The sequence below is a fragment of the Paenibacillus tuaregi genome (assembly GCF_900086655.1).
Taxonomy (GTDB): domain Bacteria; phylum Bacillota; class Bacilli; order Paenibacillales; family Paenibacillaceae; genus Fontibacillus; species Fontibacillus tuaregi.
This window is the reverse complement of sequence record NZ_LT575476.1, coordinates 2848913-2964255: the sequence shown is the minus strand read 5'-3', so window position 1 is coordinate 2964255 and position 115343 is coordinate 2848913. Positions and strand designations below refer to the sequence as shown.

Genomic DNA, 115343 nt, shown 5'->3' with positions numbered 1-115343 from the left:
ATCCGGTAGCGGGATTAAGATATCTTAGCTCTTATTCCAGCACGCTTATGGAAGACAGCACTTCTAATGAGCTGCTGGTATCGCTAGTTCTCGCACGGGCGCTGATCTTTAACTCACAGGATATGGAGTCCCGGCCTTTGTTGAAACGTATTCTAAAAATTGCTTCCGAGCAAGGCTTAATCATGGAACAGCTGGAAGCCTATGTGCTCCTGGCATTGCTCTACAGTAAACTGGGCAAAGACAGTTTGGCTGCCAGAACCTTCGGTAAGGCTGTTCAACTTTCGGCACGAGAGGGTCATCTTCGCACTTATCTCGATGAGGGAGCCGCGCTTCGTAAAGTAGCGGAACATTACCGTCAGTCTAGGCAAGCTTACAAAATGGAGGAAAGACAGGTATCGGTCCGATATATTGACCAAATTTTGTTCGCTTTTGAGGCTCAAGATGCGCCAACCGATAAGAAGACGGTTGCGGACCGCAATCCGCTCAGTGACATGGAGCGGCGAGTACTGCTCGGTGTTTCGAAAAGATGGACCAGCAAGGAAATCGCCGGTTGGCTGGGGGTAAGCACCGGGACTGTGCATACTTATATTCAACGAATTTTCTCCAAGCTGGAAGTGAATAAACGCAAAGAGGCGGTTTTAAAGGCATACCAGTCAGGATGGCTCGATACGGAATGATGGGTATGTTGTGGTGTGAAATACTCCCAAAATTATAGACAAACCTTAAGTTGGATCAGGATTTATTAAGGATTTGTCTATAATTTTAGGGGGTTTTTTTGGTATATGAAAACAATTAACTTAAATATGAACTAAGAAAGGGAGGGAGAGAAGATCGATATTTAAAAGGATGGATAGTTTGAAAGACCTAATTACTAGATTAAGTTTATTGTTGTTCAGCGTACTGGCTTTCTTAAGCCTTAACCTGGGGCCTGGAGGCAGAGTGATGGCCTTTTCCGACACGGAAAAGCATTGGGCCCGGCAAGAAATTACAGCTTGGGCCGGAAAGGGCTGGATTGAAGGGTACCCCAATCAGACTTTCCGGCCTGACAAGGGAATTACACGGGCTGAAGCTGCGGTACTGATTAACCGGGCGCTGAACATTCCGAATGGTCAAGTTCCGCCATCTGTGGTTTATCACGACATGGTGCAAAACCGCTGGGATTGGGGTCCGCTTACAGCAGCGGTTGCTTCAGGATACATGCGTGGTTATGACGATGGCACAATGCGGGCTGACCAGCCGGTAAGCCGGCAGGAAATTGCTGTGATGCTGACGAGATTTGTACAGATCCAGAGCACGAAGGAGGCGAAGGCAGCTTCTTTCGTGGACCCTCTGCCTAACTGGAGCAGAGAAGCTGTTGAGAATGCAGTGCGTGCAGGCTGGATGCATGGTTATCCTGACGGGACCTTTAAGGCTGATCATCCGCTTACGCGGGCAGAGGCCCTGGTCATTCTTAGCCGGTTCAAGCTAGCGGAGGGAATGGACGGGGAGGTACGCTACACCAAAAATGGGATCTACGGTCCCGAGAAGGGCCGGCGAATCATTGATGGCAGCGTGATCGTGGATGGTGACGGAATCACCCTTCGGAACATAACGATTAACGGTGACCTAACGTTGTCTGAGCGAATCGGAGAAGGGGAGTCCTTGCTTCGCGGTGTTGTGGTTAAGGGCAAGGTTGCCGTACTCGGCGGAGGAGAAAACTCTATCCACCTTCAGGATACCGAGATTTCCAATCTGACCATTGGCAAAAAAGGCGGCGCCGTACGTGTGGTGGCGAAAGGGAGATCTGTTGTAGAGGAGGCTCAGCTCCGGTCTTCCGCTGTATTGGAAGAAGAGCAATTAACGGGCCCGGGCTTCAAGCAAGTACTCATGACTAGCGATATGACAAGTAACAGTCTGCTGCGGATTCGCGGACAACTCGATTCGCTGGCCGTTCAGTCTGCCGGCAGCCACATGAAGCTGGAGCGGGGAAGCATTAAGATTCTGGATGTACTAGGGGATTCCAAGGACTCGGTCATTAGCCTTGAAGCGGGATCACAAGTGGAGAAGGCAGGAATATCCGGCCCGGTGGCTTTCAACGGACAAGGAAAAATATCGTACGCCGAAATTCGCAATTCAGAGGTGCGTTTTGAACGCAGCCCGGACCGGGTAAGTTGTCTGGCCGGCATCAGCCATTCCCTGTGTGGTGTCCGTACAGAAAGTCCGGCTCCGCCAACCAATTCTTCCGGTGGCAGCAGCCCGGGAAATGAAACCAAGCCTGCTACAGTTACTGCTTTGGTCTACGAGCCGAAACAAATCGTGTTGACCAAGGCGGGTGAGCAGGTTCAGGTGAAGCTTGTGGCCAAGTGGAGTGATGGCAGGACATCGGACGTAACCACCTCTGCGAAATGGTCTACTGATGATCCTGGTGTTGCTGTAGTGAGTGGAACAGGTCTTGTTAAGGAGAGCGGCGAGGGACAGACTTTCATTCGCGCGCTTTATGAAGGAGCTGCTGCTCAAATTTCAGTAACCGTGGCTTACCAAACGTCTCCGCCGACCGTAACGGAACTGGTCTATGAGCCGAAGTCCATTTACCTAACCTCAATCGGCGGGCAAGCGCAGCTTCAGCTGTCGGCGAAATGGAGCAATGGGAAACTTGAGGCGATCACTAGTAAAGCGAAGTGGAGTTCGCTTGATCCGAAAATCGCAGCGGTGAATAGCGGTGGCTTGGTTGAAGCCGCAGGCGAAGGAACTACGCAGATTAAAGCGGCCTACGAAGGGTTAACCGCAACAATCCCAGTCCATGTGTCGTTAGCAGGCGTGGTTGAGAATGCGGCGATGGTAACCGCGTCGGTCAGCACATCTGCCCCGGTCGTGGGAAAATCCAACTCGTTTACGCTAACCGTTCAGAAATCGGATGGAACGGTGGATACCAGCTTTAACGGTACGAAGCGGATAGCCTTGAGTCTAAGCGGCGCGGTAAGTGTGTCTTCGCATGGCTACGGTTCTTTTAACATGGAGCCGTTGCTGCGTCCTGAGCTTGAAACCGATGTTGTTTTTATGGATGGGATTTCAACCTCTGAGCTTATCCTGTTCGTTGCCGGTGCACAGACGATGACTTTCACCGTAGAGGATGTGAAGGCTCCCAAGGCAAGTGTGGCTGTTACGCCGACCCCTGAAGAGGCAGTCCGAATCTTTGTGAAGCACCTGATCACGGATGGAACGGCCCGTTCAGGCAAGCTCTTCTTAAATCTGGTTGTTGATCTATTAGACCCGTATGATAACAGGGCTGCCACAACCAAGAGCGTGAGGGTCAAGGCTGAAAAACAAGGGGCGAGCGGGCCTGACATTGAAGGTGTGAACGAAGCAGCTTCTGTCGAAGGCCAGGCGGTGTTCCGAGAATTGTATGGCCGGGGAACAGGGACATTAAATCTGACAATCCAGGCTGATGGTTTGCCGGACGTAGAATCGAGTCCTATTACAATTCAAGCCCCATTCCAGGGAAGCGGCACCGCTGACGATCCCTACCAAGTTAGCTCGGCAGAATTGCTGAATGAGGTTCGTTATTATCCAGACGCAGCATTCAGGCAGACGAAAGATATTGATCTATCATCCTACTCCGAAGGGGAAGGGTGGGTCCCCATTGGAACGGGACGAATTGATAACGGACAGTTAACTTATGATTCTTTTCGGGGGACCTATGATGGGGGCGGATTTACCATTCGTCACTTAACGGGCAAAAATGAGCGTGGTTGGCTCGGATTGTTTGGCCACATCCAAGGATCCAAGTTGACTAATATTCATTTGAAGGATTTGCAGCTGGAAGGAACTTTTTACACCGGTGGTTTGGTTGGACAGGCTTGGTATAGCACCATATCAGACAGCAGCGTAGAAGGAACCATCAGCGGAACTTCGGTATTTGGGGGACTGGCCGGTTTCATTAACGAAAGCGTAATTGAGCGATCTTCAGCAAAGGTGGAGCTAAGTGCAACCCAGGCATCCTCGAGCGTGAAGTTGGCGATCGTCGGATATATCGGTGGACTTCTTGGAGGAATGGACTACGCTGCCGTTAAGGATTCTTTTGCAGAAGGATCTTTAATTACGGACGATGAGGATTATAATTCGGGGGTTGGCGGATTAGTCGGGTTTATTTGGGGACCGAGCAGGAATAACAAAGGTATGATTGACGGTTCCTATGCCAATTTCGATATCCAAATGAAACGGGGAACCCGGGTAGGCGGATTAGTGGGAATGAACGACAGTAATACACTATCCAATACGTACGCCAAGGGTAACATTGAAATTGAGGTACCGTCGTCTCTTATGAGTGGAGTAGGTGGGCTTGTTGGCACACAGGTAAACGGCTTAACCAAAAACTCTTACGCAGCCGTTGCGATATCGACAGACCTCAGTGAAGTTACCGGGGGCCTCACAGGTCTCTCCATGGATAATTCACAGTATGTTTCTTCCTACTATGACAGCCAAGTATCGAAGCAATCCGATACAGGGAAAGGCATCCCGCTCAGTACGAAAGAGATGTGGAACAAAACAAACTACGTAAATTGGGAATTTTATAAATCGTGGTACGTGAATGGAGATTGTGGCTATCCTTATTTGATCTGGCAGAAGAATGTTCCTGGCACAGCTTGCTTTCAAGTCAAGCTGCTGGAGGAAGGACCGAAAACTCAGGGAAAACTGTTTGAGCTGTTGATCACTGGAGCCAATGATGCATCCGGGACGCCATTAAACGGATTTCATATCGTTGAGGTTTTCCTAAGCACAAATCCCTCCAAGCCTATCATATCTACTCAAGTTGAGCGCTTTGAGAACGGAGTGCGCAAAGTGACCTTGTCCGTTCCCGAATCCGGAAAAGTCAATTTGATTGTTAAAATCCAAAATATTCAGGGATACCGTTCCCTGGATGTTGAGCTTGGGCCGCACCCTTTCGATGGTGGAAAGGGGACGAAGGAGGAGCCTTTCTTGATCAGTACGGCAGAGCAATTGGATTTGATTCGGGATTATGCACGTTCCTCTTTTAAATTGACCAAGGACATCAACTTGGATGTGGCCCCCTACAATACAGGTTCGGGTTGGCGGCCAATTGACCACAGCCAATATTTCCGGGGTGTGTTCGATGGGGATAACCATACGATCCGGGGGTTGACGATCAGTAATACGGACAACATTCCTACGGGCTTGTTCGGCAGGACACAAGGAGCAGATATCCGTAATTTACATTTAACTCAGGTGAACATCAGGACGGGTGCGCCGGACGCAGGGGGACTCGTAGGCAGCTTTTATTACGGTCAGATCGAAAACGTGTCTGTTCAAGGGTCAATTCGATCAACGGCTCATAATGTTGGCGGCCTGAGTGGATTAATGTATGGTAATGCCAAATCAGTAGCTATTGATATGGACTTAACTGGCTTGTATACCGTTGGAGGAGTATCCGGACTGCTGCAGGCTGGCAGAAGTATTGAAAGCGCATCTGTCAAAGGAAGTGTATATGCAATTTCAGTTGTTGCCGGAGGAATCGCTGGTAATACCGTGCCCGGCAGTGTCATCCTTAACAGCTATTCCACAGCCAAAGTTACAGCCTTAAAGCAAGTTGGAGGAATTGTGGGTGCTGCGTATGGAACGATTCAGAATTGCTATGCGGCTGGTGTGATCGAGGGCGGTTCTCTAACAGGAGGTATTTCCGGCAATTTGAACGGGGTTGTTACCGATTGCTACTACGATATCAAAGCAACAAGCAGCAGCACAGGTGGCGGAGAGCCGAGAACAACGGAAGAAATGCAGAAGCAGTCGACTTACGTAAACTGGGATTTTGCTCAGGTATGGAAGATCGATGAAGGAAGGGGTTATCCGACATTACAGGGACCACCTTCTTAAAGATCAGGTTAGATAAACTTAAGGGATTTGTTAAGAAATTGAATGAGGAAGAACCACTGATGAGAAATAAGTCAGTGGTTCTTTTGGCTGGAGTGGCATCACACGATGTTAAGAAGCTTAAGCTTTCTGGGATGTTCAAATCCCTAGTCGACTCAAAGGGCGCGATACGAAATTTCATCAACACAGATTTGATTTTATAGTAAAATGAAATTTGTGGAATTTATATTATAGAATAGAGTCGGGTGACTCTAGAGGATGGGGAGTTAATGAGCAAGTGAAAAAGTTATATGCAGCATGGTTTGGCAGCTATTGGAGTCCTTATCTGGTCATGGCCCTGGCGGGTATTCTCAGCGCAGTCTATTTCGGAATCACCAATACGGTATGGGCCGTAACCGGTGAATTTACCCGTCTGGGAGGCCATATCCTGGAGTTCTTCGGAGTGGATATATCGGACTGGGCATATTTCGGCCTTGTCCATATGAACGGAACGACCTGGACGCGGACCGACGGCTGGATCGTGTGGGGCATGTTCATCGGTGCTCTTGTTACGATTCTGCTTAGCAGCAATTTCAAGATCCGGATGCCGAGACAGAAGCGGCGGTATATCCAGGGATTTGCCGGCGGAATCATCGCTGGCTTCGGAGCTCGTCTGGCTCTTGGTTGTAATCTGGCCGCTTTCTTTACTGGCGTGCCGCAGTTCTCGCTTCATTCCTGGATCTTTATCGTGGCTACCGCTGCAGGTACTTTCCTGGGTGCGAAGCTGGTCAATGCAAGATGGTGGAAGGGGAAGCCTGTCTTGACCAAAGGGGGCACCGTGCCGCAGGTAAAATCGGGTAAAAGCCGCCAGCCAATCATCGGGGCTGTTCTGGGGCTTGCCTACATCGGACTCATCGTATACTTCTATGCGAATGGCCGCACCATGCTCGGGACAGCGGCCCTGTTCGGAGCGGCGTTCGGCATCCTGATCGAGCGGGGGCAGATCTGCTTCACGTCCGCTTTCCGCGATCTATGGATCAGCGGCCGGGCCACGATGACCAAAGCGATTGCGGTCGGGATGGCGGTCAGTTCAGCTGCTACACTGGTCATTATACTTGTATATGGCCTCGATCCGATTACCAAAATTGCCGCCCCAAGCACCCTTGTCGGTGGAATCCTGTTCGGGCTTGGTATCGTTATGGCTGGCGGTTGTGAGACCGGCATGATGTACCGGCTGATGGAAGGGCAGGTGGCTTTCCTGCCTGTGTTTATCGGTAACATCATTGGAGCTACTGCTTTGGCTTACGCTTGGGATCATCTGGGTGTATTTAACCTGCTGGTGAAGAGTGGCTCACCTATCAACCTGATTAAGGTTATGGGCCCGGCGGCCGCGCTAATTGTTACGCTTCTTGTACTCGGAGCCGGATTCGCTATCGCTGCATACTGGCAGAAGAACTACCGCTTCGGCGTTGGATTCAAGAAAGGAGGTACAACCCATGTCCGTTGATTTAACATTGGATATCCGGGGTGAGTCTTGTCCTTATCCTGTTATCTATACACTTGAAACACTGCGTGATATGAAGAAAGGGCAGACCCTTCAAGTCATCTCGGATTGTCCGTCCGCTTTCCGGAATGTGCCAGAGGAAGTCGTGAAGCATGGCTACACAATGGCACAGGAGCCTGTCAAAAACGGCCAGGAGTTCAGCTTGTTTATCCAGGTGTAATTTTTGAGAATCCTGCCGGTAATCAATCTAGAGAACAGCAGCATCGTCATCTAAAGAAGCCGCCAAACTGGCGGCCTTTTTTTGTTTACGTGCATTAATGGCCATTTTACACAATTCAGGAAAAGTGAAAATGGCTCTTGCTTATAACTTCCGGCTCAAATGTGGCTAAGGTATAATAAGTTATATATAGCCGCTTAAGGAAATTTGTTACAAAACAAATTACAACTAATGGGAACTTTGAAGAAGCGGAGGCGTATTAATCAGAGAAGGAAAAAACTATTTATCCCGATAATACGTTACAAGTATAAGGAAATTATTTAACGGGTTAGTCTACATCGTTAACATATAAGGAGCAGTTTGCAGCCGCAACTGCTCCTTATTTCTAAAAGAGACGAACATCGTTATCCATCAAGTCACTCTTTGAAGGAGGTGAATTTATTGGAAACTTTATTCCTGGTCTTGTTTCTAATAGGACTTGTGTTCGCTGTGTTATCTATATTTGTAGGTGACATCTTCCATCTTCATGTTGACGTTAGTGGCGGGCATTTCCCTTATTTATCACCAACTACGATTGCTGCATTTATTACTGTATTTGGCGGGTTAGGTTATTTTCTTATTATAAATACGTCCTTATCACAAGTCCTCATATCGGCAATATCTGTTTTTGCCGCAATCGTGGTTTCGGCCTGTATGTTCTTCTTTATTGTAGTTCCTCTTCAAGCTGCTCACAAATCGACCGCTAGGTCTGCTAAAGACTTAATTGGTAAAAGCGCTGTAGTCGTTTCGCCAATCACTGGGGATTCCAGGGGTGAAATTGTATATGAACAAGGTGGAACAAGGCTTAGCGCACCAGCAAGATCAAATAGTGGCGAAATGATCTACAAGGGAGAAACGGTGATTGTTTTGGATGAAGCAGCAGGCACGTTTCTCGTAGCAAAATTATAATCAATAATAGGGGGTAAAGCATGAATTTGGATTGGACAATTCTTGTTCCTGTTGGTGTTGTGGTTGTATTAATTTTGTTGGGGATTGTGTTTGCTACAAGATATCGGACTGTTAAAGCGGATGAAGCTATGATTATTACGGGGGCAATGACGGGAGAAGGGCCAAAAATAGTCAAGGCAGGGGGCTCTTTTGTATGGCCAGTCATTCAAAATGCGGATTTCTTATCTTTGCAGGTGCAAACACTTGATATTAAAACACCTGAGGTGTACACCGTAAAAGGTGTGCCAGTAATCGTGGACGGCGTAGCACAAGTCAAGATCAAGGGCGATATTGAATCGATTTCAACGGCGGCTGAACAGTTTCTTGGCAAACCGGCTACCGAACTTCAGAACATTTGCACACAAACCTTGGAAGGGCATCTAAGAGCCATACTGGGTACGATGTCTGTTGAAGACGTTTACAAAAATAGGGATGAATTTGCGAGACAAGTCCAGGAGATCGCAGCCGATGACCTTAATAAAATGGGTTTCCAAATCGTATCCTTCACGATTCGGGATGTGCGGGATCGTCAAGGTTATTTGGATGCTCTGGGTCAAGCAGAAATTGCAAGAGTCAAGAAAGACGCTGAAGTTGCCAAAGCGGAAAACCAGCGTGAAGAGTTAATCAAAAAGTCCCAAGCGATTCAAGAAGGGAAAATTGCCGAGTTCGAGGCGGCAACTAAAATTGCCGAAGCTGAGAAGGAAATGGAGATTAGAAGGGCTGACTTCAAAATAGAATCCGACCTGAAAAAGGCCGAGGCTGACATAGCTTATAAGCTGCAAGAGGCAAAGTCCTTACAAGCTGTGACAGAAGAACAAATGAATATCAAGCTTATCGAGAAGGGTAAACAAATTGAACTGGATACCCGGGAGATTGACCGGAGAAAGAAAGAGCTTGAAGCAACGGTAATGAACCAAGCCGATGCTGACCGTTATGCAGTGGAACAAGGGGCCAAAGCCGAACGGTTTAAGACTGAACAAAAAGCTGCAGCCGAAGCAGAAGCTATTAAAATTGAAGGTTTAGCCGAGGCTGAGGTCGCTAAAGCCAAAGGCCTTGCTGAAGCCGAGGCCAAGGAAGCACTGGCTGAGGCAATGAAGAAATATGGCGAAGCTGCTATGCTTGAAATGTTATATGCTGTATTACCGGACGTTGCCCGTGCTGTTGCAGAACCACTCGGTAAGACAGAGAAAATTGTTATTGTTGATTCCGGCACTGGTGAAGGTGGAGGGGCAAGTAAGGTCACTGGTTACGTAACTGACATCATGGCTAAACTTCCGGAGACCATGCAGGCGTTAGCGGGAGCGGATATTACCCAGATCCTCCGCAATATCTCTTCACCTAAAGAACCTTCTCCCATTGAAAAGGAACCCGTAGTAGCTCAAGGCGTTGAATCCAGCACTTATTAACGGGGCATTATAATTAAATTCTTAGGAGCAGTTTGCAGCCGCAACTGCTTCTTTTTTTGTAAGGGACTTGTATAGTCCGTGTCAAAAAAGACCCAGCTATTGCGAGATAAGCTTTGGCTGGGTCAGACCTGTACAAATTCCAAGCGCACAATCACATCAGAGATTCATGAGAAGATTCGAAAGGCCCGGCAGGTCAGTGGCTGCTAGAATCAGCGTTTGACCCATGCCTGCTTAAGATCCATTTCTTCAATGCATTCTGAGGTGTCGTGTCTGCTGTTGTCAATCAGCGGTGTTACCGCATAAGCATCCATTTCTTCCGCGGAGTGGGGCCGCAGGATCGGATTTAGCAATTCCAGATCGTTTGTCCTCTCATCGAGCCAGAGGGCCATGTCTTCCTGGGATAGAATCGCCGGCATCCTGCTCTCAAATTCGTCGATCAGCGGATTCGCTTCTGTCATAACCAAGGTGCAGGTACGAAGCGGTTCCCCGCGGGTATCCTGCCATATTTCGAATAAGCCGGCCACACCGAACATGCTGCGGTCTTTCATAACTACCCGCACGGGATAGGTCTTCTTGCCGTCTTGCTTCCAATAGTACAACCCATTGCACGGGATTACACACCGCTGCTTCTCTACCATTCGCCGATAGGTCTTATTCTGATGCACATTCCTTAGATCCGCATTGACCGCATCTTTACCCCAATAAGGAATGAATCCCCAGCGGAACTCATCCAGAATTCGTTCCCCGTTCTGCTGCAGCACCACAGGGATATGCTGGGTAGGGCTAATGTTGTAGCGGTTTTTGTAATAGTACATCACCCGTTCGATTTGAAAATGCTCCTGTACCTCCGGCAGCTCGGCTGCCATAGAAAAGCGTCTGCACATAAAATTCTCAGCCTCCCTTTATTCCATATTGTTTGCCAGTGTAGGAAAGTTATTCATAAACGGATTTAGACATTTGTTTGAGAAAGTCATTGCAATTTGCATTCGGATTGTATATCATGGATACTACAAGTCCATAATAAACATAACATATTGAAGGGGGAGTAGAATGCAGTTCTCCAAAAGCACAGATTACGCCCTTCACGCATTAATTCACTTAGGCCTCTCGGAGAGCCGCAACAATGTCGGGATTAAGGAATTAGCAGGAACACTTGGCGTTTCGGAGAGCTATTTATCCAAAATCATGTCCAAGCTGAGACAGGATGGTATCGTCCGTGCTGTTCCGGGGGTCAACGGGGGTTACGAGCTGGCACGGCCAGCCGAACAGATTACTTTTCTTGATGTTATTCAAGTGATTGAAGGAAGACAGCAGCTGTTCGAATGCTCGAATTTGGGCTCGAAGCAGCATCAGTTGTTAGCTGAGGAAGGAGCTTTACAGCCGGGACAGGATCGTCCAAGCGAATGTCTGGTAGAGAGGGTAATGCTCGGTGCGGAGCAGCATCTGCACCAATACTTGCGGGAACATACGATCCAGACGGTATTGAATGAGGCGGCTAACAAAAAACAATGCAGCCATCATGAACACAAGAAGTGATACACTTCTTGCAGTTCAATTATGGATATCTTAGATCTATGGAGGAAGCTAAAATGTTGAAAAACCAGCTTTTAGATGTGCTGATTATTGGTGGAGGACCGGCTGGGCTAAATGCGGCTCTAATGCTGGGACGGGCCAGGAAACATGTAGTAGTGATTGATGATAGCCGTGCCAGGAACGCTGTGACTCGCGAGACTCACGGGTTTCTGACCCGTGATGGCGTAAGTCCAAGTGAATTTCGGCGAATTGCGAAGGAAGAGATTAGTGCCTATCCTTCGGTTTCTTTTGCCGCCGATACAGCCATTTCGATTACGGGCACGGACGGTGATTTTCAAGTTATGACCGCTGGTGATAACACCTTTGCCAGCAAGAAGGTGTTGTTTGCCATTGGAATGAAGGATCAACCGCTGGGTATCCCTGGCCTGGCTGAGGTATATGGAAAAAGCGCCTATGTATGCCCCTATTGCGATGGCTGGGAATTAAGAGATCAGCCGCTTGTTATCCTTCACAAGGGAGCCGATCTCATGCATTTTGCTCCATTGATCTCCGGATGGACGAGTCAATTAACGGTTTGCACGAATGGCCCTGATGAGCTGACGGACGCTCAGCGTGAGGAAATCAAGGGGCATCAGATACCTATCTTCGAATTGCCGATAAGGTCCATTGACTCTGTAGACGGAATTGTACAGCAGGTCGTTCTTGAAGACGGGACAGCTATTTCATGCCGAGGGATCTTTTTTAAACCGGAGCTGGTTACAGGTTCGGACTTGCCGCGGGAAATTGGCTGCGATATTACGGACGCAGGAACCATTGTGGTAGATGAGTTCGGGAAAACAAGCGTGCCAGGTGTCTATAGCGCAGGAGATGCGGCATCACGAATGCAGCAGGCCAGTGCTGCAGCCGCGATGGGGGCGTTTACCGCTGCGGCTATGAACAATGAATTGAATTTGGAAGCCTGGAAGAGAAACGGGTGAAGCCTTCTTAGCGAAGGCTGCCCATGAACTTCGGTCACAATAAATTAGAACGGGAAGAGAGGGATAGTTATCAACGACTTTTTTAATGAGGCCATGTGGGAGAAAGCGTGGAAAGACCATGGCGACACCCTTGTGAACAATATGAGAAAGGCCGGGATCGAACCGGCTAGAGCTTTTGATCAGAAGGCAAAATCTTTTAATGAGCAATCATTTAATGAGGAGGGGAGAAAACGGTCAACACGGATCGTGAACTGGATAGAAGGACAAGGAGTCCAATTCGAGAGCGCCTCTGTGTTGGACATTGGCGCCGCCTCGGGAGTATTCACGGTACCCTTTGCGGAACGGGGGGCCAGTGTTACTGCCGTGGAGTCATCTCCCCTGTTGGTCGAATTACTGAAGGATAACATCGCAACATTTGCCGAAGATAAGGTGAAGATTGTACACGAACCCTTCGAGAATATTGATGTTAATGCCAGAGGCTGGAGCCAGGCCTTTGATCTTGTTTTTGTCTCGATGTGCCCGGTCATTTATGATTGGGAGAGCGTAGAAAAAATACTTTCATGTGCGAGGAAGTATTGTTACATCAGCATGCCGGCAGGTTCTACAGAGATCAGTCTATTGACTGAAATCTGGCCGCTTGTTACCGGAAAGCCCTTTAGCGTAAAACATACGGAAATGGGATATTTGCTTCATCTCCTGTATCTCAAAGGTTATTCCTATGAGTCGCTTGTAACTAGGGAGACGAAAACGACGGAGTTGTCAAGAGAAGCGGCTTTAGAGGAGGTAATGACCTGGCTTCGTATTCACAGACAGGCTCCGGATGAGCGGATGCGGAAATTGGTTGCAGACTATCTGGATCAAACCTATCCTTCAGGCAAAATAGTCGTTCACCAGAGTGGCCGTTATGGCAAGGTGCTGGTTCGATTGCAGGATCAACAAATGTACACGAGAGAACGTTGAGTATTGATTTTACGACAAGCCTCATCTTACCTATAAAAGATGAGGCTTTTGCATATTCAATATTTTGCATATAAGCATGGTTTGCCTAAATCAGCGGAATGGCCGCCTTAGTCAGAATGCAATTGTAATTTTCTTCTAGTTACAGCGCATATCGAGGGAAGGTACTATAATAGTTGTCCTATACTAAAGACTTAGCAAGATAAGAATCGAATCCTTTTATAAGTTGAACTATTGATCTAAAAGTAATGCAGTCATGTGAAATGTTCTTTATGGTCGTTGTTGTCGTTGTTGCTCCCAGATTTCTTGAATAAAAAAGATTGTTACATAAATACACAGCTTAAGGAGGCTCCTACTCATGAAGTCTCATGACTCCGACCGTATTAAAATCCCGCCAGGATTTTGGGCAGGATTACATCAATTAGGATTAACAGCCCACGAGGTAGCTCGCAAAGCAGGCCTCTCGTTCACCGTGATAAATGAACCCGTTGTTACCTCAGCCGAATATATCGCGATCTGGCAGGCTTTTAACGATCTCATGGGTGACACGGCCAAGGGAATTATCGGGCTTGTACAAGCTTTTGAATCAGCACAATACCCCCCGGCGATCTTAGCGACTTACCACGCCCGGGACTACCGAGATGCCTTAAACCGGATGGCCCGGTACAAGCAAATGTGTCCCCCCGAGAGCTTACGAATTACAGAGAGAGGCGAGGACTGTGTAATCGAACTTGCATGGGTGCAGTCCGAGCAGGCCGGTCCCCAGATACTGGTTGGCATTACGCTGGCGTGTCTATTAGAGCTGGGGCGACGGGGCACAGGCCAACCTTTGAAGGCACGGTCAGTCGAGTTTTCAAGTTCCATGGGTGATGTGCAGGCCCTTGAAGCTTACTTTGGCTGCAGTGTCCAGACGGGTACCCAATGTAACTGTCTGACGCTGAATCGAAGTGATCTTGACCTCCCCTTTGTCTCGTACAATGAAGAGTTGCTGAAGATTCTGACTCCTGCTCTGGACGATTCACTTGATGAGCAGCAGCGCAGCCGCTCAACTGCCGATATGGTTAAGTGGATTATGAAACGCAGCCTTACAGGCGGCCGGCCCGACATTCAAGCTATCGCCAAGGAGCTCGGGATGAGCGGCCGAACTTTGCAGCGTCGGCTTACTGACGAGCACACGAGCTTCAAGCATCTGTTAACCCAAGTTAGACATGAGCAGGCACTGGAGTACTTGGCAGACCCTGAGCTTGATATTAAAGAGGTGGCTTTCCTGGTAGGCTATGAAGACCAGAACTCTTTCTACCGTGCTTTCCGTCTCTGGGAAGGGGAGACTCCTTCAAATTGGCGTACTGAACATTTAGACGCAAACTCGAGGCCAGAAGCACGGATGGGATGAAGGATATTCACGAAATCTCAACCTTACCCTCTGCAGATCCTTATACTTAGCAAGTTGTACCCCATATCGATTGGCGTGTTTCACAAGAACTTTGACGTCGTAGGCTAGTTACTGAATCATCCTGACAAGTTACGATAATCTCTATCCGGAGAACAAGGATCATACTTAGCTTTGAAGAGGAGACATGCAGGATGGATATGGGATTAAACAATAAAACAGCCTTAGTTACAGGATCGACGAAAGGTATAGGCAAGGCCATTGCCATTGAACTCGCCAAAGAAGGCGTGAATGTACTCATTAATGGACGGAATTATGATGACGTAGAGCGAACGGTAAATGAAATCAAATCAGACTTCCCAGATACCTTTCCACAAAACGCCGCAGCCGATCTGGTGAATATCGAGCAAAGAGAAGCTTTATTTGAGAAATTCCCTCATGTTGATATTCTAGTGAACAATATGGGGATCTATGAAATCATGCACTATGAGCACGTTAACGATGAAGTATGGGAGACCTACTTCCGTACGAATGTTCTTGCTGCGAACGGGTTATGTAAATTTTATTTGCCCAAAATGTTGAACTCGGATTATGGGCGGATTATCTTTATTGCGAGTGAAGAAGCAATTATGCCTTCAGGTCAAATGCCTCAGTATTGCATGACAAAATCAGCGTTATTATCCTTATCAAAGAGCTTATCTAAATTAACAAAGGGAACCGAGGTCACTGTAAATACGATCATGCCGGGACCAACTCTTTCTGAAAATGTACAGCAAATTATTGAGAGTGTATATCCCGATGAGAATATGACTTTTTTGCAAAAAGAGAAGGACTTTATGGCTGCGAACCTGCCTCAATCCGAGATCCAGCGATTTATCAAGCCTATTGAAATAGGCAGGCTTGCTGCGTTTGTATGCAGCCCTTATGCATCCGCATTTAAAGGTTCACCAATCCGCATGGATGGGGGAATGGTTCCGACTATTTTTTAACATGCCTTTGCGAAAGGAATTAAGCACTTCAAACCTGAAAAGTACAGGGACACCTTAGTGATAAGGTGTCCCTGTACTATGAGCGGTACTTAGATGGCTTACAAGCCGGATTTACTTTTGGCTAATTTGGGTTTGGGCTGCCGTGGAAGAACTTGAGTTCTTACCAATTCCCATTTGATTCAGGTATTTGCCTAGGCCGCCGGAGCCCGATTTGGTAAAGTTCTGTACCTGATTCATAAGCTTCTGCCTGGATTCCGGGTTTCTCATCAAATAGGCGGCGCCAGCTGCTGCTGCAGCAAACATCAGTTTCTTGTTCATGGTTGGACACTCCTTTATGTTAAGACTAATGACCTGTGTATGTAATGAACTTTACCCGCTCCTATCGGATTTAAACATGGCAGCACTCAAATTAAGATGAACCCTATGATAAGCCCTATTGTGTATGAAAGCGGAAGAAGAAGGGTATATAACAGAAGAGATATTATAATCCAGAGGGGAGCCATGCGAAATGAGAGACACGGTTCAAGAGGGCAATGCCTTTGTAATTAAAGAGAACGGCAGCGTGATCGCCGAGGTTACCTTTCAGGCTGCGGGTGACCATACGATTGTTATTGATCATACTTATGTTGCAGAAGAAATGCGGGGGCAGAAGCTCGCTGAAGATTTAATCCGAAGAGTTGTGGAGTATGCCCGGGAGAGTAATCAGAAAATTATTCCTGCTTGTTCCTATGCCGATGCTCAATTCCGGCGGCACAAGGAATATCAGGACGTCTGGCAGAAAACGTAGAAGATTTCAAATCATAAACCGAAGTGGTATAATTTAGATTCTGGACTTGATACAAAGCCCTTTTGAGGAAGGGCTTTTTTTACATTTTGAACAATGGAAGCGGGGGAAGATTCGATATGATTACTTTAGGTGTGCTTGACCAGGTCTATATTTCCGAAGGTCACGGGGCGACAGAGGGATTACAGCAGTCCACCCGTCTCGCACAGGCAACAGAGGAGCTGGGCTATTCGCGGTTCTGGGTATCCGAGCATCATTCCATGCCAGCGCTGGCTTTCTCAAGCCCGGAGGTTCTGATTGCTCATCTGGCAGCAGCGACATCCCGAATTCGTGTAGGTTCCGGTGGAATTATGCTTCCCCACTACAGTGCATATAAAGTTGCCGAGAATTTCCGGCTGCTGGAGGCTCTTCACCCTGGCCGGATCGATCTCGGCCTAGGCCGTGCACCCGGCGGGATGCCGCTCGCAACAAGAGCGCTCCAGCAGGATAAATACGTGGATGTAAACAAATACCCACAGCAGGTACTGGATATCATCGGGTATTTGCACGGTTCACTGCCGAGCGGGCACCAATTTGAGAAGCTGGTGACCTCTCCGGTGATCCCGACCGCTCCCGAGATTTGGCTGCTTGGGTCAAGCGGGGAGAGCGCCAGACTTGCTGCCATGCTCGGAACGTCCTATGCGTTCGCAGAGTTCTTCGGCACGCCGGGTGGAGAAGCGGCAACGCGGTATTATAACGATCACTTCGAGCCAAATGAAGTGCTGCCAGACCATCCGCGATCGATGATTGCCACCTTGGCTATCTGTGCGGAGACCGAAGAGGAGGCGAACCGGCTGGCATTCAGCAGTGATTTGTTATTCTTAGGAATCCGAACAGGCCGGGAGGTTCCTTATCTGCCTTCCGTGAAGACCGCAGAGAATTACCCGTACACGGAAGCGGATCTGATGCATATCCAGGAGATTCGCAAACGGCGGATTATCGGAACGCCGGACCAGGTCAAGGACAAGCTGATTCAAATGAGCCAGGATTTCAGTGCCGGAGAGATTCTGATCACGAGTCCGATTTATGATGAAGAAGCCAGAATACGTTCCTACCGGTTAATTGCGGAAGCATTCGGGATGAAATAAAAGTGGAAAGAGCCGCTCAAATCATTGAGCGGCTTTGTTTTATATAGGTTAATAAAATCTGACCTGAAGCAATTGAACCTCTTACCGGAAGGTCAGCTCTGGTACTGAGGCAATCATACGTTTTTTGATTTTCTCCCAAGGTTGAAGCGCCTTCTTGAATCTGTCTCTGGATTTCGATGAGCTCAAGGGAATGATCTTGAAATTACGGTGATTGCTATAGTAATTATATGTCGGTATGAATGAGGGATTCTTAAGCGTGATCGCTACCTTGCTGCCTATTACGGTCTTTACCACCTCGATTGCTCCTATTCCGCCGATTAAGCGGTCAATCTTCTCCTGCGCGGACAAAAAGTTTCCGAGGGAATACATGACATAGGTCTTGGTCCCATTCTTCCCTTGCACCCAGGCGGGCGGCTGAAGCACATGCGGGTGACTGCCGATGATGATCCGGACACCCATATCAGATAATTGCTCAGCCAGCTTTCGTTGAGCGGAATTAGGCACAGGCTCATACTCGGTACCCCAGTGCATCGAGACTACAATGATGTCCGACAGCTTTTTTGCTTTTTCCACGTCGCTCTTAATCTTCCCCAAATCGATCAAGTTGACCAGGTATGGCTTCCCCTTAGGGACAGGAATGCCGTTGGTGCCGTAAGTGTACGCCAGGAAAGAAAATGTAATTTTGTTTCTCGTTAAGGTGCGAACGGTGCTTGCATCATCCTCAGACCGGAATGCGCCGGTATAAGGCATCTGCAATTTATCCCAATAGTTCAAAGCGCTGCGAACCGCTTTCTCTCCCCGGTCGAGCGTATGATTATTTGCAAGCGTAACAAGGTCCACACCAGCTGCCTTCAGGGCATCACCCACCTCATGAGGACTGTTAAAGGAAGGATAACTCGAAAGCCCGATTGCCGTTCCGCCAATCATGGATTCCTGGTTCGCTACGAGAATATCCGGCTCCTGTGTCATCTCTGCTACTTCATCGAAGATAGGGTTGAAATTATACTTCCCTTTTGAGGTAACAGCATCTTTGTAGACAGGACTATGAATTAATACATCTCCCACCGCAGCGAGGGTGACCCGGCTAATTACAGGTTGGCTGTTTAGGGGAAGTGGGCTGATTAATGAAGCCGGAAGGAATGGAGGCGGTACTCCGCTTTTTGAAGGATATCGACTTATGGGCTCCTTCTGGCGCTGGTTTGAATCCAAACCGGATGATGTCCCTCCAATAAAGCAGCATAGCAGTAGGAGCAGTCCGGCTGTATAGAAGGAGGATCTAATTTTCAGACAGGCACCCCCTTGCTTAAAGTAATTTCGAGGCAATACCAAAGATTATGATGGAAGCAGGGAAAAGAGACATTCCGCCCGGAAATATAAAGGTTTTTTATTTGCGTATTGATAATATGTGGAAGGCATGATATAAATGAGATATAAAAGTGATATCACATTGATATGAAATTGAGCGTTGAATTTAAGGGGGAAATGGGAATGCAAGAGAAACAAGCGTTTCGTATTGGGGGTCTGCTCTCTGCAGTTATTCTGTTGGTGGTGGCTGCCGCAGGGGTACTGTTAGTGATGAATGGACAGAAGGTGGGGGCCGTAGCCTTTGTCATCTCCGGTTTATTGGCATCCAGCTTTGTTATCGTAGGACCCAATGAATCTAAAGTCATCACCTTTTTGGGTAAATACGTAGGATCAATTAATGAAGCGGGGTTTTACTTCACGGTTCCTTTCTCGGCCCGCAAGACAGTTTCACTCAAAGTCATTAACTTTAATTCGGAGAAATTGAAGGTTAACGATGTTTCGGGCAATCCGATTGAAATTGCCGCTGTCATCGTGTACAAGGTTACGGATTCAGCGAAGGCGGCATTCGGCGTGGATTCCTATGACCGTTTTGTTCAGATTCAGAGCGAGACCGGACTTCGTCATATTGCCAGCAAATATCCTTATGATAATCATGATGTGGAGGGAGTACAGTCTCTCCGTGCCAATGCGGACGAGGTTGCGAATGAGCTTCGTATCGATCTGCAAGACCGTCTAAGTATCGCCGGGGTTGAGGTAATTGAAGCCAGATTGATGCATCTGGCCTATGCTCCGGAAATTGCTCAGGCCATGCTTCAGAGACAGCAGGCTTCAGCCATTCTCGCAGCGCGTAAAATTATCGTTGAAGGTGCTGTTGAGATGGTGAGATCAACGATGGCCTCGATTGAACAAAGTGGTGTGGCAGAACTTGATGATGAGAAAAAAGCGCAGATGATTAACAATTTGATGGTAGCAATGGTTTCCGAACGGTCTGCCCAACCTATCATTAACACCGGAACTATTTATTAATGGCAAGAAAGAACTTCCCGCTTCGTCTCGATCCGAAGGTGTATGAAGCTCTGGAGAAATGGGCACAAGATGAGCTTCGTAGTGTTAATGCACAGATTGAAATCATTTTGCGCGAAGCACTCAAGCAAAAGGGACGAGATAAATAACTCTTGCGGCTGGTCATATCCGGTACCGCAAGGAGCACAGTTGAACCTTGGAGGTATAACCTTCAAGGTTTTTCTGATGTTCTGCGAAATTAACTATTGACAACTTTAGCTAAAATAAATAAACTAAAAACATCAAATATCTTTAATTAAAGATTATTAAATTAAAAATTTATTTCTTACAAGTTTAAAAACTGTTTTTAATGAAAAATTATCCGTAAACTCATTTTAAAATCAAAAAAGAACGGAGCGGTTCAAATGATGAAGAATACAGCTGGGATTCACCATATTACGGCGATTGTAGGCGACCCTCAGGAAAACGTTGATTTCTATGCAGGCATACTGGGATTACGAATGGTCAAACAAACCGTTAACTTTGATGATCCGGGAACCTATCACTTTTACTTTGGCAATGAGGGAGGTAAACCAGGAACCATTATTACCTTCTTCCCTTGGCCAGGTGCTTATCCAGGCAAAATTGGAGGAGGCCAAGTGGGTGTAACCTCTTATGCCATTCCTGTAGGCGCAATGGACTTTTGGAAAGATCGGCTTAACAAGTTTAAAGTGCCTTTTACCGAACTGGAGCGGTTCGGGGAGCATTACCTCGAATTTGATGATCCTCACGGACTTCATGTAGAGCTTGTTGAGAGAGAAGCCGGGGAAACAAACCATTGGTCATTTGGCGGGATCACTCCCGAAGTGGCGATTAAAGGCTTTGGCGGGGCAACGCTGTTGTCCACTCACCCTGCAGAAACCGCTAAATTGCTGGAGAAAGTAATGGGTCTTGAATTTGTTGCACAAGAAGGAGATATTGCGAGATATCGTTCTACCGCTGAAATCGGGAACATCATTGACTTGAAGCTGTCTGCTGTAGAGCGCGGAGAAATGGGAGTTGGGACCGTTCACCATATTGCCTGGAGAGCAGCGGATGATCAGGACCAGTTGGAATGGCAGGACCTCGTTCATAGCCGTGGATATGGAGTAACACCGGTTCAAGACCGAAACTACTTTAATGCCATCTATTTTAGAGAGCACGGTGAAATTCTGTTTGAGATTGCCACAGATCCACCAGGCTTTGCTCATGATGAATCGTTTGAAACGATGGGTAGTGATCTGAAGCTGCCTGCACAATATGAGCCGCATAGAGATAAAATTGAAAAGGTGCTGCTTCCTTTTAAAATAAGAGAGTTGGACTAATCCGGGTCCAGAAAGGGGATGGAGGGTTTGATATCAATAAATCCAACAGAGCAAACCGAGAGGGAGAACTATAAGCTGCTGATCGGAAGTATAATTCCAAGACCGATTGCTTTTGTGACTACACACTCTGAAGATGGCGTTTTAAACGGCGCGCCCTTTAGTTATTTCAATATTGTATCATCCAATCCTCCGATGGTCTCCTTATCCATCCAACATGCGGGAGACAAGCGCAAGGATACGGCAAGAAATATATTAGACAACAAAGAATTTGTTGTTCATATTGTTGACCGCGAAAATGTGGAGCAGGTGAATCAAGCAGCAGCTAACCTGCCTCCCGAACAAAGTGAAATTTCTATGGCTGGATTTACTCCGGTCGATAGTTTAAACGTTGCGGTGCAAGGCGTTAAGGAAGCAAAGGTTCGGATGGAATGCATATTGGAACATCATGCCGAATTCCCAGGTTGTGACATGTTCATAGGAAAAGTGGTACAATTCCACTTGGATGATAGAATCTATGATCAGGGAAGAATTGACCCTGGTAAACTAGATGCAGTAAGCCGGTTAGCTGGAAGCAGCTATGCAACAATCGGGGAGCTATTTTCTATCGAAAGACCCCGCTAAAGGGGCATCGTAGTTAATTTATAGCCGTTTAGGAGAGGATTTATCCATGGAATTTAATCAAGTTGTTAATGAAAGACGCTCAGCGGTTAAGTTTATACCGGACACGATCATACCCCGGGATGAGCTTGAAGAAATGTTCAAATCGGTCAAATTGGCTCCGTCCGCATTTAATCTTCAACACGCCGCATATGTTGTAGTGGACGACCCCCATATGAAAGAGCAGCTGTATGAAGCTGCGAACAAGCAGTATAAGATCAAAACAGCATCGGCCGTGATTGTCGTGCTCGGTGATATGGATGCTTATAAGAACGTAGCGCAAATCAACGAAGGATTTCTAAATCTAGGATTTATGAATAAGCAAGAATATGATATGACCGTGGAATCGGTTACCCAATTCTATATTGAACGCGGGGAAACCTTTATGCGTGAAGAGGCCATACGGAATGCAAGTCTGTCGGCTATGCTCTTTATGCTGATTGCCAAAGACAGAGGCTGGGATACATGCCCTATGATTGGTTATGATCCAGCAAAGATCGGGGAGATTATTAACCTGCCGGACCGGATGGTTCCAGCAATGCTGATAGCCATTGGCAAAGAGGATACTTCGAAGATACGTCCGCGTGGATACCGTAAGCCAACCGGAGAGTTTGTCGTATATAACAGCTTTTAAGTAAACAGGAATAATTTGAAGAACATAACATTAGGGGAAACCGTGCGAGTGACCTCACCCATTTGGGGGAGGAGGTTACTTGCTCGGTTCTTTTTTTATTTCAAAAGGGCCCACTTATTGAAGCACAATTTGGATTTTTAATCTCGTTCCTTGAGAAAAGATCAACGTTGGAAAAAAATGTTGACATCCATATAGTTAGGTGCCATACTATATTCATGAACAACGATTATTTACAAATGAATGACTTGAATGCTGTTCCTTCACTTGCGCAATCGAAGCGCCAGATCGACCGCTATAACCTGGACGTAGATGCACAAGCCGTACTTGTTGCGTCCAGGCTAATGGCGGCAGGGGCGAAGCTTGGACACGCTGCGGAGATCCATTTCTCCAGATTCGGTTTATCCACAGGGAGATATCGCTTATTGGCCGATTTGGAAGATCACGAAGGGGAACAACTACCATCACAGTTGGCGGAGCACTTAAGTGTTACTCGTGCTACGGTTACAGGGCTTATCGAGGTTCTGGAACGAGATGGACTCGTTTCACGGCGAGCCAGCTCAGTTGATGGACGACAAAAAGCGGTGATTCTGACCGAGAAGGGGGCAAAGAAGCTTCAAGAGATGGCTCACGAGCATTTTACCCGGTTAGAAGCGATGGTAAGCTTGCTAACTCTGGAAGAGCGCGGGGTCTTTCTCGATCTGTTAGGTCGCATTACACAAGGGATGTCAGCTCTAACAGACGAATAAGCGTCATGTGAGAGAATAAATACGATCGTGTGCATGAAGGTAGTTGGGGCTAGTTGGACTAGCCCATTTTAATCGCCATATAGTTAGGCGGCTAATTATATAAATGTAATTGCAGCCCTTTGATCATGAGAGGATGGAAGAACGACTATGAACAAGATGAAAAATGCTGAAAAGTTGGGTACTCGTAAATTTGTGCTTTGGCGTGAAGTGGTGATGGCTTATGTTTCTCCAGCCTTAATGGCAGGTATTGGAGGGCTGATTACTGGAGATAGGGGGCTTCAACTAGGGGCATTAACTACGATAGGAGGCACGTCAGCGTTAATAGCATTGATGCTTGGTCTTTGGCTCCGAACACGCGGAGGGTCTATGGATCAATCCTGGATGCTCAGAGTGCCTCACTTGCTCGTTGTTGTCATATTTGGATTGGGAGGGGGGATGTTAGGCCTGGTTGCAGCGTGGGCCATATCGGATTGCCTGAGCAGTATGATCTCAATCGGCCACATGGCCTGGGTTCAACGAATCCCGATTGATTTTCCGTTATCGGGAGTGATCGCAAGTGTAATCATAACGTGGCGATGGCGAAAAACTGTCAAATCGAATCGCCAAAACTAAGTATTCATACAAAGGAGAAGATGAAAATGATAGGAATTATTGGAGCAACAGGTACGATAGGAGAAGCCTTATTAAAGCGTTTGGTAGAGCTTGATGTGCCCGCCCGTGCGCTTAGCAGAGAACCAGAGAAGCTGCGGGCCCGACTAGGGGAGAAGGAGCGGTCTATGATTGAAGTAGCATCCGCTGATGCTGCCGAACCCGAATCGCTGCGACAATCCTTAAAGGGAGTCAGCCAGCTCTTCATGGCCATGTCCAACAGCCCTAAACAAATCGAGCTTGAGACTTCAATCATTCAAATTGCTGTCGAATGCGGTGTTGAGCATCTTGTCAAAATTTCAAGTCCTGCATTTGAGGAAAAAGCGCCAGTAGCTATAGCTGGTTGGCACCAAGAAATTGAGCGCATTTTATCAGATTCGGGTCTCCAGTACACGGTGCTGCGTCCCTATGCTTTTATGCAAAACCTTCTGCGTTTCGCCCCTACTATAGCTGCGCAAAATGTTTTTTTCGGCTCCATGGGGGATTCCTCCTGTAATTTCATTGACTGTCGCGATATCGCAGACGTTGCTGCAGAAGTTCTTACAAACCGAAAGTCATCTGGCCAAATCTACACGCTTACGGGCTCGGAGACCTTTAGCTATCCTCAGATTGCCAGCATGCTTACTGACTTGCTAGAACGGCCAATCCGATATATTAACATTCCTTCTCAGGAATTATATCGGAATTTAATAGAACAAGGTCAACTGCCACCTTGGATCGCAAACCACGTCATCGAAATCCAAGCTATGGCAACCGTTATTCCGGAAAGACCTACGGACACGATCAGGCATTTGCTTAATCGAGAGCCCCGTACGCTAGCAGCTTTTCTGCATGAGCATAAAGAAGCATTCCGGTAACGGCTCAGTGTAATCAGTGCCGGAAGGCCTTCCGGTCACCTATAAATTCAGTTAAAGGCCCATAAGCCCCAAAAACCACTGCCCGCCTCCTTTTTGGAGTGGTAGTGGTTTTTAATGTTATCTCTGGAAGCTTCTACTATGCACTCCGCCATTCTCTCAGCAGCAAATAGATCATATAAGGGCCACCTATCATAGCTGTGATCAGCCCACAGGGAATTTCCACCGGGGCAAGCACGGTCCGGCCTGCAAAATCCGCGGCAAGCACCAGAAGTCCGCCCAGCAGGGCTGCCGTCGGAATCAGGATGGCATGCTTGTTGCCGACGAGCGTACGGGCAAGATGTGGGGCGACCAGGCCAACAAAGCCGATTGTGCCCGCAGTTGCAACGGAGGACCCAGCGAGCGCTACGGCAATTCCGAGCAGCACGGATCGTCCGTAGTGCACCCGGTAGCCAAGCCCTGAGGCTGCCGCGTCGCCTAAGCCAAGCAGGTCGAGCTGCTTCGAGAATAACCAAGCGAGCGGCAGGAAAACAAGAACCCATGGCAGATAAGGCCAGAAGTGCTCCCAGCTTCGCCCATACAAGCTGCCGGTCATCCAGATGGAGGCTTGCTGAACCAGCCGGATATTGCCTGACAGCGTAGCCACCGTGATAAGTCCCTGGCAGATGGCTGCGATGCCGATGCCCACCAGTACCATCCGGATCGGCGAGAGACCTTGCTTCCAAGCTAGAATGTAGCAGAGGAGAGCGACCAGCAGTGCGCCCCCGAACGCCATCCATGGTAGCCAGTTCAGAGGGACGTCCAGCCAGACGATGGCCGCTACCGCAGCAAGCCCTGCTCCGGCGTTCAAGCCAATCACTCCTGGGGAGGCGAGAGGATTCAAGGTAACTCCTTGCAGCAGCGTGCCCGCTACGGCCAACGAAGCTCCTACTCCCAAACCGATCAATGTCCGGGGAAGACGAAGCGTATGTACGATAAAATCATGCTCTGGCAAGCCGAAACCTAACAAGGAGGCCAGAGTATCCCCTAAGGCGATGGGATATTCCCCTGTTCCGATCTGCAGCACCACCAGAAAACCAAGCAGCAAAAGAAGCGGAATATGAATCAGCGGCAATAGCTTGCTTGGTATCATCCGAGCTTCCACTCCTTCCTCCGTGCCAGGTAAATAAAGAACGGTGCCCCCATGAAGATCGTCATGATGCCAACTGGTACTTCACCCGGGTGAATAATCACCTTTGAGGTTACATCTGCGAGCAGGAGAAGCGCAGCCCCTAAGAGACTGGAGTGCAGCACAATCCACCGGTAATCAGGCCCGCTTAGACCTCTTACAATATGAGGCACTGCAAAGCCGAGGAAGGCTATAGGACCTGCAATAGTCACACAACTGGCAGACAAAAGAATGATAAGAACAAAAAGCAGTCGCTTTGTTGACTCCAATCTCATACCAATTCCAACTGCCATGTCCTCACCTAGCTGCAGCGCATTCATTCGCTTGCCCAGAAGTAAGGCTCCTATCATCCCAATGGCGATAAAGGGCATCCCCTGAAGCAGTTGAGGAAGGCCCTTGCCCGCTACCGAGCCGGCCAGCCAGAATCGCATCTCATCAATGGAGCGCTCGTTCAATAACAACACGCCCTGTGTTGTTGATCCAAGCATTAACGACACCGCTGTACCTGCCACAACCACCTTAAGTGGGGTGAGCCGTTTCCCGCCCACCGAGCTTAACAGGAGGATGAACCCAGCAGCTAAGGCTGCTCCCATGAAAGCAAAAGCATGGCTCACCCAAAGCGCAGAGCCAGGCAGCAGAAATAAGGATATAACGACAGCCAAGGCTGCTCCTTGATTAATGCCCAGCAGTTCCGGAGAAGCAAGCGGATTGCGGGTCAAGGCTTGCATGCACACGCCAGCAACAGCCATGCCTGCTCCAACGACAAGAGCAATGAGTGTGCGCGGAAGGCGTACAGATGAGATGATCAATTCATGATCAGAGGAGTGAGATCCGAATAAGGCTGACCACACGGTGTTTAAAGGAATCAGCAAGGATCCTGTTGAGAGGCTGGCTAGAAACAGAATGATTACAGTGAGGATACCCATAAGGAGTAGGGGGAATTGCTTTTTCATGATTCCTCCGAATAAGAAAGGATTGACATTACAGAGTTGGTAGATTTATACTTCTACTCAAATAAAGATAATGATAATCATTATCATTTATATTCAACAATACATATCTTACCAAATGGGAGAGTGGAGTGTCAATGAAGAATCCTTACAGTAAAAAGAGGCGATTAGGTACGGCTTTATTAACCGTCGTACTAATGGTCAGCGGTCTGTTATCAGCCTGTTCGACTACGGGAACTAAAGGGAGTTCCGGAGCTCAGCAAGCCACACAGCCGTCCGGGCAAGCCTCAGCAGCACCGCACAAGATTATTTTTAAACATGCTATGGAAGAGACAACGTTAGAGAGCACTCCTGCGCGGATCGTTGTCCTCGATAATGGGGCGCTGGATAATCTGCTGGCATTAGGGGTAAAGCCGGTTGGTGCGCCCACCGTTCAGCTTGAGCAGCCTTATCCTGACTACTTGAAGAATCAAACCGGAGGCATAACCAACATCGGTACGATTGATGAGCCGAATCTGGAGAGCATTGCGAAGCTGAATCCTGATCTCATTCTAGGCAGTAAGGATACTCATGAGAAAATTTACAATAAACTAAAGCAGCTCGCACCTACGGTGTACGTTGATACGATCGGCTACACATGGAAAGAGAACCTCAAACTGCAAGCTCAAGCTGTAGGGAAGGAAGCGGAAGCAGCCAAGCTCTTAGACAGTTATGAGAACAGGCTGAAGGACTTCCGATCTCAGATGGGGGATAGGATCAACACAACCAAGGTATCCATTCTCCGTCCAAGAGCAGATCATGTGCGCATTTATTTGAAAGAATCGTTCAGTGGAAGTATCGTCTCGGATGCAGGACTACAGCGTCCTGCTGCACAGCAGGGCACCGGATTGTCCACCAATGCTGGGGAGGAGCAGATAGCAGACATGGCGGGTGACGTAATTCTGTGGTTTAGCCGGGATAAGGAGCATTTGTTGAAAACCAAACTGGTGAACAATCCGTTATGGTTGAAATTGGATGCGGTGCAATCCAACCAGGTTCATGAGGTCTCCGCAGAAACTTGGCTGAGCGGTCTCGGCGTTCAGGCGGCAAATCTTGTTGTGGATGACTTGTTTAACGTGCTGCTGAAGTCGAAGTAAAGAAGCGGATTTAACAGAAGGGGGCTGACAGCTAAGGCTGCGGCCCTTTTTTTTCGGAGGTGTGGATTATGGATTATTGTCAGCGCATTACGATTGTTAGCCGAAACGGGTCTATCGAGGAACAGCGGCAAATGGCGGAGCTGCGACAGATCATCAAGGACAAACTGCAAACGGCAACTTGTGATACGGAGATACAGTGTTACTGGGAGCAGCGGCTGCAGGATACAGCTGAGGAGAATTACGTCCTGTCGGAGGTTACGCTGCCCTTAAGCGGGCGGCAAAGGCAGATTGCCGAGCTGTTGTGTGCTCACCATTCTATCAAGAAAATCGCAGCCCAGCTCCATATCTCTGAACATACTGTAAAAAAACATATACAGAATATGAAAAAAGAACTGCAGATCACGGGGAGCGGATTGGATTTTGTCTATGAGCTTCAGAAACGGTGGAAAGGAGGGAACTAATAACACATTTCTACTTCAATCGGAGTATAAAAATTATCTTTTTAGGTAATTTACATATTTTCCCTATCTCAGCTATGATATAACCGTTAGATGATAATGATTATCATTCTTATTACAAGAAGGAGGATCTCCGAATGGGAGTGACCGAATCAAATCTCTCCGGGCTTTGTGATGCTGACTTGATGAGGGACAAGCAGGGGCGTTCAAGCGATATACACGCATCGTTAGCAGATTGTATGGGTCAAACCCCGCTTGTGCGCTTAAGCAGAATGTTTCCAAATGAGCATCATCAGGTGTTCGGTAAGCTGGAATTCATGAATCCGGGTGGCAGCATGAAGGACCGGCCTGCCCGGTTCATTATTGAGCAGGCCTTCAGACAAGGCATCCTGCATGCCGACAGCCATATTATCGAAAGCACCTCCGGCAACTTGGGCATTGCGCTGGCGATGATGGGCTGTATTTACGGCTTGAAGGTTACCTGCGTGGTAGATCCAAATATAAGCCGTACGAACCTAAAAATCATACAGCTCATGGGGGCATCCGTTGAGATGGTTGAAGAGAAGGATGCGGCAGGGGGTTATCTGCTCACTAGAATAGAGCGGGTTCGCTCGCTCCTGCAAGAGATTCCCTACTCATACTGGATAAATCAATATGCGAACGAATGGAATTGGATGGCTCACTATCACGGGGCAGGTGATGAGATTGCGAAGGCAGTATCGAAGTTGGATGTGCTCGTAGCGGGAGTCAGCACCTCGGGAAGTATTATGGGAACAAGCCGTCGGCTTAGGGAAAAGTTTCCGAATCTTCTTGTTGTGGGCGTGGATGCGGTGGGTTCTGTCATATTCGAAGGGGGTCCCAAGGGGAAGCGTTCGCTGCCCGGAATTGGGGCAAGCCGGGTGCCAGAGCTGCTGAACCGCGAGGAAATTGATAGAGTGATTCATGTAAATGACTATGAATCGGCGAGAGCTTGCCGGGAACTGGTGCAGAAGGAAGGCATATTCGCTGGGGGCTCTTCCGGTTCGGTCGTAGCAGCCATTCAAAAGCTGCTGCCTGAGCTGGATGAACCGTCACATATTGTGACGCTGCTGCCGGACCGGGGAGACCGGTATATGGATTTGGTATATGACGATACATGGCTGAATGCAGTTAAGGAAAGGGTGGACAAGTATGTCAATAACTGAAACAGTGAAGAAGCTAAAGATAGGTACAATGCTTTATTTGAGCAGGCAGGATATTGCCGCCGCCGGAGGGGATCAGCCGGAGCTCTATGCGGATGTGATCGAAGAGGCGCTATCCCTTCACGCAGGGGGTAAGTACGTTCAACCTTTGAAGCCATATCTAAGGGTGCCGGGGGAGGACGGTAAGGAGGGCCATATTGCCGACCGGATTATTGCTATGCCGTCTTATATAGGCGGAGAGTTGAATGTATCGGGCTTGAAGTGGATCGGAAGCAAACACGATAATCCGGGTGCCAGGGGACTGGAGAGAGCGAGCGGAATCATCATATTGAACGATCCGGATACCAACTATCCGATCGCTCTGATGGAAGCAGCTCTCGTCAGCAGTATGCGGACGGCTGCCATCACCACCGTCGGGGTGAAGTATTTGGCCAAGAAAGGTTGGTCATCGTTAGCGGTCATTGGCTGTGGACTTATCGCTGGACGACAACTTCAATCGGTATGCAAGCTGTTTCCACAGGTGAAAGATGTTCACCTGTTCGATATTCACACGGCATCGGCACATCGGATGGTAAGTCTTCTTGTAGATCAGTTTCCGGGTGTAAATTGGCATGTGGAGCCATCCGCAGACGCAGCGGTGCGATGTGGAGATGTGGTCATCCCCTGCACGGTAACAGACCAGCCGTATATCAAGTTCGAATGGCTGCGCCCGGGAGCTTTTGTCAGCAATATTTCGATTATGGATCTGCACAAGGAAGTATTTCTCCAAGCAGACAAGGTTGTAGTCGATGACTGGGAGCAGTCCAACCGGGAAAAGAAAATTATACATCAGCTCGTTCAGCAGGGACAATTCTCGCGGGATCAACTTCATGCCGAGCTCGGCCAAATTGTTCGCGGGGACCGCGTGGGTCGAGAGCGGGACGATGAGATCATTGTGCTTAATCCAATGGGAATGGCACTGGAGGATATCGCTTGCGCTTACCGGATTTACGAGAGAGCCCAGGAGAAGGGCATCGGCTTAACACTTCCGCTGTATGAATAGATGTGCTTGGCAGCATTGGTGTACTGTCAGCAGTAAGTGCTTCGGCAGGGCTGTTGATGACCAAGGTGGTTCCTGTTAGCCGGGTCACTCCTGCTGTGGCTGCCCGCGAAGAAGCTATCACGCAGATGAAAGGATGCGAATTATGCAGGATAACAATACAGCCCTTCAGTACGCAGAGCAAGCTGCCAGCACGCGGCTGCTCAACTGCTATTTAAGGGAGACTGAGACTCGACGTGAAATGAAGAATCCGTATGAACTGCATTTGGTTCGATCGGGCCGCTCCTTTCGTTTGAATTTAAGCTGCGTATCCTTAACTGGTCACCATCGTTATGTGTTTCCAATATGGGGAAAAGGCGCAGGGGAAGAAGTTTTTCATGAACTGGAATTCAGCGAGCTGCTCGACTACATCCTAGAAGAGTTAACGTTAGCCTCCAAAGAACCCATCAGCAGTGCAAAAGAGATAAAACTTACATTGCAGGAGAAAGTTTTAAACAGTGTGCGGAAAACCGCACTTTATGTTCTGAATAAGGACAAGAGAGCTGCAAACGAACTTGATTATGGCTACGTGCGATCCGAACAGAGCTTATACTTCGGCCACCCGTTTCATCCTACACCCAAGAGCTCTGAGGGCTTCTCTCCAGATGATGTGGAACGGTATGCCCCAGAGCGGGGCACCGCCTTCCGGCTGGAATACTGGCTCGTTCATCCGGAGCTGTTCCATGAGGATTGGTTGTCCGAGTCCACCTTTAAAATGACGTGGCTTGCTAAAGAGAAGGCTCTTGTTGCTGCGGCAGCTATGGAGCATGAGAAGGAATACCGGCTGCTTCCGTGCCATCCGTGGCAGGCGGCTTATCTTAAGCAATCTCCTGCCGTGCAAGCGCTCGGCGAAGCAGGTAAGCTGCGATGGGTCGGCAGTTTGGAGAGTGAGCCCGTGTACCCGACGGCGTCTGTTCGGACAGTTTGGTCACCGGATCAGGGGCTCTTCTTGAAGCTGCCGCTGCATGTGCATATTACGAATTTTGTCCGTACCAATTCGCCGGAGCAGTGCCGCAGATCTCTGGATGCGGCTCGTGTTTGGAAAGTCATCAAAGCTTCGTTTCAATGCGAAGGCTTTGGGATTCTACAGGAGTTCGGAAGCTTGTCTATTCGGGGTGCGGAGCTAGTTGGGGAGACCGCGGTGCTGCTCCGTGAGAGTGCCGCTGGGCTGATATCGCCACAGGAGCAGTGGCACGTGGCCGCGACCATGCTTGAGGATGAGCTGGAGCAGCCGGTCTGGCTGCCGCCCACTGGGAAAAAGGCGAAGATATGGGTCGAAAGGTATACATCCATCTATTTATTCCCGGTGCTAAGGCTGTTTGCCGAAGAGGGCTACAGCTTGGAAGCTCATGTGCAGAATACGCTGATCTGTCTGGAGGACGGCTTGCCCGTGCACTGTCTGACACGTGACCTGGAGGGAGTAAGTATCTCCAGCAAGGTGGCGGAGGCGAAGGGGTGGGTCGATACCGTTATTCCAGCAAACAGTCCAGTTCTGTACAACGAGGAGGAGGCATGGTTGCGGCTTCTGTATTATAACCTTACGAATCATATGAGTCATATGCTTGCTGCGGTCTCTCGCAGCTCGGGTGTGGATGAGGCGGTGCTTTGGGACATTACCTTCCGCGTACTCTCAGACTATGCCGAACGGGGCAGCGACAGTGTGCGGTATTGGGTGAAAAGGTTAGCCGCAGCACCTACGCTGCCAGCTAAGGCGAACCTGGTTAGTTGGTTTGCGTTCAAGGGAGATTCACCAGAATATGTCGATCTTCCGAATCCATTCTATCAAGCTGCGGTGGTAGAGTCATTTGCCGCAGGGGGAGAGAGGTGACCATCACATGGAGACAAATGGCACAAATTTAACAGCTGCCAGACGACGGGTTATAAGGCAGCTTATAGAGTCGATGCTGCATGAGGGCATTTTGAAGCAGGAACAGATAAACAGGATTCATGAGGGAACTGTTTCGGTTCCTGGCACGGAACGTCTATGGAGCTTGCTCGGAACAAGTAGGGATGGAAAAGTTGTAGAGTATCGGTTCCAAGCCTATGCGGCATACGGTTTCAACCGAATCCGGATCATAACGCCGGTTATGAGAGTCGGGGAGAAGAGTGGGGATATGGAGGGCCGCGAGGCCGTGTCCATACCATTGCTGCTAAGTGAGCTGCTGCCTGAGGAATTGCTCGTCTCCGAGGGCGAGAGGCTGGCCCATTTTATCAAAGAGCTGGAACATACAGTCCGGAATGATTCATTCCACCCGCTGCAGGAGACGAAGAGCGAGCACAGCTATACGCTAACTGAGCTGGAGGCCCTCACAAGCACTGGACACCCGTATCATCCAAGCTACAAATCCCGAATTGGCTTTAATTTGCAGGACCACAAAGCCTATGCCCCCGAGTTTGCTCCAATCATCCGTTTGGAATGGATAGCTGTCCATCGGTCGTATGCTGAAGCGCATACATTAAGCACTATAAACTATGACGAACTGGTTGAGGATCAGCTGGGGCCTGAATGCATGAGCAAGCTGTCAGAGCAACTGCGGGCAGCGGGCGGGGATACAGAAAGCTATTTGCTTATTCCCGTGCATCCTTGGCAGTGGAAGAACGTCCTCTCTTATGCTACCATCTCACTGCAGGAGCAAGGTATTCTAGTGTGGTTAGGTCCTGGTTCTGAGAGCTACCAGCCATTGCAATCCATTCGCACTTTGGCGAATGTGTCGGCTCCAGAGAAGCCGAATGTGAAGCTTTCGATTCAGATTATGAATACATCCGCTCTAAGAATCATCGGTCCGCACCATGTTCGCAACGCATCAGCCATCTCAGAGTGGCTGCATCAGATTTGGAGTGAGGATAAGTATCTTCGGGAACAGTGCAGGGTGATCATACTACGCGAAATCGGCGGTTCAACCCTGGTTTATGAAGCTCTGCCCCTTCCACTGGAACGGCTGCTGAATGGATCGATGAGTGCGGTATTCCGGGAGAGCATAGAGAGGCTGATAGGCCCGGGAGAAGAAGCTGTGCCCTATACTTTGGTTACCCACCGGGATACTGTTAATGGTAAGTCAGTGATCCAGCCATGGATCGAGCAGTACGGCCTCGAGACTTGGACACGGAGGCTGCTCGAGGTGACGCTTCAGCCGCTGCTTCATCTGCTGTTCTGCTATGGGATCGGTCTTGAAGCACATGGGCAGAACATGGTGCTGTTGCATAAGAAAGGCTGGCCCGAGCGCATTGCCCTAAGAGACTTGCCGGGCGGTACCTGTGCGGTTAAGTCAGGGGAGCTTTTTCCGGCCCGGCCGGAGGTGCCGGATCTGGCCTGCAGGCAAGGAGATCCACAGCATCCGATCCTCGAGGAGGAACTAGAGGAAGTCCGAAACTACTGGATGGATGGGCTGCTTCATATTCAGCTCTACGAGGTGGGCATATTTCTATGGGAACATTTCAGGCTGCCTGAGGAGCATTTTTGGGCATATGCTGCACAAGAGGTTCAGAAATATCAGCAGCGATTCCCCGAGCAGGAGCAGATATACGACCTTTTTCATCTGGAAGCGGAGACGGTCACCGTGGGCCGGTTGACTGCCAGGAAAATATGGGGGGATGAGTCAGATCGGGAGCACCAAGTCCCGAATCCGTTAAGCCCATGGCTGAGACAGGATAATAGAGTACAGGAGGGTGAGCATGCGTATGGAAGCTTGGGCTCAGGCCGCTAAGGAATGGGCTGGAGCGAGGCGCAGACTTAGGAGGACTTCTGCTGAAACTTCGGAGCCAGTGTGTGCCTTCGTCTATGATCTGCAAGGGTTGAAGAAGCACGTATCGGATACGGTAGGCAGGCTGCCAGCTTATTGTCGCATGTATTATGCGATGAAAGCGAACAGTGATGCCCGGTTGCTAACGGTTATTCGGCCTGGGGTACATGGCTTCGAGGCAGCTTCCATTGGAGAGGTTCGCAAGGCGCGGGAGGTGGATCCGGATGTGCCTGTTATTTTTGGCGGACCGGGAAAAACAGACGAGGAGCTCCAGCAAGCGCTTCGGCTTGGGGTTGAACGCATCCATGTGGAGAGCTTGCATGAGCTGCGGCGGCTCTGTTACTTCGCGGATACACTGGGTTTGGATATAACAATCCTGCTAAGAATCAACCTTCCTATTGAGCTGCCCCAGGCTACTCTGCAGATGGGAGGCCGCGCTACTCAATTCGGCATGCAGGAGAGTGAGCTGCACGAGGCGGCAGCAATTCTTGCTGGGCAAAATCGTGTGCGGATGGCCGGATTTCACTTGCACAACATCTCCAATCAGCTTGATGCAGAGGCGCATCTGAAGCTGATGGAGCAGTATATCACCTGGTCCAGGCACCAGAGGGAACTGTTTGGTCTCAGCAAGATCATCGTCAACGCAGGCGGTGGAATTGGCGTCAACTACAGGCAGTTGGACCGCCAGTTTGATTGGTACAGGTTTACGGAAGGATTGCAACGGCTTGGCAGGGAGCATGCAGAAGGGGTACAGCTTGATTTCGAATGCGGGCGATATTTGACTGCTTTCTGCGGCGTATACGTGACAGAGGTGTTGGATATTAAGCGAAATTATAACAAGGCCTTTGCCATTCTTCGTGGAGGCACACAGCACTTCCGGCTGCCGGTATCCTGGAAGCATAACCATCCATTCGAGGTGGTTCCTGTGGAATCGTGGCCGTTTCCTTTCCCCCGGCCGGGAATCGAGCATGAAAAGGTCACTCTGGTGGGACAGCTCTGTACACCTAAAGATGTATTTGCTACAGACGAACCTGTCCGCAGGCTTCAATGCGGTGATCTGGTGCTGTTCGTGCTGGCCGGTGCTTACGGCTGGACCATCTCACATCATGACTTCCTTAGCCATCCTCATCCTGACATGGTGTACTATTAGATGCATAGAGCCGCTAGAGGTTTCTTATCTGGCGGTTCTTGCTGTCCCTTGGAAGAAACTTGGAGAGGCGGTTGGATTCTGTTCAATGTAATGAAATAGGGAACAGAATAAGAGAGAACCACCGCAGGATGAAAAATCCAGCGCGGTGGTTCTTTTTTTCTCACAACTCCTATGCCATCATTATGGAGGGGGCGATGAAGAATGTTCCAGGATTTCAAAATGGTCGGTGACCGTCCTGCCGCCATACAAGTGAAAGAATATGTCAAACGACTAATTATAAAAGGTGCACTGCAAGCAGATCAGAAGCTGCCCTCCACACGGGAGATGAGCGGTCTTCTAAAAGTAAGCCGAAATACAGTTATAGCAGCTTACGAAGGTCTGGAGGATGACGGATTTACATATGCGGTTCCTGGTAAGGGCAGCTATGTAACGGCTGCGGTCGGCCAATTGGCCGCAGATCAAGCAGGTGCAGATGGCTCCGAAGCCTGGCAGATCGACTGGAAGGCCAGAATGAACGATTATGCCGTATCGGCTGTGGACATGGATTTGATGAAGCAGGGCATTCGCGCTAAGAAAGGAACGATTTCATTTACAAGCATCGCTCCGGATGAGCATTTGTTTGACTTGGGAGATGTAAAGCGGGCGTTCCTGGATCGGATGGCCATTGAAGGACAGGTGCTGCTTAACTACGGCTATGCCAAGGGCTACAAGCCGTTGATCGAATACCTGATGCGTTATATGGAGAATAAGGGTGTCGACATCAACGGCAAGGATATGCTCATTACAAGTGGATTTACAGAGGGCTTTGACATTGTGCTGTCAGCCCTTCGTCCTTCCACGCGCCGCGGTGCGGCAATTTGTGAGAATCCCACCCATCACACAGCAATCAAAAATTTAAAGCTGCAAGGTTTTGAAATTACCGGCATTCCAATGCAGCGCGATGGCATTGATGTGGAGCAGCTTGAGGTGGTATTGCAGAAGCAGCCAGACCATTTTGATCTGGCCTATTTAACGCCATCCTATCACAATCCTACCGGCATCGTGATGTCGCCGGCTAAGCGCAGTGCCATTATACAATTAATGATGCGTTATCAGATTCCGGTGATTGAGGATGGATTCAATGAGGAGCTGCGCTACTCCGGGGCGCACGTTGCTCCATTAATAGCGGCAGCAGGACAAGGGAACGGAGTAATTTATATCGGCAGTCTCTCTAAAGTTCTGTTCCCTGGCCTGCGTGTGGGCTGGGTGCTAGCAGACCGGTCGCTTATAGACAATCTGGAGAGCATTAAGCGTGCACGCACGATTCATACATCAACCTTTGACCAATCGATATTGTATCAGTATCTGCTTAACGGAAATTTCGATAAATATGTCAAAAAAGCACGTTTGGAATATAAGCGCAAATATGAACTGACAAAGGGATGCTGCGAAGATTACCTTCCAGAGGCTGAACTGTCCGGCGATGGGGGGTTGCACTTGTTTCTTACCCTGCCGTCTCAAATTAATGCACGTCAGCTGCTGGAAGCCTGCACCGAACAGGGGGTTATTTTTACTCCGGGAGACAAGTTTTTTATTCAAGAAGGGGAAGGGACGAATACAATGCGGCTTGGGTTCTCACGGGTAGCGGATGAGGATATCAAACGGGGTATCCAGGTCATTGGCGAACAACTCCGCAGCCTCCCTAAGATATAGTCAATGTTCCCTAACCGCTAATGTTGATTTATTAAGAATAAGAGGTGTCATTATGAAAATTGGGGTTATTATGGGTGGTATTTCTTCTGAGCGTGAGATCTCCTTGCAGACTGGTTGTGAGATGATCCGCCATCTTGACCGCGGTCGCTATGAACCGGTTCCGATTGTCATCGATCAGCGGGCGGATTTAATCACACAGGTGCGCCAGGCAGGTATCGATCTTGCACTCTTAGCGCTGCATGGTCAATATGGCGAGGATGGCACAGTGCAGGGAGCACTCGAAACCCTTGGCATTCCTTATACAGGCAGCGGGGTCCTGGCAAGCAGCCTCTGCATGAATAAGCAGCTGTCCAAGATGATCTTAAAGGCAGCGGGTGTGCATACACCCGAAGGTCTTTGCTGGCAGGGAATGAATGATTACAATCCGAAGGTGGTGCAGCAGCTTGGTTATCCGGTTATTGTGAAGCCGAATACAGGGGGATCAAGCATTGGTATCCAGCTTGTGCATCACGAGAAGGAGCTGCTGCCAGCTGTCCAAGGCGCTTTCAGTCTGGATCGGGCCATCTTGATTGAGCCCTATCTCAATGGGGTGGAGCTTACCTGCTCGATTGTGGACGGTGAACTACTACCTATTATGGGCATCCAATCTTCCCACTCAGAGTGGTTCGATTACCGGTCGAAATATGAGGCCGGTGGTGCTGAAGAGATCGTGATTCAGCTTCCTTCTGATGCCGAAGAGCGGGTGCGCGAGGCGGCGCTTGCCAGCTATCGGCTGCTGCAGTGCAAGGTCTATGCAAGGGTTGATATGATGCTGTATCAGGATATACCTTATGTGCTGGAAGTCAACACCCTGCCGGGAATGACCGTGAACAGCCTGCTTCCGAAGAGTGCAGCAGCAGCGGGAATGACCTTTACCCAGCTGCTTGACCGTATTATTGACTGCTCGCTCCACGAGAGGAAGCAGGAATGGAGGCTGGAGCAGCATGTATAGTGATGAGAATACAGGGCGCTTTTTGTCGTCGTGTGTACGAGATATCCGGCCATCGGGAATTCGTGCTTTTTTTGATCTGAATGCCGCAGGTGAAGATATTATTACCCTTGGAGTCGGAGAACCGGATTTCGTTACCCCGGCGAGGGTCCGTGAAGCTTGCATTCAGGCATTGCGTGACGGGCAGACCAAATATACTTCAAATGCCGGCTTAATGGAGCTGCGGGAAGAGCTTTCGGCCTATCTCGCGAGCTGCTTCTCACTCTCCTACGACCCTGCGCAGGAAATCATGGTGACTGTGGGAAGCAGTGAAGCCGTGGACCTGGCGCTGCGTGCCGTAATCAATGCGGGTGACGAGGTGCTGATTCCGGCGCCAAGCTATATTGCTTACGAACCGATCACCCATTTGCATGGCGGCAGAATTGTCGAGGTAAAGACAAAGGCAGAAGAACAGTTTAAGCTGACCCCACAAAATTTAGAGGCGGTGATTACCCCTCGTTCAAAAGTTTTGATGCTCAATTATCCGTGTAATCCGACCGGAGCAATTATGACGGAAGAGGATTGGCTTCCGATCACTCAGCTCATCTTAAAGCATGATTTGGTTGTCATATCGGATGAGGTGTACGCCGAGCTGACTTATGGCAGAAAGCATGTCAGCATTGCCTCCCTGCCGGGTATGAAGGAGCGCACGATTGTCATCAGCGGTTTTTCTAAAGCTTTTGCGATGACAGGCTGGCGGGTAGGTTATGCCTGTGGCCCAAGTGACTTGATTGCCGGCATGTTGAAAATACATCAGTACACGGTGATGTGCGCGCCAACCCTTGCCCAGATCGCAGCGCTCGAATCGCTGCGTCATGGTTTGGCTGTGAAGGATGAGATGATGGCAAGCTACAATGAGCGCCGCAAGCTGTTTGCAGCTGGTTTGAGTTCAATCGGGCTGATCTGTCATGAACCTGAGGGGACATTCTATGCCTTTCCTTCCATTGCATCTACCGGTTTGTCATCTGAACAGTTCGCTCTTCAGCTGTTGACAGAAGCGAAGGTGGCAGTCGTGCCGGGACATGTATTCGGTTCGGGTGGAGAGGGCTTTATACGCTGCTCCTATGCAACCTCTCCTGCGGATTTGGAGAAGGCGCTGGATCGGATGGAACGTTTTATGAAGGTGGCCAAATAGATTTTAGCTCAAGACAGGAAATGAAAATGAATAGATTTTTTTTGAAAACCGTGTTTAGCACGGTTTTTTACTTTTTGGCTTGTGATGATTGGATTAAATAAGCTAAATGTAAGATTACAAGTTATTCCATTAGAACGAGTGTTAAAATTGTAGAGATTAAAGCTAGAATAACAAATTAATTAAATCTCATGGAGGATAAATTGTAATGATAGGCTCCAATTTTAACGTAGATAATATTCCAGCAATTTTGTGGGGGGACAAGTCGGATAAGTTATTTGTAGCGATTCATGGCAACATGTCAAATAAGGCAGATGACTCGATTGTTATGTTTGCAGAAGAAGCAACCGCGGCGGGTTATCAAGTGCTTAGTTTTGATTTACCTGAGCACGGTGACCGTAAGGGTGACAATTATCTGTGCAAGGTTCAAAACTGTGTCCGAGACCTTAATACAATGATGACCTATGCAAAATCGTTATCTAACAATATAAGTGTTTTTGCTTGTAGCATGGGAGCATATTTTAGCCTATTAGAATATAGCAAGGAGCCGTTGAAGCAGTGTTTGTTTCTCTCACCTGTGGTAAATATGGAGCGTATTATAGATAATATGATGACATGGTTTAACATAAGTGAGACTCGATTAAAGATAGAGAAAGAAATTTCTACACCTATTGGAGAAACTCTCTATTGGGATTATTATTGTTATGTAAAAGAACACCCTATCGTTGCTTGGAATCACCCAACATCAATTCTCTATGGTTCAGCAGACAACTTATGTGAAGCTGACGTTGTATATAAATTTAGTGAACGTTTTAACTGTGATTTGCAAGTAATGGAGAATGGAGAACACTATTTCCATACGGAAGAACAACTGCAGTATTTCAGACAATGGCTGAAAAAACATATACTTTGAATGGTTCCGGAGTGACACGTTCCCAAGGAAAAGAGGAACTGAAAGAGTTCGGAAAGGTATCCGATTTAGTGGTGAGCTTGTTGAGCATCTCCTTCGTTCTGTGGGGAGCTACCTTCAAACCTCGGGTGAAAAAGGGATCAGCGATTATATCGTGTGGAAGTAAGAAACAGGTGACGCTTTCCTGTTCCTTCTTCACAATCCTAAAGGTGAGGAGGCTTTGGACTTTGCCGGACCAGTCCTCGTACCGTTATCTACGGTGCAACGTGATTCTCTAGCTAGTCCAATTTCTTACACATGTTGTACCAAATCTCTCCACCATGCTCCGAACCAGAGATGCCGTAATTGAGGTAACCATGGCTTTCATAAAAGCCGATTAGGTTCTCTTTACAGGTAAGAGTAATCGTTTCACGATGGTTCTTACTCGATTCCCTTTCCAAATGCATCAGCAGCTTGGATGCCAAACCACGCTTTTGAAAATGTGGATGCACCGCTAATCCTAAAATGCTCTGATGCCCGCCGGATGGCGGGTTTTTCTTTATGTTATTGAAAAGGTCATCAGTTATGAATGCTGTTTCGATGACCGGACCATTGATTAACCCTGCGATTTTGCTATCTTCTTCAATAACATAAAAAGTATCAGGGATAAGACGAATCCGCTGTTCAAAAGCTCCCCGTGTAGCAGCCTCTTCTTTTGAGAAACAAAGCTGTTCTATGACTGCAAGTTGGGGCAAATCCTCGATCCTTGCATTTCGTATTTTTAACATAAAATAAGAACCATCTTTCTTTTTTATTAAAATATAACAAACTTTAAGCCCCCAGACTCGGCTTCTTTGTTTTAATGATACATACTTTTTTCCTATAGTGCGGACAAAATTTAGTGATTTATGAAACCCCATGGGCACTTAGTGGACGAACAGTGTAGCGCCTCTGTTTTTGGCTGTGGGTTGTACAAGCCCCAAAAAGCGATCTTGACAAGATTGAATAATAATGGTTATTATGGACTCATGATATCCATATATTGATTTTATGGTTTTATGTTCTCCTAGTCAGGTAGCTGGAGTGAATTGTAGTCACAAGAGACCGTAATTAAGGAGGGGTTAGGAAAATGTATAATTTGGAAATTTCTGGAGGTCATGAAGAAATCATTGATGTGGCAGTGATAGGCGCAGGCGCTGCAGGATTAAGCGCAGCATTATTTCTCACTCGTGCCTGCCGCCGAACCGTCATATATGACGGAGGCCCAACTCGAATTTCGACAATCGGTAAGATTCATGAATTCCTAGGACATGAGGGAATTACACCAGCAGAATTTCAAGCTCGTGGGCGCTCTGAGGTCGATAGCTACGGTGGTGAATTTCGCAGCGAGGCTGTATTGAAGATTGAACCAAGATCCGATGGGCTCTTTGATGTCTTGGGCAGCCAGACCCAAATAACAGCTCGAGCAATAGTGCTGGCGACAGGCTTAGTCGACGTGCTCCCTCCTGTGTCAGGTCTGAGAGAGGGGTTGGGCAGAGATGTTCATCTGTGCCCATGCTTCAGCGGTTATGAAGTTCGTGACAAAGCTTTTGTAGCCTTTGGACTACCGGAGCGTCTAGCTCAGTTTGGCAAATTCCTTACAGCGTGGTCGTCTTCTGTAACTGTTGTAACCCCGTACGAATTCGATCCAGAGACTCGCAAGCGACTTCGCGCGTTTGGTGTGATTACGGTTCAAGATGAGGTGGCGTCCCTGAAACGGGAAGCGGACCAACTTGTCTCTGTCCTCACAGCAAGTGGTATGGAACTGCCATGTGAAGCGGCTTTTGTCGCCGCTCCCTTCAAGGCTGCGTCGGATCTCGCAGCATCCCTCTGTGAAGTGGATGAGGCTGGTTTTGCGATTACCGATGCTAATGGTAGTACGAGCCGGCCTGGAGTATGGGCAATTGGAAATGCCACAGATAAGCTCAGTCATCTTGCTCATTCAGTAGCCGCGGGTGCTAATGTTGGACCTTGGATCGTTGACTATTTGCTTGAATCGTCCTTATCTTCGAAATAAATGGATTGGATTCAGCCAATTGTGGCGCGAACAATGGAGCGATAGGGATTGAGTCAACTATCAATAAGATGGATGGAAATATAAACGGAATAAAGACTTGTACTATCATATGTAAAAGGAGCAAGGCTGCTCATTGCTAGAGGCCTTGCTCTTCTTATTTATATATCGCCAGATGATAAATTGGCACTTTATAACTGATCCTATTATAGTTCGGGTTATCAGAATTTTTAATATAGTTACAAGGGTACCCTAACAATCCCAATAACAATAAACGACTTTGTTATTATAGTTATCTGCTTTGTTAGCTTATTGATTGCTATGAGAGGCTAAATTTGCAATAATAAGAGCAGTAATTATAGAGTGGATCGAAAATAAAAGAATAGGTGATCGGATGAAAAGCAAAGTTACTGTCCAGGAGATTGCGGATTTTGTAGGCGTATCCAAATTTGCTGTCTCCCGTGCGCTTGCCGGAAAATCTGGAGTCAGTGACAAGACCAGAGAGACCATACTAAAGGCGGCGAACGAGCTTGGATATTTCAAGCAAGAATCTAAGCGGGGCAGGCAGGAGCATAGAGTAGAGCAAGAACGAAGATGGAAAGGGAATATTATAGTGTTATTCCCCAACATTCGGTATCAGAACCGGGACTCTCTGTACTGGGGGCCAATTTTTGATGGCGTCTCCGCAAGACTGAATGAACAAGAGATCGATATTATTACCTTAACCGAACCCTCGACTGAGGATATCTTCACATTGATTAATCCGGAAGCTGTGAGCGGGATTATTACTGTGGGAAGCGTTTCCTCCTCCATTCTGGCAGAGATTGACCGCCTAAGCATTCCCGTGGTCATGATTGACCATATGGACCCGGTCTTGAAATGTGATATGGTCTTCACCGACAACTTTATGACCATGACTGAAATGATGACCTATCTAGTATCCAAGGAGTATAAGAGCTTTCAGTTCGTTGGTAATCCCAGCTATGCTCCCAGCTTCCGTGAACGATGGACAGCCTATCGCGCCTTCTTGAGCGAGAAGGGTCTTGAGGACTCCCAGGTTCAAGGCCTGATATCTCCGGCAAGGGATGAAGTATCGAGGACGATTATGGAGATGAACCCCCGGGATCTCCCTGAGGTGTTCGTATGTGCAAACGACAAAATGGCCTCGTTCGCAGTTGAGGCTCTGACCGCAAAAGGGATTAAAATTCCTGAGCGTTGTGTGGTAACAGGTTTTGATCATATCAATGTGGAGCTTCCTCTTCTGGCAACAGCTCACGTCAATAAAGAGCGGCTTGGAATACGTGCCGTTGATCAGATTCTATGGCGGGTAGAACATCCGGACTTTGCCTATGAGCGCAAGATGGTGTCGGCTGATCTAATTGTTAATGAAGAATATGGCCGGAAGCAGTAAATAGCAACGTTATCATGTTTAAAGCCGAGACCCTCCAACTCAGACGGGTCGAATAAAAAGAAACGCATGGGAAGAGACAGCATTTCCACCGGGAAGGCTGTCTTTCTTTATGGATTCTATTGTTGTACCAAAACCTAACGAATAATAACAAAACAAAAAATCAAATTATTATAACTTGTTATTGTAATAACTCCTAACAAATGATACATTCGTTATGTAATTGTTTGTAATTCAACAAAACATAAGTGCGATCCGATTGAGACCATAACTCCATAGGAGTCGGGATGGACCCGCACAAGGGAGGGAATTATGAAAGCGGTTTTTTTAAAGGAATGGAGATTTAGAGCTTGTGATGAGGAAGAATGGCATCCTGCGGTAGTGCCTGGTTGTGTTCATACAGATTTGCTCCGGAACGGGTTAATTCCTGATCCCTTCTATGGAACGAATGAGCATAATTTGCAGTGGATTGATAAAAAGGACTGGGAGTATCAGTCCGAATTTGAAGTAGACCCGGAATTGATTCAGCTGTCCCGGATTGATTTGGTATTTGAGGGCCTTGATACTTATGCTGATGTTTATTTGAATGAGCAGCCTATTCTCTCGGCGGATAATATGTTCCGCACTTGGAAGGTGAATGTGAAAGAGCAGCTAAAGTCCGGGCCCAATACGCTTCGTGTCCGCTTTCGCTCCCCGATTCTTGAGGATCTCCCCAAGCTTGAGCAGCTTGGTTACGCCCTTCCAGCTACGAATGACCAGTCTGAGCTTGGGGGTCTCGGCGATAAGAAGGTTAGTATTTTTGCCCGGAAGGCGCCATACCATTATGGCTGGGATTGGGGCCCGCGCTTTGTAACCAGCGGAATCTGGCGTGAAGTCCGCCTCGAAGGATGGTCACAGCTTCAAATTACGGACTTATATATTCGTCAGGATGAAGTTACCGCTGAAGCGGCCAAGCTAACTGTTATGACTGAAGTTAACGCAGAAGCGGAATGGACCGGGGCACTTCGCATTACAGCTGGAGATGAGCAGTGGGAACAGCAGGTTGAAGTAAAGGCTGGACAGACAGAGCTCCATATCAATATAGAAATAAAGAGTCCTTCCTTGTGGTGGTGCCAAGGTTTAGGAGAAGCAAATATGTACGCTTTTAAAGCGGAGCTGCTGTCCGATGAAACCCCTATTGCTGAGCGCAGCGTCAGAACTGGGCTGAGGGATATACAGCTAATTCGGGAGAAAGATGAGGCAGGCGTGTCTTTCTACTTCAAGCTCAATGGAACCCCGGTTTATGTCAAGGGAGCGAACCATATTCCGAATGACAGTTTTACAACAGAGGTTACCCGTGAACGGTATTTGCATGAAATTGTGACCGCTGTAGAATCAAATATGAACATGCTTCGTGTTTGGGGCGGCGGCATTTATGAAGAGGATGTCTTCTATGACCTCTGTGACGAATATGGTCTTCTGGTGTGGCAGGATTTCATGTTCGCCTGCAGCATGTATCCGGGAGATGAGGCGTTCTTAATCAGCGTGGGTGCTGAGGCGAGAGATAACGTGAAGCGGCTTCGCAATCACCCTTCGATTGCATTATGGTGCGGCAATAACGAGATTGATTCGGCTTGGGCTCACTATGTGGAAGATGCGGGCTGGGGTTGGAAGAAGGACTACAGTCAAGAGATTCGCGAGAAGCTGTGGGCAGATTACCAGGCTATTTTCCATAAACTGCTGCCTGAGGTTGTCTCTCAATTGTCCCCGGATATAACGTACTGGCCATCTTCGCCACTCCGTAACCTCACTGGGGATCAGGAACAGCATGCTTACAAAACAACGGGGGATGGGGACATTCATTATTGGGGCGTGTGGCATGCAATTGAACCGTTCGAGAACTATAACAAGAACGTAGGGCGCTTCATGAGTGAGTATGGCTTCCAATCCTTCCCTGAACTAAAGTCGGTTCTTGAATATGCACCGGAAGAGGCGCTTGAGCTGGAATCCGAGATCATGCTGGCCCATCAGAAGAATGGGCGCGGAAATCTGTTGATCAAGGAATACATGGACATGTATTTACCTGAGCCGAAAGACTTCAAATCATTCCTCTACATGAGTCAGGTTCTTCAGGCGGAGGCGATTACGATGGCCATTGAGGCTCACCGCCGCAGCAAGCCTTACTGCATGGGTACGCTGTACTGGCAGATGAATGATTGCTGGCCAGTTGCTTCATGGGCGGGCATGGATTATCAAGGACGGTGGAAGGCTCTGCAATATGCGGTGAAAAGAAGCTTCGCTCCCGTTCTGCTGACGGTTCAATCCACAAAGGATACCATCACCGTTCATGCTGTCTCCGATCTCGGAACAGTGGTTCAGGCTGAGCTTGTTACCGAGCTCCACTTGAATGTAGGCGGGCGGGCTGTCTTAAATTCATATTCAGTTACTTTGGCTGCGGGGGAGTCTGCTGAGATTCTCAGCATCCCGAGATCAGATCTGCTCGGAGCGCATGATCCTCAGCAAGTGGTGTTGACGGCAAGTCTGAAGATAGGCGAAGACATCATCGCTACAAGGCAGCATTATCTGGTGCCAGAGAGAGAGCTTAGGCTCTCTAAACCTAAAATAACCCTAACTGAAAGCCAAGGTCAGAATGGTGTTCCCGTGTACACCCTCGAGACAGATGCTTTGGCTAGGCAAGTATGGTTGTCCACACAAGAAGAAGGCGTATTCTCCGACAATTTCTTCGATCTGATTCCAGGGCAGCCAAGGACTGTGGAATTTAAGCTCCGCAAGCCGGGAGTGGGCAGCTTCGTACCAGCCGCGGCAGGCGTCGTAGAAATACGGTCAATGGCTGATTTTGTGGATGAGGAGTCATTGGTACAATGTATTCAAGCAGATTCTGCCAAGTAGATTTTCTGGCCATGTTATATCATTGTTGAACAGATCAACTCATTCCCTGGGCTATTCCTAGGGGATGAGTTTTTTGTTATGGTAGTTTAAAGTGATTAAAGAAAAAGCGGACTCTTTTTACTTTATTTTTAGATCAAGGAGGGGGAAATCATGACAGAGACGTATGTATCCCCTCATAGCACATGCACAACAAAGTGCCGCACTGTGGTTTGCTTTTTTGCCGGGGTGCTGACGTATCGGGATAATTTCGAAGATGCTGCCTATGAGATCGCCCAAAGATATCAGAATGCTAAAATTGTAATGATCTTTCCCTACGGTGCAGCAAAAAGCACTTCAAGTTGCTCGTTAATGCGTCTGTTAGCCCGGCAGCTTCCACAAGCCAGCTACGACCTGGTACGTGGCCGCTCCCGTCGGGTAATAAATGCAGCACAAATCATCCGCGAGCATACATCTGCTGCGGATCAGCTAATCCTTATCGGGCACAGCGCCGGAGGTGTTATCGCCTACCGGACAGGGCTTTGCTTGGAGGAAAAATACGGCTTTCAGCATATTCAGGTGTTCGCGGTGGGGAGTCCAAAGTTTTATTTGAAGGATATCCCTTATAACGAGAGGTTTACCTATCTAATTGGCCAACAACCAGACAGGGTTACTCAAATTGGAAGTTGGCAGAAACCTGGTTCTCGCGTATATCGGAGAAGGCCTGGACGTGAAGTTCAATTGGACTTTAATCCTGATCATCAGGGATGGCGGTTTCATGCTTCCTATTTTCTGAAATCGGTATGGACGGACTCGAACCAAGTGTTTCATGCCAACTCAGAAGACCTGATTTCTAAAATTCATGAACTGTGCCCGTTACCTGACGAATGTCGTGATAGTCCAACTGGCATCTAGTGATCCACTCCCGTGAGCACGTTTGGTTAAAGTGCCTATAATGTATGGGCATCTTCATGTTTAAGGCGTAAGTCAAGAATGGAGAGCTTTTCTAAGGAACATATAGATATACTGTAGGCCAATTTGAATGACAGGTTGTCGGGTGGGAACGCTATGCTCCTTTGGGGTGTAGCGTTTTTTTTTGCGTTTCGGTGTAGAAATCGGGAAGAGGGAGGGGGCCGGATATTTGGGGTTGTTAATGAATGAACGAGGTAAGGGGGACAGCTGATTCATAATCTAATGTAAGAAAACATAACATAAATTAAAATGTTGCATGTTTAATAATTACTTTTTTAACCAGTTGTCAATTCGTTTTGATTTCGCTTACACATAATTAATCACGAACTTTAATTTATATTTTAGATTTTAATGTTCGTATTTAATTGAATTTAGTTAATTATTTTTAATTTATATTGAATTGATTATTGAAATAAGCGAAAGTTTAGTGTACTCTATTGATTAATTAATTCGTGTTATGTTAATTGACGCAATTCAAAAGATAATATGTGATTTGTTCGTTTCAGCATTATTTATGTTAGTTTATATTACATCAAAGTGCATCTAAATTGGGAGTGTGGAGCGCAATGAAAAAGAAGATCGTTCTGGTGGGAAATGGAATGGCTGGCGTCAGTTGTATTGAGCAATTGCTTAAAATAGCACCGAACCGATACGAAATTACGATTTTTGGCAGCGAGCATCACCCGAACTATAACCGTATTTTGCTCTCTTCCGTGCTTGCCGGAGATGCCGACATGAAGGACATTGTCATCAACGACTGGTCGTGGTATGAAGACAATCACATTACGCTGCATGCTGGTCACACCGTGAATAAAATCGATACGGACCGCAAGCTGGTCAGCACGGACGGAGGCATTAGCGTGCCTTATGACGAGCTGATCCTCGCAACCGGATCGCTTCCTTTTATGCTTCCTCTCCCGGGAGCGCACAAAGAAGGTGTCATCGCCTTCCGTGACATCAAAGATTGCGAAACGATGATCCAAACCGCAAAAAACTATAAAAAGGCAGTCGTCATCGGCGGTGGTCTGCTCGGACTGGAAGCCGCGCGCGGCCTGCTAAATCTGAACATGGAAGTATCCGTTGTTCATATCAACGAATATTTGATGGAACGCCAGCTGGACCGGACGGCGGCGCTGCTTTTGCAGCAAGAGCTGGAGCGTCAGGGTATGAAGTTCCTCTTGAAGAAGAATACCGAAGCGATTCTTGGAAAAAAACGCGTGAACGCCGTCCGATTCACCGACGGCTCCGAGGTAGAGGCAGACCTCGTCGTCATGGCGGTCGGCATTCGCCCGAACATTGCGCTGGCGAAGAGCAGCGGCATTGAGATCAACCGCGGCATCGTTGTGAGCGATTTCCTCGAAACGAACGTGCCGAACGTGTACTCGGTCGGCGAATGCGCCGAGCACCGCGGAGTCGCCTACGGTCTCGTCGCTCCGCTTTACGAGCAGGGCGCGGTGCTTGCGAAGCGGCTTGCCGGCGTGGAGACCGCCGGCTATCAAGGCTCTGTCGTGTCGACGAAGCTGAAAGTATCGGGCGTCGACGTGTTCTCCGCCGGGCAGTACGCCGACGGACCTGACACACGTGCAGTGAAGGTGCAGGACGATTTCGAGGGCATATACAAGAAGGCCGTCATTAAGGACGGCAGGGTGATCGGTGCCGTATTGTTCGGAGACATCAGCGACGGCTCCCGCCTGTTTGCCATGATCCGAAACGGCGAGGATGTGTCCGGCAAGGAGAAGACAGTGCTCCTCGGCGAAGGTGGAGGCGGCAAAGCCAAGTCCGGCGTGGAGCTGGTCGCCGCGATGAGCGACGACGAGATCGTCTGCGGCTGTAACGGCGTATCCAAAGGCGCGATCGTACAGGCGATCAACGAGAAGGGATGCTCGAGCGTGAACGATATCAAGGCGTGCACGAAGGCATCCGGCTCCTGTGGAGGCTGCAAGCCGCTAGTGGCCGACGTCCTGACTTACGTGCTGGGCGCAGACGGTGTCAAAACCGTCAAGGAAGGCATCTGCGGCTGCACGACGCTGAACCGTGATCAAGTGGTTGAGGCGATCCGCAGCATGCACTTGACCACGTCCCGTGAAGTGATGAACGTGCTGGAATGGTCAAACCCGGAGGGATGTTCCAAATGCCGCCCGGCGCTGAACTACTACCTTGGCATGGTATGGCCGGAGGAGCACGAGGACGAAAGAGAATCCCGATTCGTCAACGAGCGCAACCACGCAAACATTCAGAAGGACGGAACCTATTCGGTGGTTCCGAGAATGTACGGCGGTGTAACGACGCCGCAGGATTTGAAACGGATCGCCGAGGTTGCTGAGAAATACGAAGTGCCGCTCGTGAAGGTGACAGGCGGCCAGCGGATCGATCTGCTCGGCGTGAAAAAGGAGGACCTGCCCGGCATGTGGGCCGACCTCGACATGCCGTCCGGGTATGCGTACGGCAAAGCCTTGCGCACGGTGAAGACATGCGTCGGCTCCACGTTCTGCCGTTTCGGTACGCAGGATTCGATCGGCATGGGCATCCAGCTCGAGAAGAAGTTTGAGCGTCTGAACACGCCGGCCAAGGTGAAGATGGCTGTATCCGGCTGCCCGCGAAACTGCGCGGAAGCAACGATCAAGGACTTTGGCGTTGTGGCGATCGACGGTGGCTGGGAGCTGCACATCGGCGGCAACGGCGGCACGAAGCTGCGGGGCACGGATCTTTTGTGCAAAGTGAAGACGGAAGAAGAAGTAGTGGAATGGTCCGCTGCTTACCTCCAGTACTACCGGGAGACGGGCAAATACAACGAGCGCACCTCGGAGTGGGTGGAGCGAGTTGGTCTCGACACGATCAAAGCGGCGCTGGAGAAGAGAGAAGACCGCGAAGCACTGGTGGAGCGCATTGAACATGCGCTGAGCCTCATGAAGGATCCATGGAAGGAAATCATTGAGGAACGCCAGCTGCGGGCGACCTTCGAGCCGATGGAACAAAAGACGATGTAGTTGGTCTTGAAATAAATGTAAGCATGTTGATGAAATGAACTGGAGAGGATGGCGAATATGAAACGGATCAGGATTGGGAACATTGCGGAAATCGCGGAGAAACGGGCAAGAGTCGTCCGAATCGGATCACTTGAAATCGCTGTATTCAAGCTTTCGGACGGTGGAGTCAAGGCGATCGAAAACCGATGCCCGCATAAGGCGGGAAAGCTGTCAGAGGGCATTGTGTGTGACCACCATGTATTTTGTCCGCTGCACGATTGGAAAATCGACCTCAATGACGGTCTCGTTCAAGCGCCCGATGAAGGCTGTGTCGCCTCTTTTGCAGTAGAAGTGGAAGAGAAAAGCGGTGAATTGTGGCTGCACATCGAGGAAGAGCGCATTCTGGCATCTTAAGATCCGTAGAAGGATAGGAAAGTAACCGAATGGAACGCATAGGAGCGGATAACCGATGAGACAGAACGGATCAACGAACGCATTGACATTATCCACACTGGCTATGACCGCTTCATTTGTTATTTGGAGTGTGTTTTCACCGATAGCCGGGCCCATTCAAGAGCTGTTTCAGATCACTAATATTGAAAAAAGTATCCTGATCGCCACACCAGTGCTGCTCGGCTCCATCATGCGCATCCCGATGGGCGTTTATACGGACCGGTACGGCGGACGGCGCATCTTTGCACTGGCGATGTTGTTTCTTGTCTTGCCCCTGCTGCTTGCAGGGTGGACGCAGTCTTATGGCGTACTGCTGCTGTGCGCCTTGTTTATCGGCATGGCCGGCAGCACCTTCGCCGTATCGTTAACTTACGTGTCGCGTTGGTTTCCGCCGGAGAGACAGGGCTTTATCCTCGGGCTTGCTGGACTTGGCAATTTAGGGGGTGCGTGTGCCAACGCTCTGGTTCCCGTTGTATACAACCGGTTCGGGCTGTCTTGGGTTTTCTGGGGACTGGCGGTCATGATCGTGATCGTTACGATCATTTTCTGGATTGGCACGAAGGAGCTGCCGGCACCGGCAAAACCAAAGACGATGCTGCAATCGATGGAGGTTTTGAAATATAAGCCGACGTGGTATTTATCCGTCTTTTATTTTCTGACGTTTGGTGGATTTGTCGCTTTCAGCAGCTATTTGCCCACGTTTTTGAAAGAACTGTTTCATTTGACAGCTACGGATGCCGGGTTCAAGACGGCGGGCTTTGTTGTCATCGCCACATTAATCCGGCCGTTTGGCGGCTACCTTGCTGACCGTTTCGGCTCGCAAAGGGTGCTTGCCGTCGTCTTCGCTGGTGTTGTGCTTTGCAGCCTCTGCATGACGGTAACGTTGGACAATTTTGAGCTGTTCATCATGACGTGTATCGTGGTATCCGCGCTTCTTGGATTGGGGAACGGAGCTGTGTTTAAAATGGTTCCGGAGGTTTCGACCGGCAATACGGGTGCTGTGACGGGTATTGTTGGCGCCGCTGGCGGCGTCGGAGGTTTTTTTCCACCGATTGTACTCGGAATGATGAAGGATTGGTTTGGGTCTTACTCACTTGGCTTCGTGCTGCTCATGCTGTTCGCTTGCGTCTGTCTGTGGATGAATTATGCCGCGAAGCGGATGAGGCAGATGAAGCAAGCGCCCGCTGCTTGACCGAGGCTAAAGATTATTCAGCAATGTAGTAACTTCGGCTGGGGAACGTGGAGGTGTTAAGCCATGACGAAACGGAAACTTGTTTTAATAGGAAACGGGATGGCGGGTGTGCGCTGCGTTGAGGAAATATTAAAGCTGGCGCCGGGGCAATTTGAAATCACGATATTTGGCAAAGAGCCGCATCCGAACTATAACCGGATTATGCTGTCCAAGGTGCTGCAGGGCGATACAAAAATCGAAGATATTACGATCAACGATTGGCAGTGGTACAGGAACAATGGCATCCGGCTGCTCTCGGGCGAAACGGTGTGCCGCATCGATACGAATCGCAAACAGGTCGTAAGCGAGTCCGGGATTACGGCGGATTATGACGACCTGATCATCGCTACCGGCTCGCTGCCGTTCATGCTCCCGCTGCCGGGAGCTGATAAGCCGGGCGTGACGGCGTTCCGCGACATTAACGATTGCAACAAGATGATGGAAACAGCGAAATCGTATAAAAAAGCGGTTGTCATCGGCGGCGGCTTGCTCGGCCTGGAAGCAGCTCGCGGCTTGCTCAACCTCGGGATGGAGGTCAGCGTTGTCCATATTTATCACCATCTCATGGAACGGCAGCTGGACCCCACCGCAGCGGAGATGCTGCGCAAAGAGCTGGAAAGCCAGGGCATGCGCTTTTTCCTGGAAAAGCACACGGAGAGAATACTCGGTAAAAAGCGGGTGGAAGGTCTGCAATTCAAGGACGGCTCGAAGGTAGCGGCCGATCTTGTTGTCATCGCCGTAGGCGTGCGGCCGAACGTAAAGCTCGCTGCGGACAGCGGCATCAAGACGAACCGGGCGATCGTCGTGAACGATTACATGGAAACGAATGTGTCCAACGTTTACGCGGTCGGCGAATGCGCCGAGCACCGCGGCATGGTGTACGGTCTTGTTGCTCCGCTCTACGAGCAGGGGAAAGTGCTGGCGAGCCGGATTTGCGGTATCGAGATGGAGGGGTATCACGGCTCCATTTTGTACTCGCAGCTTAAGGTGTCGGGTGTTGAAGTGTTTTCGGCTGGTGAGATCCGCGACTCCGACGTTTCTACTTCATTGAAGGCCTACGACGGCATACGCGGCACCTACAAGAAGGTGACGGTAAAGGACGGAAAAATCGCCGGTGCGGTGCTGTTCGGAGACAGCAGCGAAGGCAATAAGCTGCTCGGGTACATCAAGCAGCAGGCCGACGTATCAGTGCTGGAAGAAGCAGCAGCGGGGACAGTCGCCGGAACCGGAGCGGACGAAGCGTACGTCTGCGCCATGGCGGATAAGGAGACGATTTGCTCCTGCAACGGCGTCCCGAAAGGAACGATCGTGGAAGCAATCCGTGAAAAAGAGCTGCAGACGTTCGAGGAGGTGCGCGCCTGCACGCGAGCGTCAAGCACATGCGGCGGCTGCAAGCCGCTCGTATCCGCGCTGCTCAAAGTGACGCTGGAGCGCGCGGACGAGGCGGAGCCGGCGAAGAAGACTGTGTGTGCGTGCACGACGCTCAGCCACGCCGAGGTGAAGGTGGCCGTAGTCAGTGGGGCCTACGTCTCCGCTCGCGATGCGATGAACGGGCTTGGATGGTTAAGCGAAGAAGGTTGTCCGGTATGCCGGGCTGCGCTGCGTTATTATATCGGCGCACAGCTGACGCGGGTTCGTGGTGGCGCTGCGGGGACTTGGCAGGCCAGCAGCGGGGAGATGCCGCCTCTTGTAGAATGCGGAGTTAGCGGAAGTCGGCTGCAAACCGGTGAAGCGTCGTTCGCGGGAGCGGCTGCACACAGCGCGGACGGCGGTGCGCCGCCTGCCAGCCGGGGCCGCGAGCTGGCCATGATCCGGCCGCTCGCAGAGGGCGGCTGCGCTGTTACGCCGCGCATGTTCGGCGGCGTGACTACAGCCGATCAGCTGCGGCGCATCGCCGATGCGATCGATGCCTTCGGCATCCCGCTCGCCAAGCTGTCCGGCGGCGCGCAGCTGGACCTGCTCGGCGTAGCGCCGGAGCAGGTCCAGGCCGTCACCGCCGCGTTGGGCGGGGCGGCGGCGGGAGCCTCCTACGGCTGGCCGATGGCCGCCGTAGCGACCTGCGCGGGCGCCTACGACCGCGGCGCCCTGCAGGATTCGATCAGCCTGGGCGCTCAGCTGGAGCGCAGGCTGGAGGGCTTGCAGCTGCCGACGGCGGTCAGCGTCGGCGTCTCGGCTAGCCCGCTGCACCGCGCGGGCACGCTGGCGAAGGACGTCGGACTCTCAGGCGCTCCCGGCGGCTGGGATTTATACGCCGGCGGCAGCGGCGGAGCCCAGCTGAAGCAGGGCCAGCTGCTGCTCGCCTCGCTGGATAGCGAGGAGGCACTTGATCTGGCGTCGGCGCTGCTCCAGCTGTACCGCGAGGAAGCGGACTTCGGCGAGCCGACCGGACAGTGGGTCGACCGCATTGGACTTGTACAGCTGCGTGAGTTGCTGCTGGACCGCGACAATCGAAGCGCTCTGCTGCACCGCCTCGAGCAGGAGCGCGGAACAACGATCCTATCAACAGCCGCTGGCTGCTTATACAAGGTGATATCATGAAACATTTCAGCGAACTTAACGGGGCTGCTTCGGCAGTCTCCTCACTCTATCTGGCGCCGGAAGGAATGTCGGCTTCGGCCGAATTGTCCGGCAGCAGCAACTCATCGGCATCGCTCCCTAACGGACCCGCTTTCGATTCATCTTCGGATTCCTTTTCCACAGCTTCGGCTATTCTGCAAAAGTCTTCAATGGCTTCGGGCTCCTCTTCCGGCACCCCCTTAACAAGACGGGTGATGGACACGCAGTGCCCATTCTGCAGCGTGCAGTGCAAAATGCAGGTCATCGAGGAGTTTGACGCGGACCTGCGCAGCACTTACACGGTGCTGCCGAGGCCGAATAAGGCGTCGGAAGGGCGTCTTTGCATCAAGGGGATGAATGCATATCAGCACGCGCTGACAGGTGAGCGGATTTTGTATCCGCTGGCGAAGAAGGACGGACAGTTCGTCCGCATCTCCTGGGAGGAAGCGTACGTGCTGATCGGGCGCAAGTTCGGCGAGCTGCGCGGCAAGTATGGCAGCGATACAATCGGCGTATATGGCGGCGGGTCGCTGACGAACGAGTCCGCTTATTTGCTTGGCAAGTTCGCACGCGTTGCGCTGAAGACGAAATATATCGACTACAACGGCCGGTTTTGCATGTCGGCGGCCGCCTCGGCTGGCAATAAGGCGTTTGGCATCGACAGGGGGCTGACGAATCAGCTGGCGGATATCGAGCAGGCAAGCTGCATTATTTTGGCGGGAACAAATATCGCTGAATGCCAGCCGACGCTGATGCCTTATTTTACAAGCGCGAAGGAGAAAGGCGCTTACCTGATCGCCATCGATCCCCGGGACACCGGGACGACGCGGGCCGCCGACCTGCACCTGCGGGTGAAGCCAGGCATGGACGCTGCGCTGGCGAACGGCATGCTGAAGGTTATTCTGGAAGAAGGGTTGATTGACGAGAGCTTCGTACGTCAGCGCACGAAAGGCTTTGAGGAGCTGAGGGCGCATCTTGAAGCTCAGGATCTGGGACAAATCGCGGAGCTGACCGGCGTATCCGCTGAACTGATCCGCAAAGCTGCGCTGGCCTATGGTAGAGCCGCTACAGGCATGGTATTTACGGCGCGGGGTGTGGAGCAGCAGACGGACGGCTACATGGCCGTGCGCAATTTTCTCAACCTCGTCCTGCTTACCGGCAAAATCGGCAAGCCCGGCTGCGGTTACGGTGCCGTGACCGGGCAAGGCAACGGGCAAGGCGGCCGCGAGCACGGGCAAAAGGCGGATCAGCTCCCGGGTTACCGCCTGATTGAAAATCCTGAGGATCGCGCTTACGTAGCGGGCGTCTGGGGCATCGATCCGGCCGAGCTTCCGGGCAAAGGCGTCTCGGCTTACGAAATGATGGAGAAGGTGCATGAACAGGAAATCCGTGCTTTGTTCGTGATGGGATCGAACCCGATTGTGTCGAATCCAAACGCCAATTTCGTGGAGGAAGGGCTGCGCAAGCTCGACTTCCTCGTCGTCGCCGATATGCTGATGTCTGAAACGGCGCGTCTCGCCGATCTGATTTTGCCGGTAACGCCTTACCTGGAAAACGAAGGGACGCTGACGAACCTGGAGGGACGTGTGCTGCTTCGCGAAGCCAGCCGACCGGTTTCCGGCGAGGCGAAGCACGATTGGCAGGTTCTGTGCGACATCGCGAAGCTGCATGGCAAGGGAGCTTATTTTACGTTCTCGTCGGCTGAGGACATCTTTAATGAGCTGCGGCTAGCGAGCAAGGGCGGTATTGCCGATTACTACGGCATTACGTACGACCGCCTTAAGAAAGAAGAAGGTGTTTACTGGCCCTGCCCGGCCGAGGAGCATCCGGGCACGAAACGGCTGTTCGAGCAATCTTTCGCGCACGCGGACGGCAAGGCGGAGCTGATCGCGGTGAACAATCATAGGCCAAGCGAACAGACAAGCAATGACTTTCCGCTGTATTTGACGACAGGCCGAGTGCTGACGCATTATTTGACCGGCGTGCAGACGCGAAGAAGCCATTCGCTTGCCGCGCGCGACGTGGAATCGTTCATGGAGATTCATCCGATGGCTGCAAAGCGGTACCGCATCGAGGACGGCGAACTGGTGCAGCTGGAGTCGAGACGTGGCAGTATTTACGTTCGCAGCCGGTACAGCACCGATATCCGGGAGGATACGGTGTTCGTTCCGATGCATTGGGGTGATACGCAGTGTGTCAACAAGATTACGAACCAGGCGCTTGATCCGACGTGCCGCATGCCGGGCTTTAAAGTATGCGCAGTCAAAGTCAGCCCGCTGAGGCTGGAGTATGTATAATATTGTAACAAGATTGGAATTTGTGTTTTATCTTTCTTTGAGGTTACCCGCCTATAATAATAAAATGCAGCAACGGTTGCCAGAAAGGCGCAGCTCCTCTAGAAAGGAGATTGCAGCGGAAGTGCTGAATGACGAAAAAATGCCGGGAATGGCGCTGCAAGTATGGCTTTTTGTATAAAATGCTCACCGATCGCTCCGACTAATGAAGGAAATGCAGGATGCTCCACAAACTAGCGAGAGGGAGCCTGCAGGCTCCCTCAAGTTTCAGTTAATTAGTATTAGCTCTTTGGTGAAACAATAATTTTGATCTGGCTTTTCTCTTTGATCAGCGTCTCAAAGCCTTCCTCTATAATGTTAGAAAGGGAAATCTCCTTGGTCACCAGCTTGTCCGCTGGGAAATAACCTTGCTGCATCAAGCTGATGACGGCAGGGAATACATCACGGTAACCGATGATACCGGCGATATTGCGTTCCTTCAATACAACCTGGTTAGGATGAATGGAGGCTTCACGTTCGAAAATGCTGACTATCATCACTTGGCCGCTTATTTTTGTGGAAGAAATAGCTTGATTTAACACAGCAGGGACACCAGTGACTTCAAAGCAAACATCTGCTCCGCCTTTTGTAAGGCGTTGCAGTTCGGCCACAACATCGGTATCCGCTGGATTCAGGCCGATCGCGCCGAGCTCGATTGCCTTGTTTCTTCTTTCTTCGGAAAGCTCCACAGCATAGATTTCAGAAGCGCCGGACGCTTTCAAAGCTTCGATCAGCAGCAGCCCGATCGGGCCGGTACCGAATACCACCGCGCGATCGCCAACCTTGAATTGGCTCGAACGAACAGCGTACAACACAACAGCTGACGGTTCAACCAACGCGCCTTGCTTATAGGACAAGCTGTCCGGTAGCTTGTGAACCATATGCTCATCTGCTGCTACATACTCGGAGAAGCCTCCGCCCCCGCCAGCAAGACCGAGAAAGCCCATTTTATCGCAAAGATTGTATTTGCCATGTCTGCATGATTCGCAGGTTCCGCATGAGAAAATAGGTTCTACTACGACGCGATCACCGATTTGGAACCGGGTTACGCCAGTACCCACCTCTACGATTTGACCGGAAAACTCATGTCCCATGACAATAGGTGCTTGTTCATTCGTTAATGGATGGGGTGTGCCCTCAGGAATAAAAATTGGGCCTGCCGCATACTCGTGCAGATCACTTCCGCAGATGCCGCATGCTTCAATCCTGATTTTGACTTGTCCTTCCTTCGGGGTGGGCTCTTCAATCGTTTCAACCCGTAAGTCCTTTACACCATGCCATCTTAAAGCTTGCATATTGTTCATCTCCCTGTAGGAATTAAAAATAATAATGGGTCATTTCCTATTCATGAAAACAAATTAGGAAACGTTTTCGAAACTTATAATGTCACAATATCGACAAACTGTCAAACGAAAAAGCCGACTCAATGTGCTAATTGTAATAGCCAACATCCGCAAGCCTCCGTTTATATTTAGCTTCACTATATAACTGCGTTTGAAAACATGTCCCCTATGATATAATTAAGAAAATTGATTATAACTAACAGAATTACATGGAAACGATTCCGGACATCGAAAGGGACATTTTATTATGACTTCAAATAGAAAAGTTACGATTGAGGATGTTGCGAGGCAAGCTGGCGTGGGGATCGCGACCGTCTCAAGGGCACTTAATAATAGCAAAGGCATCAGTGCCAAGACGAAGCATAAAATTCTGCAGGTCGTAGAGGAAATGGGATTCACGCCAAATACTGCAGCCCAGAGTCTCAAAATTGGGCAGACGCGCCAGATTGCGCTGGCTGTTCCAGATATCCGAAATGCCATCATTCCTGATATTGCCTGGTCGGTGGAGCAGGCGGCCAAACAACACGGCTATCGGGTGGTCCAGATCAATACGCTTGGGAATGCTCGTCTTGAGCTTGAAGTTTTGCAGGAGTTGGACAAGCTGCATGTAGACGGGCTGGTCATCATGCCATTAGCGTATCCTGAGCAATTGGAGCCGATGATTAATCAAACGAATATTCCGGTATCCGTCATTAACTACGGGAAAAAGATGAGTGAGGATCTTCAAGCGGATATCGTCGGCATGGCCCGTCAGGAAGGTAAGCTGGTGATGGATCATTTGCTGCAGATTGGCCGCAGCAGAATCGCTTATGCAGGTGCCCCGAAACACAAGATTGAAGAACGGTACCTTGCTTATGAACAGGCGATCAGCCATGTGGAGCCGTCACTGGTTTATTTCGGGGAAGATTTTTCGTTTGAAGCAGGACGCCAGGCGGCGAACTATTTTTACAGCCTGAAGCTTATGCCCGATGCCATCTATGCTGTGAATGACATGGTGGCGATCGGCATTGTCAACAGGCTCAAGGAGCTTGGGGTGCGGGTGCCTGAGGATGTAGCAGTTGCAGGCATCGACAACAATTTGTGGGCAACGGTCACAACACCACAAATCACTTCCGTCTCCATTATGGGCAGCGAGGTAGGGCGCCTGGCGGCGGAGCTTCTGCTCAAACGCATTCAATCCCCGAACACATCAGGCTATGAGCGGGTTGAATTCGAACCCCGGCTTATTGTGAGAGAGTCAAGTGTAAAGATGAACCCTTATGCCGGTGTTGAGGGGGCATTCCAAAAATAAGAGAGAAGACGTTCAAAGGGAGTGAGAGGGTTGTCCAGCTTAAGCGGGGGGGATTGATCGTTCTGGACGCGAGCGTTCCTCACAGGCTGATTGTTGAAGAGACTTGCCGGATGCTCAATGTGGAGTTCGGGTTCGTGAACAAACCGGGCTACGCACCCCCGATCAATCAGATGGCCCAAAAGACAAGCAGTCTGAACGAGCTGATGGAGAACACCTTCAGCAGTTTGATTTTGTCGGATACCGGCGAGATTTACCGGGTGCTGAAGGCGTTGGTCATGGAGCTGGATCAAGCAGAAGCGGATGACAAATACATCGTGCATCTGCTTTTCTGTGAGCTGCTGCTTCGGGTGGCTGAGCAGCGGAAGGAGCAGCTGAATGCCCGTGAAAGGCCGGTGCAGCTGTATGTGCGAAAAAGCATTGAATTTCTGCATCAGAACTATGACCGCAGTATTCAGGCCAAAGACGTTGCGGCCGCCGTCAATCTTCATCACGGATATTTGCAGCGGATTTTCAAATCGCATACCGGCCGGACTTTGACCGACTACCTTACGATGCTGCGTATGAAGAAAGCCAAGCAGCTCCTTGGGCAGAGCGATATCTCGGTTGCCGAAATAGCCGACTATGTGGGGATCAGCAGCAGACAGTATTTCCACTTATTATGCCACCCGCAAGTTCAGCTGATGAGGGATGTGCCGCTTCTGTTCCAAATCCATATTATTGCCGCGTTTGTTCTGTTCGCCTCGATTCCATTTACTAAGCTTGTGCATATGTTCTCGCTCCCAGTAAGGTATCCGGCGAGGGCGCCACAGTAATACCGCTCACGCAGCGGATATAAGCGCAAATCCAGAATATAGTCCACCAGACCAAATTATTAGCTATGTTCTGTGCGGGACGTAACTGTTTATCGGAAGGGGCTGCCCCAAAAGGCAGCCCTTATTTTGTATAGGAGCTCATCGTGTGTTCGAAAGGCTCCGAGAACGAACGTTACTCCCATCGCTGTTAGCTTTGGATTTCTAAAATTATTTTCAGCGGATGAAACCCAAAACTAAAGGCGACCGCTAACGCTTGTCCGTAATCGTTCGTCTCTCCGCAGGTTCGGTGAAAGGACTCCAAAAAGCAAATCAAAGCAAAACTTTATTATTCAAAATGTGATCCCACGCATTACCGCTTCATTTCAATCGTGTAAATTTAAAGTGTAAGCTAGCTAAAATGAACTTTAGAATATACCGATCTCAGCTTCGATCCCGAGTGATTCTGAAGAAGCGGAGCGTTCGCCTTTGTCTCCGAAATGCCCCTACTTTGATAGCTAGTTCAAGCAATTCGGAGACAACAAGGGGCCTTAAAGAACACTCGGCATCGCAGCGCCCCTAAAGGGTAACCTTCATAAGTTCATTTTAGATAACCTAAACTTTCAAAATTTGATTCAAATCCTCCTTTTCGTTTGGCGGCCATAATAGAATGTGGTTATTGATAAACATTATCAATCAAACATGGGAGGTTACGAAATATGACTACACAGTTCAAACAAATCGCTGAGGAAACCTACTGGATAGGCAAGATAGATAACCGTCAGGTACCTTTTCACCGCTTGGTTCTAACAAAAGGAACAACTTATAATTCGTACTTGTTAAAAACGGGCAAACCGACAGTGATTGATACGGTGGATATGGAATTCGGCCGTGAATATGCCGAGTGCCTGAGCACGATGATTGATCTTCAGGAGATTCAATATATTGTAATAAACCATACTGAGCCGGATCACTCCGGCGGGCTAGCCGCACTGGCCGCCAAAGCAGCCAATGCCACCATTGTTTGTACCGAGATCGCGGTGCCAGAATTACAGGAAATGTACAAACTTCACAGCCGAAATTTCCTGGTCGTCAAGGACGGAGATACACTCGATATTGGAGGAAAAACTCTTTTATTCAAAGAGACGCCTTACCTTCATACGGCTGAGACGATGATCACCTATTGTATCGAAGATCAAATTTTGTTTCCTTGCGATATTTTCAGCACACATGTGGCGGTGGAGAAGCCATTCAGTGATGAAGCAGGGTTTGATATAACGGAAGATTTTATAGGCTACTATAAGGCCATTATTCACCCTCACAGAAGATATGTAAGAACTCTTTTGGAGGCGGTCAAAGATATGGAAATCCGAATGATCGCGCCTTCCCACGGATTTATGATCCGGGAGGATATCCCAAAATATATCGGGTTATACGCCACGTTAAGCCGCGAATCTACCCAAGGGAAAAAAGCAGCCATTGTCTATACGACAATCAAAAACAGTACGAAAAAGATGGCGAAAATTTTACAGGATTCCTTGCAGGAAAATCAGATTGAGACAGAAGTCTGGGATGCGGATAAAAACAGCACCGCCGATATACTAAGCAGCATTGCTTCAGCTGATGCCGTTTTTGTCGGCAGCTCTACCAAATATGCGGATATGATCGGGAACCTGGAGATTATCCTTAAGGAAATGCAACAGATGAATTTGGAAGGCAAGCTTGCCGCAGCCTTCGGCTCGTACGGCTGGAGTGGCGAAGCCATAGAGGTTATCCAGGATTATCTGAATGGAACCAATATGACGGTGCAAAGCACATCTGAAGTCATCAAATCCACGGGTATGACCCATGTGGAATTTCCCGTGAGAATCCGATTTTCACCCAAAGAACCCGAGAAGGTTCAGAAGATCAGAAATGCGGCTGAGTTTGTCTCGGACTTACTGCTTAGCTCAATCTAGAGAGAGGAGGAATACCTGATGCCGAAACATTTTGTTATTGTTGGAGGCGGAGTTGCTGCTGTACATGCTGCCAAAGCGATTCGTGATCAAGACGGGGAAGCCGAAATATCAATACTTGGGGAAGAAAGCCATCTCCCTTACAATCGGATCAAGCTAACCAAAGGTCTGTTTACCGACCTGCACAGCGAGAAAGTGCTGATCAAGAAGGAGAAATGGTACCAAGCTAATCGGATTACCGTGAGGATTTCAACCCGGGTTATTTCGATCCACCCCGACCGTCAAGTCGTAGAAACCGCGGATGGACAGGGTTTAAGCTATCATAAGCTCTTGTTGTGTATGGGAGCTAAGAACAGGGCGCTCGGGATTAAGGGAGACGGCTTAGGCAATGTTCACACCATCCGGGATATGAGCGATGCTGAACGGCTTAAGGAAGGTCTCCGGCAGGGCAGTCGTGTTGTTGTCATCGGTGGGGGTGTGCAGGGACTCGAAACAAGTTGGGCGCTTCATGAAGCAGGTTATGAGGTTACTGTGATCGAAGCTTCTCAGCGCCTGATGGCCCGGCAGCTAGACGAAAGATCCTCGGATCATCTTAGAGAGGTATTAGAACGTAACGGTGTAAAAGTTATTCTGCAAGCTGGTGTCGCTCTTATTGATGGAGCAGAGTCAGTGACCGGAATTATGCTGGATAATCAGACTTACCTTCCTTGTGATCACGTTGTCTACTCCATCGGTATTGTGCCCAATACTTCGCTGGCAGCTGAAACGGGTATACAGGTCGGAAAGGGCATTATCGTAAATGAAAAAATGGAAACAAGTGCTCCACATATATATGCCGCAGGCGATGTCGCTGAATTTGACGGGCACGTGGAAGGGCTGTGGGGCGGAGCTATCGAGCAGGGACGGATTGCGGGCAGCAATATGGCTGCTGAGGGAACGATTTACCGTAGAGCTGTACCGGTTACCTTGTTTAATGCTTTTGGAATTTCCTTATTTTCAATTGGTTATGTAGATGAGCGACAGTGCGACTTCATCGTATCAGGGGAAAATAATGGGGTATACACGCGTCTCTACGTGAAAAATAACACAATGATTGGTGCCATATCATGGGAAGGGGCAGCTGCTTCTCTAGCCTATAAAACAGCCATTGAGCAAGAACTCAGCCTTTCGGGGATTAATTTAGCAGCAGATAGCAGTATTGAGGGAATCATGAACGAGGTGCAAGTCAGATTAAGCTATATAAAATGAAATGCCCCACTGGATAGCTAGTTCAAGCATTTCGGAGACAACAGGGATCGTAAGAACACTAAGCATCGCAGCGCCCGAATAGGGTAACCTGCATAAGTTCATTTTATAAAAACCAACAATTTTAGGGGAGATGATTGTGATGAAAAAATACATCTGCGAACCATGTGGTTATATCTATGATCCGGTAATTGGAGATCCTGACGAGGATGTACCCGCAGGCACAGCATTTGAAGAGCTGCCTGAGGATTGGGTGTGTCCAGTCTGTGGTGAGGATCAAAGCCACTTTGTACCGGTCGAGGGAAAATAATCTTCTATATAAAATGAGCTTTAGAATTAACCGATCTGAGCTTCGATCCCGAGTGATTCTGAAGAAGCAGAGCGTCCGCATTTGTCTCCGAAATGCCCCACTGGATAGTTATTTCAAGGATTCCGGAGACAACAGGGGTCGTAAGAACACTCGACATTGCAGCGCCCTAAAAGGGTAACCTTCATAAGTTCATTATATATAACACTCCTAAACGGAAGCAGGATAGTACAATAACACGAACAACAGGGGGGAACGTTATGAATGAGCATTCCTGCCAGCACGCCGCTGAGCCATGTACCCGTAAGGTACCGATTTTTGCTGCACTGACTGACGAAGATCTCTCCAGGATCAGTGCCATGATTAAACACCGCAAGTTTGCCAAAGGCCAGCCGTTAATTCTGGAAGGTGAGCCATCAGATACGCTGCATATTATTCAGTGGGGTCATGTTAAATTATCGAAAATGACTCCCGAGGGCAAAGAACAAATCCTGCACGTCCTGACTAATGGGGATTTTTTTGGAGAACTGAGCATTTTTAATAGTGACGAGCTTAGCAACTTCAGTGCCTATGCCTTGAAAGATACTAATATCTGCATGCTGACCCGAACAGATATGGAGCAGTTGATGACAGAAAATCCGGAAATTTCAGTCAGAATTTTGAAAAGTGTGACCAAAAGATTGGCCCATACGGAGAATCTGGCACAAAGTCTTGCGACCAAAGATCCTGAAATACGCATAGCCTATATGATCATGGAGCTCAGCGACAAGTACGGCAAGCTACGCAGCGGGAATATTCATATTGCCCTCCCCCTGTCCCGTGAGGGAATCGCCAATTATGTCGGGGTAACGAGGGAAACTATTAGCAGGAAATTTTCAAAATTTGAGCAGTTGGGGCTTATCAAGCTGGTTGGGAATAAGAAAATGATTCTTCTGGACCCCGCAGGAATGGAGAAAATTTATGGGGGTTAGATTAAGCCGTACAATCATGGGAGGTGGCTGCTATGAATCAGTTCACATTTGAGGATATGGGCTCCATCGCTAGAGAACAACTAGGCAATCAGGTTCCACTTGAGTTGTTCCGGACGATTCGTCTTATCGGCTTGTATCAGGGATTACCTATGGGGGGAAGGGGCACAACCCTGACAGTTGGCCGAAAGATTGGCGAGAGCCTTCCTGTCGATAGCTTGGAAGAGTTGATGGAGCTGCTGCAGCAGCTGAAAATCGGGATTCCAAGAATATTGGAGACTAGAGAAGGCTTCATTCGAATGGCGATGGATGATTGCTTTTGCAAGGGATTACCCGTAATGGAAGAGAAGATGGTATGTGATTTGGAAGGGGCGATCATGGAAGGGGCATTAAACCGAATCCGGAACACTAGGGTCAGTGTGAGAGAAACAAAGTGCAATGTAAGTGGCCATTCGCATTGTGAGTATGAGATCCGTTACTAGGGTTATAGCGTAATTAACAACGTTGGGTATTATGGCTGTAATAGAAGAGAAGAATTCAATATATGAACGGAGGAAACGAATTATGGAAAAGAAAACGCTGGTGGATTACACAGAATTTCGCGAGGACTCTTTTACAAAAAAGGTGCTGTTTAAGCAAGAGGATAGTGTAGTATTTACCCTGCATTTTAATCCTGGACAATCCTTGCCAAGCCACAAACATCCGGGAACAGATGTATTTATTCTCGTTACTGATGGGTCAGGTGAAGTGACTGTGGATGGAAACCAAGTTGCGATGGTTAAAGGCGATGTTATTCGCGTAGAAGGCGATGAATCCTTCTCTTTTACAAATATAAGCAGTGAACAAACAAGTCTTTATGTTGTCTTGACGAAGCTTCCTGATGAACGATATGCGCAAAATGTATAAAATTTAAACTCAAAATAATAAGGAGAAGCCAGAGCCTAAGATGTCGGTCTTTTCTTCTTTTTGGATATGGTTTATATTTTGGGTAGAATTTGCCGAAAGAAATGCTCCTTGGAGGGGGAATCGATGAGAAACTTAGCTCGGACAGTGTTTTCTTTGATTATGTTATTAATCTTATTTACTGCGGGTTGTGAAAATCCAAATTCCCGGAATATGGTTGATGATGGGTTGGCAGTTAATTCAATTTCTTATGGTCTTGGTGGAGATATTAAAAAGACTACGGTATCTTACAACTTCAATCTTTGGAATAAGACAGGTAAGTCAATAAAAGTAATTTCAGTAATACCCGTTATATCAAATGATTTAATAGAAAGACTTAATGGCCGACCAATGGTGAATGAAATAAACAGAACGATTAAGGGGAATTCAGCGGAAGTTATTACAGGTTCGTTTTATTTAGACACTGAAGGATTAGATAAAGATCAAATTGAAAGATTGAATGTTAAACTACAAAAGTTTCGTATTATCACAGAGCAAGTGATTGGAATTGAAAAAAATAATTATTAAGTAACTTTCATCAATAAAATGTTATGGATGCCGCGGAAACGCGGTTTTTTTTATTTCTAAGAACAATGTGTCAGATTGCCGCAACATACTCAAATTTATTTTAGCTATGATACAAAAAGTGTGAAAAATATCAAAGAAATTTGAAGAAGAAACTTGCAGAATAATATAAAAGATTCTATAAATACGAATATAACAATTAATGTAAAATACAAGTAAATTCTATTTAATAAAAGAAACTATGTATTTTTTATGTATTTTATCCCGAATATTAGTTTTATGTGAGAAATTATGGTAATATTGGTTATAGAAGAATTCGATTTGAAATTACACCAAATCTACAATAAGACATAACATTTTTATCTGGCGGAGGGATCCAATGTCAAATGATATTGATTTTTCAGATAAAAAGACAGATATCGCAATTATAGGTGTTTCTATAAGATTACCAAGTGTCAGAAATGTAGAGCAATTTTGGGATTTCATTAAGAATGGTGAGGAAGTACTTTCAGATGTCTCTGGATTGAATAAAGAATCACTGAAGGGAAACTCCGGGAATCGCAGGCAATTTATTCAGACGAACAGCAATATCAAAGGGATAGAGTATTTTGATAACTCTTTTTTCAATATTAACGCGTCAGAGGCTTCTTGGATGGACCCGCAACATCGCTTGTTTTTGGAACTTGCATGGGAAGCTTTGGAATCAGCCGGTTACGCAGATAGTGGCAGGAGAGATATCACAGGGGTTTATGCGGGGGTATATGCCAACTACTATTCTATGTTTCATCTTCTTCCACACTTGAATAACGCACAAGCCGCCATGAATTTGCAAATACAGATTGCTAGCGAAAAGGACCATGTGGCCACGATGACGGCATACAAGCTTGGACTTACCGGGCCAACACTCAACATCCAATCCGCGTGTTCAAGTTCCTTGACGGCAGTACATATGGCATGTGAAAGTTTACTGACCTATTCCAGTGACATGATGGTGTGTGGGGCGGCGACCCTCAGCATTCCGCAGCTCGCAGGTTACGAATATCAGGATAACGGATTGCTTTCCTCGGATGGTCATCTTAGAGCTTTTGACGCCTCGGCAACCGGAACTATATATAGTGATGGAGCCGGTTGTGTTGTACTTAAGAGATTTACAGAGGCATGGGAAGATGGAGATACGATTTATGGTGTGATCAAGGGGTCCGCTATAAATAATGACGGCTCGCAAAAGGCAGGATTTGCCGCTCCGTCCGTAAACGGCCAAATTGAGGTTATCGAAAGAGCGATGATGGTCGCAGGGGTTCGTCCTGAACAGATCAGCTATCTGGAGGCGCATGGAACGGGAACGCCGATGGGCGATTCCATGGAGCTTGAGGCTTTGCATGAGGTGTTTGGCAAAAGCACGTCAGAAAGCGCTTTCTGCTCGCTTGGATCGGCCAAATCCAACTTTGGCCATACGGGGCCAGCAGCAGGAGTGATCGGGCTGATTAAGACGGTAATGGCGCTGAAGGAGAAGATCCTTCCTCCAGCGATCAACATTGAAATACCTAACGACCGTCTTGCTACGGGGAGCAGCCCGTTTTATTTAAATCCAATCCCGCTCGAATGGAACGCCAATTCGTCTAGATATGCGGGTGTAAGTTCATTTGGTCTTGGCGGGACGAACGTCCATGTTATCGTCGAGGAGCCGCCAAAGGCTATTTCATCTGCGCCGGTACGGAAATCCATGCTCTATGTTGTTTCTGCGAAAACGCCGGAAGCACTCCGCAGGCACAAGGACGAGATACAGACCGCTCTCAATTCCGCCTCTGACAAGCGCTTAGCGGATGCGGCTTATACACTCCAGACCGGACGCAAAGTCTTTGAACATCGAGGGTTCTTTATCGCTTCTACGAACGACCGTCTTTCCAATTTAAAAGAAACGAAATTTTATACGAATAAGTCCAAGGATGTAGTGCCAAATCTGCAGTTTAACTTCCCGGACCTCACGGAAGAAATGGGAAGTAACGATATCAGGCGAGTTCGGGAGGATCCCCAATTTCATGAGGATTGGACTGAAGTTGAGAAGAGGGTAAGTCAGGCATTACAGACAGAGTTCGTCTTAGTTGATGCAGCAGCCTGGGATGATATTCAAGCAGCATTAAGCACTTTTATTTTGCAAATTGTTATATCCCGGATGTGGCGTCGTATGGGGATTTCCCCGTCATTTTATGAAGGAAGAGGGGCCGGTTTGTATGCCGCTGCGGCAGAATCTGGCTGGCTGAAGCTCGAGGATGCTGCCTATCTGTATGTGTGTTATGTGCAGGCGCGGCGGCTTAAGGTTACAGATCAGGAAGCCTGGGTAGATCGTTACCATGGCCGGTCGGCTAAGCTTAATGCGGGGTTTCCTCCCGGTTCGTTGGTCAGGACGGCTGATAATCCTCGTGAAGATCAGAGCCAAGTGGATTGGGGAGAGCGATTCGGCTCGGAACTTCTCTTACAATTTTTGGATGATTCGCCACAAACCATAATAAGCAATGAACAGTCAAGCGAAATAGTAAAGTTGGTTGTGGGACCTAGTCCATCCATTTCAGGTGGAGATATACCCGAAACGTCCCAAGTAAACGAAACCGCAGCAGAAGATATATGGGACAGGATTAATTATTGCCTGGGCTGGCTCTGGATGGAGGGCTATTTCATTAATTGGCCTGCTTATTATGGACAGGAGAAGCGCCTTCGGATTCCCTTGCCTACATACCCATTTGAGCGGGTTCGGTGCTGGGTGGAGCCGGAGCTTGACCGGGAGTATAATGCTGCCGCGAAGCCGGCTGCTGAACAGGTTCCCTCAGTTCCCCTCAAGCTGTCTGAAGATGAGCTTATCGGATATAAAGCGCCCCGAAACGGGACAGAGAGGGTTCTGGTTCATATTTGGGAGAAGCATCTTGGTGTCACCCCAATAGGGATACAGGACAATTTTTACGAGCTCGGCGGCAATTCCCTTCTAGCTGCATCTTTGAACGCAAACGTGAACGAAATATTTAATGTAGATATCGGGTTGGAAGTATTCCTTGGGCATCAATCCATCGAAGAATTAGCTGAAGTGATAGAATCCTTTTTTATGGAATCCATTCCTCTGAAAGGTGGCTAATCATATGCTAGTGGACAAGCCGGTTGTATATCGTTTGTGTCACCCTCAAAAAAGAATTTGGTATAACGAGCAGTTCTATCCTCAAACAGCTGTAAATCACATTGGCGGGTGTGTCCGCATATTGGGCCCGTTGAATTTTAAAGCTTTGGAGGCAGCGATCCATTCCGTGATCCAGGCTCATGACGGCCTGCGGCTTCAGCTCCAGCCTCATGATGAAGAGCCAGTTCAATATGTTGCTGCTTATAACCGAGAAGCACTGCCTTTTTACGATTTCTCGATACATCCGAATCCCAAGACCGCATATGATGCATGGGTAACAGCGGAATCGCAAGCTGCGTATAATCTCTATCATTCACCTCTTTATCACATAGCAATGTTCAGCTTGGGAGAGCAGGACAATGGTTTTCTGATCAGAGCTCATCATATCGTATGTGATGGGTGGTCGATGGATGTTCTGACCAAGCATATCTTGAACCGCTACCAATTGATCTGTACACAGGATGCATCTGAACCGGAAGCTCCCCAACCATCTTATGTGAAATACTTCGATATGGAGAAGGAGTATTTGCAATCAGAACGCTTCAAGAAGAATCGCCTATATTGGGAAGAGAAGTTTGCCAAGCTGCCTGAACCGTTATTTGAACAAACGCCCCGTAACCCTTCAGGGAAACGATTAACCCGTTTGTTGGATAAAGAGGCGGTCACGCGGCTGAAGGATGCCGCCGACAAGCACCAGGTGTCCTTTCCTATTTTCCTGGGAGCTGCATTCGGAATATTGCTGTCCCGCTACTATCAGAAAGATGAAGTCGTTCTGTCGATGCCCATTGCCAACCGGAATCCCATTACCAAGACCACGGTAGGCATGTTCACGGATAATCTTCCTTTAACGATTCAGGTCAAAGAGAATATGCCGCTGCATAAATTTCTACGAAACACCAAGCGGGAATACATGCATAATTTGGGCAACCGGAAATATCCGTATGATTTGCTGGCAAGGCAGCTCCAACTTCGGAAGAAAGGCCGCTCTGCCTTGGCCCAAGCCTCATTTAACTACTATAATACACATCTCAAGACAAGCTTGGGGGATTCCTTGATTATCAATGAGGAGTTCTATTCGGGTGAGCAGGCTTATCCGCTGCAGCTGATGGTTAAAGATTGGTCGGATGATGGCACCCTCCAGTTCAGCTTGGATTATCAGACAGGTCTGATTCAGGATTTCGAAGCTGAGTCCTTGCTGGGCTCCATGCTGCATTTGTTATCTGCGATGGCATCCAGTCCAGATTCCTGGATTCATACGCTTCCGCTCCTGGACAAGCCGCAGTGGGAAGCGGCAGTGGAGCGATATAACAGTCAATCCGCCCATTTCTACGACGAGAATCTTACGGTGCTGGATCTGTTTAGGGTTCAAGCGCGTAAACATCCGGGGCATATTGCAGCCAGTTGGGATGAGAAGGAAATGACCTACGGCGAGTTATGGGAGAAGGTGCATCTTGTATCCTCAGTGCTCGCGGCCAAGCTGAATATTCAATCTGGCTCAGCGCCGGTTGCCATTCGTATGAGCCATTCACCGGAATTGATCATCGCCATCTGGGCTGTTATCAAGGCGGGAGCTGCTTTTGTGCCGATTGCAATAGATGCCCCCCGTTCCAGGGTTGAATATATTCTTCGGGATTCGGAAGCCGTGTATATGCTATCGGATGAAGATACCGAGGAATGGAGCGTTCCCGTTATTCATATTCCAGCACTACTCAGCCGGTTAGACAATCGGGAAGAACTGCCCAAGGTTGTCCCATCCGGATGCAGCGTGTTTGATCCTGCTTACATTATTTACACATCAGGTTCTACCGGAGAACCCAAAGGGGTTAGGATACGTCACCTCAGCCTCGCCAATTATATTACTTGGGCGGGCTCGGTCTATCCGAAATCTGATGATGATGTCTTCGCTTTTTATTCCTCACTATCTTTTGATTTGACGCTTACTTCCCTGTTTGTTCCTTTGACGAGCGGGGGGCAGCTTAGAATTTATCCTCCAAGAAATCATGAATATACTTTAAGTCGTATTCTTCAAGAGAACAAAGCAACTGTAATTAAATTAACACCCTCACACCTTGCATTGCTGCCTGACCGTCAGCATCCTAATGCCGTTTTGCATACACTTATCGTTGGCGGTGAGAGTCTGAAGACAAGCCTTGCTGCGAGAATTCAAGAGAGATTCGGGCCTTCATTGTCTATTTATAACGAGTATGGTCCGACCGAAGCGACCGTAGGCTGCATGGTACATCTGTTCAACTCAGTAACCGACCAGGATTCAGCAGTTCCTATCGGCATACCTGCGGCAAATGCAAATCTGTACGTTCTTGACAAGTATCAGCAAATGCTGCCTCCCGGGGCTGTGGGGGAATTGTATATATCCGGCTGCGGTGTAGCTGATGGGTATATCCACCAGCATGAATTAACGGCAGAACGGTTTCTTCCAGACCCATTCAAGGAAGGCAATAGGATGTACCGTACCGGTGACCGGGTGCGGGTCGGTGAAGGTTACCTGATGCATTATTTAGGACGCCATGACGATCAGGTGAAGATCAGAGGGTACCGGATCGAACCGGCGGAAATCGAACATGCCATACTCGGACTGGGTGGAATCCGGGATGCTGTAGTATTCACAGCGGGGGAGGACCAACATGCCGAGCTGCTTGCATGGGTGGTTAGCGGTGAAGAGGAGGCTACCCGAATCAGGCAAAAGCTTCTTGGCAAGCTGCCTGCATTCATGATACCGGATCGGATTATAGCGGTCTCCGAAATCCCTCTTACCTCGAACGGAAAAGCTGATAAGCAGCAGCTGCTCCAAATGATCCATGGTGGACGGAGGACCTGGGAAAGCAGGTATGAAGCCTCAACCTATTCAGACCATCTTTTGTCAGCGATAAGAACCGTGCTGGAGAATGACCAGATTGGGGTTGAAGACCAATTTTTTCAGCTTGGAGGGGACTCCATAAAGGCTATTCAAGTGTCCAGTCTCTTAAAAAGCCAGGGACTTGATCTGAACCCTGCTGCGATATTGGATTATCCCTTAATTAAAGATATGCTGCCTCATTTAAAACAAGATTTCTGTGCGGAAGAGCAAGGAACCGCTGAAGGCGAGGTGGTGCCAATTCCGATTCAGTCCTGGTTCCTCGACCAGCAATTCGAGAATCCGGATCATTATCTCCAGTCCATCATGCTGGAGGTCGCGGACGGAATTTCGGCCGGTGTTATTGCCGATGGAATGAAAACCCTGATTCGGCATCATGATTCTCTTCGTTTGTACTATGACGCTGAACGAAAGAAGCTTTTCTATAACAATAATCTCCCATTGGATGATTTCACTATAGAAGTTATAAAGGTGAATGCCCAATCCAAGGAAGAGCAGGACATGGAGCTTCAGCAAAAATTAACGGCGTTCAAAGGGCAAATCCGGTTATCCGATACCACTTCAACCCTCATCAAGGCGTGTCTTATCCTGTATCCGGATCGTAAACGCCGCCTGCTGCTTGCTGCCCACCATCTTTGCATTGATGGGGTATCCTGGAGAATTCTGCTGGAGGATCTTGAACGTCTGATCGGCTCTCGCCAGCCGCTGCCTCCGAAGACGACTTCATTCCAGCGTTGGTCCAAGGCGCTTGCCGAGCGTTCCCTGCCAATATTCCAATCCGAAACTGATTGGTGGAGGCATAACGGTGAAGGTGAGACGCCGCCGTTACCGAAGACAGATGGACATCAGAAGCCTCTCAGAAGCAGGTGCTGTAAGCAAACGATATATTTTAACACGGAAGATACTACCGTGATTCTTCGGGGACATTCAGACATGACTGCCGCTGAGCTGATGCAGGTTTCGCTGGTGATGGCCTGGCATGATGTGTTCCAGTGCAAAGAATTGACAATGTGGTTGGAAGGACACGGCAGGGAGGCTTTGTTTGCCGATCTGAACATATCTCGAACCGTAGGATGGTTTACCAGTCTGTATCCAGTGAAATTCGAGCTTGAATCAGTCCGGGGAGAGCACGAAACAAGCCGTTCAATCCTCCGCCGATTGAAGCAAGTCCCTCATAGAGGGGTTGGGTACGGCGTCCTAGCCTATTCCCTGAATCAGATTCCCCTTGTAGAACCTCAAATAGTGTTCAACTATCTAGGTGAATTTTCGCAGCTGGAGGAGGGGATTTTCAAGATTGTAAATGAAGCCTCCGGGCCTGATGTTGCACCAGAGAATCATTTCCCGTTTCTCTTGGAAATGAACGCTATTGTGATGAACAGACAGCTTCAAATCGAACTCACGTATTCCCCTGCTTCCTTGGACTCGGACCGTATGGAACAGTTGGTCTGCAACTACCAATCGAAGCTGCTGAATCTTCTGCAGGAACAGGATCATTTGAGTGAGGAAGAGTTCATGTTGACGCCGGACGATTTCGATGCGGTAGATCTGACACAACAGGAACTGGACACATTATTCAAGTAAAAGGGGGAACGGGATGAGCCTTCGACGTGTCTTCATACCGCTTCTGGTCTTTATATGTACGGTATTCCCTTTAACGGGTGCAGCTGACGCGGCCGAGCTTGATAGGCCAACAATCGATAATTATGTCACTTCGATGATGGATAAGGACAACCTTCCGGGCGTTTCTATTGCCATCGTAAATGGCAGCGAATCGTACACTCAAGGATACGGTTTCTCCGATCTGGCTGCCAGACGGAAGGTTACCCCGGATACGCTGTTTGAACTTGGATCAAACAGCAAGGCATTTGCTGCGTTAGGAATTCTACTGCTCACGGAGCAAGGGAAGATTGATCTCAAAGCGCCCGTAACCCGTTATCTTCCCTGGACCGAATGGAAATTCGGGCAAGAGAAGGTTGAACCGACGGTGGAAGACTTCTTACACCAGACAAGTGGAATGGGCAGTAATTCTATTGCACTGATCCAGCCTTCCAATCACGACAAGGCTTTGACAGATACTGTGCGGAATCTTGCGGCTCAATCCCTGTGGTATAAGCCAGGAGAACAGTTCTTATATTCAACTGGCAATTATGACGTGCTGGGGGCTGTTATTGAGGCGGTTAGCGGCCAGTCCTACGAATCTTTCATGGCCTCGCAAGTGATCAAGCCACTGGGATTAGGCCATACCTATGCGGGAATCGCGGCTCTGCCTCCGGATGTCAAGCTGTCAAGCGGGTACAAGCTGGGCTTCACCGGAAACCGTCAATATATTGCTCCAACCTACCGTGGCAATATACCGGCAGGGTACATTCTATCCAATGCAACGGACATGGCTCAGTGGCTGAAAGATCAGCTTGGGCAGCAAGAAGGTGTACCGGAATCTTTAAGGCGTGCAATTGAACAGTCTCATGCGCCTGATAACAGGGTGAGAGCAACCTTGACCGAGCCCTATGACTCTCCGTTTCGGTATGGAGGCGGATGGCTCGTATTCGATCAGGCTAAACAGCCCTATTTGTCCCACAGCGGGAACAATCCAAACTTCTCATCCTATGTCATTCTTGATCCAAATCAGAAGATCGGGATCGCTGTGATGGGAAACCGGAATTCAACTTATACCTATGCCATAGCCCAAGGGCTGCGTGATTTGCTTACGGGCAAGCAGCCAGTTGGAGCGTATCAGGACACAACAACATCCGTTAATTTAGGAGCAACAATTCTATTTATTATCGCTGATCTGCTATGCATCTGGATGCTTTACAGAACACTCAAAGTTTTATTCGCGATTCGCCGGGGCAGACGGTCCTTTGCCGGGCACTCAGCAGGGGTATATTTGAAATCGGTGTTATGGGCTTTCCTTGGCATCGTCATACTTGGTGCCGCATGGTATATTCCCCAGCAGTTGTTTTGGGGGTACTCCTGGCCATTTATTATCGTATGGGCTCCCTTTACGGTTCTCCCAGCGATGATTTCTGTGGGCGTAACCGCAGTATTGTTCGCGGGCTTGCGGATTACTTCCACCTTGTTTCCAAGAAGACACAACGATCGGCCTGCCAACATGCCGGTATGACGTAACTTTTTAGAAGGAGGAGATGGTTTAATGCGAATCGGCAATATCCCCGATATTCAGAATTTCAAGATGTTGTTGGACCAGTCCAAGGAGAAGGGACTTATAACGGCTTGGGAGCTTCCTTACGAGCAGCTTTTGACCCGGCTGCAGGCGGCTATCTTTTTCTTCAATTCAGCTTCACAAGATGTTCCGAGCGAACTGTATTCGCTATTTGCAGAGTATCCTGGCCTTACTATTCAACGCAATGAAGGGACCATGTCCTCAATGGATTATCAAATTTCATTTCAATAGGAAGGTGTCAAGAGGGGGGCCAGTATGAAGATCAGACTGTTTACGATTCCTTATTCCGGAAGCTCAGCATCCATCTATTTGAGTTGGAAGCGCCTGCTGCCCGATCAGGTTGAGGTTGTTCCCCTGGAACTGCCGGGGAGAGGCAAACGATTCGGTAGCAAATTATGTCAAAGCATGTCCGAGCTTATTGAAGATTTGTACTCCCATATCCAGAATCAATTGGACGGGCAGCCGTATGCGGTATTCGGGCACAGCTTAGGCGGACTGGTTGCCTATGAGCTATGCGTGAAATTAATGGAGAACGGGCATCACCTGCCGATGCATTTGTTCTTGTCAGGATGCAACCCGCCGCATCTGCGTTATGGCGAGGAGAACCTTCATACGCTTCCAGATGCGCTTTTTCTTCAGGAGATTGCTAAGCTGGGAGGCATTACCCCGGAATTACAAGTCAATCCGGAAGTCATGAGAGTCTTCGTTCCAATTATCAAGTCGGACTATAAAATCTATGAATTGTATGCAGGGAAGGGAACAGCGGTTAAGCTGCCTATCGACTTTTCTGTCCTGGCAGGAAAGAACGACCCGCTCATGCCGGTAGAAAGCGGAAGAGAGTGGAAGAAATACACCAAAGGCTCTTTCAGAATGACCGAGATGGAGGGCGGACACTTTTTTATTCATGACCAGTTGGACCATGTAATTAACGCAGTGGAGAGTGCACTTATTGTCCATAAGTGAGGAGGACTCCGGATGAAAATCGATAAAAGCGACATTCAAGATATTTGGCCGCTACGCCCTGTGCAGGAAGGAATGCTGTTCCACTATTTGAAAGGTTCGGAAGAAGGCAAATATGTGGAAAGCCTAATGCTCGGGATTGAAGGAGCCGTGGTGGAAGAATGGTTCACACAAGCCTGGGAGCACGTGTTTCAAGCTAATGAAGTGCTTAGATCTGTATTCCGGTGGGAGAAGCTTAGAAACCCTATTCAGCTCATCTTAAAAAACAAACGGCCCCTGCTGGAAATTCACGATTGCTCGGAGGAGACTCTTACATCAAAAAGGGAGCAAGCCATCCGGGATCAGGAACGCTCCACAAAGTTCAATCTGGCCGAAGAAACAATAAAAGTCTCCTTATACAAGTTCAATAATGAATGCAGGCTTTTTCTTACCTATCACCATATTCTCCTGGATGGGTGGAGTCTGGGTGTGATTATGGAAGAATGGCTCAGCACATACCGCGCACTTTCTGAGAATAAGACACCCGTCAAGCGGCATAAACCTTCGATGAAGTCCATTTTGCTCGCAATTCAGAAGAATCAGGATCGTCAGGCTGAAGCGCAGTTTTGGGCCGATCATTTAGCAGAATATGAGATCAAACAGCCGGTCCAACCCTTTTACAAGCCTAATCGCCATGAATTTAAAAAAATCAGCCACTGTCTGTTACCGGAGACGTTATCTGTATTACAGGGGTTCTGCAAAGATTCGGGGATGTCTTTAGCCACTTTCCTATACGGAGCTTGGGCTATGCTGATGGGACGCTTTACTTATACGGACGATGTAGTTTTTGGCACGACCGTATCCGGAAGAGGTATGAACGTACCCGGGGTGGATATGGCTTGCGGAATGCTAATTAATACCGTGCCGCTTCGAATCCGAAGTCTTGGAGAGGAAAGCGTAGAAGATTATTTCACAAGAGTACATAGGATGCTGGCTCTCCGGCGGCCTCATGAATGGGCCGGATTGTCTGCCATCCGCCAGGCTGCAGGATTACAGGGACCAGATGAGCTTTTTGACACCCTGGTTGTAATTGAAAACTATCCGCTCGATAAGAAGCTGATCCAACAGCCGGATGGAGCCCCTTTCCCGGAAAAGGAACTGCATTTCAGTTCTTATCACATGGACGAGCATACGCATTATCCGCTTACGCTTCTGGTTAGAACCGATACGGGACTTACTTTGGATTTTATATATGATGATACCAAATATGAATATTTTGTTGTTATGCAGATGGCGGAGTGCCTGGTAAAGCTGCTTCTGGATTTGGCGTCCCAACCAAAACGCAAGGTAGCAGAGATTGCATTGGTGAAGCCGGATTATCCGCTTCTGAATGGAAGCCTAACTCCTTATCCATCCGAGCTTCAGCTGGACGTTTTGAGCATTCCGCAGCTATTCGCAGAAATAGCAGATCAGCATTCTGCCCGAACGGCAATCATCTACAAGGATCGAACGATAACTTATGGGGAATTGGATGCATTATCAAGTATTATAGCGGCTGAGCTTAGAAGGAGAGGGGCGGGGCCCGAACAATGTGTGGGCATCCAGTCCTACCGCACACCGCTTACGATAGCCGGATTGCTGGGGATTCTTAAGTCTGGTGCCGCTTATGTGCCCATACACCCGGATTATCCATCCGAGCGCGTGCAGTATATCATCAAGGATACCGCAATGAGTCTGCTTTTGGCTGAGCCGGAATTTACGGCAAAATATGCGGAGTCTACCGGTATTGAAGGCATAGATCTCCAGGAGCTTCTGCGGGAAGGGGCAGATTGCAGAGTGCGGCTCTCAACTGAAGCTTACCGGACGCGGGGAACCAGTCTTGCCTGTATTGTGTATACGTCCGGATCTACCGGAGAACCCAAAGGAGTCATGATTGAGCATAAGGGCATTGTAAGGCTGGTAAAGAACACGGAATTTGTAGATTTTAACCCTACTGATGTGGTTCTTCCGACATGTCCGTTTGAATTCGATGTATCCAATTTTGAGATTTGGGGAGCGCTGCTCGGCGGAGCTGCACTCTGTCTACTGCCGCAGGACAAACTGCTTATGCCGCAAGTCCTTAAGAAGACGCTGCTGGAACAACGGGTATCCCTCATGTGGATGACGACACCTCTGTTTAATCAGCTGGTCGGGATAGATGCTTCTCTATTCAGGTCGCTTCGTTACCTTATCGTTGGCGGAGATACGTTATCGCCTCCTCATGTTAACAAGGTAAGAAGGGCATGCCCTGAGCTAACTCTGGTCAATGGTTATGGTCCATCGGAAAATAGCGTGCTGTCCACCACAATGCAGATCACGAAAACTTATGAAACCCGTATTCCAATCGGCCAACCGGTTACGCGTTCAACTGCTTATATCGTAGATCGTTACAACCATCTCTTGCCGGCAGGGGCCATCGGGGAATTATGTGTAGGCCTGGAAGGAGTGGCCAGGGGATATTTGAACAAGCCGGAGCTGACAAAGGCGAAATTTATACCCGATCCCATCTATCAGGGCTATGTGATGTACAAGACCGGAGATCTCGCCAGATGGCTGCCGGATGGAAACATCGATTTCTTTGGCAGAACTGACCATCAAGTCAAGGTAAGGGGGTACCGGATTGAACTGCAGGAAGTAGAGACTGCAATGAGCCGCTTGTCTGGCATAAAAGCGTGTGTTGTACAGATTACTCAGGCTAAACACGGCGAGAAGGAACTGACAGCTTATTTCGTATCCGGGCAGAAATTGGAGATTTCAAAAATCAGGGAGGAGCTTTCACAGCAGCTACCGGCTTATGCGGTACCCACAAGATACATTCAGGTGGACGCCATGCCGCTTACGCTGAACGGGAAAATTGATAAGAAAGCGCTGCTTCATCTCAACCATGATCCTATTGAATCTGCCAAGCCTGCAGCTCTGCCTGGTGTATTTATGGAGCAAACTGTTCTGGAGATCTGGAAGGAAGCGCTGGGAGTAGAGCAGATCGGCCTCGATGATGCATTCTTCGATATTGGGGGCAATTCGCTGTTAACCATTCGGATCAGCGACAAGATTCATCAGGCTACAGGAATTGAGGTGTCAGTCACCGATTTGTTCCAATACCCCACAGTTCGTGAACTATCCGCTTATCTGTCCAACCGGCAAACGAATTCGCAAAGGGTAACCTCTGAAAATATAAACACCCGTGAGCATTCGGGACAAAGCCGAGATATCGCTATTATTGGCATGGCCGGCCGGTTTCCTGGCGCAGATAACCTTCAGATGTTCTGGCAGCAATTGCAGCAGGGCAAGGAGGGCATTACTTTCTTCACGGAAGATGAGCTTCGGCGCTCCGGTATCCAGGAAGACCTGCTGAAGCGCCCTGAATATGTAAAGGCTAAAGGGATGCTGGAAGGAATTGAGTACTTTGATGCGGGGCTATTTGGATACAGCGGACAAGAGGCCGAGGTTATGGACCCGCAGCTTCGTCTGCTTCACGAATGTGCCTGGGCGGCACTTGAGGATGCAGGTTATGATGCGGATCGTTATCAGAAAGCTATCGGATTGTTTGTTGGCGGTACGGTAAATCTGGGTTGGGTAAACCAATTATTTCATGCTTTAGAGGATGACACGGAACGCTGGAGGGCCTCCCATCTGAATGTGCATTCCATGAGTATGCCGATCTCCTACAAGTTAAATCTGAAAGGACCTTCTCTTACGGTAGAAACAGCCTGCTCTTCTTCGCTTGTGGCGGTTCATCTGGCTTGTCAATCGTTAATCAGCCAGGAATCGAGCATCGCCATGGCCGGAGGAGTCTCGGTAACCGTGCCGAAAAAGTCGGGGTATCTGTACCAGGATGGGATGATTAAATCCCCGGATGGTCATTGCCGGGCTTTTGACGCCGAAGCGAAAGGAACGGTCAGCGGTGACGGTCTAGGAATAGTTGTACTCAAACTGCTGGAGGATGCTCAGCGCGACGGAGATCATGTATATGCGGTGATCAAAGGATCGGCGGTGAACAACGACGGAACACGCAAAGCCGGATTTACCGCACCGAGCGTCACGGGACAAAAGGAGGTTGTGGCTGCCGCGCTTGAGGCGGCTGCAGTATCAGCCGACTCGATCAGTTATGTGGAGGCACACGGCACAGGCACACCGCTCGGAGACCCGATCGAAATCGAGGCACTATCAAGCTTCTTTCCGGCAGGGCAGGAAGCAGCTACGGCAATTGGTTCGGTCAAAAGCAATATCGGCCATCTGGATGCGGCGGCCGGCATTGCCGGATTGATCAAGACGGTCTTATCCCTGCATCATAAGCAGCTTCCACCAAGCCTGCACTATAAGGAAGCTAATCCGAGAATCCCTTTTGATCAGACTTCATTAGTGGTCAACGGGGAACTGCGGGAGTGGGTTCCAGCTCAAGCCTATCCACGCAGGGCGGGAGTCAGTTCTTTTGGAATCGGAGGTACGAACGCACATGTAATCCTTGAGGAAGCGCCCGCTGAGAGCAAGAAGGATGCCGCAATCGGCAGTGAGCCGAAACGGTATTCTAAAGAGATTTTTGTATTCTCAGCCCAGACAGAACAAGCATTGCATCGGAAGTGCAGGGACATGCTGGAGGTTCTGGAACGAATGCCGGCCCTGAATTTACATGACATTGCTTATACACTCGCTCTGGGAAGAAAACAGCTTAACACCCGTATTGCCTTGGTTGCTTCTACCCGGCGAGAATTGTGCGAGAAGCTGCAAGCTTATCTGAGCGGAAATACAGCACCCGTAAGCATCCAGCCTGAGCGGCATGTGGTGTTCCTGTTCCCGGGACAGGGTGCACAGTATTCGGGAATGGCCCGGCATCTGTATGAATCGGAACCGCTGTTCCGGCAGGAGATGGACCGCTGTCTGGAGATCGCCAGATCAGTTATGAGCTTTGATCTGTCAGAAGTATGGCTGCATGAGCCGAATTCGGAACAAGCAGACAGTTCGCGTATTAGACATAGCGGAGAGCTAACTGCCATCGACCTGACCGAGGCCGCGCAGCCGCTGCTGTTCATGGTGGAGTATGCGTTGGCCCGGCTCCTTCAGCAGTGGGGAATACAGCCGGCCGGCATGATAGGGCACAGCCTTGGTGAATATACAGCTGCTTGCCTCTCCGGCGTCCTGTCTCTTGAAGAGGCTATCAAACTTGTGGCCCGCCGTTCAACGCTGATGCAGCAGATGCAGCCTGGAGAAATGCTGAGTGTAAACATGGCCGTTGAGGGTCTGGAGGATTTACTCCGGAACTGGCCGGAGCTGTCCATTGCGGCCAGCAACGGACCTGAGCTGTCGGTCATTTCAGGCCCGGCTGCCTCTATAAGCGGAATAACCGAAGAATTGCGGCAAATGGGGATTGAGCCAATTCGGCTGCAGGTATCACATGCTTTTCATTCCGCAATGATGGAGCCTATGCTTGGCGAATTTGGGGAGTTTGTCAGGGAAATGAAGTTGTCTGCACCTCAAATCCCTTATGTGTCTAATTTGACAGGGGAGTGGATTACACCTGAGCAGGCCGCCGATCCGGATTATTATGCATCTCATATTCGGGGAACTGTCCGCTTTAGAGAAGGCCTTGAGACGTTATTTGCCAGTCTGAAGCCGATCTTCCTTGAGGTTGGACCAGGAAGGACCTTGAGTCAGCTTGTGCGTCATCAAGGGGACGTTCATGGCTCATTAGCTGTCATTGATTTGATTCCCCGTCCGCAGGAAAAGTCGCTGGGAGAATCTAAATGGCTTGAAGGACTGTCGTCCATGTGGATGAACGGGGCCGAGTTGGACTGGGAAGCATTTTATCGGGATCGGCCGGGCAGACGAATTCCTCTTCCCACATATCCGTTTGAAAGACAATTTTACTGGATGTACCAGCTTGAAACAGATCATTTGCATGTAACGCGGGCCTCAAAAACGAAAGAGGAGCAGAGGAATGTTGCAAGCTGGGTTCATGTTCCGAGCTGGATCGAATTCGATCCATTTGTCCAGGAAGCTGCAAAGCCATCGACTGGAGAAAATCCTACAGTTTTGCTGCTCTGTGAGCCAGGCTCCTTGAATGACCGGTTACTCCACCAGCTCAATAAGCAGGATCAGCAGGTTATCCTGGTTCATCCTCACCCAATCTTTAAACGTGTCTCAGACAAGATGTACTTGCTTGATCCAGGAAATCCGCTTCACTATCAGCAGCTGTATGAATATTTGGTGGAAAGCGGCGAATCGCTGCCAGGCCACATTATACATTTGTGGGGTATGGGCGGAGAGCATGAATATGCCGTGCCAGGTGAGGATGACCGCCAGGAGATTCTGAACCGCAGCTTGTACAGCGTAATATATCTTGTTCGAGAGGCGGGGAAGACTTCGGCAGCAAGGCCAATCCAGCTCATCTTAGGAACCAGCGGAATGGAACATGTGCATCAGGAAGATGAAGTGAATCCATTAAAAGCTCTGCTGACTGGAGCAGCAAGCGTGATTCCGCTTGAATACCCGAACTTTCATGTCAATTCGCTGGATTGTGATAGAGAATCTCTGGATCAGCTAGCAGGGCAGCTGCTGATGATGCTCGCCAAATTCAAACAAGAAGATGATGCTGTCAAACCGGCGTTAACCCGTTACGCCTTCCGCCAACGGCAGGGGTATATCTATCAGCTCATGCACAAGGATGATGGACCATCCAATCCATCTATGCCCGTGCTCCAGCAAGGGGGAAGTTACCTGGTTACAGGGGGACTGAGCGGGATTGGCTTGACGCTTGCCCACTATCTTGCGGAGAAATATCACGCCAAGCTAACTCTGATTGGGCGCTCACTGCGCGAAGTAGAACAGGAAGTCAAGCGTATGGAGCACCATGGGGGACAGGTGCATATTGAAAACGCGGATGTAACGGACCACAGTGCCATGCAGCGAATTGTTCATGATGCCGTATCGCGATATGGCGCCCTGGACGGCGTGTTCCATGCGGCGGGAGTGGCTGATATCGGGGGGATGCTGCATCAGGTAACCCGTGAGCATGTAGAGTCCATTCTGGCCCCTAAGGTTGAAGGGACTATAGCTATTTTTGAAACTATGAAAAGGTTGGCTATCCCTCCGGCATTTCTAGTTCTATTTTCTTCGGTCAGCGGCAGCTTTGGGGCGTTCGGCCAAGCCAGCTATGCTGCGGCCAATGCTTTTCTTGATGGATTCGCCCATGCGTGCCGGAATGAACGGATACGGGTGGTTAGCATTGACTGGGATACCTGGAAAGAAACAGGTATGGCCCTGGATGCTGTAAACCGGCACAGGGGGACTACGCATATGGAGAAAGCTCTTGTAATGGAACCGCTGCGCGCGGCTCACCCCTTGCTTTCCAGCCGGAGTTATACCAGATGGGATACGCCACTACAAGAGATAGATAGAGAAGACGCGAAGATTGGCATGATCACTTACATCTCTCATCTGTCTGCTGATCGTGAGTGGGTCTTGAACGAGCACCGACTGCTCGGCACCTCTGTGCTGCCTGGAACGGCGGTACTGGAATTGGTTCGGGCAGCCTTTGTGGATCTGACGGAATCACAGCAAATAGAAATTCAGGAGCTGCTATTTGTAAGGCCGATGATTGTGGAACTGGAAGCGGAAATCAGGACCGTATGGCTCCCTTCGGATGGGGAGAAATGGTTGTTTGCCGTCCTGCTGAGAGGGGAGGATGGGCAGTGGTATGAACATGCCAAAGGAACCGCCTCATCTTTGCTGCCACAGACTGGCGACTGTAACCGGACGGAACGTATGAAGTTCATGCTTGGCCAATTGCGTTCTAAGGGGGATATCCCCGAAATACGCGTAAAGAAGGGGGACAGATCTCAAGGTCTGGAGTACGGTGCGCATTGGAATGCTATCCGGAGAATTTACCTGGAAGATGAGATGGGGATCGCCGAGCTTGGTCTGACTGGTGATTGCACTACAGATGCTGCGGAATTCGGCGTACATCCTGCCGTAATGGACCGGGCGACAAGCTTTATGGATACAACGGATGGGAATGGGGGCTCGTACCTGCCATTTGCTTATAAGAACGTGCGAATCTACCGTCCCTTTACTCCAACAATCTATAGCTGCTGCCAAGTAAGCAGGAACAATGAGGATATGAAGTCATTCTCTTTGGAGTTATGCGATGAAGAAGATCAGCTGCTGCTGGATATCGGCGAGTTCATCATGAGCAGAGTCCATAATGAGGCCGCGGATGCCCAAATACCTGTGGGTCCAAGCATGAGGCTTCCTGCGGCAGGTAACAGCCGCCTGTCATTATCTGAGCCCGGGAATCTTGATCAGCTGCACTTTTCAACCGAATACAGGCATGCACCAGGTACGAACGAAATTGAAATCAAAGTTGCCGCAAACGGCCTTAATTTTAAGGAAGTGTTATATGCGCTCGGGATGCTCTCACTACCTTCCTCCCATACATTCGGATTCGGGTTGGAATGCGTTGGTACGGTAACCCGTGTTGGAGAGGGAGCTGCCGGGCTTAGACCGGGGGACCGGGTCATGGCCATCGCCGGAGGAAGCTTGGGGAAATATGTATGCATTCCATGCGATTCGGCTGTGCGCATCCCTGCCAAGCTTTCCTTTGCAGAGGCCGCAACCATTCCGATTTCATTCATGACGGCTTATTACTCTCTAGTTGTTCGCGGTCAACTGTCATCTGGGGAAAAGGTATTGATTCATTCTGCAACAGGCGGTGTCGGGTTGGCAGCCGTGCAAATTGCCCAGTGGATTGGGGCTGAAATCTATGCGACGGCTGGTACTGAAGAGAAACGGGATTATCTTCGTTCCATCGGAATCCATCATGTGTATTCCTCACGTGATTTGAAATTTGTTGATGAAATTCAAGCGGCCTGCGGCCAAGTGGACGTGGTGTTGAATTCACTCGCTGGAGAAGCGGCTGAGACAAGTCTATCCCTGCTGGCCCCGCACGGAAGATTCCTGGAGCTTGGTATCCGTGATATTGCCGAGAATAAAGCGCTTGGCATGCAGGCATTTGCTAATGGTATTTCCTTCTCAGCCATTAGCATTGATACACGAATTCCTAAATTCCATGAATTGTTCAGTAAAATTGCCGGGCTTCTCGAAGAAAGGGCGATCACACCGCTGCCGTTTGTAACCTATGGTCTCGGAGATGCGGACCAGGCCTTCCGGTATATGGCATCTGCCCGGCATATTGGTAAGATCGTGATCTGTCAAGACGAGTCGGCAGAAAAGCCGGTAGATGAGGTAGTCGGATATGAATCCGGCATCCGAAATGCTGAGGGCATGGAAGCGCTTGAACATATTTTGCGGATGGCGATGTCCGAAGAGGCTGGCGTGCCGCTTCATTACCTCTTATCCGTAACGGATCTGGAGGCGCGGGCGAACCAAACCCAACCGGGTTGGGTGGATTGGACGGCTGCCAAGGACAAACCATCGGGTGCGGCACGAACCAAGAAACGGCCTGTCATGAGCACTGAGTATACTGCTCCAGTATCGGAGAGGGAGAAGCAGCTGACCGATATTTTCATGGACTTTCTGGGACTGGAGCAGATGGGACTTCACGATAATTTCTTTGAAGCCGGAGCAACGTCACTTGATTTGATTCAGATCAATACCAAGATCAACGCACTTAACGTCAAGGATCAATCTGTGGTCAAGCTGTACTCCTATCCAACGGTTTATGAGCTGTGCCGGTATTTGTTCTCTGAGGAAAGCGGCGAGCCTGCAGGTACACTTGCAGAGCAGTCAGTAGACGGGCAGCAGGAGGACCTGAAGAGAAAGGCAGGCCGACTAAAGACACTGGAGTCCATCAAAGGATTGAGGTGATACGGTGAACAACGAGTCAGGAAATTATGATGAAACGGGACTTGAGATAGCTGTTATTGGCATGAGCGGCAGGTTTCCTGGAGCAGACGATCTTGAGCAATACTGGGAGCTCCTGTTAAAGGCGGCGAGCGCGGTTACTTATTTTCAAGATGAGGAATTGATTGCGCAAGGAGTTCCCGAACAGACCGTCCGGCACCCGAACTATGTAAGAGCCAAGCCATACATTAAAAATATATACGATTTTGACGCGGCTCTATTTGGTTACGCTCCTTGGGAAGCACAGAGCATGGACCCTCAAACCCGGCTGTTCCACGAATGTGTGTATCACGCGTTGGAGAATTCGGGTTATCATCCGGATCACTACAATGGGAAAATCGGCATGTACGCCGGTGCCCCGCTTGATATCGAGTGGACCGGAAAACACTTGTCCCACAGCGGCAGCGATTTGGAGATTCTTGAGACAGGCATTGTCTCGTCCAAGGATTTCCTAAGTCAGTTGATCTCCTACAAGCTGAACCTGTCTGGCCCAAGTTATACGCTCTATACCGCCTGCTCGACGTCGCTGGCGGCGATTCACCTAGCTTGTCAGGGGCTGCTGCTAGGGGATTGTAATCTGGCTGTTGCGGGCGGCGTTACTTTAGAACAGCCAAGCGTATCGGGCTACTTGTATGAAGAAGGTAAAATTCACTCACAAAGCGGGGTTTGCCGGCCGTTTGACAGCCGCGCAGACGGCACGATCTTTGGGGAAGGGGCCGGCGCGGTCGTGCTGAAGCGCCTGACTGATGCCATTCAGGACGGCGATTACATTTATGCGGTGATCAAGGGCTCCGCAAGCAACAATGACGGACGGAGAAAAGTCGGCTTTGCCGCACCCAGCCTGGAAGGCCAGAAAGAGGTCATTCGTTCCGCTTGGGAATTTGCTAATATCGATCCTTCAACTATCGATTATATGGAAGCTCATGGAACAGGCACGAAGGTAGGGGATCCGATTGAGTTTGAGGCTTTAAGGCAGGTGATTGGCCAGCGGGAGGACCATCTCCCCATCGGCTCTGTTAAAGGAAACATCGGCCACCTGCACGCAGCTGCCGGCATTGCCGGCTTCATCAAAGCCGTCCTCTCTCTTGAGCGGGAGGTCATACCACCAACGGCCGGTTTTAAGGAGCCCAATCCTCTGCTGGAAATGGAAAACTCACCTTTCTATGTTAACCGGGAGCCGGTGCCTTGGAAGCGGAGAGACAGACCACGCCGCGCGGGGATCAGTTCGTTTGGTGTCGGGGGTACGAATGTGCACTTGGTTCTGGAGGAAGCGCCACAGGTGACCCCGCAGGCTCAGGAGAAGACTCCAGTGATCATGCCATTCTCCGCAAAAAGCCAGTCCTCGCTTCAGACCAGCTTAAGAGAGATGGCAGACTATATCCATCAGCATGACGAGTTGAACCTTGCCGATGCCGCTTATACTCTGCAAAACGGAAGGGGGCAGTTTAACTACCGTGCAGTATGCATAGCCGAACATGCGGGGGAGGCAGCTCAAACATTAGCTCGGATCGCGGAGGAATCAGCCCCGGTCCATTCCATCGAGACGAGGGGCAGCGCCCAGCTTGTGTTCATGTTTACAGGACAAGGGTCGCAGTATCCAGGGATGGGCGCAGAACTGTACCGGGAAAATGCGTTATTTCGTGAAGAGCTGGACAAGCTCGCCGGGAAGCTTGCTCCTAAGTTGGGAACTGACATCAGGCTGTACTTATGTCCCACTGAGGATACTGCTAAGTCCGGCATGGATTTGTCCGAACTGAACCAGACCTGGCTTGCACAGCCTGCGTTGTTTGCACTTGAATATGCACTGGCTCAGGTCTGGATCAGCCTGGGAATCAAACCGGCTGTTATGGCTGGGCACAGCATAGGAGAGTATGTGGCAGCAACTCTTGCCGGGGTATTCTCACTTGACGATGCGCTGGATATTGTGGTGGCCCGGGGGCGTCTGATGCAATCAGCTTCCGGTGGAACTATGGTAGCCGCCGCAGTAGCTGCGACGGAAGCGGCGATGTACACCAGCGATGCAGTGTCGCTTGCTGCGGTAAATGCCCCTAAACTCTGCGTGTTTTCCGGGGATGAGGCCGAACTTGCAGAGAGAGAGAAGGAATGGGATCGCCAAGGAGTATTTCACCGGCGCTTGAACACATCACATGCTTTTCACTCCTCTAAGATGGATGGCATCCTGGAATCCTTTATCGAAGTGCTGCTCAGCAAGACACTGAATGTGCCGAAAACGTCTTTTTACTCCTGTCTTACAGGTGATCTGATCCGGGAAGATATGGCCGTCAATCCGGAATACTGGGCACAGCAGCTGCGGAATACGGTTCAATTTAGTAGAATCGCCGCAAGCTGCTTGGCAGACGAGCGGAATTTTATTCTTGAGGTAGGCCCAGGGAAGACGCTTACCAATCTGGTGGCAGCTCAGGCATCCAGAAACAGGGTTGTGCTGTCAACGCTTGGGTCTCGCTCAGAGCATGAGTACAGGTCGTTCCTTGAGAGCCTTGCCAGTTTATGGATTCAAGGCGTTTCCGTGACATGGTCGGCACTTGACTCGGGAGCCCGCCGGCGGCGTATCCCGCTGCCTTTGTACTCTTTTGACCGTCAGACTTACATGCTGCCATCTCAACCATTGCAGTTGAGATCAGTTCGGCAATTGGATTCAGGCGGCAAGTCCGGCAAACAGCTGCTGTATCAGCCTGTGTGGAGACCAGAGCCATTACCTGCTGCCTCTGCAGAGCGGCCGAAGATGAGCCGAGACCAGCACAGTTGGCTGGTGCTAATGGATAAAAATCGGCTTCAGCCGTACGTAGATCACCTGCTTAAGACCGGGAACAGTTGTATTACCATTGGGCCTGGTGAAGGATACCGCCGCTGCGGTGATGGAGCTTATGAGCTAAATCCTTCGGCGCCTGATCAATTTCATAAGCTGGCCAGTGAGCTGGAGATGGATGGTGTGCGTATAGATCGCATCCTACATGGCTGGTGTCTTGATGATGAGATTTATGATCCATTGTCCGGCGATTCGCAGGCCAATGCTGTTCAACAAGGCTATACCACGTTAATTAACCTTCTATCATCTATGGCGGATAAGGTTCTTAGCGAAGAGGTCCAAATCTTTGCAGCCGCAGCCGGAATTATTGATATTTATGGTTCGGGGACAGCTAACCCTATCCGCCGCTCGTTGATGGGTCCGCTCCTGGTCATCCCATACGAATATCCTGGATGTAGGGTGAAATTAATTGACTTCCGTGGATTATCGGGGAAACGGCTGTTCGATAAGCTGGTACAGGAAACGGCAGCTCCGGCAGCCGGTACAGTCATTGCATACCGGGGATCGACCCGGCTGGTTCAGCATTTTGAGCCGATACCTCATTTGGATTTGATGTCTGAGCTAGAGAAGGATGCAGAGGGACAGGCTGGGGACAAGCAGGTGATTCTATATGTTGCGCCATCAGAGGATACAGGCCTGCGTCTATTCCTCAAATCTATCTCGAGTGCCGTCATCCTGCATGCGAGGGGAGATGATCTGCAGGAGATTGAACAAGCCGTCTCGGATGCGGCAGCAGTTACAGGCCGGATTGACGCTGTCATTTATGAGCCTGAGCTGGAGCCCATGGACATGAGAACGTTAAGGGAAATGACGAATGCAGCTGGACTTCAACATTGGAACTTGAGGTTGAAGGGCTTCAAACACCTGAACACATGCCTCACTGCGTGTGGAGCTGATCTTGGGGCCGGGTGGCTTCTTTCTTCCCTGGCCTCTGTAGTAGGGGGATATGGATTATGCGAGCTCTCCGCCAGTGCCAATGTATACGATGCGGCGGCCCAACAGCATTCTAACCCATCTTTTTCCTGGATGCCGGTCCATCGCGATTTTATCCGGCAGGGAGATCATCCGGTGATTGGCATTACAGAAGAGCAGGCAGCGGCCGTATACAAGCAGCTATGGGATCTGAGGGACCAGTTGAACCGTGCCATCATTTCGGCAGTTCCTCCTGAGGACAAAGTGATAATGTATGCAGAAAAGTCCAAAGTAAAGAACGTCTCTGCTATGACTTTCTTAAGTTCTGAGGGGCTGAAAGAGCGGCCTGGCCATTTAGGGGAGTGCGCTCTTCCTAATACGGAAGCTGAAAAAGTGCTGTGTGAACTTGCCGCAGAGCAGCTCGGGGTACACCCGATAGGAATTGATGATCACTTCTATGATTTGGGAGGCCACTCGCTTTTACTAACCCGCCTTTTGTCGCGGATCAAAGATGTCTTTAGAGTGGATGTTCCTCTAAGCACGATGCTGGAGACACCAACGGTCAGCGGAATGCTGAAGGCGCTTGAGGGGGAATGGGGAAGCCGGGAAGTGCTTGAAGAGATCGCTGTTTCCTATAGAGATTATCAGAAGCTGGTTTACGAAGAGATGAAATAACATCGATTCAAAGTGGAGGTCGATCAAATGAACCAAGTTATGGGAGTAGTAGGATCAGGCGTTATGGGCAGCGGTGTGGCTCAAGTATTCGCTCAGGCCGGTTACGAGACTATTGTGGTTGACCGTTCTGAAGAACAAATGGCACGGACCCGGGATAAAATCCGCAGCAGTATCCGGTTTCAGAAGATGATGACCGGAGCGGCTCCTGCGGAAAGTGCAGAGACTGTATTGGGCCGTATTCAATTCACAACGAACCTGGATGCACTGCAGACATGTTCCTTTATTGTGGAGAATGTTACCGAGAATTGGGAAATCAAACGCGAAGTCTATGAAAGACTCAACTCTATATGCATGCCAGAGTGCATTTTGGGGGTGAATACGTCAGCTATTTCGATAACCAGAGTTGCCTCGCTTGTCCAAAGACCAGAACGAGTGGTAGGGATACATTTCATGAATCCTGTTCCGCTGAAGTCGATGGTTGAGGTGATACGGGGGTATCACACCAGTGAAGAAACACTTACCGTTACTGGACAAGTTCTGCACAGCCTTGGAAAAGAAATGGTGGTGGTCAATGATTCGGTAGGCTTTGTTACGAACCGCGCAATGATGATTTTTGTGAACGAGGCTGTGTTCATGCTGCAGGAGCAGGTCGCTTCCGCCGAGGATATCGATGTCCTGTTCAAGACTTGCTTCGGGCATAAAATGGGACCCCTGCAAACGGCAGACCTCATTGGTCTGGATACGATTCTGAAATCTCTTGAGGTCCTGTATGACGGATTTAACGATAGTAAGTATCGCCCTTGCCCATTGCTCAAAAAAATGGTGGATGCCGGATTACACGGCATGAAGTCCGGACAAGGATTCTATTCTTATATCTAATAGGGAGGCTGATGATTGTGACACATGAAGAAATCAAAAACAAGGTCATTGAATTTTTAACCCGTTCCCTGCGAAACAAGGAGCTTGGTGAAGATGACAACATTATCGATCTTGGTCTAGTACACTCGTTATTTATGGTCCAGCTTATCATGTTTATTGAGAAGAACTTTCATGTGGAAATTGATGACGACGATCTCGATATGGAGCAAATTCAAACTGTAAGACAGATCGTTTCCCTTATCGAACGCAATCAACAGACGGGGGTATCCCTCTGATGGACAAATCGGCCTTGGTCTCTGCGTCCGTTACCCCGGAACAAGTCCGTCAGTTTGTGGAAGAACGTATTGTGCCCCGTGCCTCCGAAATGGACCGGGAGCAGTGTATTCCGCCAGAAGTATTCAAAGAAATGGCTGAAGCCGGACTCTTCGGACTTTCTATTCCCAAAAAATACGGCGGAATCGAAGCCGATTATTCCTTGCTTGGCGTCCTGCATGAAGAGCTGGGACGGGGCTTCGCTTCGGTTCAGAATGCCTGCACTGTGTTTGGCATGGTCTGTAAGCCGCTGATCCGTTTTGGAAACGAAGAGCAGAAGATGAGATGGCTCCCCCGGATTGCGGCTGGTGAGATCATCCCAGCCATTGCCATTACGGAGCCCCATATTGGCAGCGATATTGCCCGCCTTGAAACAACAGCCGATCTTGAAGGGGATCAGATCATTCTAAATGGAACCAAAAAGTATATTACGCTTGGCCAGATTGCTGACCTGTTCCTAGTATTCGCCCGTCTTAACGGCCGTGGTATTGCTGTGCTGGTAGAGAGGGAGACGCCCGGACTTGAAATTTCTCCCCTGCCGGGGCTGATGGGACTTCGCGGAAATATGATCGCTGAACTTAGGTTTGACCATTGCGCGCTGCCAGCAAGCCAACTGGTTGGCAAGGTGGGTTACGGTTTTACCCATTTAGCCAATTATGCCCTAGATGAAGGACGTTACACTACCGCTTGCGGCAGCTTGGGCTTAGCTCAAGCATGTCTGGAGCACAGTTTAGCTTACGCAAGTGAACGGACACAGTTTGGCGAGCCGCTGCGCAAGCATCAGCTGGTGCAGAAGATGCTGTCTGAAATGATCACGGAGGTTAAGGCTACTCGTGAGCTGTGTGCAGCCGCCGGCCGGATGCGGGAGCTTGGAGATCCAGCCGCAATTACAGATACGCTGACCGCCAAATATTATGCTTCCAAGACGGCTGTCCGCGCATCAGATCATGCGCTGCAAATTCATGGCGCATCGGGCTGTATTCATGAAAACCCGGTAGAGCGCTTCTATCGGGACGCGAAAATCATGGAGATTATTGAAGGCACTTCACAAATGCACGAGATTCAGATTGCAAGAACCTACAGCTTGTAACCTATATCTGAACGTGAACAAATGGAGGGGTCTCTATGACCGTTAAATTGGCAATGCTCTTTCCTGGTTCCGGTTCCCAATACAAAGGCATGATGCGCAGCCTGTACGAAGCTTCTCCTTGTGTGAGGACGACCCTGGATGAGGCCGATCGTATTCTTGGTATGGATCTTTCCCGAATCATGATGAATGGAAGCACCGTGAAATTGAACCGGATCAGCAGCATGCTTCCCGCAATTTGCGCAGCAAGTGTTGCTCACTTTCGGTTGTATATGGAGCAGACAGGTATTGAGCCTGCGTACATGGCCGGGCATAGTCTGGGAGAATACTCCGCTTTGATCTGCTCCGGCGCATTGGCTTTGGAAGACGGGCTGAAGCTGGTTCAATTCCGGGCAAAGCTCGCTGAAGAAATCATGGAGACGACGGGCGGCGGCATGAGCATTATGGATCAAGTGAACCCTGATCGGGTTCAGACATTATGCGAGCAGTTGATCAGTCAGGGGCGGAAGATCGGCATTGCTTGTCTTAATTCCTCCACACAGGCAGCCGTTTCGGGCATGGACGATGCTTTAAAAGAACTGGAGCTGCAGATCACGGATGAAGGCGGCAAAGTCACTCATCTCATAGGCAGCGCACCTTATCATTGTGAGCTTATGAAGCCGCAGGCGGAGAAGATGGCGAATGAGCTGCACAAATATCGATGGCAAATGCCGTCTTGTCCGATTCTCTCCAACGTGACAGGACGTCCTTACCAGTCTGTAGAAGAAATTCTGCATTATTTGCCACAGCAGCTGTTTAGGCCGGTGTTATGGCATAAGTCGTTCCGTTATCTTGTGGACCAAGGAGTTGGGGTGTTTCTGGAAATAGGGCCTCAAAATGTTTTAAAGACCATGCTTCTTGAAGAAACCTCCGGTTCACTTCAAATCTATGCCCATGACGAGAAGGCCGATCGGATGAAAATAGCGGCATGGAGCAGCAAAAACACACCCTTTGGAGGTGTGGAATTGCGGTCTTCGCAGGGCGGCAATTCGGAAGAGGATCATCGGTTAAAGGCCTTAACGATGTGTCTTACCCATGCCGTTACGACCCGTAATCATGATCCTCGACCAGGGGCTGGCTCACGTTCTTTGAGAATGTATGAACAGGTCAAACAAATCAAGCAGGAGATCGAAGCGGGTCGCCGGATGCTCACAGAGCAGCATCTTGATGAAGCCTTTGCCATGCTGCTGGCTATATTCGAGGATAAACAGACACCTATGGAAGAAAGAAAACTGCGAATCGAGCAAATTCGGGACAGAACGGGAATCGGACCCTCCTTACAGGGCGTGGGAGGTTCGCCTGATTATAGGGAGGGACAGGTATGAATTTCAAGGTAGAGGATGAATCTCATCTTAGCAAAATTCAAAATTTCAACCTAACCGAGTCACCTTATTCTTCAGAAATCACCGTGGTCAAGTGGCTGGAGGATGCCGCCGCTTCGTCCGCGGATCAGCCTGCAATTTATGATGGCGATCATGTATACACCTACAGCATGCTGAACCGCGATGCAAACCGGTTAGCTCATGCTCTGGGGGAACGGCAGCTTGGGCCTGGTTCCATTGTGGCTATGATCATGCAGCGCTCTTATGCCATGATGGTATGCATCTACGGGGTTTTAAAGGCGGGTGCGGCTTACCTGCCACTTGACCCAAACTGTCCGTCTGCCCGGCTTAAGAAAATGCTCGATGACAGTTCGGCAGCATTGACGATAGTGGAGGATGGATTTAAGTTCCTGGGCTCCGAGCAGCTGAACACGGAACTGATATCCATGGAAGCTTTGGAGCTTGATCGATTCCCTGACACTAATCCCGATGTAAAAGTTCAACCCGGCGATCTAGCTTACCTCATTTATACCTCGGGTTCCACAGGCGATCCCAAGGGCGTATTGGTTGAGCACGGTGGATTGGTTAACCGCATCGAGTGGATGCAGAAGGCATATCCGCTTACTTCACGTGATGTCCTCTTTCAGAAAACCGTATATACCTTTGATGTGTCGGTATGGGAACTGATCTGGTGGACGATTTCAGGCGCTTCTGTAGTTCTGCTGCCTTCTGGCAAGGAGAACGATCCACGGCGGTTCGTGAAGTTGATAGAGAAGCATGGGATCAGTGTAGTTCATTTCGTTCCATCGGTGCTTCGCTTGTTCCTGGAATACATTGAAACGGACTTTGATCTCAAGCGGATCAGCAGCCTCCGTTATGTATTTTGCAGCGGTGAAGCGTTAGCTGCTGATCTGGTTGATCGGTTCCATTCGGTTTTCCCGTATGAACAACCGATCAGGCTCATTAATCTGTACGGTCCTACAGAAGCGACGATTGATGTCACCCATTATCCATGTGAGAGAGACCATGGGATGAATCCGGTACCGATTGGCCGGCCGATTGATAACATACGATTATTTATCCTTCGAGAGGATCTTACACTTGCCCAGATTGGTGAGGTTGGCCAGCTGTACCTAAGCGGTATTGGACTCGCAAGAGGTTATTTGAATAGTCCGGCATTAACTCATGACCGGTTTATTTCCAATCCATATGAGCCAGACGGACGTATGTATCGGACAGGAGACCTGGCTTACTGGAATGAACACGGCGAAGTGATTTATGCGGGCAGAGAGGATAATCAGGTCAAGCTCCGCGGTTTAAGGATCGAGCTGGAGGAAGTTGAGAGCTGTCTGCTACGCTGCGATCAGATCAAGAATGCGGTAGTTGGGGTTCATGTCAATGAGTCCGGTGATCAGATCCTGACGGCATATATCGTTGGAGGCAGCGGTACGGATCTGGAGAATCAACGGGTATTACAAGACAATCTGGCACGTGAGCTGCCTGAGTATGCGATTCCGACACGTATTATCCGGGTGGATGAAATTCCGCTCAAACCAAATGGGAAAGCGGACCGCAGACTGCTCTTCTCAATGAACCAGGACACCGCTGTTACCGCTAAGGGGGCAGAGCAATGATGGATGATGAGTTGTATCTAAAACTGCTTAGAGATAAGGGGATTCGCATTCCAGACAAACAGGGCATTTCAGGTTCAGGGAAGAATGGACCGTTCGATTTGTCGGATGCCCAGCGGGGAATCTGGTTCTTGCAGCAGCTTCATCCTGACAGTACGGCCTTCAACAATGGAACTGCGCTTAAGATCACTGGCAGGCTGAATGTAAACAGCGTACAGACTGCGATAGGCATGATTATGGACCGCCATGAGGTCCTAAATATAAATATTGCCTTGGATCAGGGGGTTCCCAGGGCGATTCCACGAAAGCGGTCGACGGAATTTACATACCTCCCTCTTGGAGAAGACATTCAAAGTCCGGATGATCCCGCGGTGACGGACATGATTACGCAGCTTGCAGCCCGCAAAATGAATCTAGCATCGGACCCGCTTATCTCGTTTACCTTACTTCGTATCCGGGACGATGAGCATGTGCTGGTCATTGCCATGCATCACATCATTTCGGACGGATGGTCCAAGTCTGTATTGCTAGAGGAATTTATTCAGCTGTATGAAGATGCCGTTCTGAATAGACCTTCCCAAATCCAGCCGCTTCGCCTGCAGTACAGGGATTATGTGGACTGGCTTCGTCAGCAGTACGGCCAGCCGAAGTTTGAGCGTGACTTGCAGTTCTGGCAGGATAAGCTTCATGGTGCTCCACCACTGCTGGAGCTGCCGACGGATTTCAGCAGAGGAACAGAAATGAGCAGCCGGGGTGGGCTTGAATATTTTCGGCTGGATGAAGAACTGTACAAACAGGTTCAGCTGTATTGCAGACAGGAGCAGGTCTCCGTGTTCACCTTTTTGCTCACTGTATTTAAAACCCTGCTGTACCGGTACAGTGCAGCGGAAGATCTGCTTGTAGGGGCACCCGTCGCCGGGCGGCCAAGAACGGAGCTCGAAGGGCTGATCGGAATGTTTGTCAACTCCGTAGTCATTCGCAGCTCACCTCACGGCTCTCTGTCTTTCAATGAATACCTCAGCCAGGTTCATCATGAAGCTATGCAGGCATTTACTTATCAGCATGTGCCGTTTGACCGGATTGTCGAGAGACTGAACCCGTCCAGAGAGATGAGCTACCACCCGGTATATCAAACGATGTTTCAAATGGATAACCTTCCAATTCCTCAGATGGAGGTGCAGGATATCCGTTTGTCCGTCATCCCTTTGGACACCGGATTTGCCCAGAACGATCTCACCGTATCCTGCTGGGAAGAGGGAAAGGAGTTAAGGGGGACTTTTGAGTTCAGATCAGACCTGTTTACCAGACCCACGATCCGGCGGTGGATTTCCTGTTATATTCAGTTGATTCGTTCTGTCCTTGCCGACCCGAAGCAGGCTCTTGATCGGCTCACACTGCTGGACCATGATCATTACAGAATGCTCGTAGAGGAATGGAACGACACGGAGCTGCTGGACCAGCAGTCTCATTATATCCACCGGATTGGACAGATGATCATAAATTACCCAGAGCACTGCGCCATTTTGGAGGGTGAAACCTCCATTAGTTACAGAGAGCTGGATTTGATGGCCCGGCAGATTGCATCCAGACTTCTTACAAACAAAGGGGACTCCTACCAGGTGCCTGTGGTGGTATGTCTTCCATCTTCAGCCCGATATGCCGCGGCATGTTTGGCCGTGTCCCGCGCAGGCGGAGTAGTGGTTCCCGTTGATCCCGGGCAGCCAAAGGAACGGATTCATACCATTCTAAACGAGCTTGGAATCTACTATATCATTACTGATCACGGGCATGCCCGCCGGCTGGCTTTTCCTGAGGAAGCGTGTATTATACTTGACCTGCTTGAAGAACCATCCACTGAAGTGAAGGACTTGCAGTATGGCTATCTGACTGAAGACATACCCGGAGATTTGCCAAGGGCCGACAACCTTGCCTATATCGTGTTTACTTCCGGCACAACCGGTGTGCCTAAAGGGGTTATGCTTGAACATCGCAGCATCAACAATCTTGTACATTCTTTTATCTCATCTTATAACGTGAACAAAGAAGACCGAATGCTCCCCGTGACTTCAGTAGCATCGTCCAGCTTTATCGGGGAGTCACTCCCCATTCTGGCTGCCGGAGGCACACTGGTCCTGCCCGATAAGATGACCTTGCTTCATCCCTCCCGGCTGAATGGGTACATGGAGAAGCATCAAGTCACGATGCTCAGCACCGTTCCCTCCATGTTAAGACGGCTTAACGATGAAGCAAAGACCCCGGCCAGCCTGAGGCTGATCTTGAGCGGGGGAGAGAATCTGCTTCCGGCACATGTCAGCCATTTTCAGGGAGTCATGATCGTTAACGGATACGGTTTGTCCGAATCAGGTGTATGCAGCACTTATTCAACTTTCACACCGGACTCCGAAGATTTCCAGCGGGCCGTGTCATCCTTGGGCCGACCGGTCGCCAATCAGCAGGTCTATGTGTTGGATCAATTGATGCAGCCTGTGCCTATTGGAGTTCGTGGACAAATATGCATTTCGGGCTGCGGGCTCGCCAGAGGATATCTGAACCGTCCTGAATTGACCCATCTGAAGTTTGCAGACCATCCATTTGTACCGGGGGAGAAAATTCTGCTTACAGGGGATTATGGAAGCTGGAGAGGCAGTGGGGAACTCACTTTCGGAGGACGGGAGGATCGGCAGGTCCAAATCCGAGGACACCGCATTGAGCTTGATGAAGTGGAGAACCATCTTAACGCCTGTCCTGAGATCGCCGAGGGAGTGATTCATCCTAAACCGGATCATGAAGGCAATCTGCAGTTGGTAGCTTATTATACACTGCGTACGCCGGGCAGCTATACTGTGGATCAATTATCGGCATGGTTGGAAACCCGTGTTCCTTCTTATATGAAGCCCTCCGCATATCTCGAGATGGAGAGCATTCCTTGGAATATGAACGGGAAGCTCAACACCGCAGCCCTGCCCGATCCGGCTAGAGCAGGAAAGCGTGTGTCCGAAGTGCATGACAAACCCGCAACAACAATAGAAAAGCAAATCGCTCAAGTCTGGGGGGAAGTGCTCCATACCAGCAATTTTGGTGTGACAGACAACTTTTTTGACTTGGGCGGGCACTCGCTGCTCCTTGCAAAAGTTCTTGACCAGTTGAATCAACAGTTTGGTGACCGCTTAACCTTAATCAGCTTATTTAAATACCCGACTATTCGTTCGCTGGCAGCATACTTGAACGAGGAGACAGACGATCCATCCGCTGCGACGATTCAAGAGAAGGCCGAGAAGCAAAAAAACGCGTTTAGCCGTTACCGGAGAGTCGCTTCTGCGGCGGCGGCCGTCATCACTGAAATAGAGGGAGGAAAATCATAATGAGTTATCCTGAGCACCCCTATACAGGAAATGAGATCGCTGTAATCGGAATGGCAGGCAGGTTCCCACAGTCCGCTGATATCCATGAATTCTGGGACAATCTGATTAACGGGAAAGAATGCATTACCCATTACTCAACAACGGAATTGGAAGAGGCGGGAATTGATCCCCAAATTCTTCAAAATCCCAATTATGTAAAAGCCAAGGGTGAGATTGGCGGCCTGGATGCGTTTGACGCTTCCTTCTTTGGGGTTAATCCGAAGGACGCCGAGCTCATGGACCCTCAGCACCGGATGATGCTGGAATGTGCTTGGGCTGCTCTTGAAAATGCGGGGTACAACCCCCAGGAAGCTCCCGGCTCCGTGGGTGTATATGTTGGCAAAAGCATGAGTTCTTATCTGTTTCTGAACATATATCCGCATATCCAAAAAATGCTGGCGACCGGCAATCTGCAAGCAGCTATCGGCAATGACAAGGACAGTATGGCCACCACGATATCCTATCGTTTAAACCTGAAGGGACCGTCAATGGCAGTTCAGTCTTCGTCTTCGACCTCGCTGGTATCAGTCTGCATGGCTGCCCAGAGCCTGCTGACGTATCAGTGTGACATGGCGCTTGCGGGAGGAATCACGGTGGGTCCACCGGAGCGGTCAGGGTATATGTATGAGCCGGGAGGGATCATGTCCTTGGACGGACACTGCCGGGCTTTTGATGAGGAGAGCAGCGGTTTTGTTCCTGGTAACGGCTACGGAATAGTTGTATTAAAACGCCTTGATGAAGCCTTAAGAGACGGGGATCATATCTGGTCAATTCTAAAAGGATTTGCCGTTAACAATGATGGTTCGGAGAAAGTGAGTTATACAGCGCCAAGTGTCAACGCCCAATCCGAGGTCATCGCTCAGGCCCAGGCTCTCGCTGAAGTGGATGCCTCCACAATCGGTTATGTTGAGGCTCACGGTACGGGCACCCGAATGGGGGACCCGATAGAGATTCAAGCGCTGTCACAAGCGTTTGGCCATTCTACGGACCGGACAGGTTACTGCCCGATCGGCTCGGTAAAAACCAACATCGGGCATTTGGACTCCGCTGCGGGAATCGCAGGTTTCATAAAGGCCACCTTAATGCTCTATTACAAACAGATTCCGCCATCCCTGAACTTCAACAAGCCGAATTCGGCTATTGATTTTGAGAACAGCCCTTTCTATGTCAATACACGGCTTCAGGAATGGCAGACCCAGTCTTATCCTAGACGGGCAGGTGTAAATTCGCTTGGGATGGGGGGGACCAATGCTCATGTGATTTTGGAGGAGCCCCCTGAGCGGAACGTCGAAACCGCGGAGGATGGCTGGCAGATCCTAACGGTTTCGGCCAAAAACATGAAGTCCTTAGAAGGCAATCTTAAGAATTTAAAAATTCACATGCAGAAGCCGACTGAATACAGTCTTGCGGATGCTGCTTATACCCTAGCCACAGGACGACGTGCTTTTTCCCATCGGGCAGCGTTGATCTGTTCCAGTCGGGAAGAGGCGGCAGAAGTATTAGAACTTGGGAAAAGCTCGGATTGTTTCTACAGTGCGGAAGGCGTATCCACTCAGCGGCCTCTTGTGTTTATGTTTACAGGGCAAGGTGCCCAGTATCTAGGTATGGGACAGGGCTTGTACCAGGATGAAGGAGTGTTCCGGCAGCATTATGACCGCTGTGCCGGGTTGATCCGGCAGCATACAGGAATGGATATCATCCCATTGATGAATTTAGGGGAAAGTGGGACGGGGCTGGATATAGATCAGACCTCGCTTACCCAGCCTCTTATGTTCGCCGTGGAGTATGCCCTGGCTCAGCTGTTGATCAGCAGAGGACTTAGACCACAGGCTATGATCGGTCATAGTCTGGGAGAATATGTCGCAGCAGCCGTGGCCGGCGTGTTCAGTCTTGAAGATGCGCTGCATCTCGTATGCCGCCGGGCGGAATGGATGATGAGCATGGAAAGAGGCGCCATGCTTGCTGTTGGTGTAGACAGCCAGCAGATTGATTCGTATCTGGGAAATGGAATCACCTTGGCAGCGGTTAACAGTCCGGGGATCTGCGTTGTAGCTGGATCGATGAGCGCCATTGAGGAGCTGGAGCAGCAGCTGGCGGGAGAAGGGATTTTTAATAAACGGCTGGTTACTTCCCATGCCTTTCATTCCCCGCTTATGCGACCTGTGCTTGAGCCGTACCGCGAGCTGCTCGCTCAGATCAAGATGAGTGCGCCTTCGATTCCGATCATGTCCTGTTTGACCGGCTCATGGCTTGGAGATGAAGAGGCCGTTGATGTGGATTACTGGACACGCCATATCACCGAACCGGTGTTATTTATGAAAGGCATGGAAGAGCTGCTGGGTGACCCGGAGAGACTTTATATCGAGGTTGGGCCTGGGGTCACTTTGTGTGGCCTGGCTGCTCAGAACCATAAAGCGGAAGCGGAGAGCGTATTTGTCTCGGCTCTGAAACCCAGCAAGCTATCAGACGACGATGGCAAGTACTTGATGCGGACCGTCGCCCAGCTATGGGTGAAAGGATGCAGTATCGAGTGGGATAAGTTCTATGCAGGCAAAAAGAGAAATCGCATTCCGCTGCCGACCTATTCCTTCTCTCATGAGAGCTATTGGATTCATGCAGACCTTCGTGCCGAAGCACTCATTCCACAGACTGGCAGCCGTGAAGACTACCTGAACCGGCAGCCGGAAGCTCCTTCATTAAACGGCTTATCCGCAGGACCGGTCGCCAAGCACGCACGCCCTAAACTGTCAACTGCGTATCGGCCGCCTTCAACGGAGACGGAGAAGAAATTGGTCGAAATTCTTGAAGATCAATTGCGCCTAAGTCCTGTAGGGGTATTCGATGACTTTTTCGAGCTTGGAGGACACTCATTGCTCGCGACACAGGTCCTTGAGAGAATTCATCGAGCCTTAGGGGTACGGCTGCCAATCGAAACGATCTTCGTTCAGCCGACGGTTCGGGAGATGGCTGCTCTGATAGATCCTGCACGCGAAGCATCTGCAGAAAAGCCTGCCATTGAGGCGCTGTTTCATGAACTAGCCGCCATGAGCGAGGCAGTGCCTGCAAACGCCCAGGAAAAAGATGATCCCAAGAAGCATGGAGGGGATGGTTCATGGGACAACAAATAGCCCTGTCTTCTTTACCGCCAGATAAGAAACAGTGGTTTAAACAGCAGATCCGGGAACGCGGGATTCCCGTTACACAGATTCCGCTGGAACAGCTGTCACGCCAAGGACGCAGCTTCCCATTATCTTTCAGCCAGGAGCGTCTGTGGCTTATGGAACAAATGGTCGAGACCGGTTCCAGCTATCATCTACATCAAGCTATTCGGATCAATGGACGGCTGAAGCAAGACCTTCTTGATCAAAGCCTACAGTTGCTAGCGAAGCGACATGATAGCTTCCGCACCTGTTTTGCTCAAGATGATGGAGTTCCCGTGCAATATGTAGTGGAAGACGTGGAAATCCACATACAGCATGTTCTGGTCCAAGGGGAGACCGCAGATGATCAGCTTCGGGATTTGGAGAAACAGGCTGGGGCGCTGATTCATGAAGCTTTTTCTCTTGACTGTGCACCCTTAGTTCGTGTGGGTCTGTTTCAACTCTCCAAGGTAGAGCATGTATTAGTCTTTGTCATGCATCACATTATCTCGGACGGCTGGTCGCTTAAACTCCTGACTGAAGAATGGATACAGCTTTACAACGATCTCGAGCAAGGTCACATGCCTGAATGTGCTGAGAATCTGTACGATTATCCGTCTTATGCAGTCTGGCAGCGTGAGTGGATGGATAGAGATATGTTTCAGGAGGAGGTTCTGTACTGGGAGCAGCAGCTGAAGGGAGCAGATCCTTTCTTCACAATTCCAGCGGATCATGCCCGTCCGAGACAGCTTACCTTTGGCGGGAAGACAATTAGGACACAAGTTGGAGGCGAGAAGCTCGAGGCTTTAAGAGGTGCTGGCCGCGGAGCGGGAGCGACGCTGTTCATGACGCTGCTGGCTGCCTTTAATCTCTTGCTGTCAAGGTATACCGGCAGAAGTGACATCCTTGTTGGCACGCCTACTGCGGGACGCTGCCGGGAAGAGACGGAGTCCATGATTGGCTGCTTTGTCAATAATGTAGTCCTTCGTACGGATATCGGAAAAGCGGACGATTTCAGCCAGGTTCTGAGCAGCACGGCCCGGACGGTCCTAGGGGCACTTAAGCATCAGAACGTTCCGTTTGAAACGGTGCTGGATATCATTCAGCCGGAGCGGGACCCGGCATTTGCTCCTTTATTTCAGATTTTCTTCATCTTCCAAAAGGGTGGAGAATCCCTGCAGCATATGAGGGGAGCGACCTGTGCTCCCCAAGAGATTTCGCAGTCCACCGCCAAATTTGATATGACTCTGGAAGTAATTGAACATCAGGATGAAATGGAAATATCGCTTGAGTTCAATTCAGCCTTGTATACCGATGAGACCGCGAGCTTTTTTCTAGAAAATTACTTATGGCTGCTTGAGCAGCTTCCTTGGGAAATGCACACGCCGCTGTCCAGCTTGAATATGCTGTCCCCACAGGAAACCCAGCGGCTGTTGGCAGCTGCTTCCGGTCCAGGGGTGCAATATCCGGAAGAGGCCAGACTTTACACAATGGCGGATGAGCATGCCCGCTTAACCCCTTCAGCAGCAGCTTTAATCTGCTCAGGGGAAACTTACACTTATGCAGAGCTGATGAGCAAATCCACTCAATTAGCCGCATACCTACAGGACGAGAATCTTACAGGACCTTCCCAGCGGATCGGAATTTGCGCCTCTCCTTCCCTGGAATTGGCCGTCGGAATTCTCGGTATTCTGAAGAGCGGATGTGCCTATATCCCGCTTGATCCGGCATTTCCTGAACAACGCCTACAATTTATAGCCCATCATGCAGGGCTTGACTGTATTCTTGTGCAGAGTTCATCACTGACAGGAATGTTCGAAGGCATAACTTGTGTGGAGATTGGCAGGGACAGCGCTTGCTGGAGGAATGACAACTACTCTTACGAGGAACCTGGACCCGGACAATCCGAGCTGGCTTATATGATCTATACCTCGGGCAGCACTGGACAACCCAAAGGGGTTCCTATAACACACCGGAATGCCGTACATTTTCTACATTCCATGCAGCAGCTTCTCCAGGTCCGGCCTGAGGATTCACTGCTTTCAGTGACGACGTGTTCCTTCGATATATTCGTGTTAGAGCTGTTTCTGCCTCTATCGAATGGAGCCGCCGTCATCTTCCCTGAGATCGGCAGCTCCGGGGATGCACAGCTTTTGATTCGCGAAATCGACCGCTACGCCCCTACCTTCATGCAGGCAACGCCAGTACTCTGGAAAATGCTGATCATCGAAGGCTGGCAGGGTTCAAAGTCAATGACGCTTCTCTGCGGCGGTGAAGAGCTTCAATCCGATCTGGCCGAGCAATTGCAGCAGCGTGGAAGGGACGTTTGGAATCTGTACGGTCCTACAGAAACAACAGTATGGTCACTAGCGTACCGTCTTCAAGATAAAAACAGTCTTCAACCCGTTCCCATTGGCAGGCCAATTGGCCGGACGAACTGTTATGTTCTGGACGGAGAACGCAAGCTGCTCCCGATGGGAGCGATAGGCAATCTGCACATCGGAGGAGATGGAGTCTCCCCGGGCTACCACAATCAAAATGAGCTAACGGCCTTAAAGTTCATCAGTAAGGATTTACTTGATGGTGAGGACCGGTTATTTGATACCGGGGACCTTGTACGCTGGCTTCCTGACGGGAATATGCAGTATTACGGCAGGGCGGATCAGCAAATCAAGGTTCGCGGCTTCCGGATCGAACCCGCAGAGATTGAACAGCGGTTATGTGCGGAGCCTGAAGTTGCAGCCGCAGCTGTGGTAGCTGCCGAAGATGCTTGGGGAGGGCGGACGCTTGTAGCGTACTGGACAGCTTCGGAAACGGGAGCCGGAACAGAATCTGCTGAATATACGGGGAAATGGAAGAGCAAGCTTCGGGAGACCCTGCCGTCCTATATGATTCCAGACCGGTTCATTCTGCTGGACGAGCTTCCGCTTACACCGAATAAAAAAGTAGACCGCCGCGATTTGGCTAAACGACCGCTTTCCAGGGAGGCCGACCCCGGAAATTACCGGGAGCCGGCGGACCAAATGGAGTTCCAGCTTGCGGAACTCTGGGAACGGATTCTGTGCCGCTCTCCCATCGGAGTGGATGACCACTTCTTTGATTTGGGAGGTAACTCGTTGTCTGCGGTAAGGCTGCTTCACGAAATAAACAAGGAAATGAAAGCCGGGTTGACGTTGCGTGAGCTGCTGGAAAACGCCACCATTTTCAAACTGAGCTCACATCTGCGTCACCGGAAAACTGATGGCTTAGACCGGCAGGAGCCTGAGCTGCTCCGGTATATTGCTTCACCTGATGAAGCCTTTGAGCCATTTCCGTTAACAGAGGTTCAGATGGCTTACTGGTCAGGCAGACAGGCGCTAAGTTCCAGAGGACAAGTTGCTACGCATGTGTATCAAGAAATGGAATTTGAGGATTTAGATTTAGAACGACTGGAGCGCTGTTTTCAGCAATTGATCAAGCGGCACCCGATGCTTCGGGCGATGATTAGGCCTGATGGCATTCAACAAGTGTTAAAGGAGGTCCCATATTACCGGTTCGGGAAGGTTGATGCATCAGCTTATACAGAAGAAGCTTGCCAACAGACCCTGGAAGCAATCAGGCAGGAGATGTCCCACTATGTTCATCCTGGAACCTGGCCGATGTTTGCCATCAGAGCCGTTAAGATAGCCGGGAATGTGACCCGGCTTCATATGAGTATCGACCTTATGATTGCCGATGCGCGAAGCTTCCAGATTATTCTGAGTGACTGGGCCAAACTGTACTCCGATCATGATGAGGGATTGCCCGAACTAAATGCGAGCTTCCGCGATTATGTGAATTCCCTGGTGAGCATGAGCTCTCTGGAAGCCTATCAGATTGCCCAATCGTATTGGATGCAGCGGATCGATGGGCTGCCGCCAGGGCCGCTGCTTCCTCTTGCGGGTGCTGTGACCACGGTGGACAACCCCCGGTTCTGCCGCCGAAAAGCAGTGCTGAATTCGGAGACCTGGAGCTGTCTTCGCGAGAAAGCGCGAAAGAGAAATATGACTCCATCAGCGCTGCTGCTGGCCTGTTTTGCGGAGGTACTCATCTTGTATGCCAAGCAGCCGCGGTTCTTGCTGAATCTGACTTTGTTTAACCGGCTTCCGATACACCCCCAATTAAATGAAGTAGTGGGGGACTTTACAACGGTCAGCCTGCTCGAAGTGGATTACAGCACTGCAGCCCCGTTCTATCGGCGGGCTCAAGAAGTGCAGAGCCGTCTTTGGTCAGATCTGGACCACCGGTTATACAGCGGAATTCGTGTGACAGAACAACTTCTACGCCGGGGAATCGTAAGCGAACCGATTCCGGTTGTATTTACAAGTCTGCTGGATATGTCCAACTCGGAATCTTCCGGTTCATCATTCGAGCGGATATTCAAGCTGCGCAACGAAGAGCTCACGGAGTCGCGGAGTATTTCCCAAACTCCTCAAGTGTGGGTGGATCATCAGGTCTCCGAACGGGAAGGGGAGCTGCACTTTAATTGGGACGTGATGGAGCAGCTGTTCCCTGACGGCATGGGAGATGAAATGTTTGAGGTGTACTGTTCTTTCCTTCATCTGCTTGCTTCCAGCACTGAAATATGGGAAGAGAATCTTCCGCTATCCAGCAAGTATGCTGCTGATTTCCAACATCGCTGCAAGCTTCGGGAAATCGGAAAGCTTCACGAAAGTGAGCCCGTATGCGAGGATGGGGTACTGACTAAGGATTTTGAACGCATGGTCCGGGAGAAGCCTGAAGCTCTTGCAGTCATATCACCGAGCCGCTGCCTGACTTATCTGGAATTAAACTCGCTTGCGAATGCAGCCGCCAAAGAGCTGCTGGCTTGCAGGATCAAGCCAGGGAACCTTGTGGCAATCGTTATGCACAAAGGCTGGGAACAGATCGTGGCTGTACTCGCAGCTCTCAAAGCAGGCGCAGCCTATCTGCCGATTGACGCCTCTCTGCCTAGTGAGCGAATCCTTGAGCTCCTTAGTCTCGGGGAAGCTGCGGCAGCATTTGTTGAATCAGGCAACATTGGCAGTCAGCTTTCTTGGCCTGAAGCGGTGGTAAGGTTGACGATTGCAGGGGATGTGGGTGAGAGTGCTTCCGAAGCAGACAACAATCTAGAAGGTGTGAAGGTTAGGCCGAATCAGCTTGCTTATGTATTGTTCACTTCTGGAAGTACGGGAAAACCGAAAGGGGTAATGATCAATCACGCTTCTGCTGTCAACACAATCAAGGACATAAACCAGAGATTCACGGTTGGTCCGAAAGACCGGGTTCTTAGCCTTTCTTCCCTGAGCTTTGATCTATCCGTTTACGATATATTCGGTGCTTTGAGCGTTGGAGCCGCGATTGTGCTGCCAGAACCAGACCGGCTTCGCGATCCTTCACACTGGCTGAATCTAATCAATGCGCATGGCGTAACCATCTGGAACAGCGTACCTGCTTTTATGAGTATGCTTGTTGCTTACTGCCGATCATCCGTGCGGCTCCCTTCGCTAAGAATCTGCCTTCTCAGCGGGGACTGGATTCCCTTGAACCTTCCGGAAGAGGTTCGCCGTTTGAATCTGGATATGCAGTTTGTGTCACTTGGTGGAGCCACGGAGGCCGCGATATGGTCCATTCTGTACCCGGTGGAAGATGTTGATCCATCCTGGGCCAGCATTCCTTACGGAATATCCATGTCAGGCCAGCGCGTGTATGTGATGAATGCGCGTATGGAAGAGCGTCCGGCGAATGTCCCGGGTGAATTGTATATCGGCGGAGTCGGCGTTGCGGCGGGATATTGGAAAGATTCCGAGAGGACCGAGCGTCAATTTATATGTTCTCCCCATACCGGAGAAAGGCTTTACCGTACCGGAGACTGGGGGCGATATGGAGCGGATGGGGTGATTGAATTCATGGGCCGTGAGGACTTGCAAGTCAAGATCAATGGATACCGCATTGAGCTAAGTGAGATTGAAAGCGCGCTTAAATCCTATCCATCTGTGCAACAAGCGATTGTGCTCGTGGATGAAGAGCAGGAGCGAAAGCAGCTCCTCGGCTTTATTACTATGGATAGTACAAATGCAGAAGCTGTGGATGAAGAAGAAATCAAGTCTTTTGTCAAAAGCAAGCTGCCTGGATATATGGTTCCCCGGCGAATACAGGTTTTGGAGCAGGTGCCTTTAACCGTAAATGGTAAGATTGATCGCCAAGCTCTGCTGAAATTATCGGCCGCCAGTGCTCCTGAAGATTGGACTCCCGGTTCTCAACTGGAGGAGCAGATTGCAGCCATTTGGAAAAAACTCTTGGGTGTGGAGCATATCGGTCCTGATGAGCATTTCTTCGATATTGGAGGCAATTCACTAAAGCTGATTCAAATGCAGGCTGAACTTCAATCCCTGCTGAAACGGGAGATTCCGGTTGTCGACTTGTTCAGGCACACGACTATATCCAATCTCCTTGAGTATATCGGAGGTAACAGCGGCATGACCGCGGGACAGATGGCTGAAGCCGAAGCTGCTGCGAGCCGTGCTGAAATGCGTCTGGGAGCAAGGCGAACCCGAAGAAGATGAACTTGACTGGAGGAGAGGATAAATTGAGCAACTTACAAGCTGAGCACGATGTAAGTAATGACATTGCCATCATCAGTATGGTGTGCCGATTTCCAGGAGTAGAATCTGTCGAGCAATATTGGGAGCTCCTCGCCAGGGGAGTGGATGCACTTCAGCTTGAGCCTACGGCATCTGATGATCCCGGAGTAGAGCCGCTGAGCCGGCTCTCCGGCTCCTCGCCTATCCGTGTAAATACTGCGCTTGAGAACACAGCCCGCTTTGATGCCTCTTTCTTTAAGGTGACGGCGAAGGAAGCGGAAATTATGGACCCTCAGCATCGGCTGTTCCTGGAAAGCGCCTGGGAAGCGGTTGAGAAGGCGGGATACAATGCACTTGAATATGACGGATTAATGGGATTGTTTGCAGGCGTGAGCTCCAGCACATATTTGATTAATCATCTGCTCGGGGCACGGGATAAGGAAGAGGCGGTCAGTGATCTGCAGCTTATGATTGGCAACGATAAGGACCATATGACCAGTCAGGTTGCTTACAGGCTGAATATCCGGGGGCCTGTCGTCGCGGTTCAAACCTCCTGTTCGACTTCCCTGGTGGCCACTCATCTTGCCTGTGAAAGTCTGTTAAGCGGACAATGCGATATGGCTCTGGCAGGGGGAGTAACCATCAAGTACCCTCAAGTGCCAGGGTATGTTCATCAGCAAGGTGGATTAACCTCCTCGGACGGTCTACTCAAAGCATTTGATGCCGAGGCTACAGGGACGGTGTACAGCAATGGTCTGGGCATAGTCGTGCTGAAACGGCTGGAAGACGCCCTGCGGGACAGGGATACCATTCATGCGGTCATTAAGGGCTCGGCTATAAACAGTGACGGCGCGAATCGAATCGGTTATGCCGCTCCAGGGGTTGACGGCCAAGCAGCCGTCATTTCCGAAGCGCTAAATATCGCGCAGATTCCTCCTCAGGCAATCTCCTATATCGAGGCTCATGGAAGCGGCACGCCGCTGGGAGATGACATTGAGCTTGAAGCCTTATCCCGGGCTTTCGCTTCTGTGCAGGAGACTCAATTCTGTGCAATTGGTTCTGCCAAGACCAATGTGGGCCATGTTGAGATGGCGTCCGGGATGGCCGGGCTGATCAAAACCGTGTTGGCGTTGAAACACCGTCAGATCCCGGCCAGTCTTCATTTCGAAACTCCAAATCCCAGATTGGAGGAGCCGGGTTGTCCATTTTACGTGAACAACATGCTCAGCGATTGGGATGCGGGCGACTACGGACGAATCGCCGGTGTAAGCTCCTTTGGTCTTGGCGGGATCAACGCACATATTGTCCTTGCTGAAGCGCCAAAGCCTCAGATGCTGGTGGAGGAGAACGATAAAGCGGACTGCGAGCTTCTGGTGATATCCGCTAAAACACGACAGGCATTGAGCCGGATCTGTACTAACTTGGACCGGTATTTAGAGGATTATCCCGGAGCAAATCTCAAGGACCTTGCTTACACACTAAAAACTGGCCGGGCTGTATTTGACTATCGGGCCGCGATTGTTTTCCGGGACAAGGAGAATTTGCAGCAGCAGCTTCGCACTATGAATTTGGATCATGCAGCCAAGCGCGGCCCGGCATCGAAGGAGAAGGTGATCTTTCATTTCTCATCCAAGCCTGGTCTGTCCATGAAAGCGGCAGCGGATTTATACGTGCACAGTCCTAAGTTTCGGCAAATTATTGGGGACCTCTCCCTCGTGATTCGGGAGAAGTATCCTTTTGATCTCAAGGCCGCCATCCAATCGGGCCATGCTGTAAACACAGCGTTAACTGAAAAACTGACCTCCTGGGGAATCCAGACCGCACTCGCCCGCCTGTTTATAGAATGGGGGATCGAACCGTCAGGCATGTCCGGAGAGGGAGTTGGCTATTGGGTAGCCCAGTCGCTTAGCGGAAGATACAGCATTTCCCGCGTCCTGGAGCAGTTGATTCAGTCGGGGGAACAAGACGAAGATCAGCCCTTGCAGATCAGCCCGTCCAGCCTTGAACCGGGTTTTGTGCTCGAATTTGGCTGCCTGGAAACAAATGGGTCTGGCAAATTAGCTGATTTATCGGAGGATGGACCGGGCTGGGTTCAGACACAACTGGCCATCCTGTGGGTCGCTGGCATCTGTCCGGATTGGCGGAGCTATTATGCTCATGAGCCAAGATCTAAGCTGCAGCTGCCGACATACCCGTTTGAGCGCGAGACCTATTGGATTGGGCCTCTAAGTTCAAGTAAGGATTCTACGAGAAGTACGGGTCTCTCTCAGCAAGACGTAAAGGATTACAAGGAATATATCAAAAATGTTTGGGAGAGCTCGCTTGGGGTTGAAATTACCCATCTGGGGGAAACGTTCTTTGAGCTTGGAGGACATTCCCTGCTGGCCACCCAGATTCTATTTATGCTTAACAAAACGCTGGGCACAGAGATTACAATGCAGCAATTTTTCGATCATCCAACTGTCGAGGAGCTTGCCGTCCTGGTTGAGCACCAGGTCAAAACTGGACTGGGATTGTACACGGATCTTCCGGAAGTCGAGAACAAGCTCGCCGAAAGATATGATCCGTTTCCTCTCACCGATGTGCAGAAAGCCTACTGGATCGGACGTTCGGCAGACCTGGATTTGGGAAATGTCTCTACCCATATGTATTTCGAAAACGACATGCCCGATCTGGATATCGCAAAGTTTGAGATGGTTATCAATCAAATGGTTGAACGCCACGAAATGCTGAGAGCTGTGATGCTTCCGAACGGGCAACAGCAGATTTTGCCTATAGTTCCTAAATACCAGGTTCGGAGCTATGATATGCGGCTGGCTTCAGAGGAGGCTAAGATCAGCCATATAGGGTCCCTGCGGGAAGAAATGTCGCATCAGATGATAGATTGTTACAATTGGCCATTATTTGATATCAGGGCCACGGCTCTCCCAGGGGGGATGGTCCGGCTTCACATCAGTGTGGACCTGCTCATCGCCGATGCATGGAGCCTGGAACTGTTGATTCGGGATATCTCAGCGGCTTATCTTGATCCCGCCACTGATTTACGGCCCCTTGAGTTATCGTTCAGAGATTATGTACTGGCATGTGAGCAGATTGAGCACACCGACTTGTTCCGCCGGTCCGAGGCTTACTGGCTGGAGCGTCTTCCTGACTTGCCAATGGGCCCTCAGCTTGAGCTTGTGAAAGACCCGGCACAGATTGAGAAGCCGGAATTCAGAAGAAGACGGCATACGTTAACCCAGGCTCACTGGCAGCAATTGAAAAAGCGGGCCGAAGGCTATGGAATTACACCAACGGTCATTCTCCTGTCGGCTTTTGCCGAGATTATCACCACCTGGAGCCGTAAATCGCATTTCTCGCTGAACTTGACTTTGTTCAATCGGCTGCCGCTTCATCCGGAAGTAACCGAGGTGATCGGGGATTTCACATCACTTACATTGCTTGAGATCGACAATCGGCAGTTGGCGCCGTTCATTCAAAGAGCGATTCGTCACCAGCAGCAGCTTCTTCGGGATATGGATCACCGTTATTTCAGCGGTGTCCGCGTAACCCGTGAGCTGCTCGCAAGAAGCAAAGAGCCGTCCAAAGCTATCGTGCCGATCATTTTCACAAGTATTCTCAATCAGGGCGATAATTCTCAGGAAGAAGTAGCTTCTGCTCTCGCATCTGCTCCCGCCGCCAGCCAGGAGGAACGGTACAGTGTATCCCAGACTCCGCAGGTTTGGTTGGATCATCAGGTCATGGAACGAGGCGGTGAGCTGCATCTCAACTGGGATGCTGTGGAAGAGCTGTTTCCGCAGGGAATGCTGGATGAGATGTTTGCCGCATATTGCCTTCTACTAGAGCTGCTTGCGACATCAGATGAGGTATGGAATCTTCCGCTTCCGCTCAGTGATCGGGCCGCTGCATATTTACCTCACCGTGAGCAGCTGAGTAAGGTTGATGCCTATCACGGTGCGGACAGCCCTTCCGAAACGGCCAAACGGCCAAGTTCACTGCTTAGCAGCTATCACGACCATGTTCAAACCCGACCGCAGGCGGTTGCGATTCTCACACCGGAACGCGAGCTGACCTATGCCGAGCTGAATGATTATGCCGACTATGTAGCCGGCAAGCTCTTGGGCTTAGGGGTCAAACCGGGGGAACCTGTCGCTGTTGTGATGACTAAGGGATGGGAGCAGGTAGCGGCCGTTATCGGCATCTTGAAAGCCAAAGCTGCCTACTTACCGGTTGATGCATCCCTTCCATCAGCCAGAATTGCAGAGCTGCTTCGCTTGGGCGAAGTAAGGGCCGCTGTTGTACAGCCGGACACTAACCAGGCAGAATGGCCAAATCTGCAGACAGTTCCTTTAACTACCGGATGTGTCCCTGAGGGAGCTTATGGAGAGATAGACAACGAAGCCGAAGCGCGGTTGGCCTATATTATCTATACCTCTGGAAGCACGGGGGTACCTAAGGGAGTTATGATTGATCACCGCGGAGCAGTCAATACCATCGAAGCGATGATTCATAAATTTGGAATCGGGCGTGACGATGTCATGTTGAGCTTATCTTCCTTAAGCTTTGATTTGTCTGTGTTTGACCTTTTTGGCATGCTGTCGGCTGGAGGCGCGATTGTGCTGCCAGATAAGGATCGTCTTAGAGATCCTTCACATTGGCTGGAATTGATGGCCAAGACAGGGGTTACCGTATGGAATACGGTTCCTGCCCTGATGAATATGCTCACTGAATATTGCAAGGATATGGACTCCGCGCCTCTTAGCCCCTTACGGCTGGTTCTGCTGAGCGGCGACTGGATTCCGCTTGGCTTGCCGGACGCAATCCAACGGCTGAATGAGCGTACAAAGATCATTTCGCTGGGCGGTGCTACAGAAGCCTCCATCTGGTCCATCTATTATCCGGTTGAACTTGTTCACCCGGAATGGTCCAGCATTCCTTATGGCAGATCCCTTCGGAGTCAGAGGGTATACGTCCTGAATGAACGAATGGAGGAGTGCCCCGTTGGCGTGAGCGGAGAACTATGGATCGGCGGTATGGGTGTAGCCATGGGCTACTGGAAAGATGAGGCACGGACGGAGGAACGCTTTATCCGCCACCCGCTCACGGGTGAAAGACTATATCGCACCGGGGACAAGGGACGGTATGCCAAGGATGGAAATATCGAGTTTTTGGGCCGGGATGATCTGCAGATCAAAGTCAGGGGACACCGGATAGAACTTGGTGAAATTGAGGCCTCATTAAAAGCCCATCCTTTTGTACAGGATGCGGTGGTTGTCGCCCGGGGGGAAGGAGACCGCCAACGCTTATCCGCCTATGTAAAGGTGGATCGCGAACAAGCCTATGGGGTGGCTGGGCTGGAAGGAGAAGAGCTGATTACGGATTCAGTAGAACGCATGGTGTTCAAATTAAGCGAACCCGCTCTACGCAAAGATCTCGGGGGAAGCCGCTACCGTCTGTACAGCTCGGATGATCCGGAGCAATCGATCGCTCCTTATCTTCGCCGGCGCAGCTACCGTCAATTCAAGAGCGAGCCTATCCAGCATGAGAGTTTTGGCAAATTTGTGGCCCACTTGGCAGGACGCACATTTGACGGGCTGCCATTCCCTAAATTTCAGTATGGCTCCGCGGGAGGGTTGTATCCGGTTCAGGTTTATTTCTATCTGAAGCCAAATGCGGTGGAATCCCTGCCATGCGGGCTCTATTACTACGACCGGCGGGAGCACCAGCTTGTTCTGATGGAAGAAAATCCGCAAAT

The 115343-nt window shown here is 49.7% G+C and carries 75 protein-coding genes (2 of these 75 running past the window's edge); 67 read left to right on the top strand and 8 right to left on the bottom strand.

The genetic code is table 11. The annotated features are described in order from the left end of the window. The 6 genes from BN6628_RS13465 to BN6628_RS13440 all read left to right on the top strand — a co-directional run. Positions 1 to 677, top strand: the 3' portion of a protein-coding gene (locus BN6628_RS13465) for a winged helix-turn-helix domain-containing protein (protein WP_068618210.1). Its footprint begins 1981 nt before the window's first position; 677 of the gene's 2658 nt are visible here — the last part of the coding sequence; the start codon falls outside the window, past its left edge; the stop codon is at positions 675 to 677. 265 nt (positions 678 to 942) lie between these two features. After that, entirely contained in the window at positions 943 to 5868 is a 4926-nt protein-coding gene (locus tag BN6628_RS13460) for an S-layer homology domain-containing protein (RefSeq protein ID WP_068618208.1), read from the top strand. A 328-nt stretch (positions 5869 to 6196) separates the two neighbouring features. Beyond that, positions 6197 to 7351: a selenium metabolism membrane protein YedE/FdhT gene (gene yedE / locus BN6628_RS13455; protein WP_068622290.1), complete on the top strand. Its 1155-nt coding sequence runs from the start codon at positions 6197 to 6199 to the stop codon at positions 7349 to 7351. Next, positions 7341 to 7568 carry a sulfurtransferase-like selenium metabolism protein YedF gene (gene yedF, locus BN6628_RS13450; protein ID WP_068618206.1) on the top strand — a complete coding sequence of 76 codons (228 nt, stop codon included), beginning with the start codon at positions 7341 to 7343 and terminating at the stop codon, positions 7566 to 7568. The genes yedE and yedF overlap by 11 nt, the downstream gene beginning before the upstream one ends. 438 nt (positions 7569 to 8006) lie before the next feature. Further along, entirely contained in the window at positions 8007 to 8513 is a 507-nt protein-coding gene (locus tag BN6628_RS13445; RefSeq protein WP_068618204.1) for an NfeD family membrane protein, read from the top strand. 20 nt (positions 8514 to 8533) lie between these two features. Continuing rightward, entirely contained in the window at positions 8534 to 9958 is a 1425-nt protein-coding gene (locus BN6628_RS13440) for a flotillin family protein (RefSeq protein WP_068618202.1), read from the top strand. Positions 9959 to 10167: 209 nt separating this feature from the next. Here BN6628_RS13440 and BN6628_RS13435 read toward each other — a convergent pair whose 3' ends face one another. Then, positions 10168 to 10842 (bottom strand): SOS response-associated peptidase, encoded by a 675-nt coding sequence (locus BN6628_RS13435; protein ID WP_068618200.1) that lies wholly within the window; start codon positions 10840 to 10842, stop codon positions 10168 to 10170. A 166-nt stretch (positions 10843 to 11008) separates the two neighbouring features. On the opposite strand from BN6628_RS13435, the gene BN6628_RS13430 reads away from it, so the two are divergent. The 5 genes from BN6628_RS13430 to BN6628_RS13410 all read left to right on the top strand — a co-directional run bounded on the left by BN6628_RS13430 (position 11009) and on the right by BN6628_RS13410 (position 15804). Continuing rightward, positions 11009 to 11494, top strand: coding sequence for an RrF2 family transcriptional regulator (locus BN6628_RS13430; protein WP_068618199.1), 486 nt, complete (start codon positions 11009 to 11011; stop codon positions 11492 to 11494). A 56-nt stretch (positions 11495 to 11550) separates the two neighbouring features. Continuing rightward, positions 11551 to 12468: an NAD(P)/FAD-dependent oxidoreductase gene (locus BN6628_RS13425; protein ID WP_068622288.1), complete on the top strand. Its 918-nt coding sequence runs from the start codon at positions 11551 to 11553 to the stop codon at positions 12466 to 12468. Positions 12469 to 12561: 93 nt separating this feature from the next. Beyond that, positions 12562 to 13428 carry a class I SAM-dependent methyltransferase gene (locus BN6628_RS13420; RefSeq protein WP_068618197.1) on the top strand — a complete coding sequence of 289 codons (867 nt, stop codon included), beginning with the start codon at positions 12562 to 12564 and terminating at the stop codon, positions 13426 to 13428. 355 nt (positions 13429 to 13783) lie between these two features. Next, positions 13784 to 14818: an AraC family transcriptional regulator gene (locus BN6628_RS13415; protein WP_068618195.1), complete on the top strand. Its 1035-nt coding sequence runs from the start codon at positions 13784 to 13786 to the stop codon at positions 14816 to 14818. A gap of 191 nt (positions 14819 to 15009) precedes the next feature. Next, positions 15010 to 15804 (top strand): SDR family NAD(P)-dependent oxidoreductase, encoded by a 795-nt coding sequence (locus BN6628_RS13410; protein ID WP_068618193.1) that lies wholly within the window; start codon positions 15010 to 15012, stop codon positions 15802 to 15804. 111 nt (positions 15805 to 15915) lie between these two features. Here BN6628_RS13410 and BN6628_RS13405 read toward each other — a convergent pair whose 3' ends face one another. Continuing rightward, complete coding sequence (locus BN6628_RS13405) at positions 15916 to 16122, bottom strand: hypothetical protein (protein ID WP_068618190.1); 207 nt, start codon at positions 16120 to 16122, stop codon at positions 15916 to 15918. A gap of 190 nt (positions 16123 to 16312) precedes the next feature. Between BN6628_RS13405 and BN6628_RS13400 the strand changes: the two genes are divergently transcribed. Next, positions 16313 to 16591 carry a GNAT family N-acetyltransferase gene (locus BN6628_RS13400; protein ID WP_068618189.1) on the top strand — a complete coding sequence of 93 codons (279 nt, stop codon included), beginning with the start codon at positions 16313 to 16315 and terminating at the stop codon, positions 16589 to 16591. A gap of 116 nt (positions 16592 to 16707) precedes the next feature. Further along, positions 16708 to 17715: an LLM class flavin-dependent oxidoreductase gene (locus tag BN6628_RS13395; RefSeq protein WP_068618187.1), complete on the top strand. Its 1008-nt coding sequence runs from the start codon at positions 16708 to 16710 to the stop codon at positions 17713 to 17715. Positions 17716 to 17796: 81 nt separating this feature from the next. Here BN6628_RS13395 and BN6628_RS13390 read toward each other — a convergent pair whose 3' ends face one another. Continuing rightward, positions 17797 to 18924 (bottom strand): CapA family protein, encoded by a 1128-nt coding sequence (locus BN6628_RS13390; protein WP_235847642.1) that lies wholly within the window; start codon positions 18922 to 18924, stop codon positions 17797 to 17799. A 279-nt stretch (positions 18925 to 19203) separates the two neighbouring features. On the opposite strand from BN6628_RS13390, the gene BN6628_RS13385 reads away from it, so the two are divergent. From BN6628_RS13385 to BN6628_RS13355, 8 genes are all read left to right on the top strand, one after another. Then, positions 19204 to 20046, top strand: coding sequence for an SPFH domain-containing protein (locus BN6628_RS13385; RefSeq protein ID WP_068618186.1), 843 nt, complete (start codon positions 19204 to 19206; stop codon positions 20044 to 20046). Next, entirely contained in the window at positions 20046 to 20192 is a 147-nt protein-coding gene (locus BN6628_RS25675; protein ID WP_082926901.1) for a type II toxin-antitoxin system antitoxin, read from the top strand. Before BN6628_RS13385 ends, BN6628_RS25675 begins: the two co-directional genes overlap by 1 nt. Positions 20193 to 20447: 255 nt before the next feature. Continuing rightward, on the top strand, positions 20448 to 21386 hold the full coding sequence (locus tag BN6628_RS13380; RefSeq protein ID WP_068618183.1) for a ring-cleaving dioxygenase: 939 nt from the start codon (positions 20448 to 20450) through the stop codon (positions 21384 to 21386). A 27-nt stretch (positions 21387 to 21413) separates the two neighbouring features. Further along, on the top strand, positions 21414 to 22007 hold the full coding sequence (locus BN6628_RS13375) for a flavin reductase family protein (protein ID WP_068618181.1): 594 nt from the start codon (positions 21414 to 21416) through the stop codon (positions 22005 to 22007). 46 nt (positions 22008 to 22053) lie between these two features. After that, positions 22054 to 22677, top strand: a complete 624-nt coding sequence (locus tag BN6628_RS13370; protein WP_068618179.1) for a nitroreductase family protein — start codon at positions 22054 to 22056, stop codon at positions 22675 to 22677. 236 nt (positions 22678 to 22913) lie between these two features. Further along, the gene (locus BN6628_RS13365; RefSeq protein ID WP_235847641.1) at positions 22914 to 23423 is read left to right on the top strand and encodes a MarR family winged helix-turn-helix transcriptional regulator; all 510 of its coding nucleotides are present in this window, start codon (positions 22914 to 22916) and stop codon (positions 23421 to 23423) included. Between the two features lie 147 nt (positions 23424 to 23570). Next, the gene (locus BN6628_RS13360; protein WP_068618177.1) at positions 23571 to 24035 is read left to right on the top strand and encodes a hypothetical protein; all 465 of its coding nucleotides are present in this window, start codon (positions 23571 to 23573) and stop codon (positions 24033 to 24035) included. A 26-nt stretch (positions 24036 to 24061) separates the two neighbouring features. After that, a complete protein-coding gene (locus BN6628_RS13355; RefSeq protein ID WP_068618175.1) occupies positions 24062 to 24928 on the top strand; it encodes an SDR family oxidoreductase in 867 nt (288 codons plus the stop codon). Positions 24929 to 25064: 136 nt separating this feature from the next. Here BN6628_RS13355 and BN6628_RS13350 read toward each other — a convergent pair whose 3' ends face one another. Next, entirely contained in the window at positions 25065 to 26057 is a 993-nt protein-coding gene (locus BN6628_RS13350; protein ID WP_068618172.1) for a FecCD family ABC transporter permease, read from the bottom strand. Further along, on the bottom strand, positions 26054 to 27046 hold the full coding sequence (locus BN6628_RS13345) for a FecCD family ABC transporter permease (RefSeq protein WP_068618169.1): 993 nt from the start codon (positions 27044 to 27046) through the stop codon (positions 26054 to 26056). Before BN6628_RS13345 ends, BN6628_RS13350 begins: the two co-directional genes overlap by 4 nt. 134 nt (positions 27047 to 27180) lie before the next feature. Between BN6628_RS13345 and BN6628_RS13340 the strand changes: the two genes are divergently transcribed. The 11 genes from BN6628_RS13340 (at position 27181) to BN6628_RS13290 (ending at position 40550) form a co-directional block, all read left to right on the top strand. Beyond that, positions 27181 to 28179 carry an ABC transporter substrate-binding protein gene (locus BN6628_RS13340; protein ID WP_068618167.1) on the top strand — a complete coding sequence of 333 codons (999 nt, stop codon included), beginning with the start codon at positions 27181 to 27183 and terminating at the stop codon, positions 28177 to 28179. A 68-nt stretch (positions 28180 to 28247) separates the two neighbouring features. Further along, positions 28248 to 28640: a LuxR C-terminal-related transcriptional regulator gene (locus BN6628_RS13335; RefSeq protein WP_068618165.1), complete on the top strand. Its 393-nt coding sequence runs from the start codon at positions 28248 to 28250 to the stop codon at positions 28638 to 28640. Positions 28641 to 28822: 182 nt separating this feature from the next. After that, positions 28823 to 29821 (top strand): 2,3-diaminopropionate biosynthesis protein SbnA, encoded by a 999-nt coding sequence (gene sbnA / locus BN6628_RS13330; protein ID WP_068622282.1) that lies wholly within the window; start codon positions 28823 to 28825, stop codon positions 29819 to 29821. Positions 29822 to 29849: 28 nt separating this feature from the next. Next, positions 29850 to 30860 (top strand): 2,3-diaminopropionate biosynthesis protein SbnB, encoded by a 1011-nt coding sequence (gene sbnB, locus BN6628_RS13325; protein WP_068622280.1) that lies wholly within the window; start codon positions 29850 to 29852, stop codon positions 30858 to 30860. 142 nt (positions 30861 to 31002) lie between these two features. Continuing rightward, the gene (locus BN6628_RS13320; protein ID WP_068618163.1) at positions 31003 to 32724 is read left to right on the top strand and encodes an IucA/IucC family protein; all 1722 of its coding nucleotides are present in this window, start codon (positions 31003 to 31005) and stop codon (positions 32722 to 32724) included. Between the two features lie 7 nt (positions 32725 to 32731). Next, positions 32732 to 34600: an IucA/IucC family protein gene (locus BN6628_RS13315; protein WP_068618161.1), complete on the top strand. Its 1869-nt coding sequence runs from the start codon at positions 32732 to 32734 to the stop codon at positions 34598 to 34600. After that, positions 34569 to 35786 carry a type III PLP-dependent enzyme gene (locus BN6628_RS13310; protein WP_235847640.1) on the top strand — a complete coding sequence of 406 codons (1218 nt, stop codon included), beginning with the start codon at positions 34569 to 34571 and terminating at the stop codon, positions 35784 to 35786. The genes BN6628_RS13315 and BN6628_RS13310 overlap by 32 nt, the downstream gene beginning before the upstream one ends. Positions 35787 to 35987: 201 nt before the next feature. Next, a complete protein-coding gene (locus tag BN6628_RS13305; protein WP_068618159.1) occupies positions 35988 to 37478 on the top strand; it encodes an aminotransferase-like domain-containing protein in 1491 nt (496 codons plus the stop codon). A 52-nt stretch (positions 37479 to 37530) separates the two neighbouring features. Next, complete coding sequence (locus tag BN6628_RS13300) at positions 37531 to 38469, top strand: D-alanine--D-alanine ligase (RefSeq protein ID WP_068618158.1); 939 nt, start codon at positions 37531 to 37533, stop codon at positions 38467 to 38469. Continuing rightward, on the top strand, positions 38462 to 39640 hold the full coding sequence (locus BN6628_RS13295) for an aminotransferase class I/II-fold pyridoxal phosphate-dependent enzyme (RefSeq protein WP_068618156.1): 1179 nt from the start codon (positions 38462 to 38464) through the stop codon (positions 39638 to 39640). Before BN6628_RS13300 ends, BN6628_RS13295 begins: the two co-directional genes overlap by 8 nt. Before the next feature lie 205 nt (positions 39641 to 39845). Then, positions 39846 to 40550: an alpha/beta hydrolase gene (locus BN6628_RS13290; protein WP_068618154.1), complete on the top strand. Its 705-nt coding sequence runs from the start codon at positions 39846 to 39848 to the stop codon at positions 40548 to 40550. 275 nt (positions 40551 to 40825) lie between these two features. Here BN6628_RS13290 and BN6628_RS13285 read toward each other — a convergent pair whose 3' ends face one another. Beyond that, positions 40826 to 41314 (bottom strand): GNAT family N-acetyltransferase, encoded by a 489-nt coding sequence (locus BN6628_RS13285; RefSeq protein ID WP_068622276.1) that lies wholly within the window; start codon positions 41312 to 41314, stop codon positions 40826 to 40828. Positions 41315 to 41655: 341 nt separating this feature from the next. Between BN6628_RS13285 and BN6628_RS13280 the strand changes: the two genes are divergently transcribed. From BN6628_RS13280 to nirB (BN6628_RS13245), 8 genes are all read left to right on the top strand, one after another. Further along, positions 41656 to 42582, top strand: a complete 927-nt coding sequence (locus tag BN6628_RS13280) for an NAD(P)/FAD-dependent oxidoreductase (protein ID WP_068618152.1) — start codon at positions 41656 to 41658, stop codon at positions 42580 to 42582. Positions 42583 to 42973: 391 nt separating this feature from the next. Further along, complete coding sequence (locus tag BN6628_RS13275) at positions 42974 to 43990, top strand: LacI family DNA-binding transcriptional regulator (protein ID WP_068618150.1); 1017 nt, start codon at positions 42974 to 42976, stop codon at positions 43988 to 43990. Positions 43991 to 44299: 309 nt separating this feature from the next. Continuing rightward, positions 44300 to 46876: a beta-mannosidase gene (locus tag BN6628_RS13270; RefSeq protein WP_068618148.1), complete on the top strand. Its 2577-nt coding sequence runs from the start codon at positions 44300 to 44302 to the stop codon at positions 46874 to 46876. Positions 46877 to 47026: 150 nt separating this feature from the next. Beyond that, complete coding sequence (locus BN6628_RS13265) at positions 47027 to 47767, top strand: alpha/beta hydrolase family protein (RefSeq protein WP_068618146.1); 741 nt, start codon at positions 47027 to 47029, stop codon at positions 47765 to 47767. A gap of 623 nt (positions 47768 to 48390) precedes the next feature. Then, positions 48391 to 50811 (top strand): nitrite reductase large subunit NirB, encoded by a 2421-nt coding sequence (gene nirB, locus BN6628_RS13260; protein ID WP_068618145.1) that lies wholly within the window; start codon positions 48391 to 48393, stop codon positions 50809 to 50811. Between the two features lie 57 nt (positions 50812 to 50868). Continuing rightward, positions 50869 to 51204 (top strand): nitrite reductase small subunit NirD, encoded by a 336-nt coding sequence (gene nirD / locus BN6628_RS13255; RefSeq protein ID WP_068618143.1) that lies wholly within the window; start codon positions 50869 to 50871, stop codon positions 51202 to 51204. Positions 51205 to 51259: 55 nt separating this feature from the next. Then, complete coding sequence (locus BN6628_RS13250) at positions 51260 to 52435, top strand: MFS transporter (protein ID WP_148449278.1); 1176 nt, start codon at positions 51260 to 51262, stop codon at positions 52433 to 52435. 63 nt (positions 52436 to 52498) lie between these two features. After that, positions 52499 to 55012 carry a nitrite reductase large subunit NirB gene (gene nirB / locus BN6628_RS13245; RefSeq protein ID WP_068618141.1) on the top strand — a complete coding sequence of 838 codons (2514 nt, stop codon included), beginning with the start codon at positions 52499 to 52501 and terminating at the stop codon, positions 55010 to 55012. A gap of 46 nt (positions 55013 to 55058) precedes the next feature. Here the strand turns inward: nirB (BN6628_RS13245) and BN6628_RS26310 are convergent, their stop codons facing one another. After that, positions 55059 to 55253 (bottom strand): hypothetical protein, encoded by a 195-nt coding sequence (locus BN6628_RS26310; protein WP_162272646.1) that lies wholly within the window; start codon positions 55251 to 55253, stop codon positions 55059 to 55061. A gap of 31 nt (positions 55254 to 55284) precedes the next feature. Here BN6628_RS26310 and nasC point away from each other — a divergent pair, with 31 nt between their 5' ends. Continuing rightward, positions 55285 to 57327 (top strand): assimilatory nitrate reductase catalytic subunit NasC, encoded by a 2043-nt coding sequence (gene nasC, locus BN6628_RS13240; RefSeq protein WP_316245804.1) that lies wholly within the window; start codon positions 55285 to 55287, stop codon positions 57325 to 57327. Continuing rightward, a complete protein-coding gene (locus tag BN6628_RS13235) occupies positions 57320 to 57505 on the top strand; it encodes a hypothetical protein (RefSeq protein ID WP_068618139.1) in 186 nt (61 codons plus the stop codon). The genes nasC and BN6628_RS13235 overlap by 8 nt, the downstream gene beginning before the upstream one ends. A gap of 100 nt (positions 57506 to 57605) precedes the next feature. On the opposite strand, the gene BN6628_RS13230 is transcribed toward BN6628_RS13235, so the two are convergent. Beyond that, positions 57606 to 58658, bottom strand: a complete 1053-nt coding sequence (locus BN6628_RS13230) for a 2,3-butanediol dehydrogenase (protein WP_068618137.1) — start codon at positions 58656 to 58658, stop codon at positions 57606 to 57608. Between the two features lie 295 nt (positions 58659 to 58953). On the opposite strand from BN6628_RS13230, the gene BN6628_RS13225 reads away from it, so the two are divergent. The 25 genes from BN6628_RS13225 to BN6628_RS13105 all read left to right on the top strand — a co-directional run. After that, positions 58954 to 59997: a LacI family DNA-binding transcriptional regulator gene (locus BN6628_RS13225; RefSeq protein ID WP_068618135.1), complete on the top strand. Its 1044-nt coding sequence runs from the start codon at positions 58954 to 58956 to the stop codon at positions 59995 to 59997. A 53-nt stretch (positions 59998 to 60050) separates the two neighbouring features. After that, entirely contained in the window at positions 60051 to 60809 is a 759-nt protein-coding gene (locus tag BN6628_RS13220) for a helix-turn-helix domain-containing protein (RefSeq protein ID WP_235847639.1), read from the top strand. A 695-nt stretch (positions 60810 to 61504) separates the two neighbouring features. Next, positions 61505 to 62743, top strand: a complete 1239-nt coding sequence (locus BN6628_RS13215; protein WP_068618131.1) for an FprA family A-type flavoprotein — start codon at positions 61505 to 61507, stop codon at positions 62741 to 62743. 18 nt (positions 62744 to 62761) lie between these two features. Beyond that, the gene (locus BN6628_RS13210) at positions 62762 to 63988 is read left to right on the top strand and encodes an NAD(P)/FAD-dependent oxidoreductase (protein ID WP_068618129.1); all 1227 of its coding nucleotides are present in this window, start codon (positions 62762 to 62764) and stop codon (positions 63986 to 63988) included. A gap of 139 nt (positions 63989 to 64127) precedes the next feature. Next, entirely contained in the window at positions 64128 to 64295 is a 168-nt protein-coding gene (gene rd, locus BN6628_RS13205; protein ID WP_068618127.1) for a rubredoxin, read from the top strand. A gap of 257 nt (positions 64296 to 64552) precedes the next feature. Then, complete coding sequence (locus BN6628_RS13200; protein WP_068618125.1) at positions 64553 to 65263, top strand: Crp/Fnr family transcriptional regulator; 711 nt, start codon at positions 64553 to 64555, stop codon at positions 65261 to 65263. Between the two features lie 32 nt (positions 65264 to 65295). Further along, entirely contained in the window at positions 65296 to 65742 is a 447-nt protein-coding gene (locus BN6628_RS13195) for a V4R domain-containing protein (protein WP_068618123.1), read from the top strand. 82 nt (positions 65743 to 65824) lie between these two features. Continuing rightward, on the top strand, positions 65825 to 66166 hold the full coding sequence (locus BN6628_RS13190; protein ID WP_068618121.1) for a cupin domain-containing protein: 342 nt from the start codon (positions 65825 to 65827) through the stop codon (positions 66164 to 66166). 123 nt (positions 66167 to 66289) lie between these two features. After that, a complete protein-coding gene (locus tag BN6628_RS13185) occupies positions 66290 to 66730 on the top strand; it encodes a hypothetical protein (protein WP_068618120.1) in 441 nt (146 codons plus the stop codon). Between the two features lie 376 nt (positions 66731 to 67106). Continuing rightward, positions 67107 to 69851 (top strand): type I polyketide synthase, encoded by a 2745-nt coding sequence (locus BN6628_RS13180; RefSeq protein WP_068618118.1) that lies wholly within the window; start codon positions 67107 to 67109, stop codon positions 69849 to 69851. A gap of 4 nt (positions 69852 to 69855) precedes the next feature. Further along, positions 69856 to 74343, top strand: a complete 4488-nt coding sequence (locus BN6628_RS13175) for a non-ribosomal peptide synthetase (protein WP_068618116.1) — start codon at positions 69856 to 69858, stop codon at positions 74341 to 74343. Positions 74344 to 74356: 13 nt separating this feature from the next. Beyond that, positions 74357 to 75886 carry a serine hydrolase domain-containing protein gene (locus tag BN6628_RS13170; RefSeq protein WP_068618114.1) on the top strand — a complete coding sequence of 510 codons (1530 nt, stop codon included), beginning with the start codon at positions 74357 to 74359 and terminating at the stop codon, positions 75884 to 75886. Between the two features lie 30 nt (positions 75887 to 75916). Then, complete coding sequence (locus BN6628_RS13165) at positions 75917 to 76177, top strand: hypothetical protein (RefSeq protein WP_068618112.1); 261 nt, start codon at positions 75917 to 75919, stop codon at positions 76175 to 76177. A gap of 24 nt (positions 76178 to 76201) precedes the next feature. Continuing rightward, positions 76202 to 76909: a thioesterase II family protein gene (locus BN6628_RS13160; protein ID WP_068618109.1), complete on the top strand. Its 708-nt coding sequence runs from the start codon at positions 76202 to 76204 to the stop codon at positions 76907 to 76909. A gap of 12 nt (positions 76910 to 76921) precedes the next feature. Beyond that, on the top strand, positions 76922 to 86746 hold the full coding sequence (locus tag BN6628_RS13155; protein ID WP_068618108.1) for a hybrid non-ribosomal peptide synthetase/type I polyketide synthase: 9825 nt from the start codon (positions 76922 to 76924) through the stop codon (positions 86744 to 86746). Positions 86747 to 86750: 4 nt separating this feature from the next. Further along, on the top strand, positions 86751 to 91196 hold the full coding sequence (locus BN6628_RS13150) for a type I polyketide synthase (protein WP_068618105.1): 4446 nt from the start codon (positions 86751 to 86753) through the stop codon (positions 91194 to 91196). A 27-nt stretch (positions 91197 to 91223) separates the two neighbouring features. After that, positions 91224 to 92075, top strand: coding sequence for a 3-hydroxyacyl-CoA dehydrogenase family protein (locus BN6628_RS13145; RefSeq protein WP_068618103.1), 852 nt, complete (start codon positions 91224 to 91226; stop codon positions 92073 to 92075). 17 nt (positions 92076 to 92092) lie between these two features. Beyond that, entirely contained in the window at positions 92093 to 92350 is a 258-nt protein-coding gene (locus tag BN6628_RS13140) for an acyl carrier protein (protein ID WP_089153614.1), read from the top strand. Further along, on the top strand, positions 92350 to 93477 hold the full coding sequence (locus BN6628_RS13135) for an acyl-CoA dehydrogenase family protein (RefSeq protein WP_068618099.1): 1128 nt from the start codon (positions 92350 to 92352) through the stop codon (positions 93475 to 93477). Before BN6628_RS13140 ends, BN6628_RS13135 begins: the two co-directional genes overlap by 1 nt. A 35-nt stretch (positions 93478 to 93512) precedes the next feature. Continuing rightward, entirely contained in the window at positions 93513 to 94838 is a 1326-nt protein-coding gene (locus BN6628_RS13130) for an ACP S-malonyltransferase (protein ID WP_068618097.1), read from the top strand. Next, the gene (locus BN6628_RS13125) at positions 94835 to 96469 is read left to right on the top strand and encodes a non-ribosomal peptide synthetase (protein ID WP_068618095.1); all 1635 of its coding nucleotides are present in this window, start codon (positions 94835 to 94837) and stop codon (positions 96467 to 96469) included. Before BN6628_RS13130 ends, BN6628_RS13125 begins: the two co-directional genes overlap by 4 nt. Then, on the top strand, positions 96466 to 99828 hold the full coding sequence (locus BN6628_RS13120; protein WP_068618093.1) for a non-ribosomal peptide synthetase: 3363 nt from the start codon (positions 96466 to 96468) through the stop codon (positions 99826 to 99828). The genes BN6628_RS13125 and BN6628_RS13120 overlap by 4 nt, the downstream gene beginning before the upstream one ends. Beyond that, positions 99828 to 102995: a type I polyketide synthase gene (locus tag BN6628_RS13115; RefSeq protein ID WP_068618091.1), complete on the top strand. Its 3168-nt coding sequence runs from the start codon at positions 99828 to 99830 to the stop codon at positions 102993 to 102995. The genes BN6628_RS13120 and BN6628_RS13115 overlap by 1 nt, the downstream gene beginning before the upstream one ends. After that, on the top strand, positions 102980 to 109570 hold the full coding sequence (locus tag BN6628_RS13110; protein ID WP_068618089.1) for a non-ribosomal peptide synthetase: 6591 nt from the start codon (positions 102980 to 102982) through the stop codon (positions 109568 to 109570). Before BN6628_RS13115 ends, BN6628_RS13110 begins: the two co-directional genes overlap by 16 nt. Positions 109571 to 109593: 23 nt before the next feature. Beyond that, a protein-coding gene (locus BN6628_RS13105) for a non-ribosomal peptide synthetase (protein WP_068618087.1) crosses the window boundary here: on the top strand, positions 109594 to 115343 show its 5' portion. The gene runs 904 nt beyond the window's last position; only the first 5750 of its 6654 coding nucleotides appear in the window; it begins with the start codon at positions 109594 to 109596; the stop codon falls past the right edge of the window.

What these genes read in the sequence shown, in the direction of transcription:
- BN6628_RS13120 (WP_068618093.1), top strand. Translation starts at nt 96,466, where the DNA reads ATGATGGATGATGAGTTGTATCTAAAACTGCTTAGAGATAAGGGGATT.
- BN6628_RS13365 (WP_235847641.1), top strand. Translation starts at nt 22,914, where the DNA reads ATGAATGACTTGAATGCTGTTCCTTCACTTGCGCAATCGAAGCGCCAG.
- BN6628_RS13290 (WP_068618154.1), top strand. Translation starts at nt 39,846, where the DNA reads ATGATAGGCTCCAATTTTAACGTAGATAATATTCCAGCAATTTTGTGG.
- BN6628_RS13345 (WP_068618169.1), bottom strand. Translation starts at nt 27,046, where the DNA reads ATGAAAAAGCAATTCCCCCTACTCCTTATGGGTATCCTCACTGTAATC.
- BN6628_RS13460 (WP_068618208.1), top strand. Translation starts at nt 943, where the DNA reads ATGGCCTTTTCCGACACGGAAAAGCATTGGGCCCGGCAAGAAATTACA.
- BN6628_RS13410 (WP_068618193.1), top strand. Translation starts at nt 15,010, where the DNA reads ATGGATATGGGATTAAACAATAAAACAGCCTTAGTTACAGGATCGACG.
- BN6628_RS13275 (WP_068618150.1), top strand. Translation starts at nt 42,974, where the DNA reads ATGAAAAGCAAAGTTACTGTCCAGGAGATTGCGGATTTTGTAGGCGTA.
- rd (WP_068618127.1), top strand. Translation starts at nt 64,128, where the DNA reads ATGAAAAAATACATCTGCGAACCATGTGGTTATATCTATGATCCGGTA.
- BN6628_RS25675 (WP_082926901.1), top strand. Translation starts at nt 20,046, where the DNA reads ATGGCAAGAAAGAACTTCCCGCTTCGTCTCGATCCGAAGGTGTATGAA.
- BN6628_RS13265 (WP_068618146.1), top strand. Translation starts at nt 47,027, where the DNA reads ATGACAGAGACGTATGTATCCCCTCATAGCACATGCACAACAAAGTGC.
- BN6628_RS13250 (WP_148449278.1), top strand. Translation starts at nt 51,260, where the DNA reads ATGAGACAGAACGGATCAACGAACGCATTGACATTATCCACACTGGCT.
- BN6628_RS13130 (WP_068618097.1), top strand. Translation starts at nt 93,513, where the DNA reads ATGACCGTTAAATTGGCAATGCTCTTTCCTGGTTCCGGTTCCCAATAC.
- BN6628_RS13360 (WP_068618177.1), top strand. Translation starts at nt 23,571, where the DNA reads ATGAACAAGATGAAAAATGCTGAAAAGTTGGGTACTCGTAAATTTGTG.
- BN6628_RS13350 (WP_068618172.1), bottom strand. Translation starts at nt 26,057, where the DNA reads ATGATACCAAGCAAGCTATTGCCGCTGATTCATATTCCGCTTCTTTTG.
- BN6628_RS13230 (WP_068618137.1), bottom strand. Translation starts at nt 58,658, where the DNA reads ATGCAAGCTTTAAGATGGCATGGTGTAAAGGACTTACGGGTTGAAACG.
- BN6628_RS13435 (WP_068618200.1), bottom strand. Translation starts at nt 10,842, where the DNA reads ATGTGCAGACGCTTTTCTATGGCAGCCGAGCTGCCGGAGGTACAGGAG.
- BN6628_RS13405 (WP_068618190.1), bottom strand. Translation starts at nt 16,122, where the DNA reads ATGAACAAGAAACTGATGTTTGCTGCAGCAGCAGCTGGCGCCGCCTAT.
- BN6628_RS13145 (WP_068618103.1), top strand. Translation starts at nt 91,224, where the DNA reads ATGAACCAAGTTATGGGAGTAGTAGGATCAGGCGTTATGGGCAGCGGT.
- BN6628_RS13175 (WP_068618116.1), top strand. Translation starts at nt 69,856, where the DNA reads ATGCTAGTGGACAAGCCGGTTGTATATCGTTTGTGTCACCCTCAAAAA.
- BN6628_RS13180 (WP_068618118.1), top strand. Translation starts at nt 67,107, where the DNA reads ATGTCAAATGATATTGATTTTTCAGATAAAAAGACAGATATCGCAATT.
- BN6628_RS13160 (WP_068618109.1), top strand. Translation starts at nt 76,202, where the DNA reads ATGAAGATCAGACTGTTTACGATTCCTTATTCCGGAAGCTCAGCATCC.
- BN6628_RS13395 (WP_068618187.1), top strand. Translation starts at nt 16,708, where the DNA reads ATGATTACTTTAGGTGTGCTTGACCAGGTCTATATTTCCGAAGGTCAC.
- BN6628_RS13400 (WP_068618189.1), top strand. Translation starts at nt 16,313, where the DNA reads ATGAGAGACACGGTTCAAGAGGGCAATGCCTTTGTAATTAAAGAGAAC.
- BN6628_RS13135 (WP_068618099.1), top strand. Translation starts at nt 92,350, where the DNA reads ATGGACAAATCGGCCTTGGTCTCTGCGTCCGTTACCCCGGAACAAGTC.
- BN6628_RS13380 (WP_068618183.1), top strand. Translation starts at nt 20,448, where the DNA reads ATGATGAAGAATACAGCTGGGATTCACCATATTACGGCGATTGTAGGC.
- BN6628_RS13155 (WP_068618108.1), top strand. Translation starts at nt 76,922, where the DNA reads ATGAAAATCGATAAAAGCGACATTCAAGATATTTGGCCGCTACGCCCT.
- BN6628_RS13210 (WP_068618129.1), top strand. Translation starts at nt 62,762, where the DNA reads ATGCCGAAACATTTTGTTATTGTTGGAGGCGGAGTTGCTGCTGTACAT.
- yedE (WP_068622290.1), top strand. Translation starts at nt 6,197, where the DNA reads ATGGCCCTGGCGGGTATTCTCAGCGCAGTCTATTTCGGAATCACCAAT.
- BN6628_RS13370 (WP_068618179.1), top strand. Translation starts at nt 22,054, where the DNA reads ATGGAATTTAATCAAGTTGTTAATGAAAGACGCTCAGCGGTTAAGTTT.
- BN6628_RS13195 (WP_068618123.1), top strand. Translation starts at nt 65,296, where the DNA reads ATGAATCAGTTCACATTTGAGGATATGGGCTCCATCGCTAGAGAACAA.
- BN6628_RS13385 (WP_068618186.1), top strand. Translation starts at nt 19,204, where the DNA reads ATGCAAGAGAAACAAGCGTTTCGTATTGGGGGTCTGCTCTCTGCAGTT.
- sbnA (WP_068622282.1), top strand. Translation starts at nt 28,823, where the DNA reads ATGAGGGACAAGCAGGGGCGTTCAAGCGATATACACGCATCGTTAGCA.
- nirD (WP_068618143.1), top strand. Translation starts at nt 50,869, where the DNA reads ATGAAACGGATCAGGATTGGGAACATTGCGGAAATCGCGGAGAAACGG.
- BN6628_RS13115 (WP_068618091.1), top strand. Translation starts at nt 99,828, where the DNA reads ATGAGTTATCCTGAGCACCCCTATACAGGAAATGAGATCGCTGTAATC.
- BN6628_RS13320 (WP_068618163.1), top strand. Translation starts at nt 31,003, where the DNA reads ATGCAGGATAACAATACAGCCCTTCAGTACGCAGAGCAAGCTGCCAGC.
- yedF (WP_068618206.1), top strand. Translation starts at nt 7,341, where the DNA reads ATGTCCGTTGATTTAACATTGGATATCCGGGGTGAGTCTTGTCCTTAT.
- BN6628_RS13270 (WP_068618148.1), top strand. Translation starts at nt 44,300, where the DNA reads ATGAAAGCGGTTTTTTTAAAGGAATGGAGATTTAGAGCTTGTGATGAG.
- BN6628_RS13305 (WP_068618159.1), top strand. Translation starts at nt 35,988, where the DNA reads ATGTTCCAGGATTTCAAAATGGTCGGTGACCGTCCTGCCGCCATACAA.
- BN6628_RS13280 (WP_068618152.1), top strand. Translation starts at nt 41,656, where the DNA reads ATGTATAATTTGGAAATTTCTGGAGGTCATGAAGAAATCATTGATGTG.
- BN6628_RS13285 (WP_068622276.1), bottom strand. Translation starts at nt 41,314, where the DNA reads ATGTTAAAAATACGAAATGCAAGGATCGAGGATTTGCCCCAACTTGCA.
- sbnB (WP_068622280.1), top strand. Translation starts at nt 29,850, where the DNA reads ATGCTTTATTTGAGCAGGCAGGATATTGCCGCCGCCGGAGGGGATCAG.
- BN6628_RS13200 (WP_068618125.1), top strand. Translation starts at nt 64,553, where the DNA reads ATGAATGAGCATTCCTGCCAGCACGCCGCTGAGCCATGTACCCGTAAG.
- nasC (WP_316245804.1), top strand. Translation starts at nt 55,285, where the DNA reads ATGCAGGTCATCGAGGAGTTTGACGCGGACCTGCGCAGCACTTACACG.
- BN6628_RS13190 (WP_068618121.1), top strand. Translation starts at nt 65,825, where the DNA reads ATGGAAAAGAAAACGCTGGTGGATTACACAGAATTTCGCGAGGACTCT.
- nirB (WP_068618145.1), top strand. Translation starts at nt 48,391, where the DNA reads ATGAAAAAGAAGATCGTTCTGGTGGGAAATGGAATGGCTGGCGTCAGT.
- BN6628_RS13295 (WP_068618156.1), top strand. Translation starts at nt 38,462, where the DNA reads ATGTATAGTGATGAGAATACAGGGCGCTTTTTGTCGTCGTGTGTACGA.
- BN6628_RS13315 (WP_068618161.1), top strand. Translation starts at nt 32,732, where the DNA reads ATGGAGACAAATGGCACAAATTTAACAGCTGCCAGACGACGGGTTATA.
- BN6628_RS13335 (WP_068618165.1), top strand. Translation starts at nt 28,248, where the DNA reads ATGGATTATTGTCAGCGCATTACGATTGTTAGCCGAAACGGGTCTATC.
- BN6628_RS13125 (WP_068618095.1), top strand. Translation starts at nt 94,835, where the DNA reads ATGAATTTCAAGGTAGAGGATGAATCTCATCTTAGCAAAATTCAAAAT.
- BN6628_RS13185 (WP_068618120.1), top strand. Translation starts at nt 66,290, where the DNA reads ATGAGAAACTTAGCTCGGACAGTGTTTTCTTTGATTATGTTATTAATC.
- BN6628_RS13110 (WP_068618089.1), top strand. Translation starts at nt 102,980, where the DNA reads ATGGGACAACAAATAGCCCTGTCTTCTTTACCGCCAGATAAGAAACAG.
- nirB (WP_068618141.1), top strand. Translation starts at nt 52,499, where the DNA reads ATGACGAAACGGAAACTTGTTTTAATAGGAAACGGGATGGCGGGTGTG.
- BN6628_RS13440 (WP_068618202.1), top strand. Translation starts at nt 8,534, where the DNA reads ATGAATTTGGATTGGACAATTCTTGTTCCTGTTGGTGTTGTGGTTGTA.
- BN6628_RS13165 (WP_068618112.1), top strand. Translation starts at nt 75,917, where the DNA reads ATGCGAATCGGCAATATCCCCGATATTCAGAATTTCAAGATGTTGTTG.
- BN6628_RS13355 (WP_068618175.1), top strand. Translation starts at nt 24,062, where the DNA reads ATGATAGGAATTATTGGAGCAACAGGTACGATAGGAGAAGCCTTATTA.
- BN6628_RS13170 (WP_068618114.1), top strand. Translation starts at nt 74,357, where the DNA reads ATGAGCCTTCGACGTGTCTTCATACCGCTTCTGGTCTTTATATGTACG.
- BN6628_RS13415 (WP_068618195.1), top strand. Translation starts at nt 13,784, where the DNA reads ATGAAGTCTCATGACTCCGACCGTATTAAAATCCCGCCAGGATTTTGG.
- BN6628_RS13225 (WP_068618135.1), top strand. Translation starts at nt 58,954, where the DNA reads ATGACTTCAAATAGAAAAGTTACGATTGAGGATGTTGCGAGGCAAGCT.
- BN6628_RS13215 (WP_068618131.1), top strand. Translation starts at nt 61,505, where the DNA reads ATGACTACACAGTTCAAACAAATCGCTGAGGAAACCTACTGGATAGGC.
- BN6628_RS13430 (WP_068618199.1), top strand. Translation starts at nt 11,009, where the DNA reads ATGCAGTTCTCCAAAAGCACAGATTACGCCCTTCACGCATTAATTCAC.
- BN6628_RS13300 (WP_068618158.1), top strand. Translation starts at nt 37,531, where the DNA reads ATGAAAATTGGGGTTATTATGGGTGGTATTTCTTCTGAGCGTGAGATC.
- BN6628_RS13235 (WP_068618139.1), top strand. Translation starts at nt 57,320, where the DNA reads ATGTATAATATTGTAACAAGATTGGAATTTGTGTTTTATCTTTCTTTG.
- BN6628_RS13420 (WP_068618197.1), top strand. Translation starts at nt 12,562, where the DNA reads ATGTGGGAGAAAGCGTGGAAAGACCATGGCGACACCCTTGTGAACAAT.
- BN6628_RS13340 (WP_068618167.1), top strand. Translation starts at nt 27,181, where the DNA reads ATGAAGAATCCTTACAGTAAAAAGAGGCGATTAGGTACGGCTTTATTA.
- BN6628_RS13310 (WP_235847640.1), top strand. Translation starts at nt 34,569, where the DNA reads ATGCGTATGGAAGCTTGGGCTCAGGCCGCTAAGGAATGGGCTGGAGCG.